Origin of the sequence: Streptomyces sp. G7(2002) (genome assembly GCF_028870195.1) — a bacterium.
GTDB classification, from domain to species: domain Bacteria; phylum Actinomycetota; class Actinomycetes; order Streptomycetales; family Streptomycetaceae; genus Streptomyces; species Streptomyces nigrescens.
Genome location: NZ_CP102609.1, coordinates 1090894 through 1206236, shown reverse-complemented (window position 1 = coordinate 1206236; position 115343 = coordinate 1090894). Strand labels below are relative to the sequence as shown.

93 protein-coding genes, 3 pseudogenes and 1 riboswitch (2 of these 97 only partly in view) are annotated in these 115343 nt (G+C 71.4%); of the genes and pseudogenes, 34 read left to right on the top strand and 62 right to left on the bottom strand.

Going from position 1 to position 115343, the window contains the following annotated elements; all coding sequences use genetic code 11:
- On the bottom strand, positions 1–74 hold the start of the coding sequence (locus NUT86_RS04630) for a hypothetical protein (protein WP_274733579.1). It extends 301 nt beyond the left edge of the window; the window shows 74 of its 375 coding nt (coding positions 1–74); it begins with the start codon at positions 72–74; its stop codon lies off the left edge, out of view.
- A gap of 162 nt (positions 75–236) precedes the next feature.
- Here NUT86_RS04630 and NUT86_RS04625 point away from each other — a divergent pair, with 162 nt between their 5' ends.
- The 3 genes from NUT86_RS04625 (at position 237) to NUT86_RS04615 (ending at position 3190) form a co-directional block, all read left to right on the top strand.
- Positions 237–1166: a hypothetical protein gene (locus NUT86_RS04625; RefSeq protein WP_274733577.1), complete on the top strand. Its 930-nt coding sequence runs from the start codon at positions 237–239 to the stop codon at positions 1164–1166.
- Positions 1167–1292: 126 nt separating this feature from the next.
- Positions 1293–1381, top strand: a riboswitch (ZMP/ZTP riboswitch).
- A 21-nt stretch (positions 1382–1402) separates the two neighbouring features.
- Entirely contained in the window at positions 1403–2257 is an 855-nt protein-coding gene (locus tag NUT86_RS04620; RefSeq protein WP_274733575.1) for a bifunctional 5,10-methylenetetrahydrofolate dehydrogenase/5,10-methenyltetrahydrofolate cyclohydrolase, read from the top strand.
- Between the two features lie 111 nt (positions 2258–2368).
- On the top strand, positions 2369–3190 hold the full coding sequence (locus tag NUT86_RS04615; RefSeq protein WP_274733573.1) for an SDR family NAD(P)-dependent oxidoreductase: 822 nt from the start codon (positions 2369–2371) through the stop codon (positions 3188–3190).
- A gap of 66 nt (positions 3191–3256) precedes the next feature.
- Here NUT86_RS04615 and NUT86_RS04610 read toward each other — a convergent pair whose 3' ends face one another.
- The 3 genes from NUT86_RS04610 to NUT86_RS04600 all read right to left on the bottom strand — a co-directional run bounded on the left by NUT86_RS04610 (position 3257) and on the right by NUT86_RS04600 (position 6066).
- Positions 3257–4378, bottom strand: coding sequence for an NADH:flavin oxidoreductase (locus NUT86_RS04610; protein ID WP_274733571.1), 1122 nt, complete (start codon positions 4376–4378; stop codon positions 3257–3259).
- Positions 4379–4573: 195 nt separating this feature from the next.
- Positions 4574–5746, bottom strand: coding sequence for an NAD(P)/FAD-dependent oxidoreductase (locus NUT86_RS04605; protein WP_274733569.1), 1173 nt, complete (start codon positions 5744–5746; stop codon positions 4574–4576).
- Positions 5743–6066: a bifunctional 3-phenylpropionate/cinnamic acid dioxygenase ferredoxin subunit gene (locus NUT86_RS04600; protein WP_093638408.1), complete on the bottom strand. Its 324-nt coding sequence runs from the start codon at positions 6064–6066 to the stop codon at positions 5743–5745. Before NUT86_RS04600 ends, NUT86_RS04605 begins: the two co-directional genes overlap by 4 nt.
- Positions 6067–6233: 167 nt before the next feature.
- Here NUT86_RS04600 and NUT86_RS04595 point away from each other — a divergent pair, with 167 nt between their 5' ends.
- From NUT86_RS04595 to NUT86_RS04570, 6 genes are all read left to right on the top strand, one after another.
- Entirely contained in the window at positions 6234–7034 is an 801-nt protein-coding gene (locus NUT86_RS04595) for an IclR family transcriptional regulator (RefSeq protein WP_174857592.1), read from the top strand.
- Positions 7035–7222: 188 nt separating this feature from the next.
- The gene (locus tag NUT86_RS04590) at positions 7223–8308 is read left to right on the top strand and encodes an S-(hydroxymethyl)mycothiol dehydrogenase (RefSeq protein ID WP_262037757.1); all 1086 of its coding nucleotides are present in this window, start codon (positions 7223–7225) and stop codon (positions 8306–8308) included.
- 51 nt (positions 8309–8359) lie between these two features.
- Positions 8360–10819, top strand: a complete 2460-nt coding sequence (locus tag NUT86_RS04585; RefSeq protein ID WP_274733564.1) for a GcvT family protein — start codon at positions 8360–8362, stop codon at positions 10817–10819.
- An 84-nt stretch (positions 10820–10903) separates the two neighbouring features.
- Complete coding sequence (gene solA, locus NUT86_RS04580) at positions 10904–12064, top strand: N-methyl-L-tryptophan oxidase (RefSeq protein WP_127149435.1); 1161 nt, start codon at positions 10904–10906, stop codon at positions 12062–12064.
- Between the two features lie 11 nt (positions 12065–12075).
- Entirely contained in the window at positions 12076–13248 is a 1173-nt protein-coding gene (locus NUT86_RS04575) for an aromatic ring-hydroxylating oxygenase subunit alpha (protein WP_274733559.1), read from the top strand.
- 74 nt (positions 13249–13322) lie between these two features.
- Positions 13323–13868 (top strand): hypothetical protein, encoded by a 546-nt coding sequence (locus NUT86_RS04570; protein ID WP_274733557.1) that lies wholly within the window; start codon positions 13323–13325, stop codon positions 13866–13868.
- A 112-nt stretch (positions 13869–13980) separates the two neighbouring features.
- Here NUT86_RS04570 and sbnA read toward each other — a convergent pair whose 3' ends face one another.
- From sbnA to NUT86_RS04545, 5 genes and pseudogenes are all read right to left on the bottom strand, one after another.
- Complete coding sequence (gene sbnA, locus NUT86_RS04565) at positions 13981–15018, bottom strand: 2,3-diaminopropionate biosynthesis protein SbnA (RefSeq protein ID WP_148590315.1); 1038 nt, start codon at positions 15016–15018, stop codon at positions 13981–13983.
- Between the two features lie 222 nt (positions 15019–15240).
- A complete protein-coding gene (gene sbnB / locus NUT86_RS04560) occupies positions 15241–16311 on the bottom strand; it encodes a 2,3-diaminopropionate biosynthesis protein SbnB (RefSeq protein WP_159491076.1) in 1071 nt (356 codons plus the stop codon).
- Positions 16308–17312, bottom strand: a complete 1005-nt coding sequence (locus NUT86_RS04555; RefSeq protein ID WP_274740374.1) for a TauD/TfdA family dioxygenase — start codon at positions 17310–17312, stop codon at positions 16308–16310. The genes sbnB and NUT86_RS04555 overlap by 4 nt, the downstream gene beginning before the upstream one ends.
- 336 nt (positions 17313–17648) lie before the next feature.
- Positions 17649–20414 (bottom strand): annotated as a pseudogene (locus NUT86_RS04550) (non-ribosomal peptide synthetase); the annotation flags it as partial.
- 18 nt (positions 20415–20432) lie between these two features.
- Positions 20433–22982 (bottom strand): Pls/PosA family non-ribosomal peptide synthetase, encoded by a 2550-nt coding sequence (locus NUT86_RS04545; RefSeq protein ID WP_446750819.1) that lies wholly within the window; start codon positions 22980–22982, stop codon positions 20433–20435.
- Between the two features lie 460 nt (positions 22983–23442).
- Between NUT86_RS04545 and sigK the strand changes: the two genes are divergently transcribed.
- The 3 genes from sigK to NUT86_RS04530 all read left to right on the top strand — a co-directional run bounded on the left by sigK (position 23443) and on the right by NUT86_RS04530 (position 25250).
- Positions 23443–24036: an ECF RNA polymerase sigma factor SigK gene (gene sigK, locus NUT86_RS04540; RefSeq protein WP_148588343.1), complete on the top strand. Its 594-nt coding sequence runs from the start codon at positions 23443–23445 to the stop codon at positions 24034–24036.
- Positions 24036–24326: a zf-HC2 domain-containing protein gene (locus NUT86_RS04535; protein ID WP_274733555.1), complete on the top strand. Its 291-nt coding sequence runs from the start codon at positions 24036–24038 to the stop codon at positions 24324–24326. The genes sigK and NUT86_RS04535 overlap by 1 nt, the downstream gene beginning before the upstream one ends.
- Positions 24327–24464: 138 nt before the next feature.
- On the top strand, positions 24465–25250 hold the full coding sequence (locus NUT86_RS04530; protein WP_159491078.1) for a FadR/GntR family transcriptional regulator: 786 nt from the start codon (positions 24465–24467) through the stop codon (positions 25248–25250).
- A 111-nt stretch (positions 25251–25361) separates the two neighbouring features.
- On the opposite strand, the gene NUT86_RS04525 is transcribed toward NUT86_RS04530, so the two are convergent.
- Positions 25362–27035 carry an L-lactate permease gene (locus tag NUT86_RS04525; protein ID WP_274733552.1) on the bottom strand — a complete coding sequence of 558 codons (1674 nt, stop codon included), beginning with the start codon at positions 27033–27035 and terminating at the stop codon, positions 25362–25364.
- 204 nt (positions 27036–27239) lie between these two features.
- Between NUT86_RS04525 and NUT86_RS04520 the strand changes: the two genes are divergently transcribed.
- Genes NUT86_RS04520 through NUT86_RS04510 form a run of 3 tightly spaced genes read left to right on the top strand, consistent with a single transcriptional unit; the run spans position 27240 to position 30210 of the window.
- The gene (locus NUT86_RS04520; protein ID WP_266439586.1) at positions 27240–28007 is read left to right on the top strand and encodes a (Fe-S)-binding protein; all 768 of its coding nucleotides are present in this window, start codon (positions 27240–27242) and stop codon (positions 28005–28007) included.
- Positions 28004–29575 (top strand): LutB/LldF family L-lactate oxidation iron-sulfur protein, encoded by a 1572-nt coding sequence (locus NUT86_RS04515; RefSeq protein ID WP_266439587.1) that lies wholly within the window; start codon positions 28004–28006, stop codon positions 29573–29575. The genes NUT86_RS04520 and NUT86_RS04515 overlap by 4 nt, the downstream gene beginning before the upstream one ends.
- Positions 29572–30210: a LutC/YkgG family protein gene (locus tag NUT86_RS04510; RefSeq protein ID WP_159491086.1), complete on the top strand. Its 639-nt coding sequence runs from the start codon at positions 29572–29574 to the stop codon at positions 30208–30210. The genes NUT86_RS04515 and NUT86_RS04510 overlap by 4 nt, the downstream gene beginning before the upstream one ends.
- A gap of 32 nt (positions 30211–30242) precedes the next feature.
- Here NUT86_RS04510 and NUT86_RS04505 read toward each other — a convergent pair whose 3' ends face one another.
- The gene (locus NUT86_RS04505; protein ID WP_274733548.1) at positions 30243–32219 is read right to left on the bottom strand and encodes a heavy metal translocating P-type ATPase; all 1977 of its coding nucleotides are present in this window, start codon (positions 32217–32219) and stop codon (positions 30243–30245) included.
- A 96-nt stretch (positions 32220–32315) separates the two neighbouring features.
- On the opposite strand from NUT86_RS04505, the gene NUT86_RS04500 reads away from it, so the two are divergent.
- Positions 32316–32696 carry an ArsR/SmtB family transcription factor gene (locus tag NUT86_RS04500; protein ID WP_148588334.1) on the top strand — a complete coding sequence of 127 codons (381 nt, stop codon included), beginning with the start codon at positions 32316–32318 and terminating at the stop codon, positions 32694–32696.
- 99 nt (positions 32697–32795) lie between these two features.
- On the opposite strand, the gene NUT86_RS04495 is transcribed toward NUT86_RS04500, so the two are convergent.
- Positions 32796–33590, bottom strand: a complete 795-nt coding sequence (locus tag NUT86_RS04495) for a carbon-nitrogen hydrolase family protein (protein ID WP_109887708.1) — start codon at positions 33588–33590, stop codon at positions 32796–32798.
- Positions 33591–34072: 482 nt separating this feature from the next.
- Between NUT86_RS04495 and NUT86_RS04490 the strand changes: the two are divergent.
- The 4 genes and pseudogenes from NUT86_RS04490 to NUT86_RS04475 all read left to right on the top strand — a co-directional run.
- Positions 34073–34378 (top strand): annotated as a pseudogene (locus tag NUT86_RS04490) (TerD family protein); the annotation flags it as partial.
- A 3-nt stretch (positions 34379–34381) separates the two neighbouring features.
- Positions 34382–35530: a DUF475 domain-containing protein gene (locus tag NUT86_RS04485; RefSeq protein ID WP_159491090.1), complete on the top strand. Its 1149-nt coding sequence runs from the start codon at positions 34382–34384 to the stop codon at positions 35528–35530.
- A gap of 249 nt (positions 35531–35779) precedes the next feature.
- A complete protein-coding gene (locus tag NUT86_RS04480) occupies positions 35780–36661 on the top strand; it encodes an LLM class F420-dependent oxidoreductase (protein ID WP_159491092.1) in 882 nt (293 codons plus the stop codon).
- 27 nt (positions 36662–36688) lie between these two features.
- Positions 36689–37417, top strand: a pseudogene (locus NUT86_RS04475) (histidine phosphatase family protein); the annotation flags it as partial.
- A gap of 45 nt (positions 37418–37462) precedes the next feature.
- Here NUT86_RS04475 and NUT86_RS04470 read toward each other — a convergent pair.
- From NUT86_RS04470 to NUT86_RS04415, 12 genes are all read right to left on the bottom strand, one after another.
- A complete protein-coding gene (locus tag NUT86_RS04470; RefSeq protein ID WP_159491096.1) occupies positions 37463–38824 on the bottom strand; it encodes an aldehyde dehydrogenase family protein in 1362 nt (453 codons plus the stop codon).
- Positions 38824–39882 carry an AMP-binding protein gene (locus tag NUT86_RS04465; protein ID WP_274733545.1) on the bottom strand — a complete coding sequence of 353 codons (1059 nt, stop codon included), beginning with the start codon at positions 39880–39882 and terminating at the stop codon, positions 38824–38826. Before NUT86_RS04465 ends, NUT86_RS04470 begins: the two co-directional genes overlap by 1 nt.
- Positions 39883–39961: 79 nt before the next feature.
- On the bottom strand, positions 39962–41074 hold the full coding sequence (locus NUT86_RS04460; RefSeq protein WP_274733543.1) for an NAD(P)/FAD-dependent oxidoreductase: 1113 nt from the start codon (positions 41072–41074) through the stop codon (positions 39962–39964).
- A complete protein-coding gene (locus tag NUT86_RS04455) occupies positions 41071–42039 on the bottom strand; it encodes a cucumopine synthase-related protein (protein ID WP_159491100.1) in 969 nt (322 codons plus the stop codon). Before NUT86_RS04455 ends, NUT86_RS04460 begins: the two co-directional genes overlap by 4 nt.
- Positions 42040–42274: 235 nt before the next feature.
- On the bottom strand, positions 42275–42457 hold the full coding sequence (locus tag NUT86_RS04450; RefSeq protein WP_274733541.1) for a hypothetical protein: 183 nt from the start codon (positions 42455–42457) through the stop codon (positions 42275–42277).
- A gap of 856 nt (positions 42458–43313) precedes the next feature.
- Positions 43314–44735, bottom strand: a complete 1422-nt coding sequence (gene aspA / locus NUT86_RS04445) for an aspartate ammonia-lyase (protein ID WP_274733540.1) — start codon at positions 44733–44735, stop codon at positions 43314–43316.
- Positions 44736–44813: 78 nt separating this feature from the next.
- Positions 44814–45842: an asparaginase gene (locus NUT86_RS04440; protein ID WP_274733539.1), complete on the bottom strand. Its 1029-nt coding sequence runs from the start codon at positions 45840–45842 to the stop codon at positions 44814–44816.
- 2 nt (positions 45843–45844) lie between these two features.
- Positions 45845–47404 carry an amino acid permease gene (locus NUT86_RS04435; protein ID WP_446750749.1) on the bottom strand — a complete coding sequence of 520 codons (1560 nt, stop codon included), beginning with the start codon at positions 47402–47404 and terminating at the stop codon, positions 45845–45847.
- Positions 47401–48138, bottom strand: a complete 738-nt coding sequence (locus NUT86_RS04430) for a FadR/GntR family transcriptional regulator (RefSeq protein ID WP_093638328.1) — start codon at positions 48136–48138, stop codon at positions 47401–47403. Before NUT86_RS04430 ends, NUT86_RS04435 begins: the two co-directional genes overlap by 4 nt.
- Before the next feature lie 154 nt (positions 48139–48292).
- Positions 48293–48898, bottom strand: coding sequence for a GNAT family N-acetyltransferase (locus NUT86_RS04425; protein ID WP_274733537.1), 606 nt, complete (start codon positions 48896–48898; stop codon positions 48293–48295).
- Positions 48899–49017: 119 nt separating this feature from the next.
- Positions 49018–49710, bottom strand: a complete 693-nt coding sequence (locus NUT86_RS04420) for a response regulator (protein WP_148588322.1) — start codon at positions 49708–49710, stop codon at positions 49018–49020.
- Positions 49707–51467, bottom strand: coding sequence for a sensor histidine kinase (locus tag NUT86_RS04415; protein WP_274733536.1), 1761 nt, complete (start codon positions 51465–51467; stop codon positions 49707–49709). The genes NUT86_RS04420 and NUT86_RS04415 overlap by 4 nt, the downstream gene beginning before the upstream one ends.
- A 227-nt stretch (positions 51468–51694) precedes the next feature.
- Here NUT86_RS04415 and NUT86_RS04410 point away from each other — a divergent pair, with 227 nt between their 5' ends.
- Genes NUT86_RS04410 through NUT86_RS04400 form a run of 3 tightly spaced genes read left to right on the top strand, consistent with a single transcriptional unit; the run spans position 51695 to position 54452 of the window.
- The gene (locus NUT86_RS04410) at positions 51695–52510 is read left to right on the top strand and encodes an ABC transporter ATP-binding protein (protein ID WP_093638317.1); all 816 of its coding nucleotides are present in this window, start codon (positions 51695–51697) and stop codon (positions 52508–52510) included.
- Positions 52500–53372 carry an ABC transporter permease gene (locus NUT86_RS04405; RefSeq protein ID WP_148588320.1) on the top strand — a complete coding sequence of 291 codons (873 nt, stop codon included), beginning with the start codon at positions 52500–52502 and terminating at the stop codon, positions 53370–53372. Before NUT86_RS04410 ends, NUT86_RS04405 begins: the two co-directional genes overlap by 11 nt.
- 42 nt (positions 53373–53414) lie before the next feature.
- Entirely contained in the window at positions 53415–54452 is a 1038-nt protein-coding gene (locus tag NUT86_RS04400) for an ABC transporter substrate-binding protein (protein ID WP_093638314.1), read from the top strand.
- 22 nt (positions 54453–54474) lie between these two features.
- On the opposite strand, the gene NUT86_RS04395 is transcribed toward NUT86_RS04400, so the two are convergent.
- The 7 genes from NUT86_RS04395 to NUT86_RS04365 form a co-directional block, all read right to left on the bottom strand.
- Positions 54475–55539 carry a trypsin-like serine peptidase gene (locus tag NUT86_RS04395; protein ID WP_274733535.1) on the bottom strand — a complete coding sequence of 355 codons (1065 nt, stop codon included), beginning with the start codon at positions 55537–55539 and terminating at the stop codon, positions 54475–54477.
- Positions 55540–55548: 9 nt separating this feature from the next.
- Positions 55549–56691: a trypsin-like peptidase domain-containing protein gene (locus NUT86_RS04390; RefSeq protein ID WP_274733534.1), complete on the bottom strand. Its 1143-nt coding sequence runs from the start codon at positions 56689–56691 to the stop codon at positions 55549–55551.
- The gene (locus NUT86_RS04385) at positions 56688–59705 is read right to left on the bottom strand and encodes an AAA family ATPase (RefSeq protein ID WP_266439612.1); all 3018 of its coding nucleotides are present in this window, start codon (positions 59703–59705) and stop codon (positions 56688–56690) included. Before NUT86_RS04385 ends, NUT86_RS04390 begins: the two co-directional genes overlap by 4 nt.
- A complete protein-coding gene (locus tag NUT86_RS04380) occupies positions 59686–60813 on the bottom strand; it encodes a hypothetical protein (RefSeq protein ID WP_093638303.1) in 1128 nt (375 codons plus the stop codon). Before NUT86_RS04380 ends, NUT86_RS04385 begins: the two co-directional genes overlap by 20 nt.
- 7 nt (positions 60814–60820) lie before the next feature.
- The gene (locus NUT86_RS04375) at positions 60821–61756 is read right to left on the bottom strand and encodes an alpha/beta fold hydrolase (RefSeq protein ID WP_148588317.1); all 936 of its coding nucleotides are present in this window, start codon (positions 61754–61756) and stop codon (positions 60821–60823) included.
- An 18-nt stretch (positions 61757–61774) separates the two neighbouring features.
- Entirely contained in the window at positions 61775–62671 is an 897-nt protein-coding gene (locus NUT86_RS04370) for a DNA/RNA non-specific endonuclease (RefSeq protein WP_093638297.1), read from the bottom strand.
- A 176-nt stretch (positions 62672–62847) separates the two neighbouring features.
- Positions 62848–63039: a DUF6381 family protein gene (locus NUT86_RS04365; protein ID WP_274733531.1), complete on the bottom strand. Its 192-nt coding sequence runs from the start codon at positions 63037–63039 to the stop codon at positions 62848–62850.
- A gap of 510 nt (positions 63040–63549) precedes the next feature.
- On the opposite strand from NUT86_RS04365, the gene NUT86_RS04360 reads away from it, so the two are divergent.
- Positions 63550–64479 carry a hypothetical protein gene (locus NUT86_RS04360; protein WP_269777522.1) on the top strand — a complete coding sequence of 310 codons (930 nt, stop codon included), beginning with the start codon at positions 63550–63552 and terminating at the stop codon, positions 64477–64479.
- Between the two features lie 253 nt (positions 64480–64732).
- Here NUT86_RS04360 and NUT86_RS04355 read toward each other — a convergent pair whose 3' ends face one another.
- The 3 genes from NUT86_RS04355 to NUT86_RS04345 all read right to left on the bottom strand — a co-directional run bounded on the left by NUT86_RS04355 (position 64733) and on the right by NUT86_RS04345 (position 70299).
- Positions 64733–65230 (bottom strand): DUF6328 family protein, encoded by a 498-nt coding sequence (locus tag NUT86_RS04355; protein ID WP_148588315.1) that lies wholly within the window; start codon positions 65228–65230, stop codon positions 64733–64735.
- Positions 65227–67785, bottom strand: coding sequence for an ATP-dependent Clp protease ATP-binding subunit (locus NUT86_RS04350; protein WP_274733527.1), 2559 nt, complete (start codon positions 67783–67785; stop codon positions 65227–65229). Before NUT86_RS04350 ends, NUT86_RS04355 begins: the two co-directional genes overlap by 4 nt.
- A gap of 285 nt (positions 67786–68070) precedes the next feature.
- The gene (locus NUT86_RS04345) at positions 68071–70299 is read right to left on the bottom strand and encodes an FUSC family protein (RefSeq protein WP_159491134.1); all 2229 of its coding nucleotides are present in this window, start codon (positions 70297–70299) and stop codon (positions 68071–68073) included.
- A 287-nt stretch (positions 70300–70586) separates the two neighbouring features.
- Here NUT86_RS04345 and NUT86_RS04340 point away from each other — a divergent pair, with 287 nt between their 5' ends.
- Entirely contained in the window at positions 70587–71183 is a 597-nt protein-coding gene (locus NUT86_RS04340; protein WP_093638479.1) for a PadR family transcriptional regulator, read from the top strand.
- Between the two features lie 230 nt (positions 71184–71413).
- Positions 71414–71899 carry a YfbM family protein gene (locus NUT86_RS04335; protein ID WP_148589983.1) on the top strand — a complete coding sequence of 162 codons (486 nt, stop codon included), beginning with the start codon at positions 71414–71416 and terminating at the stop codon, positions 71897–71899.
- 23 nt (positions 71900–71922) lie between these two features.
- On the opposite strand, the gene NUT86_RS04330 is transcribed toward NUT86_RS04335, so the two are convergent.
- Positions 71923–72906, bottom strand: a complete 984-nt coding sequence (locus tag NUT86_RS04330; protein WP_274733524.1) for an acyl-CoA dehydrogenase family protein — start codon at positions 72904–72906, stop codon at positions 71923–71925.
- Positions 72906–74081: an acyl-CoA dehydrogenase family protein gene (locus NUT86_RS04325; RefSeq protein WP_159491138.1), complete on the bottom strand. Its 1176-nt coding sequence runs from the start codon at positions 74079–74081 to the stop codon at positions 72906–72908. Before NUT86_RS04325 ends, NUT86_RS04330 begins: the two co-directional genes overlap by 1 nt.
- A gap of 225 nt (positions 74082–74306) precedes the next feature.
- On the opposite strand from NUT86_RS04325, the gene NUT86_RS04320 reads away from it, so the two are divergent.
- Both NUT86_RS04320 and NUT86_RS04315 read left to right on the top strand, forming a co-directional pair.
- Positions 74307–75089 (top strand): SDR family oxidoreductase, encoded by a 783-nt coding sequence (locus NUT86_RS04320; RefSeq protein WP_274733521.1) that lies wholly within the window; start codon positions 74307–74309, stop codon positions 75087–75089.
- Positions 75090–75205: 116 nt separating this feature from the next.
- Positions 75206–76363: an acetyl-CoA C-acetyltransferase gene (locus NUT86_RS04315; RefSeq protein WP_093638270.1), complete on the top strand. Its 1158-nt coding sequence runs from the start codon at positions 75206–75208 to the stop codon at positions 76361–76363.
- 81 nt (positions 76364–76444) lie between these two features.
- On the opposite strand, the gene NUT86_RS04310 is transcribed toward NUT86_RS04315, so the two are convergent.
- From NUT86_RS04310 to NUT86_RS04295, 4 genes are read right to left on the bottom strand one after another with little or no spacing between them, the layout of a single operon-like run.
- Positions 76445–77500, bottom strand: coding sequence for an NAD(P)H-dependent flavin oxidoreductase (locus NUT86_RS04310; protein ID WP_410177175.1), 1056 nt, complete (start codon positions 77498–77500; stop codon positions 76445–76447).
- 14 nt (positions 77501–77514) lie between these two features.
- A complete protein-coding gene (locus NUT86_RS04305; RefSeq protein ID WP_266439624.1) occupies positions 77515–78261 on the bottom strand; it encodes a CoA-transferase subunit beta in 747 nt (248 codons plus the stop codon).
- Positions 78258–79097 carry a CoA transferase subunit A gene (locus NUT86_RS04300; RefSeq protein WP_274733517.1) on the bottom strand — a complete coding sequence of 280 codons (840 nt, stop codon included), beginning with the start codon at positions 79095–79097 and terminating at the stop codon, positions 78258–78260. Before NUT86_RS04300 ends, NUT86_RS04305 begins: the two co-directional genes overlap by 4 nt.
- A 3-nt stretch (positions 79098–79100) precedes the next feature.
- Positions 79101–79874 carry an enoyl-CoA hydratase family protein gene (locus NUT86_RS04295; protein WP_274733515.1) on the bottom strand — a complete coding sequence of 258 codons (774 nt, stop codon included), beginning with the start codon at positions 79872–79874 and terminating at the stop codon, positions 79101–79103.
- Between the two features lie 82 nt (positions 79875–79956).
- Here NUT86_RS04295 and NUT86_RS04290 point away from each other — a divergent pair, with 82 nt between their 5' ends.
- Positions 79957–80790, top strand: coding sequence for an SDR family oxidoreductase (locus tag NUT86_RS04290; protein WP_148589991.1), 834 nt, complete (start codon positions 79957–79959; stop codon positions 80788–80790).
- Entirely contained in the window at positions 80787–81704 is a 918-nt protein-coding gene (locus NUT86_RS04285; RefSeq protein WP_266439629.1) for an SDR family oxidoreductase, read from the top strand. The genes NUT86_RS04290 and NUT86_RS04285 overlap by 4 nt, the downstream gene beginning before the upstream one ends.
- Positions 81705–81827: 123 nt before the next feature.
- On the opposite strand, the gene NUT86_RS04280 is transcribed toward NUT86_RS04285, so the two are convergent.
- Positions 81828–83270, bottom strand: coding sequence for an MFS transporter (locus tag NUT86_RS04280; protein ID WP_274733513.1), 1443 nt, complete (start codon positions 83268–83270; stop codon positions 81828–81830).
- Positions 83271–83502: 232 nt separating this feature from the next.
- Positions 83503–84294: a uracil-DNA glycosylase gene (locus tag NUT86_RS04275; RefSeq protein WP_274733511.1), complete on the bottom strand. Its 792-nt coding sequence runs from the start codon at positions 84292–84294 to the stop codon at positions 83503–83505.
- Positions 84295–84629: 335 nt separating this feature from the next.
- Between NUT86_RS04275 and NUT86_RS04270 the strand changes: the two genes are divergently transcribed.
- Positions 84630–85346, top strand: a complete 717-nt coding sequence (locus NUT86_RS04270) for a GntR family transcriptional regulator (protein WP_148589994.1) — start codon at positions 84630–84632, stop codon at positions 85344–85346.
- A 12-nt stretch (positions 85347–85358) separates the two neighbouring features.
- Here NUT86_RS04270 and NUT86_RS04265 read toward each other — a convergent pair whose 3' ends face one another.
- Positions 85359–86744 carry an aminopeptidase P family protein gene (locus tag NUT86_RS04265; RefSeq protein ID WP_266439638.1) on the bottom strand — a complete coding sequence of 462 codons (1386 nt, stop codon included), beginning with the start codon at positions 86742–86744 and terminating at the stop codon, positions 85359–85361.
- A 143-nt stretch (positions 86745–86887) separates the two neighbouring features.
- Between NUT86_RS04265 and NUT86_RS04260 the strand changes: the two genes are divergently transcribed.
- Positions 86888–89242 carry a collagenase gene (locus NUT86_RS04260; protein WP_274733508.1) on the top strand — a complete coding sequence of 785 codons (2355 nt, stop codon included), beginning with the start codon at positions 86888–86890 and terminating at the stop codon, positions 89240–89242.
- Here NUT86_RS04260 and NUT86_RS04255 read toward each other — a convergent pair.
- From NUT86_RS04255 to NUT86_RS04240, 4 genes are all read right to left on the bottom strand, one after another.
- Positions 89214–89627 (bottom strand): STAS domain-containing protein, encoded by a 414-nt coding sequence (locus NUT86_RS04255; RefSeq protein WP_274733506.1) that lies wholly within the window; start codon positions 89625–89627, stop codon positions 89214–89216. The two genes, NUT86_RS04260 and NUT86_RS04255, sit on opposite strands and share 29 nt — an antisense overlap.
- Before the next feature lie 115 nt (positions 89628–89742).
- Positions 89743–92145 (bottom strand): glycoside hydrolase family 65 protein, encoded by a 2403-nt coding sequence (locus NUT86_RS04250; protein WP_262037814.1) that lies wholly within the window; start codon positions 92143–92145, stop codon positions 89743–89745.
- A complete protein-coding gene (locus tag NUT86_RS04245) occupies positions 92142–92906 on the bottom strand; it encodes an HAD family hydrolase (protein WP_093638228.1) in 765 nt (254 codons plus the stop codon). The genes NUT86_RS04250 and NUT86_RS04245 overlap by 4 nt, the downstream gene beginning before the upstream one ends.
- Before the next feature lie 117 nt (positions 92907–93023).
- The gene (locus tag NUT86_RS04240) at positions 93024–93599 is read right to left on the bottom strand and encodes an Rv1733c family protein (RefSeq protein WP_229838375.1); all 576 of its coding nucleotides are present in this window, start codon (positions 93597–93599) and stop codon (positions 93024–93026) included.
- 198 nt (positions 93600–93797) lie between these two features.
- On the opposite strand from NUT86_RS04240, the gene NUT86_RS04235 reads away from it, so the two are divergent.
- Positions 93798–94505: a response regulator gene (locus NUT86_RS04235; protein WP_093638476.1), complete on the top strand. Its 708-nt coding sequence runs from the start codon at positions 93798–93800 to the stop codon at positions 94503–94505.
- A gap of 33 nt (positions 94506–94538) precedes the next feature.
- On the opposite strand, the gene NUT86_RS04230 is transcribed toward NUT86_RS04235, so the two are convergent.
- Positions 94539–96263 (bottom strand): sensor histidine kinase, encoded by a 1725-nt coding sequence (locus NUT86_RS04230; protein WP_109887635.1) that lies wholly within the window; start codon positions 96261–96263, stop codon positions 94539–94541.
- Between the two features lie 220 nt (positions 96264–96483).
- On the opposite strand from NUT86_RS04230, the gene NUT86_RS04225 reads away from it, so the two are divergent.
- A complete protein-coding gene (locus NUT86_RS04225) occupies positions 96484–97359 on the top strand; it encodes a universal stress protein (protein ID WP_148588969.1) in 876 nt (291 codons plus the stop codon).
- Positions 97360–97380: 21 nt separating this feature from the next.
- On the opposite strand, the gene ppk2 is transcribed toward NUT86_RS04225, so the two are convergent.
- From ppk2 to NUT86_RS04155, 14 genes are all read right to left on the bottom strand, one after another.
- Complete coding sequence (ppk2, locus tag NUT86_RS04220; protein ID WP_148588962.1) at positions 97381–98202, bottom strand: polyphosphate kinase 2; 822 nt, start codon at positions 98200–98202, stop codon at positions 97381–97383.
- A gap of 68 nt (positions 98203–98270) precedes the next feature.
- Positions 98271–99617, bottom strand: coding sequence for a nicotinate phosphoribosyltransferase (locus NUT86_RS04215; RefSeq protein ID WP_274733499.1), 1347 nt, complete (start codon positions 99615–99617; stop codon positions 98271–98273).
- A gap of 58 nt (positions 99618–99675) precedes the next feature.
- Positions 99676–99975 carry a dsRBD fold-containing protein gene (locus NUT86_RS04210; RefSeq protein WP_093638209.1) on the bottom strand — a complete coding sequence of 100 codons (300 nt, stop codon included), beginning with the start codon at positions 99973–99975 and terminating at the stop codon, positions 99676–99678.
- Between the two features lie 189 nt (positions 99976–100164).
- Positions 100165–101034 carry a universal stress protein gene (locus NUT86_RS04205; protein WP_274733496.1) on the bottom strand — a complete coding sequence of 290 codons (870 nt, stop codon included), beginning with the start codon at positions 101032–101034 and terminating at the stop codon, positions 100165–100167.
- Between the two features lie 109 nt (positions 101035–101143).
- Positions 101144–102328, bottom strand: a complete 1185-nt coding sequence (locus NUT86_RS04200; RefSeq protein ID WP_274733494.1) for a permease — start codon at positions 102326–102328, stop codon at positions 101144–101146.
- A 57-nt stretch (positions 102329–102385) separates the two neighbouring features.
- On the bottom strand, positions 102386–103654 hold the full coding sequence (locus NUT86_RS04195; RefSeq protein WP_159491172.1) for a sugar ABC transporter permease: 1269 nt from the start codon (positions 103652–103654) through the stop codon (positions 102386–102388).
- The gene (locus NUT86_RS04190) at positions 103651–104460 is read right to left on the bottom strand and encodes an ATP-binding cassette domain-containing protein (RefSeq protein ID WP_093638200.1); all 810 of its coding nucleotides are present in this window, start codon (positions 104458–104460) and stop codon (positions 103651–103653) included. Before NUT86_RS04190 ends, NUT86_RS04195 begins: the two co-directional genes overlap by 4 nt.
- Before the next feature lie 11 nt (positions 104461–104471).
- Positions 104472–105572 (bottom strand): sugar ABC transporter substrate-binding protein, encoded by a 1101-nt coding sequence (locus NUT86_RS04185; RefSeq protein ID WP_229838377.1) that lies wholly within the window; start codon positions 105570–105572, stop codon positions 104472–104474.
- Position 105573: 1 nt separating this feature from the next.
- Positions 105574–108111, bottom strand: a complete 2538-nt coding sequence (locus NUT86_RS04180; protein ID WP_381680877.1) for a SpoIIE family protein phosphatase — start codon at positions 108109–108111, stop codon at positions 105574–105576.
- A 128-nt stretch (positions 108112–108239) separates the two neighbouring features.
- Positions 108240–111656: an SAV_2336 N-terminal domain-related protein gene (locus NUT86_RS04175; RefSeq protein WP_274733489.1), complete on the bottom strand. Its 3417-nt coding sequence runs from the start codon at positions 111654–111656 to the stop codon at positions 108240–108242.
- Positions 111657–111659: 3 nt separating this feature from the next.
- The gene (locus NUT86_RS04170) at positions 111660–112613 is read right to left on the bottom strand and encodes an AAA family ATPase (RefSeq protein WP_148588951.1); all 954 of its coding nucleotides are present in this window, start codon (positions 112611–112613) and stop codon (positions 111660–111662) included.
- Positions 112610–114748 (bottom strand): VMAP-C domain-containing protein, encoded by a 2139-nt coding sequence (locus NUT86_RS04165; RefSeq protein WP_274733486.1) that lies wholly within the window; start codon positions 114746–114748, stop codon positions 112610–112612. The genes NUT86_RS04170 and NUT86_RS04165 overlap by 4 nt, the downstream gene beginning before the upstream one ends.
- Positions 114748–115128, bottom strand: coding sequence for a CU044_2847 family protein (locus NUT86_RS04160; RefSeq protein ID WP_093638186.1), 381 nt, complete (start codon positions 115126–115128; stop codon positions 114748–114750). The genes NUT86_RS04165 and NUT86_RS04160 overlap by 1 nt, the downstream gene beginning before the upstream one ends.
- A gap of 100 nt (positions 115129–115228) precedes the next feature.
- On the bottom strand, positions 115229–115343 hold the 3' end of the coding sequence (locus NUT86_RS04155) for an FAD-dependent oxidoreductase (protein ID WP_159491182.1). Its footprint extends 1550 nt past the window's final position; only the last 115 of its 1665 coding nucleotides appear in the window; its start codon lies beyond the right edge, outside the window; the stop codon is at positions 115229–115231.

Below are 115343 nucleotides of genomic sequence, written 5' to 3'. Positions count from 1 at the left end.
CGCGGCATCTGCCCGGGGCGGGGGAGGGACGTCTGTCCGTGACCTGCGACGGTGCCGGAAGAGGGGACGCTCATGGCCGTAGAAACGATTCTTCGACGCTGGGGTCACTGCGTATTTTTGCAGCCGTCCGTACTTCCGCCAGGCAGGCAGGGACGGGTCTCCATCGAATATCACCTTATGCAGTGATCTATAGCCGGGAAGCGGTCCAATCCGGACGAAGGAACGTTGTCGCAGTCATGGAACCGAGGGAGTTGTGGGAGCGCCACGCGGTACTCGCACAAGCGTTTTGCAGCAGCGATGACGAGGTCCGCCGGACGCAGGGACTCCTCGACGAGGCCGAGGCCCGCCGTTCGCGGACCCTGGCCGCCTTCGCCGTGACCGTGGGCAGTGACGCGGTGGTGGCGGAGCTGCTCGGCCTGGACGAACGCGAAGTGCGGCTGGCCCGGCGCACGGTGGGCAAGGAAGACGCCCGCGCGGTCGCCAAGAGCCTGCTCGCACAGCCCGCGTGCGAGCAACCCCCCGCACCGCAGCAGCCCGCGCAGCAGGCCCCCGCACCGCAGCCCGCGCAGACGGCCGCCGCCCCAGGGGCCGCCGTGCACCCTCCGGGCCCCTCGGCCCCACCGCAGGCAGTCCCGGTCGCCGTGCCCCAGCCCCCCTCCGAGCCGGCCTGGGCACCGGCGCTGGACGCCGTCCTGATGAGCAGCTGGCACAACGGAGTTGACCTCACCGCCCTGGCCACCGAACTCGGTCTCGACGTCCGGCTGCTGGTGGCCCGCGCACAACAGCTGTCCGCCGAGAGCCGCCCGGTCCAGCCCCCGGCGTCGGACCGCACGGGCCGGCACCGCCGGATGGTCAGTCCCCCGTCCTCCCCACAGCCCGAGACCCCCCACCTGACCTGGCGCGAGCGACCACAGCAGCCTCCACGGGAGCACTACGAGCATGAGCCCTGGAAGCAGCAGCCGTATCAGAACTACCCGGACCCGCAGGAGTACCAGGAATACCGGGTGTACGAGGAACACCAGCAGTATCAGCAGCCCACCCAGCCCACCTGGGATGCCAACGCCATCACCGCTGCCCAGCACGACTGGGACGGCATCCTCAGCCAATGGGAGGCCACCGCCGCCCCTCAACCACCTCTCTCCGCACCCGGTCAGGGAGGGGGGTGACGAGCCTGCGCCGTCGTGCGCCGGAGGTATCCGGGCCGTCGAAGGGCGTCGCCTGCCGTAGCCGCCGCAGCCGGGGCTGGGGCCGATGCCGCCCCTGGGCGGACGATCAGACGTCGATTACAGTGGGCGCCGAGCCGTGACTGGCGCTTGGGTGGAGTACCACCGGGGAGCGGCTCGGCCATCCACGGTCCGTGCCGCGCGCCTGGGCGATCCCACACGACGCTCAGGAGCAGCCCATGTCCCCGGAAGCCCGCCTCATGGACGGCAGCGCACTGGCCCGCAGCATGGTCGAACAGGCCGCCCGGCGCGCGGCCGACCTCACCGAACGGACCGGCACGGCCCCGTGTCTGGCGACCGTTCTCGTCGGCGAGGACCCCGCCTCGGTGACGTATGTACGCATGAAGCGCAACCGGTGCGCCAAGGCCGGAATTCTCTCCCGGCATGTCGCACTGCCCGCCGCCACCACGACCGCGGAGCTGGTCGACACGATCACCGCGCTGTCGAACGACCCCACCGTGCACGGCATCCTGCTGCAGCACCCGGCCGGCCCGCACATCGACGAGCGGGCCGCGTTCGAGGCGATCGCCCCCGAGAAGGACGTCGACGGCGTCACCTGCCACTCCTTCGCCGCGATGAGTTTCGGCCTGGACGGCTTCGCCTCCTGCACGCCCGGCGGCATCCTCCGGCTGCTGGACCACTATGACGTCGACCTGGCCGGCAAGCACGCCGTCGTGGTCGGCCGCAGCGCGATCCTCGGCAAGCCGGTGGGGATGCTGCTGCTCGGCCGCAATGCCACCGTCACCTACTGCCACTCCCGCACCACCGACCTGGCGTCGCTCACCAAGGAGGCCGATGTCCTGATCGCGGCCGTCGGCCGGCCCCGGTTCCTGAGCGGTGAGCACCTCAAGCCCGGGGCCGTCGTGATAGACGCCGGCTCCAACCCGGGCAACGTCGGCGATGTGGACTTCGACTCGGCGCGCACCCGCGCCGCCCTGATCACCCCGGTCCCCGGCGGCGTCGGCCCCATGACCATCGCCACCCTGCTCACCCAGACCGTGGACGCCGCGGCCGCCCAGCTGAACGCGGGCTGACCGCCGGCCGCCGGGGTGCGGTTAGGGGCCGGAAATGTCCGCCCGGCTCGCGAGGGCCGTCCGTATGATCACGAGGTCGGTAGGCGACCATCCTCGGAGGCTGGAACGACCATGGCGGAACAGCGAGTTGTCATTGTGACGGGCGGCGGTACGGGGATCGGCGCCGCCACCGCCCGGCTGCTGCGGGCGGCCGGGCACCAGGTGGTGATCTCCGGCCGCCGGCCCGAACCGCTGCACCGCCTGGCCGAGGAGACCGGAGCGCTGGCCCATCCTTCGGACGCCGCGGATCCCGAGGCGGTGCAAGGCCTCGTCGAGACGGCCGTATCCGCCTACGGAAGGCTCGACGGACTGGTTCTCAACGCCGGTATCGCCCGCAGCGGTGCCGTCGGCGACCTGTCCGTCGAGGACTGGGAGGCCGTCATGACCACCAATGTCACCGGCCCGTTCCTGCTCCAACGCGCCGCCCTTCCCCACCTGTTGGCCGCACGGGGTGCGGTGGTCGCCGTCGCCTCCGTCTCGGCTCTGCGCAACGGCGACGGCAATGCCGCCTATGCGACCTCCAAGGCGGCGCTGCTCCAGCTGTGCCGCTCCCTCGCCGTCGACTACGGGCGGGACGGGCTGCGCGCCAATGTCGTCTGCCCCAGCTGGGTGCGTACGGAGATGGCCGACCGGCGGATGGCGCGCTTCGCCGAGGAGGCCGGGCTGGCGGACGGCGGGGTGGATGCCGCGTACGAGGAGGCCACCCGGCTGCTCCCCGTGGGCCGCGCCGGGCAGCCGCAGGAGGTCGCGGAGGCGATCAGCTGGCTGCTCTCACCCGCCGCTTCCTTCGTCAACGGCGCGGTCCTCACTGTCGACGGTGGGGCGACGGCCATCGACCCCGGAGGCGCCGCGTTCACCTACCGCATCGAGCCACGCGACGGTGCGGAGAGCTGAGCCGCCCGGCGGAGCGGTGCGGGCGCCGGGCGCGGAGCGGAACGGCCGCGCCCGGTGCGTCCGGTGTCAGCTCAGCGTCCGCAGCATCGAGGCGTCGAACGGTACGAGGGCGTCGGTGCGGCCCTCGAAGATCTTGGCGGCCCACTCCGGGTCGCCGAGCAGGGCCCGCCCGATGGCGACGAGGTCGAACTCGTCCCGCTCCAGCCTGTCCAGCAGCCGGTCGATGCCGGCGACGCCCGCCTGTTCGCCCTTGAACGTCCCGATGAACTCGTTGTCGAGTCCGACGGAGCCCACGGTGATGGTCGGCCGGCCGGAGAGCTTCTTGACCCATCCCGCGAGGTTGAGGTCCGAGTCCTCGTACTCGGGAAGCCAGTAGCGGCGCGTCGAGCAGTGGAACGCGGTGACGCCGGCCTCGGTCAGCGGCGCCACGACCGCCTGGAGCTCCTCCGGCGAATCGGCCAGGCGGGCCTGGTAGTTGTTCATCTTCCACTGGGACATCCTGAAGAGGACCGGGAAGTCCGGGGAGACCGCTTCCCGGCAGGCCGCCACGATCTCGGCGGCGAAGCGTGTACGGGCGGTGGGGCTGCCGCCGTAGGCGTCGGTACGCCGGTTGGTGCCCGACCACAGGAACTGGTCGATCAAGTAGCCGTGTGCACCGTGCAGTTCGACGCCGTCGAAGCCGAGCCGCTCGGCCGTGGCCGCCGCCTCGGCGAAGGCCGCGATGACATCGTCGAGATCCCGCTGGGTCATGGCGTGCCCGGAGGGTGTGCCGTCGAGGGCGATCCCGGACGGGCCGGACGGCGGGGCGTCGGGGAACGGCGGAGCGCCCGCCTGGCGGGCCATGCCGACGTGCCACAGCTGCGGCATGAGCGTCCCGCCCGCCGCATGGACCGCCGCCACGACCCGCCCCCAGCCGTCGAGCGCGTCCTCACCGTGGAAGCGGGGCACGGCGCCGCTGGTTCCGGCGGCGGCGTGCTGGACGTAGGTCCCCTCCGTGATGATCAGGCCGACGCCGCCGGCGGCGCGGCGCGCGTAATAGTCCGCGACATCGGCGCCCGGGACACCGCCCGGCGAGAACTCGCGGGTCATCGGCGCCATGGCTATCCGGTTCGGCACGGTGAGGCCGCCCAGGGCGAAGGGACGGGAGAGTGTCTGGGCCGCTCGGGTGGCGGAGGCGCTGGGAGTCACGTGTGGGTCTCCTAGGAAGAGAACGCGGTCGCGGAACGCCGCCGGCCGGCAGACGTTCCGCTGTTCCGAACACAGCACAGCGGCGCCGTCATCCGCTTCTCACTGTCTGCTGCGCCACATTCGTCACTCCGCAGGCGCCACTCCGCCGTCGTCATCCGGCTCCCGTTCCCGCTGTTGCGCCTTCCTGTAGGGAGGTCAGGTGGTGACCGGCTGGGTGGCGCGGGCGAGTTCGCGGCGGAGGCGCATGAAGGGGCGGGGGCGGTCGAGGGCCAGGACGGCGGTGGTGCGCCCGTCGCGTTCGTAGCAGGCGAGGAAGCTGCGGTCGTCGGGCGAGCCCTCGACGATGCGCGGGGTGTCGGTGGGCAGTCGCCGGCCGGCGAACTGGATGCGCACGCCGTACTGGTCGGACCAGAAGTACGGCAGGCTCCGGTGGGTGGCGACGGTGCCGCCGGCGAGCAGGTTCTGTGCGGCGACGGCGGCCTGTTCGGTGGCGCTGGTCCAGTGCTCGGCGCGGATGCCGTCCACCCTGGCGACATCGCCGACCGCCACGATGTGGGGCTGCGGGGTGACCCCGCCCGCGTCGCAGCACACCCCGTCGTCGAGCGGGAGTCCGGAGCCCTCCAGCCAGGCGGTGTTGGGGCGGACCCCGATGCCGATGACGACCACCTCGGCGGGGAGCAGCCGGCCGTCGGCCAGCTCGACCCCGGTGACGCGGTTCCCCGCGCCGCCGTCGTGCAGGCGGGCGACACCGGTTCCGGTGAGCAGGGTGACACCGTGGTCCGCGTGGAGGGCGGAGCAGATCCCGGCCATGGTGTCGCCGAGTTGGGGGACGAGGGGGAGCGGGGCGGCCTCGACCACGGTGACGTCATGGCCGAGGCGGGCGCAGGACGAGGCGACCTCGGCGCCGATGAAGCCCCCGCCGATCACCACGACCCGGACCGGGCCCCGGGTCAGCTCCGCGCGGAGCGCCTGGGCGTCCTCAAGGGTGCGCAGGGTGTGGGTTCCGGCGGGTGCCGGGCCGGGGAGGCGGCGCGGGGTGGCGCCGGTGGCGAGGACCACACCGTCGGTGGTCAGGGACCGGCCGCCGTCGAGGAGCACCGTGCGCCCGTGGAGGTCGAGCCCGGTGGCCCGGGTGCCGAGCAGCCATTCGGCATCCAGTTCGGCGATCTCCTCGGCGTCGGCCAGGGCCAGTTGACCCTGGTCAGCGGTGGCGCCGGTGAGGAAGTCCTTGGACAGCGGCGGCCGGTCGTAGGGGCGGTGGTGTTCCTCCCCGACGATCACCAGTCGGCCGTCGAATCCTTGGGCGCGCAGGGCCCGTGCGGCGTACAGGCCCGCCAGCGAGGCCCCGATGACAGCGACCGACTTCATGCGGCGGTGCCCTCCTCGGCGGCGTGGTGGTGGACGTAGATCATGCCGTCCTCGACGGTCACGGGGTGGGTGCGCACGGCCCGGCGGGCGGGCAGGCAGGTCGGCGCTCCGGTGCGGAGATCGAATGAAGCGGCGTGCAGCGGGCATTCGACCAGACACCCTTCCAGCCAGCCGTCCGCGAGCGAGGCGTCCTGGTGGGTGCAGGTGTCGTCGATGGCGTACAGCTGCCCGTCGGCGTGGAAGACGGCGATCGGAGGTGCGGTGTCGATGCGTACGGACTCGCCTGCGGGCAGATCGGCGAGATGGCAGACAGGAATCACGGGTCCTCCTGTTACTGTTCGGTATCATCGAGTTTCGCGGTGCGCACGATGAAGCGCTATGCGCAACAGAATCCAGATGGGGAGCGGATGCGTCAAGCGATCCCCGGAAATGCCGATCCTTCGAATCCCGGGCCTCGGTCAGGGTGCCAGGTGGTGAGATCCAACAGATGACGGACATCGTGGAGGGGCAGGCGGAGGACAAGCCGCCGAAACAGCCGGGCAGTGTGCAGTCGGTGGACCGGGCCGTGACGGTCCTGGAGATCCTGGCCCGGCACGGCGAGGCCGGGGTGACCGAAGTCGCCGATGAGCTGGGCGTGCACAAGTCGACCGCGTTCCGGCTGCTGGGCGTGCTGGAGAACCGCGGGCTGGTCGGGCAGGAGCAGGAGCGCGGCAAGTACTACCTCGGTGCCGGGGTGCTGCGGCTGGCCGGTGCGGCGGCCGTACGGCTGGACATCTCGCAGGAAGGCGCGGTGGTCTGCCGGGAGCTGGCCGAGGAGATGGGGGAGACGGTCAACATCGCGGTGCTGGAGAGCGATGCCGCGGTCAACATCATGCAGGCGCGCGGCCCGGCGTCGGTCACCGCGCAGAACTGGCTCGGCCGGCGCACACCGCTGCACGCCACCTCCAGCGGCAAGGCGCTGCTCGCGTTCCAGCCCGCACCGGTCCAGGAGGCCGTGCTGGCACGGAAGTTGCCGCGGCTCACCGAGCGGACGGTCACCTCGGCCGCCGCGCTGCGCCGGGAGCTCGCCGAAGTGGTCGAGCGCGGTTACGCGGTGGCGTTCGAGGAGCTGGAGCTCGGGCTGCGCGCGGTCGCGGCGCCGGTGCGGGCGCACGACGGCGCGGTGATCGGGGCGATCAGTGTGTCGGTGCCCGCCTACCGGCTGGCCGAGGAGCGGCTGCCCGAGGTCGTCAAGGGCACCGTTGCCGCAGCCGAGGAGCTGTCGCGGCGGATGGGGTACGCCTGTTGACCCGGTGACGGGTGCGGGCGCGGGGGCGGGGCCGGAGCGGATGTTCCGGCCCCGCCCCCGTGTCCGGGTGCGTCATGAGTCCTTTACCAAGAGCTGGCCCGTACCTCTTGACGGTGCCGATCCGGCGTCTCCACGATGTCTCTCATCGCGCAACCAGTCGTGCAGTGCGCAACAGTGAGGGGTAGGGCATGCCACACGAGGTCCATGCCGTCGTCGCGGCGAAACGAGGCGCACCGGTCGAGCTGCAGACGATTGTGGTGCCGGACCCCGGCCCGGGAGAAGTGCTCGTCGCCGTGCAGGCCTGCGGGGTCTGCCACACCGACCTGCACTACCGGGACGGTGCGATCAGCGAGGAATTCCCCTTCCTGCTCGGCCATGAGGCGGCGGGCGTCATCGAGTCCGTCGGCCCCGGTGTCACCGATCTCGCCCCGGGCGACTACGTCGTCCTCGCCTGGCGGGCGCCCTGCGGCAGCTGCCGGTCCTGTCGCCGCGGCCGGCCCTGGTACTGCTTCGACTCCCGCAACGCAGGCCAGCCGATGACCCTGCTGGACGGGACCCCGCTCGCCCCCGCGCTCGGCATCGGGGCCTTCGCCGAGAAGACCCTGGTCGCGGCCGGACAGGCGGTCAAGGTCGACCCCAGCGCCCGTCCCGAAGCGGCCGGCCTGATCGGCTGCGGGGTGATGGCGGGGTACGGAGCGGCCGTGCACACCGGCGGGGTGGGCAGCGGGGACACCGTCGCCGTCATCGGCTGCGGCGGGGTCGGCAACGCGGCGATCGCCGGTGCCTCGATCGCCGGCGCGCGCCGGGTCATCGCGGTCGACATCGACGACCGGAAGCTGGACGGCGCCACCCGCTTCGGCGCCACCCACACCGTCAACTCCCGTGGTACGGACCCCATCGAGGCGGTCCGGGGACTGACCGGCGGCCATGGCGCGGATGTGGTGATCGACGCGGTGGGCCGCCCCGAGACCTACCGGCAGGCCTTCTCCATGCGCGATCTGGCCGGCACCCTGGTCCAGGTCGGTGTCCCCGACCCGGACATGCGCATCGAACTGCCGCTCATCGACCTCTTCTCGCGCGGCGGCGCCCTGAAGTCCTCCTGGTACGGCGACTGCCTGCCCAGCCGGGATTTCCCCGTCCTGATCGACCGCTACCTCAGCGGACGGCTCGACCTCGGCGGATTCGTCACCGAGACGATCGCACTGGACGAGGTGGAGTCCGCGTTCGACAAGATGCGCGACGGCCGGGTACTGCGCTCCGTCGTGGTCCTGTAACGGCGTTACACCCACCCTCGGTTGACCACCCCGACCAGCAGGAGGAGGGACATGTCCCGTACGCCCGCCCACAGTTCCCGTGTGGTTGTCATCGGTGCCGGCATCGTCGGCTGCTCCCTCGCCGATGAGCTGACCGCCCGCGGCTGGACCGAGGTCACCGTCCTCGAACAGGGCCCGCTGCCGGCCCCCGGCGGCTCCACCTCGCACGCCCCCGGCCTGGTCTTCCAGACCGGCCCGTCCAAGACCATGACCGAGTTCGCCGCCTACACCGTCCAGAAGTTCCGCTCCCTCGACGTGGACGGACTGCCCTGCTTCAACCCGGTCGGCGGTCTGGAGATCGCCACCACCGAGGCCCGCTGGGCCGATCTGCACCGCAAGGCCGGACTCGCCGCCTCCTGGGGCGTCCGCGGTGAACTGCTCTCCCCGCAGCAGTGCAAGGAGCTGTGGCCGATGCTCGACGAGACCGCGCTGTACGGCGGTTTCCACACCCCCGATGACGGCCTGGCCCGCGCCGTGCTCGCCTGCCGCGCCCAGATCGCACGGGCCGAGAGCCGCGGCGCCCGCTTCCTGGAGCGGCACACCGTCACCGGGATCGAGCGGGAGGACGGCCGGGTCACCGGCGTCACCACCGACCGGGGCACCTTCCCCGCCGACCATGTCGTCTCGGCCGCCGGCTTCTGGGGCCCGGTGATCGGCGCGATGGCCGGGGTGGACGTACCGCTCCTGCCGCTGGCCCACCAATACGCCACCACGGAACCGCTGCCCGAACTGGCCGGTGTCAACGACCCACGGACAGAGGCGAGCAAGCCGATCCTGCGCTTCCAGGATCGCGACCTCTACTTCCGCGAACACACCGACCGGATCGGCATCGGCTCCTACGCCCACCGTCCGATGCCCGTCGACCCCTTCACCGTCGCCGCCTTCGACGACGCTCCCGTGATGCCGTCCTCCCTGCCCTTCACCGAGGACGACTTCGCGCCGAGCTGGCAGGACAGCGTCGGACTGCTGCCCGCGCTGGGCTCGTCCAAGGTGGCCGAGGGCTTCAACGGGGTCTTCTCCTTCACCCCCGACGGTATGCCGGTCCTCGGCGAATCCCGTGAACTGCGCGGATTCTGGCTCGCCGAGGCGGTCTGGGTCACCCACTCCGCGGGCGTCGCCAAGGCCGTCGCCGAGTGGATGACCGACGGACGGCCGGCCACCGACATCCATGAGTGCGACCTCTACCGCTTCGAGGACGCCCAGCGCTCGCCCGCCTATGTCGCCGACCGCGGCGCCCAGAGCTTCATCGAGGTCTATGACGTCATCCATCCGCTGCAGCCCATGGAAGCGCCGCGGCCGCTGCGCACCAGCCCCTTCTACCCACGGCAGCAGGAGCTCGGCGCGTACTTCCTGGAGGGCGGCGGCTGGGAGCGCCCGCACTGGTACGAGGCCAACGCCCCGCTCACCGAAGGGCTCCGGCTCCCCGAGCGCGACGCCTGGTCGGCCCGCTACTGGTCGCCGATCGCCGCCGCCGAAGCCAGGGCCACCCGCGAGAAGGTCGCCCTCTACGACATGACCCCGCTGCGCAGGCTGGAGGTCACCGGCCCCGGCGCCCTCGCCTTCCTCCAGCGCATGACCAGCAACAACCTCGCGAAGAAGCCGGGCGCGGTCACCTACACCCTGCTCCTGGACGAGACCGGCGGCATCCGCTCCGACCTCACCGTCGCCCGGCTCGCCCCCGACCGCTTCCAGATCGGCGCCAACAGCGGATCCGACCTCGACTGGCTGCTGCGGCACGCCCCCGACGAGGGAGTCCAGGTCCGTGACATCACCTCCGGCACCTGCTGCATCGGCGTCTGGGGCCCGCTCGCCCGCGACCTGGTCCAGCCCCTGACCCGCGACGACTTCTCGCACCAGGCCTTCGGCTACTTCCGGGCCCGGCAGACCTATCTCGGCCATGTCCCGGTCACCGCCATGCGCCTCAGCTACGTCGGCGAGCTCGGCTGGGAGCTGTACACCACCGCCGACATGGGGCTGCGGCTGTGGGACACGCTCTGGGAGGCGGGGCAGGAGCACGGGGTGATCGCCGCCGGGCGCAGCGCCTTCAACAGCCTCCGCCTGGAGAAGGGGTACCGCTCCTGGGGCCATGACATGACCACCGAGCACAACCCCTACGAGGCCGGGGTCGGCTTCGCGGTCCGCCCCGCCAAGGGCGACTTCCTCGGCTGGGCGGCGCTGGAGGGCATGACCGAGGAGACCGTCTCCCGCAGGCTCACCTGCCTCACCCTCGACGACCCCGCGGCCGTCGTCCTCGGCAAGGAACCGGTCTTCGTGGACGGCGCCCCGGCCGGCTATGTCACCTCCGCCGCCTACGGTTACACCCTCGGCCGCGGGATCGCCTACGCCTGGCTGCCGGCCACCGCGGCGGCCCCCGGCACCCCCGTACACATCGAGTACTTCGGTGAGAAGATCCCCGCCACCGTCGCCCAAGAGCCCCTCTTCGACCCGCAGATGGAGCGCATCCGCAGGTAGGGCCTGACTGGTCCTCGCACCAGGGCAGCCCGTCCGTGGTCCACCGGTGATCCGCCCGCCTCCGTACGCAGAAGGAGCAACCGCATGGCTCCCACCTACGACGTCATCGTTCTCGGCCTCGGCGGCATGGGCAGCGCCGCCGCCCACCACCTCGCCGCCCGGGGCGCCCGGGTCCTGGGCCTGGAGAAGTTCGGCCCGGTGCACCACCGCGGCTCCAGCCACGGCGGTTCCCGCATCACCCGCCAGTCCTACTTCGAGGACCCCGCCTACGTACCGCTGCTGCTGCGCTCCTACGAGCTCTACGAGAAGCTGGAGCGGGACACCGGCCGGGAGATCGCCACCCTCTGCGGCGGGGTGATGCTCGGCCGCCCCGACAGCCGTACCGTCCGCGGCAGTCTGGAATCCGCCCGCCAGTGGGACCTCCCGCACGAGATGCTCGAACCCGAGGAGATCCGCCGCCGCTTCCCGACCCTCACCCCCGCCGCGGACGAGGTCGCGCTGTACGAGGCGCGGGCGGGTCTGGTCCGGCCGGAGCACACCGTCGCCGCACATCTCCAGCTCGCCGGCCAGGACGGCGCCGAGCTGCACTTCGAGGAGCCGGTCACCCGCTGGGAGGAGCTGCCCGGCGGTGCCGGGGTCCGCGTCCACACCCCCGAAAACACCTATACCGCGGGCCAGTTGGTGATCTGCCCCGGGGCCTGGGCGCCCCAGCTGCTCACCGACCTGGGTGTGCCGTTCACCATCGAGCGACAGGTCATGTACTGGTTCGCCCCGGACGGCGGCACCGCGCCCTTCGTCCCCGACCGGCACCCGATCTACATCTGGGAGGACGACCGGGGCGTCCAGATCTACGGCTTCCCGTCGATCGACGGACCCGACGGCGGCGCCAAGGTCGCGTTCTTCCGCAAGGGCACCGTCTGCACCCCGGAGACCATCGAGCGCACCGTGCACGACCACGAGGTGCGCGCCATGGCCGACCAGCTCGCCCCGCGCATCCCCGCCCTCCCCGGCCGCTTCCTCAAGGCCGCCACCTGCATGTACTCCAACACCCCCGATGAACACTTCGTGATCACCCGGCACCCCGCGCACCCGGAGACGGTGACCGTCGCCTGCGGCTTCTCCGGACACGGCTTCAAGTTCGTCCCGGTGGTCGGCGAGATCGTCGCCGATCTCGCGCTGACCGGCGCCACCGCGCACCCTATCGAGCTGTTCGACCCCCGCCGGCCCGCCGCCGCGGCCGCTTGAGGAGAGCCTCCATGACGACCACGCCCACCGAGTCCACGGCGACCGCACCCACCACACCCGCGACCGGTGTCTCCACGAGCCTGATCGCCACCCTCGCCGGCCACCACTACACCGACGCCGAGATCTTCCGCCAGGAGCAGGAGAAGATCTTCGAGCGGATGTGGTTCTGCGCGGTACGCGGCGCCGACTTGGAAAAGCCCGGCGCCTTCCGCACCGTCCGGATCGGCCGGGAGAGCGTACTGATCACCCGCAACCGCGCCGGTGAGCTGCGCGCCTTCCTCAACATCTGCCGGCACCGCGGCGCGCAGCTGTGCACCGAGGAGTCCGGTGAGGTCCGCCGCAACCTCCAGTGCCCCTACCACGCCTGGACCTACGACCTCGACGGCCGCCTGGTGGCCGCCCCCAACCTGCAGAAGATGCCGGACCTCGACCGCACCGAACGCGGTCTGGTCACCGTGCCGCTCCGTGAGTGGCTCGGCTATGCCTGGGTGTGCCTGGCCGACGAGCCGCCGTCGTTCGAGGACACCGTGATCGGCGCGGCCGTCGAGCGGCTGGGTGACGCCGCCTCCCTCGACCGCTACCGCACCGAAGGGCTCGCCCTCGGCAAGCGCCTCACCTACGACGTGCGCGCCAACTGGAAGCTCATCATCGAGAACTTCATGGAGTGCTACCACTGCGCCACCATCCACCCCGAACTCACCGATGTGCTCCCGGAGTTCGCCGACGGCTTCGCCGCCCAGTACTACGTCGGGCACGGTGCGGCGTTCGCCGACGAGGCTACCGGATTCACCGTGGACGGCACCGAGGGCTTCGGCCGGCTCCCCGGTATCGAGGACACCCAGGACCGCCGCTACTACGCGATCACCGTCCGTCCGCAGGTCTTCGTCAACCTCGTCCCGGACCATGTCATCGTCCACCGGATGTTCCCGATGGCCCCCGACCGCACCGTCGTCGAATGCGACTGGCTGTACCTGCCCGAGATCGTCGACTCCGGCGCCGATGTCTCCAAGTCCGTCGAACTCTTCCACCGGGTCAACGCCCAGGACTTCGACGCCTGCGAGCGCACCCAGCCGGCCATGAGCTCCCGCGCCTACCGCGACGGCGGGGTACTGGTCCCCAGCGAGCACCACATCGGGGCCTTCCACCAGTGGGTCACGGACTGCCTGGAGGGTAAGGGCGGCTGAGCCGCGGCCTCAGTTACAGTCGGGCCCGTTGGCGCTCGGCACGAACACGAGCGCCGGACAAGGGGGAGGAAGCCATGAACCTGTCGTTCGAGAAACCGCCGGCGTACGACCTGGGGGCGGATGCGGATCTCGGCATGTGGCTGTCCGAGTGGGGGGAGTATGCGGACCGGATCGTCCATCTCGGGCCGGACGACGGCCGGGACCACGGGCAGTTGTGCTGGGACGTCCTGACGCCCACCGGCCTGCTCGCGCCGCACTGTGGACAGTGCAAGCACCGGCATGGCGGCCCACGGGGGCCGAAGGAGATGGAGTCCGCCCTGCGCAGGCGGATCCCGCCGTCCGAGGTGTCGCCCTGGCTCGCCGCCACGCTCATTCGCCACCTCGTCTACTGGGACCTCGGGGACGGCCCGATGCGCCCCGTGGCCGACGCCCTGGCGGACGGGCTGGCAGAGTTGCTCGGCCCGGACGCCCAGTGGCGTGCCAATGGCTGCGCCGCGTATCGGGAGGGCCGGGACGGCAACGTTTCCTGGATGCCGGTCACCGAGGCCACCTTTGACGCGGCCGTGGTCGGCATCGGCGGTGGCCATGCCGTGGTCGTCGTAGCCGTCGGTGAGGACTGACAGGGGGACAGCGCCACCGCCCACGGCCTGACGCCGGCCGGCCTCCCCGCCGTACGCGGGGCGGCCGGCCCGGGGGTTCCGTGAGGCGGGGGCGGCCCCAGGCATCGTGGCCTCAGGCATCGTGGCGCCGTCGGCGCGGCTGCGGCTCCGGCGGGGTGGGGCCGAGCGGGGCGACGTCGGCGTCGAGCGGGGGATCGGGAGCGAGTACGTCCTCGCCGTACAGGTCCTGCACCCAGTTGTCGTGGTAGACGGTGTCGAGGTAGCGCTCGCCGAGGTCCGGGGCGATGGCCACCGCCGTGCGCTCCCGCTCCTCGTGCCGGGTCAGCCAGTCGGTCGCGCCGCTGACCACGGTGCCGGTCGAGCCGCCGAACACGAAGCCGCGTTTGGCCAGCCGGTGGCAGGCGCGGATGGTGTCGGCCTCCTCGACCTGTACGACGTCGTCCACGTAGGACTCGTCGAGCAGCGGCGGCTGGACGCTCATGCCCAGGCCGGGAATCATCCGGTGCCCGGGAGTACCGCCGAAGGTCACCGAGCCGACACTGTCCACGGCGATGATCCGTACCGGTCGGTTCCACTCCCGGAAATAGCGGGCACAGCCCATGAGGGTGCCGGTGGTGCCGGCCCCGACGAACAGCAGGTCCAGCCGCGGGAAGGCGCGGGCGATGGCCGGTGCGGTCCTGCGGTAGTGCGCCTGCCAGTTGCTCGGGTTGGTGTACTGACTGAGCCACAGACACCGTTCGTCGGAGGCACACAGGCTGCGGATGTAGGCGAGCCGGGCGCCGAGGAAGCCGCCGTTGGACTCCTGGTCGGCGACCACGTGCACCTGGCTGCCCAGAGCCTCCATCATCAGTCTGGTCGCCAGGTTGCAGCGGGAGTCCGTCACGCACAGGAAGCGGTAGCCCTTGCTCGCCGCGATCATGCTGAGCGCCACGCCGAGGTTCCCGGACGAGGACTCGACCAGGGTCGTCTCCGGGCCCAGGTCTCCGGCCCGTTCGGCGGACTCCACCATCTCGGTCGCGGCCTTCAGCTTGATCGAGCCGGCGAAGTTGAAGCCCTCGCACTTGAGGAAGAGGGAGTGCCCGAAGATCGACCGGAGGTCGACATAGAGCTCCTCCTCGTTGAACGCGTAGGGCGCGGATATGACAGGCACGATGGTCTCCTCATCTGCGGCAGAGCACCGTCGGAAGGTTCGTCCGACCATGGCGGCGGGCTTCGTTCCTGTGGGCGGGGCCGGGTGTCGGACCGAGCCGGACGGGGCGCCGTAACAGCTCCGCGGCGGGGTGCGCCGCTCTGCGGCGGTCCGGCTGCTGATCTCTCCGGGCGTGCGTGGTGCATAAGCCTCCTTGCCCTGGACGGCCGAGGTCGCGGCTGCTCATCCGTACCGGCGCAGTTCATGGAAGAAGCCGTCGACGACCTGCAGTTCGCCGGAGCGGACCACCTCGTCGTAGACGTACTTGCCGACCGCGAGATCGAGCACCCCGAGGCCGAACGGGGAGAAGACGGCGGTCCGGTCCGCCGGCACCGCGACCCGGCCGGCCATCACCTCGTCCAGCGTGCCGTGCAGGAACTCCCGGTTGCCGGTGAGCTGTTCGGTCAGATGGGTGGAGGTGCCGGCTCTCAGGCAGTGCTCGATGTCGTCGACGATGTTGGTCGACGCCAGCAGGACCTGCGGGGCGAGGTCACGCAGCGACACATGCACCACCACCGGGTGGTGACCGAACCAGGAGACCTCGTGGACATGCGGTGCGGGGGCGACGGTGGCGAAGACCACCAGGTCGCTGGAGCGGATCAGCTCCTCCGCGCTGTGGTGCACGGTGACCCGCCCGGCGGTACGGCACTGCTCCAGGTACAGGCGGAAGCCGGCCGCGCTCTCGGCGGACAGGTCGTGCACGCCGATCTCGTCGAACGACCAGCCGGTCCCTTCCAGGAACGTGTGGACGTACCGGGCGATCAGGCCCGCTCCGAAGAATCCGACGCGGGTCGGGCGGGGGCGCCCGTGGCTGAGCCTCTCGGCTGCCGACGCCGCTGACGCGGCGGTCCTGGTCGCGCTGATGATGGAGCTCTCCAGGCAGGCGAACGGGTAGCCGGTGTCATAGTCGTTGAGGATCAGTACGGCCGAGGCCCGGGGGATTCCGGCGGCCACGTTCGGCGGGAAGCTGGAGATCCACTTCATGCCGTCCACCCGCGTCTCCCCGCCGACGGAGGCGGGCAGCGCGATGATCCGGGAGGACGGGCGGTCGGGGAAGCGCAGGAAGGACGAGGGCGGGTTCACCGACTCGCCTGCACCGTGCAGCCGGTAGGTGGCCTCGATGACCTCCACGAGCTCCTTTTCGCGTCCCTGGAGAGCCCGGTGCACCTGGGCGCCGGAGATCACCGCGAAGGACGGTGTGGGGGACGGCTCGGGGGGCGCGGGCCGGGACGGGGTGGGGCGGACGGTGGTCATGGGAGAGTCACCTCCACGGTCGGCGAGCAGTCGGCCAGGCGCACCGGGTCGGCCAGGGCCACGACCACGTCCCTCGGCCCTTCGAAGGGCTCCCTGCTGTGCGCGGTACGGACGTTGTCGACGAGCAGAAGGTCTCCGGCCTCCCACGGCCGGCGGGCGGTATGGGCCTCGTAGACCTCGTTGAGCAGCTGCACGACGTCCTCGGTGAGGGGGTCGCCGTTTCCGTAGTGGGTGTTGAACGGCAGCCCGTCGGGGCCGTACTCGTCGATCAGGTAGTCCCGCACTTCGGGAGCCATCGTCCAGGCGTTGAGGAACGCGATCTGGTTGAACCAGCAGCGGCGGCCGCTGACCGGATGGCGCACCACGGCACTGCGGCGTTGTCGGGTGCGCAGACCGCCGTCGGGCTGCCAGGTGAACTCGATGGCGTGGGCGCGGCAGTAGCGCTCCACGGCGTCCCGGTCCTCGGTGCCGAACGCCTGGTCCAGGGTGGCCCCGATCTCGGGGTGGTAGCTGCGGGTCAGCAGCCAGCCCTCCCGCTCGAACCGCTCGGTCAGGGCCGGGGGCAACGCGTCCAGCACGGCCGCCGAGTCGGCCACCGCGGTGGTCCCGCCGGAGGTGGGGGCGCTCAGGCAGGCGAACAGCATCAGCCCGGGGAACTCCAGGGTGTAACTCAGCTCGTGATGCATGCACATGGGCTGGCTCGGTGGCCACTTCGACGAGGAGTGGACGCCCTCGGAGTAGGTCTGCCGGGCGGCAAAGGCCTCCCGCTCGGACAGCGGAGCGACATCCAGGCCCTGAAGGACGGCGCCGACCTGTGCCGGGTCGCTCATCCCCAGGCCGCGGACCAGGACCGCACCGTGCTCGGCGACGACGGCGCGCAGCGCGTCCCGCCGCTCGGCCGCCCAGTGCGCCGCGCTGTCGGCGGCCCCGGCCCGCAGCAGCGGAGGCTTGCCGGGTTCCCGTTCCAGTTCGGGCAGGGAGATCGGGAGTGACGACACCATGGCGGTTCTCCTCTCAGGAGCGGCACGGGACGAAGCCGGCCGGGCGATGTCGCACAGCACGGCCTGTGCGGCGTCGTTCGCGCGGGTCTGCAGGAAGAAGTGGCCGCCGTCCGGCAGCTCGTGGAGGTCCACGCACTCGGCCAGTTGCCGCCAGTCGAGATAGCGCCGGGGGAACTCCGCCGTGTGCGGATCGTCGGCGGCGACGACCACGGTGACCGGCGCGGACAGCCGCACCGCCGGTGTGGTGTCCACCGCGTCACCGAGCAGCTGCGCGCCGAGGAAGACGCGCCGGACCTCCACCCCGCGCTGCTCCAGCCGCTTGGCCGTCGCCACGGCGAAGGCCGTTCCCGACGACTGGCCCCACAGCCGCAGCCCGGTCAGACCGAGGCCGATGATCTCGTCGGCCACCTGCTCGGCGATCTGCTCGGCCACCTGGGCGACCGGCACGCACGGCTCCTCCGCCGCGGCCGTGCCGGACACGGGCAGGGCGACGGCGTAGAGCGCGGGGCCGCTGCGCCGCAGTGCCTCGGCCAGCGCCTGGAACTCGCCGGTGTTCCCCCGGACACAGGGGAAACACACCAGGGAACCTGCCTGGGCGTCACCCGGTTCCGACAGGGGACGCAGTATTCCGGGGCGTCGCCCGGACCCGCCGTCGACCTGCCGGGCGAGCGCGGCGAGGACCGGGTGGCGGGTGACGTCCTTGACGGAGATCATCCGGTCCAGGGAGACCGCGAGTTCCACGGCCGCCAGCGAAGTGCCGCCGCAGTCGAAGAAGTTGTCCTGCCGGCTGATCCGGTCCTGCGGGATGCCGAGCACCTCGGACCATGCCGCGGCCAGCCGCCGTTCCGTCGGGGTACGGGGTGCGTGATAGGTGTCCTCGACAGCGTCGAGTCCGCCGGCGAGTGCCTCCAGCGCCTTCTTGTCGATCTTGCCGTTGGCCGTCAGCGGAAGACTCTCCCGCCAGAGGAAGACCGACGGGACCATGTACTCCGGCAGCAGCTCGCCCAGCCGGCCCCGGAGGACATCGGCCTCCAGCGACTGCCGGCCGGAGTAGAACGCCACCAGGCGTTTGCCCTGTCCCGCCCGCTGGGTGACCACCACCGTGCCGTCACCGACCCCGGGCACCCGGAGCAGGGCGTTCTCGATCTCGCCCATCTCGATACGGAACCCACGGATCTTGACCTGGCTGTCCCTGCGGCCGAGGAACTCCAGCTTTCCCTCCGGAAGCCAGCGGCCGTGGTCGCCCGCCCGGAAGAGCCGCCGCCCGGGGTGGTGCGGGTCCGGCAGGAAGGACTGGCGGGTGCGCTCGGGATCGTTGATGTACCCGCGCCCGACGCAGACCCCGGAGAAGACGATCTCTCCGGGAGCGCCGAGCGGCACCGGCGCCAGGTGCTCGTCCACGACGTACACCCGCACATTGCTGACGGGGCGTCCGAGCGGGATCCGCTCGCTGTCCGGCACCCGGTCCATGACCTCGTGATTGGTGTCGTCCGAGGTCTCGGTCAGACCGTAGGCATTGACCAGCCGGATCCCGGGCCGGGCCGTGAACCAGCGTTGGACCAGCTCCTTCTTCAGCGCCTCGCCGGTCACCGACACGCACCGCAGGTCGGGCAGTTCGCGAGGCCGCTGCGCGAGCGAGGACAGGACGACATCGAGGTACGACGGGACCACCTGGAGCACCGTGGCCCGTCCGTCGGCCACCGTGTCGATGAAGCGCCCCACGTCCAGTACGGCCGCCTGCTCGACCAGCAGGGTCCGGCCACCGACCAGCAGCGCCGAGAGCAGCTGCCACAAGGAGATGTCGAAGCACTGGGGCGCGGTCTGGGCGACCACCTGCCCCTCGCCGATCGCCAGGTCGTCGATCTTGGCGTAGAGGTGGTTGAGCATGCCGAGGTGCTCGCACATCGCGCCCTTGGGCTCGCCGGTGGAGCCCGAGGTGAAGTAGATGTAGGCCAGTTGGTCCGGGCCGACCCGGACCCCGGGGTCACTGTCGGCGTGGCTCGCTCCGCAGACGGCGTCGATGAAGAGGGCCTGGACTCCGCCGGGCACCGAGGCGAGGGCCCGGTCGAGGCCGGCGCTGCTGCCGGGTTCGGTCAGCACCTGCCGGCATCCGGCACGGGAGAGCATCAGCGCGATGCGGCCGGGCGGGAAGTGCGGCTCCACGGGCAGGTACACCCCGCCGGCCTTGAAGATCGCGATCACCGCGGCCATCCACTCCAGGTTGCGCTCGGTGACCACCGCGACGACGTCCTCGCGGCCCAGCCCGCGGGCCAGCAGGGCGTGCGCCAACCGGTTGGCGCGGGCGTTGAGTTCCCGGTACGTCCACCGCCGGCTCCCGTGCACGGCGGCCACGGCGTCCGGGTGCGCCCGCACCCGCTGCTCGAACACCTCGTGGAACCGGCGGTCCGGCAGCCGCCGGACCGGACCGGCCAGTCCTTCGAGCTGCAGCCGGAGTTCCTCGGCGGACAGCAGGGACTGCCTCCGGTGCTCGGCCTCCGGATCGGCGGCGAGCAGAGTGAGCGCGGTGACGTAGTAGCCGCCGATTCTGGCGGCGCAGTCCTCGTCGAGCACATCGGTCCGGTACCGCAGTCGCAGCACCTCCCGGCCGTCGTGGCGGGCGAGGGCCACCCACAGCACGGTGTCGCCGACCGGACTGCCTTCCTCGCCGGGCAGGTCGAACACGGTCTCGGGGGATTCCCCGTCCGGACCCGCTTCCGGTCCGGATGCGTCGGCCGGGAAGCGCCGGTGCTCCAGCAGGCCGACCTCTGCCCGGTGGGTGTCCAGCAGGAGGCCCCGCCAGGAGGCGGCCGCGGTCGTCAGCCGGCACGGCAGCGGTGTGCCGCCCCGCTCGGCGAGGTAGCCGGTCGCGACCTCGTGGTCACCGGACAGCACGGCGAGCACCTTGGCGTGCGCGGTCAGCAGCACCGAACTCAGCGGCACCCGCAGGGTGTCGGCCAGCCGGCGCAGCACGGCCGGCAGGTGCTCGGGGAGGACCGTCTCGTGCTCGGCGGTGCCCGGTACCGGGACGCGGGTCCATCGCGGGACCTTGGTGAACGCACCGTCGGTCAGCACACCGCGTCCGTGGGCGGTGTGGGCTGTCATGGATGTGGTCATCGGCCTCTACCTCCATCCCTCGCCGGCGTCCCGGCCGCAGATCTGCCGGGCAGGATTCCCACCCCAGTGCGCGTCGGGCGGGACGGCCTCGCCCTTCATGAGGAAGGAGTCGGGCGCGAGCACCGCCCCGTCACCCATGGCCACGCCGTAATGGACGAAGGCACCGACGCCGAGCGTGCAGCCCGCTGCGATCGTGCTGCGGTCGGACTTGAAGGTGCCGTCCTCCTGTGAGTGGCACTGGACGACACTCCCCGCGTTGAGGGTGCAGCCGTCCCCGATGGCGACCAGGGTCCGCTCGGTCAGATAGCAGCCGTCGTCGAAGACCTTGCTGCCGATGCGGACCCCCAGCAGCCGCCAGATCAGGTTCTTGAACGGGGTGCCGTTGAAGAGCAGCAGATAGGTCTCCGCGGGCACCTTCCAGAAGCGCTCCCGCCGCCAGAAGCGCGGATCGTAGATCGAGCAGAACAGCGGGACCAGGGGACGGAACACCGTCACGATCCGTTCGACCAGCACGAAGTAGACGACACCGGACAGCAGGACCAGCACATTGCCCAGCGCGATCGCCAGGGCGCCGAGGGAGTCGTAGAGCTCGGCGGAGACCGCCACGAGGAGGGTGAACCAGTAGAAGTAGAGCCACCGCACCAGGAGGTAGAGCCCCATGGTGGCGGCGTTGTGCCGGTTCTTGGCGGCGAGGTGGCGGCTCAGCTGCGCGCCGTTCTTCAGCTGGTCGAAGGTGCTGTCCCGCTGGACCGAGCGGGGGATCTCAAAGCTGGGTGAGCCGAGCAGCCCGACGCCCTCCCGGACCTCGCCGTCGACCGGGACCATGACCTTCGTCGCGAGCAGGCAGTTGTCGCCCGTCTTTCCCCGCGAGGGGTAGGCGATCCGGTTCCCGAGGAAGTTGCGTGGTCCGATCGAGGTCCGGGAGACACGGAAGGACGTGTCCGAGAAGTCGGCGTTCATGACCGACAGGCCGTCGGCGACCATCGTCCCGCTCCCGACGGAACTCAGGTACGGCGTCTCGTGCTTGACCTCGGTGCCGAAGTTCGACCCGGTCTGTTCGATCCGGGAGAGGTCGTAACCGAGGCAGCGCAGATAGTGCACGATCGCGGAGCTGTCGCCGAACAGGCGCATCAGGAACTTCCGGTTGGTCGTGAGGGCGATCAGCCGGTGCACCCCGTAGTGGAAGCCGTACAGCGGATAGACCTTGCCCGGCGTGATGGTCCGGCTGAGGAGCCGGGGGACCGTGGCCTGGAAGAGGAGGCCGAGGGGCACGGCAGCGAAGAAGAGCAAGGACACCACCAGGGCGTCCACGTAGAACGTCCCGTGGGTCAGCGCCGTGGGGCCGGGTTCCAGGACCGCGGAGAGCTGCGGTGCCTCGGCCAGCAGGATGCCCACGCCGCCGACCGCCAGCGGCACGTACAGGAGCAGCAGGGTCGCCAGCTGCAGGAAGCTGTGCACCGTCCTGCGCACGGCACCGCACACCGCCGGGTCCACGGCGCGGAAGTCCACCTCGGTTCCGGTCCGCTGTGCCGGTGAGCCGTGCCAGCGCTCGCCGTCAGGCACCATCTGCCCGCTGTGCAGGGACGAGGCATGGCCGAGCTGGGCCCCGTCGCCCAGCGCGGTGTCGATGTCGAGCACAGTGGCCTCGCTGATGACCACGTTCTGCCCGAGGACCACCGCGCCCGTCTCGATCAGCCCGGCCTGTGCCCGGTAGCAGTTGAGGAACGAGTCCTTGCGGATGACGGTGCCGTCGCCGACGGCCAGCAGATCGGTGCACACCGGCACATTGCGCGAGAAGACCGCGACGCCTCGCCCGATCTTCGCGCCCAGTGCCCTGAGGTAGAGCGTGTAGAGCGGCGAACCGACGAACACGACCAGCGGGTTCGCGCGGATCAGTGTCTTGACGACCCAGAAGCGGACGTACGGCAGGCTCCAGACGGGGAACTGCTGGGGCTTCCACCGCCCGATGAGGACCCACTTCACCAGGACCGGAAAAGCACACAGGAGCAGCAGACCGGCCGCGCCCCACAGGACCGACCGCAGATAGCTGTCGAACAGACCCGTCCCGGCGGCGATCCACTCATAGCCCCAGGCCGTGAGGACCGCGACGAGACAGGAGTACCCGAGGAACGTCAGAAGCTGCAGCGCTCCGCACAGGAGGTACCGGGGGGTGCCCGCGAAGGCCGGGGCCGGAGGGGGCGCCGGGGCCGCGGCTGGGGCCGGGGGCGGGGCCTCGGCCGGGAAGGACGGTGTGGAGTCCGCCAGAGCCGTCGCCAGCGCCCTGATCGTCGGATACCGGTAGATGTCCTTCATCGAGACCGGCGGCAGGTCGGCGCGCTTCCTGACCCGCGCACAGAAATGTGCCATCACCAAGGAGTCGGCGCCCAGGTCGTCGAAGAAGTGCCGGTCCACCGGCGTCTGCCCCGTACCCATGACCTCGGCCAGTGTTGCGGCGAGGGCGCCCTCGACATCGGGGGCGGGGGCGTCCACACCGCACCGGCCGGCTGAGGACTCCTCCGGATACGAGGTCAGTTCTTCGACCGGCTTTCCGACCATGGCGGCCTCCCTGAAGAAGCGCCGGCCGCTGTCGTCCGGCACTTCGGTCCCGTAGGCGCTCGGTCCGCGTCGCACGGGCAGTTCCTAACGTGTATTCGAGGCCCGGACCGGTGTGGATTCATCAATGGGGATTTTTCTGCTTCCGGGAGTTGCCCCGTTCCCTTGCGCAAGAGCTCCAAAGCCGGGATGACCTGCGACTTCGTGCCCCTTACCGGCCCTTGTCCGGGCGCTGGTTCCGAGTCCCGCGCGCGAGGGCGCCCGGCGGGCGAGGAGTCAAGGGGCGGGGGCCCGGCCGGGGGCCCACTCAGCCGAACGGGCGCCGACCGGCTGCGTTCTCCGTGAGGGGGCGTCAGCCTGGGAGAGCGCGGCCGGTGCGTGACCACGCGCCCCGCGCACTCCATCCCGAAAACACGGTCCACACCAGACGGACGAGGGGACGGTTCGACACGTTGTGAGGCGCATTTCGCACACCGCGTCCGAGGGGCCCCGGCCCCCGGAGCGGTCTGCCGCGGACCGTCGCGTGGACGGTCTGCTCGTGCGGGTCGCCCAGGGTGACGAGAGTGCGTTCGTCGGCGTGTACGACGCCCTCGTGGTGCCCGTGATGGGCCTGGCCTACCGGATCCTGCGTGACGAGGCGCAGGCTGAAGAGGTGACTCAGGACGTGATGCTCGAAGTATGGCGGAAGGCCGACCGGTTCCGTCCTGACCGCGGTGCCGCGAAGTCGTGGGTCCTGACACTGGCCCACCGGCGGGCGGTGGAGCGGGTGCGGTCGGTGCGGGCCGGTGTGGAACGCGAGCGCAAGGCCGCGCAGTTGTCCCACCAGACCGCGTTCGACGAGGTGGTGGAGGCCGTCGAGGAGCGGGAGGAGAGGGCCCAGGTGTACCGCTGTCTGGCCGGCCTCGTGAACACCCAGCGCCTGCCGCTGGTCCTCGCCTACTACCAGGGGCTGACCTACGCGGAGGTCGCCGAGGCCCTGTCCACCCCCGCGGGCACGGTGAAAACGAGGATGCGCACCGGCCTGCGGAGACTGCGCGTCTGTCTGGGAGGCCGCTGATGTCTGCCGTCGAGGATCCGCACCAGGCGGTCGGGGCGTACGTCCTGCACGCCCTTCCGCCCGAGGAGGCGGCCGCCTTCTCGCACCACCTGGCCGGCTGTGACGCCTGCACCCGGGAGGTCGCCGACCTGGAGGCCACCGTCGCGTGTCTGGCCGACGCGGAAGCGGTGACCCCGCCCGATGCGCTGCGACAGCGGGTCCTCGCACGGATCGCGACCACCGCCCAGGAGCATCTGCTCCGCCGCGAGCCGTCCCGGCGCGAGGGACCGCGACTGGACCTCGAGGTCTGACCGGCAGCGCGGCGGGCGCATGCGGTGCCCTCGGCCAGGCGGCCGCGCCCTCCCGGCCCCCGGGCAGTGTGGTCCGACCACACGCCCTGTGTGACATAGTTTTTGCACGGGGCATGAGGCCGAGCCGGGGAGTTGGGGATGACCGCCGAATGGCGACCTGTGCGGCAGTCGCGCACACATGAGCTCGTGCTGGAGCGCATCGAGGAGCGGGTGCTCGCCGGAGAACTCAAGGCCGGGGACCGGCTGCCGCCCGAGCGCGAGCTGGCGCCGGTCCTCGGCGTCAGCCGGTCCGCGCTGCGCGAGGCGCTGCGGGTGCTGGAGACGATCGGGGTGCTGGTCGCCCAGGCCGGGCGCGGGCCGGACGCCGGGGCGCGGATCGTACGGAACCCGGACGATGCGCTGGGCCGGCTGCTGCGCCTGCACTTCGCCCTGGGCAGTTACCGCCTGCACGATGTGCTGGAGGCCCGGGTGGTCCTGGAGCGCTCCAGCTTCGAGGCGGCCGCGGAGCACGCTTCGGCGGCGGACCTCGACGAGGCGGAAACGCTCCTGGGGCATATGCGGGAGCCGGGAGTGGCGGCCGCCGACTTCAACGACCTGGACACCCGGTTCCATGTCGCCATCGCGCGCAGCTCGGGCAACCAGCTGACCTCCACCCTCACCTCGGCGGTGCGGGAGTCGGTGCGTCCGCTGATCCTGCGGGCGCTGGAGACGGCGGAGGACTGGCCGGCCACGGCGGAGGCGCTGAACGCCGAGCACACCGAGCTGCTGCGGCTGGTGCGGGCGGGCAAGGGCGCACAGGCCGCCGATCTGGCCGAGGCGCATATCCGCGGTTTCCACGGCAGGCTGGTCGACGAGAACGCACCGCAGGAGCAGGAAGAGGCGGAGGCACAAGGGGACGAGGGCCGGGCGGCCACGGACCGCTAGGCGGCGCCGTCGGGCGGGAAGCGGCCGGGGAGGTCATGGCACCCGAGCCCGAGCCCGAGCCCGCCCGCGGCGGGGCGGGAGGGAGCGGCCCGGCCGCCCCCTCCCGCACACCTACGGCAGCATCCAGGACAGCACCGGAAGCGACTGCAGGAACACCAGGACGCACAGGACCGCCAGCATCGCGACGCTGTATCCGGCGACCTTGCGCAGCAGGATCCGCTCGGTGCCGGGCCGTTCCACCGCGGTGGCCGCGATGGTCAGGTTCTGCGGGCTGATGAGCTTCCCGACCACACCGCCCGTGGTGTTGGCGGCCACCAGCAGGGTCGGGTCGAGGCCCGCGGTTTTGCCGGCGGTCTGCTGGAGGGTGGCGAACAAGGCGTTCGACGAGGTGTCCGAGCCGGTGACGGCGGTGCCGAGCCAGCCGAGGACGGGGGAGAGCAGGGCGAAGAGTCCGCCGGCGGCGGCGAGCCAGGTGCCGATGGCGAGGGTCTGCCCCGACTGGTTCATGACGTAGCTCAGGGCCATCACGGTGGCGACCGTGGCGATGGCGGTGCGCATGTTCCTCACGGTGCGCCCGGCGCAGGTCAGGCCCATGCGCGCGGTCATCGGGTAGCGGTCGGCGTCCTTGGCGCGGCTGTAGACCAGCATCACGAGGAGCCCGGAAAGGATCAGCAGGGTGCCGGGATTGCCCAGCACCTCCAGCTTGTAGACCGCGCTGCCCGCGGGGGAGCCGTCGGGGGCGAGGAGGCTGCCGTACAGGCCCGGCCAGTCGATCTGGACGGCGAGCGAGCCGAGCAGTGCGGGCATGTCGAGTCCGCCGAGGTCGAGCTTGGCGAGCGCGAAGACCGCGATGACCAGGAGGTACGGCAGCACGGCGAGGACGGTGCGGCGGCGGGTGAGCCGTTCGGCCCCGACCTGGGAGCGCTGGTCGTCCGGCGTCGTGGGGCTCCAGAAGCGCAGCATGACCACCGCGGCGCCGAAGCCGGCGAGTGCGGCGACGACATCGGTGAGCTCGTAGGCGAAGTGGGACGAGCACCAGAACTGGGCCAGGGCGAAGACGGCCCCGGTGGCCAGGGCGATGGGCCACAGCTGCCGCAGGCCGCGCCACCCGTCGACGATGAAGAGCAGCAGCTGCGGAACGAAGAGGGCGAGCAGCGGGCTCTGCCGGCCGATGACCGCGGCGAGGGACTCCGCGGGGATGCCGGTGAGGTTGGCCGCGGTGGTGATGGGAATGGCCATGGCGCCGAAGGCGACCGGCGCGGTGTTGGCGACCAGGACGGTCACGGCCGAGGTGAGCCGGGGCAGTCCGAGCGCCATCAGCATGGCGGCGGTGATCGCGACGGGCGCGCCGAAGCCGGCGAGGGCTTCGAGGAGCCCGCCGAAGCAGAACGCGATGAGCATGGCCTGGATGCGCAGATCGCCGCGGCCGACGGAGTTGAAGCAGCGGCGCAGGTCGTCGAAGCGGTTGCTGACCACGGTGAGCTCGTAGAACCAGATGGCCGACACGACGATCAGCATCACCGGGAACAGGCCGAAGGCCAGGCCCTGGGCGGCGGACAGCGCGCCGAGCCGCAGCGGCATTCCGTAGCCGAGGACCGCGACCAGGAGGGCGGCCAGCAGGGCGCCGAGGGCGGAGTGCAGTGCGGAGCGCTTGGCCGCCATCAGCAGCAGGAAGAAGGCCGCCAGGGGGATCAGGCCCAGTAGGGCGGTGGTGGTGAGGCTGTCCCCGACGGCGGCCACGTCGGGGGTGTAGGCCGCCAGGGCAGCGGGCGGAGTGGTGGCCACGGAGTGCTCCTCATCGAGTCTGCGCGCCGCCCGGCCGTCGTGAACGTCCCGTCCCCGGCCATCGCGGCGCCGTGTGGCTGGCGAAGGTCCTCAGTAGCCCACCGAAGATGTCGCATGTCAATAAGGTCGGACCAAACTGCGTCCTTACTTTTCTTCTTCGGTTCGAAGCGAGTATGGTCGGACCATAAGCGCCAGGGAGGCTCTATGCGCATCGCACTCTTCGCCACCTGTCTGGGAGACACGCTCTTCCCGGAGGCGGTGAAATCCACCGCGGTCCTGCTGGCCCGTCTGGGCCATGACGTGGTCTTCCCGCCGCAGCAGACCTGCTGCGGCCAGATGCATGTCAACACCGGCTATCAGCGCGAACCGGTGCCGCTGGTGCGGAACTTCGCCGAACAGTTCGGCGACCCCTCGATCGAGGCGGTGGTGGTGCCGTCGGGCTCCTGCGCGGGCTCGGTCCGCCATCAGCACCAGGACGTCGCCGAACGCTACGGGGACGCGGCCCTCCGCGCCGGCGTGGCCACCGTACGGACCAAGACGTACGAGCTGTCCGAGTTCCTCGTCGACGTCCTCGGCGTGACGGACGTCGGCGCGTACTTCCCGCACCGGGTGACCTACCACCCCACCTGCCATTCGCTGCGGATGCTCCGGGTCGGTGAGAAACCGCTGCGGCTGCTGCGCGCCGTCGAGGGCATCGACCTGGCGGAGCTGCCCGAGGCCGACGTCTGCTGCGGCTTCGGCGGCACCTTCGCGGTCAAGAACGCCGAGACGTCCACCGCGATGCTGCGGGACAAGATGGGTCACATCACCGGCACCGGGGCCGAGGTGTGCACGGCGGGCGACTCGTCCTGTCTGATGCATATCGCCGGCGGTCTTTCGCGCATCAGGGCCGGTACCCGGACCCTGCACCTGGCGCAGATCCTCGCTTCCACCCGCACCGTGCCCCACGTCCTGACGGAGGCCGCCCGATGAGCAGTCCGACCGGCCCCGCGACGAACGGCACCTTCCTCGGTATGCCGGCCGTCCCCCCGCGCTCCCCGTACGGGACGGGGCATCTGCGCGGTGAGCGCACCTTCCCCCGGGCCGCCCATGACGAGCTGGACAACGAACAACTGCGCCGCAACCTGGGCAAGGCCACCCACTCCATCCGCGCCAAGCGCCTGGCCGTCACCGGTGAACTGCCCGACTGGGAGCAGCTGCGCGACGCCGGGTCGGCGATCAAGACGGACACCATGAACCGGCTGCCCGAGCTGCTGGAGCAGCTGGAGCGGAAGGTCACCGAGCGCGGCGGCACCGTCCACTGGGCCCGGGACGGCGTCGAGGCCAACGAGATCGTCACCCGGCTGGTACGGGACACCGGCAGCGACGAGATCCTCAAGGTCAAGTCGATGGCCACACAGGAGATCGGCCTCAACGAGCACCTGGAGAGCCAGGGGATCGCGGCGCTCGAAACCGACCTGGCCGAGCTGATCGTGCAGCTCGCCGACGACCGGCCGTCGCACATCCTGGTGCCCGCGATCCACCGCAACCGTGACGAGATCCGGGAGATCTTCCTCCGGCACATCCCGGGCGTCGACCCCGCACTCGACGCCGACCCCGCCCGGCTCGCGGCCGCGGCGCGCACCTTCCTGCGCGAGAAGTTCATGACGACCAAGGTGGCAGTCTCCGGCGCCAACTTCGGGATCGCCGAGACCGGCACCCTGGCGGTGGTCGAGTCCGAGGGCAACGGCCGGATGTGTCTGACGCTGCCTCAGACGCTGATCACCGTCATGGGCATCGAGAAGGTCCTGCCACGCTTCGAGGACCTGGAGGTCTTCCTCCAGCTGCTCCCGCGCTCCTCGACCGGTGAGCGGATGAACCCGTACACCTCGCTGTGGACGGGTGTGACACCGGGCGACGGCCCGCAGGAGTTCCATCTCGTACTGCTCGACAACGGGCGGACCGCGGCGCTCGCGGACCGGATCGGTCGCGCGGCGCTCAACTGCATCCGCTGCTCGGCCTGTCTCAACGTCTGCCCGGTGTACGAGCGGACGGGCGGCCATGCCTACGGATCGACGTACCCCGGCCCGATCGGCGCGGTGCTCACCCCGCAGCTGGCCGGTATGCACGGCGCCAAGGACGATCCCAACAGCTCGCTGCCGTACGCCTCCAGCCTGTGCGGGGCCTGCTTCGACGCCTGTCCGGTGAAGATCGACATTCCGTCGCTCCTCGTCGAGCTGCGGCATCAGCACACCGAGCAGTCGGGTACGACCGCGGAGAAGCTGGCGATGAAGGCCGCGGCCACGGTCATGAAGCGGCCCGGACTGTTCACCACCGCGCAGAAGGCGGCAGGGCTCGGACGGGTGCTGGCCGGGCGGGACGGCACCCTCTCCCGTCTGCCACCACCGCTCAACGGCTGGAGCGACAGCCGTGACACGCCCGCCCCGCCCCGGCAGTCCTTCCGCTCCTGGTTCGCCTCCGCCGAGGGCGCGGCCACGATGCGGGCCGCGGCGGCGGAAGGCGCCCGGCACACCGACGACGCTCCGCAGGAGGACTCGTGACCGCGACCGCACGGGACACGGTGCTCCGCCGTGTCCGCGACGCCCTGACCCTTTCCGACGGGCCCGAGGTGACCGTCCCCCGCGCCTATCGCACCGGCCGCGCCCTCCCCGACGAGGAGCGGCTCGCCCTCTTCGTCGACCGGCTCGTCGACTACCGGGCGCAGGTACGCACCTGCACCGCCGGAACCACCGCGGCGGTGCTCGCCGAGGTGCTGCGGGCCCACGGTGCACGGAGGACCGGGGTCCCGCCGGGGCTCGATCCGGCCTGGCTGGCCGGGTACGACGGGGAGACGGTGACGGATTCCGCTGACGTTCCGGCGCCCCGGCTCGATGCGCTGGACGGGGTGGTGACGGCCTCGGCCGTCAGTTGCGCCGAGACCGGCACGATCTTCCTGGACGGTGCCGCGGCGGATCAGGGCCGGCGCGCACTGACCCTCGTCCCCGATCTGCATGTCTGTGTCGTCGACCTGTCATCGGTGCGGACCGGTGTGCCGGAGGCGGTCGCGCAGTTGACACCGGAGCACCCGATCACGCTGATCAGCGGCCCCTCGGCCACCTCCGACATCGAACTGGAGCGGGTGGAGGGGGTGCACGGCCCGCGCACACTGGTGGTGGTGATCCGCACCGATGCGTGAGCGGCCGGTGGCATTCCTCGGGACCGACTGATCTACCGGGCCTGCTGCGCCGCCCGCCGCCAGGCCGCTTCGCGCAGCAGCCGCAGGCCGTTGAGGCCGACGACGACGGTGGAGCCCTCATGGCCGAGGACGCCCAGGGGCAGCGGGAGATCGCCGATCAGGTCCCAGAGGACCAGACCGGAGAGGAACACCGACGCGAGCACCAGGTTCTGGACGACCAGCCGGCGGGCCGTGCGGGACAGCGCGATCACGGCGGGCACGGAGGTGAGTTCGTCCCGGACGATGACCGCGTCGGCGGTCTCCAGGGCGAGGTCGGAACCGGCCCGGCCCATGGCGATCCCGGTGTGCGCGGCGGCCAGCGCCGGAGCGTCGTTCACCCCGTCACCCACCACCAGCACCCGGTGCCCGGCCGCCTCCTGTTCACGGACGGCACCGACCTTGTCCTGGGGCAGCAGTCCGGCCCGGACGTCCGTGATGCCGACCGCGGCGGCGAGCCGGGCGGCGGCGCGCGGATTGTCGCCGGTCACCAGCGTCGGCGTCCGTCCGGTGAGCGACCTGAGGCCGGTGACGGTGGCCGCCGCGTCGGGGCGCAGTTGGTCGGCGAGGCCCAGCACCCCGGCCGGCACCCCGTCACACAGGACCAGTACGGCGGTGTGCCCGGCCTCCTCCAGCTCGCTGACGAGGGCGCCGGCCTCCGCGGCGGCCGGATCGCCGTCGGGCAGCAGCCGGGCCGGGGCGCCGACCGCGACACGTGTTCCGTCGACAGTGGCCCGTACGCCGGTGCCGGGGGAGGCGGTGAACTCCCCGGCGGCGGGCAGGACCAGACCGCGGGCGCGGGCGGCGGCCACGATCGCACGGGCCAGGGGGTGTTCGCCGCCGTGCTCCGCCGCGGCCGCCCGGGTCAGCAGGGTCTCCTCGGTCGCCCCCGATCCGGACAGCGGGCGGATCGCGGTGAGTTGCGGGGTGCCCGCGGTCAGGGTGCCGGTCTTGTCGAGTGCGACGGTGTCCACCTGGCCCAGGCGTTCCATGACGACGGCCGACTTGACCAGCACCCCGTGCCGTCCGGCGTTGGCGATGGCCGACAGCAGCGGCGGCATGGTCGCCAGCACCACCGCGCACGGTGAGGCGACGATCATGAAGGTCATCGCCCGCAGCAGGGAACGAGCCGGATCCGCGCCGAACACCAGCGGGATCGCGAAGACGGCGAGGGTGACGGCCACCATGCCGACCGAGTAACGCTGTTCGACCTTCTCGATGAACAGCTGGGTAGGCGCCTTGGTTTCGGACGCCTCGGCGACCATGGCCACGATCCGGGCGAGGACGGAGGCGTCGGCGTCGCGCTCGACCTTGACCCGCAGCGCGCCGGTGCCGTTGAGGGTGCCGGCGAACACCTCGTCACCGGGCTCCTTGGTCACCGGCAGGGGTTCACCGGTGATGGTGGCCTGGTCGATCTCGCTGATCCCGTCCAGTACCCGGCCGTCCGCGCCGACCCGTTCGCCCGGACGGACCAGGACGGTGTCGCCCACGACAAGGTCCGCGGTGGCCACGGTCGTCTCACTGCCGTCGTCGGCCAGCCGGGTCGCGGTGCTCGGGGCGAGATCGAGCAGACCGCGCACCGAATCCTGGGTGCGGGCGGTGGCCAGCGCCTCCAGGGCACCGGAGACGGCGAAGATGACGATCAGCAGCGCACCGTCCCGGACCTGGCCGATCGCGGCCGCCCCGAGCGCGGCGACGATCATCAGCAGATCCACATCCAGGGTCTTCTCCCGCAGCGCCCGCAGTCCGGACCAGCCCGGCTCCCAACCCCCCGTCACATAGGCGACGGCGTACAGCGGTCCCCACACCCAGGCCGGTGCTCCGGTGAGCTGCAGCAGCAGCGCGAGGAGGAACGCGAGGGTGGCGGCGGCCGCCCAGCGGGCCTCGGCCTGCGCGAGGACCCGGGTGCGGCGTGGGGCACCCGGGCGCGTCGTGGAGGTCTGGGGCGGACGCTGCAGCACGGCAGAAGGCATGACGGAACAACCCTTCGCGGGCGGGGGAACGACAGGGGCACCACCGTACCGGAACAAATGAAGAGGTCTTCATTTATCGTCGTTAGGATGGCCCTTATGGGCCACGGAATGGATGACCACCGCACTACGACCCGCGAGCGCCTGGACGCGGTGGGAGCCGCCGATGTCGCCGCCACCCTCCAGGCCCTGTCCACCCCCTCCCGGCTGCACATCCTGGCCCGCCTCCAGGAAGGCCCCTGCGCGGTCGGCGACCTCGCCGCCGCCGTCGGCATGGAGCAGTCCGCCTGCTCCCATCAGCTCCGGCTGCTGCGCAACCTCGGCCTGGTCACCGGCGAACGCAACGGCCGCTCGATCGTCTACGCCCTCTACGACCACCATGTCGCCGAACTCCTCGACCAGGCCCTCTTCCACGTCGAGCATCTGCGACTCGGTATCCGTGACACCCCGTCAGGGACGGCGGACGCCGTGCACGGCTGACGGGCCGGGGAGGCCACGCCCGCCTGTGCCGCCCTCGACGGCCACCTCCGGGCGACGGCCGCCGCATCCTCCCGGCCGCTCGACCTCCCCGCCCGGTCCCTACAGGGTCCGGTTGTCCAGCACCGCCACCGCACGCCGTACGCGGGCGGTCTCCTCGGTGTCCACGTCCCCGATGAGCAGGTCCGCCGCGGAGCCCAGTTGCGCGCGTACGGTCCCGTCGGGGCCGATCAGCGCGCTGTGCCCGACGCCGGTCGGTGTCTTGGTGGGGGCCTCCGGATCGGCCTGCGGATCCGGGGCGGCCTGGTCGACGGCCGCCAGCCAGACCGTCGCGTCCAGGGCGCGCGCCCGTACCAGCAGGTCCCACTGTGCGCGCTTGCCCGGCCCCGCGGCCCAGGAAGCGGGCAGCACCGACACCGTTGCCCCCGCATCGGCGTGCGCCCGGAACAGCTCGGGGAACCGCAGGTCGTAGCAGGTCGCCAGGCCCACCCGGACCCCGTCGACATCGATGGTCACCACGCGTGTGCCCGGGGCAACCGTGTCGGACTCCCGGAACCCGAAGGCGTCATACAGATGGATCTTGTCGTAGGACTCCTCGACCCCGGGCCCGGTGGCCAGCAGGGTGTTGGCCACCCGCCCGTCGGGCGTCGGGGTGAACATGCCCGCCACCACCGTCACACCCGTCTCCCGGGCCACCGCCCGTACGCCCTCCGCCCACGGCCCGTCCAGCGGCTCGGCCACCTGCCCGAGCGAGGCCCCGAACCGCACCATGGCCGCCTCCGGAAGGACCGCCAGCCGGGCCTCCTCGCGCGCCGCACGGCGGACCTGGTCCTGGACGTGCGCGAGGTTCTCCTTCGGATCGGTCGATGCCGTCATCTGGCACAGCGCGATACGCATGCGGATCTCTTCTCTCTCGTGCCGCTCGGTCTCTTCTGGCCTGGTACGGGGCGCCGCCCCGGCCCGTCTCCCGCGCCGGACGCACCCCTGACCATCCTGCCTGCCGGCCACCCGGCGCCGGCCGTCAGGCGGGTGTACTCCTCCTCTTCTTCCTCCTCATCATCGTGCGCCGGACTCCGCCCCGGCGGCACGTCCACGCGGGACCACGGCGGTCCCGGCCACCTCAGTGACGCGGCCTGGGCCGTGGAGATGCGGGCCGGTCGCGGAGGAGCGCCGGCGCCCCGACGAGGACTGCGGCGCCCCGGCTCATGGCGGGCGGCCGGCTCGCGGCGGACGGGCAGTTCTTCGCGGACGGGCGGTTCTGCGCGGATGTCCGCACCGGATACGGTGATGTCACGTGGATCTCCCGCGTTCGTAGGTGAGTTGGGGGGCGCGGCAGCGTCAGCCGCGGGCGGGCAGTTCGTCCCGGGACTTCTGCCGGCTTCCTGGTCTCGATCCACGACGCCGACAACCGCGGGCAGACTTTCGGCCAAGTCAGCAGCGCGTTCATCCGCGTGGTGAACCAGGCCGATGGCCAGGAGCTCGCCTGCTATGACCTCAGCGAAGAGGCGTCCACGCAGACGGCGTTGATCTTCGGCGAGGTCTACCGGCACGGCGGCGAGTGGAAGTTCCGCGCCGTTGGCCTGGGGTATGTGTCAGGGCTGCGAGGCATCGCTCTAGACTTCGGGGTCAATGTTTCGCAAAGCCAGGTACGGCGCGGGGGAGCCCCGTACAAAACGATTGGGTAGCCAGTGCTTCTGAAAACGTTCGGCTGGTCGTTCGCGGTCACCGCGCTCGGCCTGGTCGCGGCGGTGTTCTACGGGGGGTGGACCGGCTTCGGGATCGTGGCGATCCTGTCCATCCTCGAGATCTCGGTGTCCTTCGACAACGCCGTGGTCAACGCCGGGATCCTGAAGAAGATGAATGCCTTCTGGCAGAAGACCTTCCTCACCATCGGCGTCCTGATCGCGGTCTTCGGCATGCGCCTGGTCTTCCCGGTCGTGATCGTCGCCATCAGCGCCCAGATCGGTCCGATCGAAGCGGTACAGCTCGCGCTCGACGACAAGGACAAGTACCAGCAGCTGGTGACCGACGCCCACCCGTCGATCGCCGCCTTCGGTGGCACGTTCCTGTTGATGATCTTCCTTGACTTCATCTTCGAGGACCGGGACATCAAGTGGCTCGGCTGGCTGGAGCGTCCGCTCGCCAAGCTCGGCAAGGTCGACATGCTCTCCGTCTGCATCGCGCTCATCGTGCTGCTCGTCTCCGCGATGACCTTCGCCACCAACGCCCACCAGCACGGCGGCATCCATGTGGACATGACGGAGACCGTCCTGATCGCCGGCATCGCGGGCTTGATCACCTACCTGATCGTCGGCGGCCTCTCCGGCTTCTTCGAGAACAGGCTCGAGGAAGAGGAGGAGCGCGAGCACGAGGCCGAGGAAGAGGCCAAGAAGAGCGGCAAGAAGGTCCCGGCGGTCGTGATGGCCGGCAAGGCCGCGTTCTTCTTGTTCCTCTACCTGGAGGTCCTGGACGCGTCCTTCTCCTTCGACGGCGTCATCGGCGCCTTCGCGATCACCAACGACATCGTCCTGATGGTGCTCGGCCTCGGCATCGGCGCGATGTACGTCCGCTCGCTCACGGTCTACCTGGTCCGCCAGGGCACCCTCGACGACTACGTCTACCTGGAGCACGGCGCGCACTACGCGATCGGCGCCCTCGCCGTGATCCTGCTCGTCACCATCCAGTACGAGATCCACGAGGTCATCACGGGCCTCGTCGGCATCGTTCTGATCGCCTGGTCCTTCTTCTCCTCGGTGCGGCGCAACCGCAAGCTGGCGGCGGCCGAGGGAACGGACACGGTGTCCAACGAGAAGGCCGAGGTCTCCTCCGGCGTCTGAGCCGGGCCGCCAGAACCCTTCTGACCTGCGCGGCCGTGCGCTCGGGGTGCTCCTTCTTCAGCGCCATCGCCGGCTCGGCCACCTCCGGCGGCGTGCGCGGCTGGGACTGGCACGGAGAGGGCGCCAGGGCTCGAACCCGCCCTGGCGCCACTCCCCAGGAACAACCCGCCGAGCATCAGAGGCAGTTGGTGTTGATCGACGATCAAGGTCAGGTCGGCGACAGCAGTCTTCGTTTGATATACAGGCATAATGCCTTTACAGCGCCCCTTCCGCTTCGGTGTCAACATGTTCGTTCCCGGTTCGCGACGCGAGTGGAGCGCGAAGTGCCGCAGAGCTGAGGAACTCGGTTTCGATGTAGTCGGAGTGGCTGATCACCTGGAGTTCTCCGCGCCGTTTCCAGCAATGGTGCTCGCAGCCGAAATGACCGAACGGGTACGGCTGAGTACGTTCGTGTTGAACACACCGTTCTACAACCCCGTCCTTCTCGCGCGTGACGTGGCGAGCACCGACCAATTCATCGACGGGCGTATGGAACTCGGGCTCGGCGCAGGCTACGTGAAGGCCGAGTTCGACACCGCGGGGATACCGTTCCCCAGCGGCGGAAGTCGGGTCGAACAGCTGGAACAGACGGTCACCACGTTGCGTCGTCTCTTTGAGGACACGGAATATCAGCCGCGTCCGGCCCAACCGTCCGGGCCACCACTGCTGATTGGGGGCTGGGGCGACCGGCTGCTGCGGCTGGCCGCCGCGCACGCCGACATCATCGCCCTCACCGGAGGCTGGGCCAACACCACCGGTGATGTACTCCAGCTGGCCGGAGCCGCGCAGACGGAAGAACGGGTCGCCTACGTGCGCGGACTGCTCGGTGACCGCGCCGACGCCGTGGAGCTGAATCTCATGGTGCAACAGGTGATTCCGCCCGCCGAACGCACCGCGGTACCCGACAGGTTCGAGCCGTTGCCGCCCGACGCCGAGCGCGGCTCCGAGGAGCCGCCCAGTGTGTTGTCGGGAACCCCGGCGGATATGGCACAACAAATCAAGGAACGCCGCGAACGCTACGGCTTCACCTACTTCACGGTCATGGAATACAACATGGAGAACTTCGCGCCGGTCATCGCCGCGCTGCGCTGAACTACACAATTCTCCGCAATGCCGCCGGCGACGGGGGCTGTGACCGAAAGAGGTGACCCGATTCCTATCGGCGCCAGAATTAGTGGTGGAGCGGCCGGCGGGCATCGCGCGCCCGCCGACCAGGAAAGCCCCACGACGCTTATGCTGCTACGCCACGGTGAGACGGCATTGACACCGGAGAAGCGGTTGTCCGGCAGCGGCGGCTCCGATCCGGCGTTGTCGGAGACCGGGCGACGGCAGGCCGAGGCCACCGCGAGGATGCTCGCGGCACGCGGCGCGGTGCAGGCGGTGGTGTCCTCACCGCTGCGCCGAGCCCAGCAGACGGCCGAGACAGCGGCACGACGGCTGGACCTGGAAGTCCAAGTCGACGAAGGGCTCACCGAGGCGGACTTCGGTGCCTGGGAGGGACTTACGTTCGCCGAGGTGGGCGAGCGCTACCCGGACGAGCTGGCAGCGTGGCGCGCCTCTGCGGCGGCGGTGCCGGGCGGAACCGGGGAGACATTCACCGCGGTCGCGCGCCGGGCCGCGCTCTCGCGGAACCGGCTCCTGGCGCGGTACGAGGGACAGACGGTGTTGGTCGTTTCGCATGTCGGGGTGTTGCGGACGCTGGTTCGGCTGGCGCTGGGCGCGCCGCCCGCGTCGCTGTTCCGGATGGAACTGTCGGCGGCCTCGCTGTCGGCCGTGGCCTATGACGGCGAGGGGAATGCGTCGGTGCAATTGCTGAACGACACCTCGCACCTGACGGACCACCGCTGACCTCGGCAGCCGATGGGGCGGTGCTCGGCACCGCCCCATCGGCGGTCAGCGTCGAATTGTCTTGGTGCGCATGAGGAATTCAGCGAGGTAGCCGTCGTGCGGCAGTCCGTGCTCCATCCACGGTGTCGGATGGTCACCGACGTAGACGTTGGCGATGGTCGGCTCGGCCACCAATGCGTCGATCAGGTCCTCGTCGGTGGTGACGGCAGTGAGGACGAGGGTGTCGCGCAGCGGCCGGATCCCGGCGTCGCGGTCCCACGGTGCGACCCACGCACAGGGGAAGCCCAACTCCATCCCGAGCTGTTCGGCGAACGGGCTGTCGAGCTGGTGCACCGCCGGCCGGAGCACCGCGGAACCATCGCCGAGATCGTCGGCGATACCGTCACCGCCGAGCCACGCCTTGGTGCCCGCTGCCCGCTGCCGCAGAGCCCCGTCCCACCGACGGGCGGGACCGACGGGCATCACGGGCAGGACTGCGCGTTCGTCCGTCGCGGGCAGGCTGGGCAGGGCGGCGAGGCGTTCGGCGATCGCCGCGGCCACGGGGGAAGGGTCGCCCTCGACCAGTACGCCGGTGGCGTTGACGCAACCGACGCCCCCACCACTGCTGATCGACTCCACGATGGTGTCGACGATCGGCTCCCACTCGGTTTCGGCGGTGATGAGGATCTTGGAGCGCCCGGGGCCCTGCGGCAGAATGCGTCCGTCGCCCGCGTATTTGCCCACGACATCCGCACCGCCGTACACCATTCCCAAGTCGGCGTGCCGGAGGATGTCGTCGGCCACGTGGTGGTCGGTGGGCAGAAAAGCGATTCCCTCGTCGCCGAAACCGGCCTCGCGCAGGGCAGTGATCAGCCGATGTGGGGTGAACGGCTCACGACGGGACGGACGCACGGCAACGCGATAGCCGAGCGCGAGGGCATCGAACCAACCCTGGTGCACCGCAGGGTGATTGCCCGCCGCATGGACGGCGAACACCTCACCGCGCCGGGTCCACACCGCCGCACCGCCCTGAGCCCGCGGATCGCGCCACGAGCCGACCGCGGCGGCCGGCCGCGCGTTCTCCACGGTGTGGTGGATCCGCTCGGCGGCCCGCGCGATTTCGTCGGTGGCATTGCGCACCACCGTGATCGGTATCCCGGTGACGGTGCTGACGGTGTGCTGGTATTCCTCCGGCGTCAGTCCCGCGATCGACTGCGTGGCGAAAGCCCGGCCCGCCTGTGCGAACGCCGCGATCCGTGCGTCGACGGATAGCGCCGGCGCTCGGCGCAGGGCCTTTATCGCGCGGGTGATGTAGAGCGAGGGCGCGAGACTCAGTGTCGCGACCTGGTTTCCGAAAAGATCTCGAATGGTCTCCTGGCGCCGGGACCGATAGTGGCCGCCGGGGCCGAGAACGTCCAGGGACAACATCAGTACACGCCCTCGATCACCTTCGTATCGCCGAAGGACGCCACGGGTGCGACGTCCGCGACCGCATCACCGAAGCCGCCGTCCATCGGTGCGATCCGGGTTGCGTAGTCCCGCTCGATGTTGTTGACCAGCAGGGCAGTTCGGCTCATGTGATGCACGACTATCTGCCCGCGCTGGCCGTAGGGCACCACCTGGCCGGTGTCGGGGTCGATCACCCGGAATGTGGTGTACGGAGCGAAGGAGTCGAACACGCACGGCTCGTCGTCGCCGAGGCCGGGGCGCTCCACCGATGTCCCCAGCATCATCGTGCCGCCGTACCCGCCGACGAACTTGGCGTTTCCGAACACCTCGTCGCGCAGCAGATCCCGGGTGTCGGCGTCCAGATGGGTACCGCCCCAGATGATCGCGCGAACCTTCCGGTTCACCAACTCGACCAGATCGTCGTGCTGCGCGAGGCGCTCCAGCATCGGCGGGGTGGCGAAGAGAACGCCCACATCCTGGGCGGCCAGGATGTGGCCGACCTGTTCGATGAGGTGATCGGTGTAGGCGTCGGCCACGTCCGTCCGGCCCTGTGCGAGCAGCTTCTTCACCCATCGCGGGTCCAGATCGATGCTGAAGTTCAGCCCACCTCGAATCATCGCGGTGTCGACCGCCATTGCTCCGACGTTGTGCGGCCCGGTGGGAACCGCACTCAGCCAGTCGACATTTCGAGGTACGCCGTGAGCATCCAGTCGCTCACTGAACCATTCGACGTTGCCCCGCTGCCACTCCGCGGCGTACGCCACTCGCTTGGGCTGGCCTGTGGTACCGCCGCTTTCGTAGACGGCCACCCCGTGCTCGTCACCGTAGCCACGAGGAATCAGCTCACGGACGCCGATATCGCGCAGCTCGTCCACCACATTGGGAAACAAGCCGAGGTCGTCGAAATCCCGGACATCGGTCAGCGGATCGAAGTCGAGGTTCTTGGCCCGTTTCAGCCAGAACGGTGACCCGGTCTCCGGACTGAAGTGCCACCGCATCATCTCCCGAACGAACTCTCCGCCAGCGTGCTCGACCATGGATTTTCCTCTCGAAAGAACTGATCTCCGGCGGCGGCCACCACCACCGGCTCGCAACGCCGATTACTTCCTTTGTTGGCTACCCGGTCTCGGCCGAACCGCTGAGGCAGCGGGCGGTGGAGAGCCCGGACGTGTCGGTCCAGGACTCCTTGTCGAGCACGAGGTCTCGGATGATCTCTCCGGCGGCAGGTGCCTGGCACAGTCCCTGACCGGAGAATCCAGCCGCGTAGAGGAACGGGCGGGCGGGATCACGGCCGATGAAAGCCATCCCGTCCGGGCTGACATCGAGGTCTCCGCTCCACCCGGTCTCGAGGCCGTTGCCTGCGAGGGCCGGGAAGGCCGTGCCGAGGTGGTGTGACACCCGTTGCAGCCAGGCCTGCCGGGTTTCGTCCGGAGCGGGGCGGCCCATCCCGACGAGGATGCGGTCACCCCAGCTTCGAATCCGCAGGCTGGACGGGTGCATGGTCATCGGCAGAGGGTCGCTCGGGGCACTACTGGGGGTGTCGGTCAGGAGCATGTCGACGGGGTATGTGGTCACAGGAAGGCGCACGTCGGCCATGGCGGCGACCGTTCCCGCCCAGGGGCCTGCCGCGCAGACGACGGTGTCGGCGCGGATGCTGCCCGCGGGCGTGTGGACCCGCCCATCCGGGTCGATGCCGGTGACGGGTGTTTCCGTGCGCAGGATGGCGCCGGCCTGCTGGGCGGCTGTGGCATAGCCGCGCACGATCGCGGCGGGATCGCAGGCGTAGGCCTCGGGCGACCAGGCTGCCGCCAGGATGGTTCGCTCGTCGACCAGCGGGTTCAGCCGCGCCGCTTCAGCAGCGGTCACGAGTTCGACATCCACTCCAGCTGCCTGCTGGGCGGCTTGGGTGTGCCGGAAGTCCTGCACCTGGTGGTCCTCGGTGAACAGCACAAGGAGGCCGATACGCTGCAAGCCGAGGTCGATTCCGGTCCGTTCGGCGAGGGCGTGGTAAGCCGCCAGGCTCCGGACGGCAAGGCTGCTGATGAGAGGCTTGCCGGGGAAGTAGGTACGCACAACGCCCGCAGTGGTTCCGGACGATCCCGATCCGAGCGCGCCACGCTCCAGCAGGACGGTACCGACGCCTGCCTCGGCGAGCCGGCACGCTATGGAGCTGCCGATGACGCCCCCGCCGATGACGACGGCGTCCGTGCGTTCAGGGAGTTGGTTCACGACTGGCGGACCGTTTCGTGGGGGCGCAGCTGGCGCAGGTGATCTCCGGCGTCCCACGGGTACAGGTGCAGATTCCAACCACCCAAACAGTTGACGTAGAGGGCCAGCTGGCTCACCACACTCAGGAAATCGTCGCGATCGAGCTGGTCGAGGCAGTTCAGGAAGCGCTGGGTGAAACTCCACAGCTGCTCCAGGCCGCAGTAGCCCAGGAACTCGGCCGGAAGACCGACCAGCAGGCGCGCCATGTGACGCAATGAATCCATCGGCATGCCCTGGACCGCGGCCCGGACCAGACCACCGTAGGTGGCATACCCCAGCGGGCGGGTCTCACCGTTGACGAACAACAGAGTGGGCAACACCGTCTCAAAACTCCCTGCCCCGGAAGGGATCAACCCCGCGTGGAGGTCAGCGAGTTCCTGTGGTGCGGACAGCCAAGCCCGCTCGGTCGCGGTGTACACGTCGTGGATGAGACGGTTCGCGTCGGGATCTGCGGCGGTCAAATGCGGAATACGGTGGCCGCCTTCGGTTCCCGCCTTGCGGACCTCCGCCAGGATCGGCTTCTTCGTCGAATAGACCGAATCCCAGATCGCCTTCCCGGCCTCCAGCAGTGCGGGCAAATCCTCCTGCCGGATCTGGCCCACCGGGGAGGCCGGCATCGGTTCGGTCAACGTGCCGTACTTGATGCCTAAATGCTGTAGAGCGGAGCAGAATACGGTCCCATCGGGCGCCTCGCGTCGGTCCGGGATCCGAGTGGACGCGGACAGATGCAGCAGCGACGGTATCGGTGCCGCGTGATAGAGATGCTGTCCCGCCACCAGCGCGTGTCCCTGCAGACTCTGGTAGGGCAATGCCTCCCACAGCGCGTCGGCGAGTTCAGCGTTGCGACCGTCGAGTTCCGCGGTCACGGTGATACCCAGGTCGGGCCAGGCGATCTCGATATGCCGACCGGAAAATGTTGCAGTCAAGATTTTCCCCTTCGTATCAGTGAGATGTCGCCGCTGCTGTTTCTCTGCGAAAGAGTCACGGGCGGAGTCGGTTTACTACGTCATCGTGGAGATGGTCGTCTCGACGGCATCGGCATCGGCATCGGCATCGCCCCGGCATCCCGCAGGGTCTTGTGCAGCACGCGCCAGCCGTCGAGAGCTGGGCGAAGGGCCGCTCGGCGGCGGACTCGATGATGCCGTCGGCGTGGGCGGCGGTTCAGATCGTGCGTGGAGCCGGCCCGGGCCTCGCCGAGGAAGACCAGCTCCCCTCGGTGGCCAGGCCGGTGCGGCGCCAGGCGGACATCGCGGACATCAAGGCGCCGTTCAGCAGCAGACGCCACCCTTCCCCGGAGGCGGCGAGGGAGTCGGCCAGGCTGGGGGGCCGGCGCGGCGAGGGCATCGATGCCCTCGTTGACGTAGCGGCGGGTGGTCTCGGTGCCGATCCCGAAGCGGCATCCGAGCAGTTCAAAGGTGTCGCCCTTGGCGAGGAAGGCCAGCGGCACGAGCGCCCGGCCCCACGGCGCCAGGGCACGCCAGATACCGTCCGCGTCATCCCTTCGGGCGGCGGTCAGGTTCTCTGGTCAGGAAACAAGGTCGGAGGGGACATTGAGGGCCTTGGTTGCGTTACGGGTCCCGCCCTCATCCGAACCGGGCACGATGAGATTTGCTCAGTCACATGCTGGGAATTCATCCGGCCGGCGACACGCTTCATTAGCCATTTACGCCGCTCGGGAATGGGCGTGATTCTTTCTGACCTTGCGTAAATCGCAGACTCTGCACAATTTTTAGCAAAACATTCAAGAATATGGTCGCGCATACCGGCATCGCAAGTAGCGCCGAAATGGATATGTCCACTGAAAGTAACTGGATTGCTAACTTGTAGCTGCCAACCGAACCGGTCTAACAAGCATCCCCCTGAGGCCTACCGAGGTCTTCCTAAACGATGCCGTGTCTGAATGAGAGAATACATGCCAGGATCAACTGGTCAACCCTTCACATCGGATTCGCCCTCAGGTGCTCCTGCGGCGCTGGTGGAAGTGTGGAAGCCGTCCGGCAGGCCGATGCCGGTGACCGGGTCGGTGCGCTCCAGGAGCGGGACCAACACGTGCCGCGGGAGCGGCAACTCGGGGCCGGAAGGCGGTACTTGCCGTGGCTCCGCACGTCAGCGGGCCGGGCGAACGTCCTTGAGGGGGACGCCCGCCCGGCCCGTGCGCGGGACCTGCCCGGTCCCGGTGTGCCGCTTGCCCGGCGAGGGCTCAGGCCGTGGCCAAGTCACCGCCCGTACCGGCGATTTCCTCCGGGCGCAGCAGCGCCGCGAGCCGGTCGGCCGGGAGCAGCCCCTGTTCCAGGACGAGTTCGGCGACGCCGCGCCCGGTGGCGAGCGCCTCCTTGGCGATCGCGGTGGCGGCGGTGTAGCCGATGTGCGGGTTGAGGGCGGTGACCAGGCCGATGGAGTTCTCCACACTGGCCCGGAGCGTCTCGGTGTTGGCGGTGATGCCCGCCACGCAGCGCTCGGCGAGGGTGCGGCAGGCGGCCCCGAGGTGCGTGATGCTCTCCGAGAGGGAGTGCAGGATGACCGGCTCGAAGGCATTGAGCTGGAGCTGGCCCGCCTCGGCCGCCATGGTGATGGTGACGTCGTTGCCGATGACCTCGAAGGCGACCTGGTTGACGACCTCGGGGATGACCGGGTTGACCTTGCCGGGCATGATGCTCGAACCGGCTTGCACCGGCGGCAGGTTGATCTCCGCGAGCCCGGCACGCGGCCCGGAGGACAGCAGCCGCAGATCGTTGCAGCTCTTGGAGAGCTTCACGGCGATGCGCTTGAGGACGCCCGACAGATGGACGAACGCGCCGCAGTCCTGGGTGGCCTCGACGAGGTTGGCGGCGGTGACCAGGGGCAGACCGGTGAGGGCGGCCAGGTGGGTACGGGCCGCCTCGGCGTATCCCTTGGGGGCGTTGAGGCCGGTACCGATGGCGGTGGCGCCGAGGTTGATCTCGTGGATGAGCAGGACCGCCTCCGCCAGCCGGCTCTGGTCCTCCTCCAGCATCACGGCGTACGCCGAGAACTCCTGGCCCAGGGTCATCGGCACCGCGTCCTGAAGCTGGGTGCGCCCCATCTTGAGGATGTCGCGGAACTCCTCGGCCTTGGCCGCGAAGGCCTCGCGCAGGACGGTCATCGCGTCGAGCAGTTCCCGTACGGCGATGATCGTGGCGACGTTGACGGCCGTCGGGTAGACGTCGTTCGTCGACTGGCTCAGGTTGACATGCTCGTTGGGGTGCAGATGGTGGTAGTCGCCCTTGGCGTGGCCCAGGATCTCCAGCGCCCGGTTGGCGATCACCTCGTTGGCGTTCATGTTCGTCGAGGTCCCGGCGCCGCCCTGGATGACATCGACGACGAACTGGTCGTGCAGCTGCCCGCCGGACCGGATCTCCCGGCAGGCGGCGGCGATCGCGTCGGCCCGCTCCGCGTCGAGCAGTCCGAGGTCTTCGTTGGCCCGGGCCGCGGCCTCCTTGACGGCGGCGAGCGCATTGATCAGGTGCGGGTAGGCGGCGATCGGCGTACCGGTGATGGGGAAGTTCTCGACGGCGCGCAGGGTGTGCACGCCCCAGTACGCCTCGGCGGGTATCTCCCGGTCGCCGAGCAGATCGTGTTCGCGGCGGTGGCCGGCGGCAGTCATGGTGCAGAGGGTCCTTTGTGAGGTGGAGCGGAGGAGAGGGCTGGAGGCGGATGTGCCCAGGAAAGAGGTGATGGAGCGTCAGGTGGCTTGCAGCGCAAGGGAGTCAGCCGCCCGGAGGGCTCCGACCGGTGCGCCGCCCCCGATGACGGGTGTGGTGGCGAACGGGGCGAGGACACCGGCGTCGACGCCGCAGTGCGCCAGGGCCGCCGCCGTCACCGGCATCCGGGCGCGGTCGGCGCCGTCGGCTATCTTCACGCCGACCGCCCGCCCGTCCGGCAGTGCCGCGATCTGTACGCCCTCGAAGCCGTCCTTGGCGAGCAGACCCGGCACCGCCCGCACCAGCCGGGCGACGTCCCGCCCGCTGCCGGAGACCATCTCCGGGTGCTCGCGCATGGCGTGGGCGACCCGGCCCTCCTCGGTGCCGGGGGCGGCCGTCGCCAGCCGGGCGGCGGCCCGGGTCAGCCCGAGGAGGGAGACGGAGAACAGCGGGGCGCCGCAGCCGTCGACGGTGACCCGGGCTATGCCCTGGCCGGTGAGGTCCTCCACCGTCGCGGCGAGTTCCTGCTGCAACGGATGGCCGGGGTCGAGGTAGTCGCCCAGGTGCCAGTCCCGGGCGCGGGCGGTCAGCAGCATGGCGGCGTGCTTGCCCGAGCAGTTCTGCGCGAGGCGGGTGGGACCCAGACCGCGCCGGATCCACTCGTCCCGTACGGCGGGGTCGTACGGCAGATCGGGGACATTGCGCAGCTCGTCCTCGGTCAGTCCGCCGGCGGCCAGGATGCCCCGGGCCGCGGTCAGATGCTGCTCCTCGCCGGAGTGGCTGGCCGCGACCAGGGCCAGCGACGGATCGTCCAGCGGCGGCAGCCCCGCGCGCAGCAGGCCGACCGCCTGGAGCGGCTTGAGTGCTGAGCGCGGGTAGAACGCGGCCTCGATGTCGCCCGCCTGGAATTCCACGCTTCCGTCGGCCGCCAGCACCACGACCGAGCCGTGGTGGACGCCCTCGACGAGTCCTCCGCGCACCACATGGGCGACGGGGACATGGGCCGGTTCGCGGACCGCGGGCGGGTCGCCCACGGTGCGGTGCGGCGGCAGGGTGGTGCTCTGGGTCATGATCAGTTCTCGGTGCTTTCGGTGCTGTGGTGGGTGTCGGTGCGCTGGGTGGGCAGTGCGGTGTCCGGGTGCTCGCCGCTCGCCCGCGCCGCCGCGGCGTCCCGGAGGGTGCCGACCCGGCCCCGTACCAGGAACCAGCCCCCGACCAGCGCGGCCACGATCACCGGCAGCGACAGCACGGTGGTGCGGCCGGCTCCGCCGTCGGCCCACATCAGCACCAGGACGAAGGCCAGGAAGGCCAGCGTCACGATCTCGGTCCACGGCGAGCCGGGGAGCCGGTAGCTGGGGCGGGTGAGCTCCCCGGCGCGCGCCTTCCGCCAGAAGAGCAGATGGCAGAGCATGATCATCGCCCAGGTGCTGAGGATGCCGATCGCCGCGAAGTTCAGCACGATCTCGAACGCCTCGCTGGGCACGACGTAGTTGAGGCCCACGCCCAGTACGCAGACTCCCGAGGTGAGCAGAATGCCGCCGTACGGGACCTGGCTGCGGCTCATCACGCCGGTGAACCGCGGTGCGGAGCCGGACATCGCCATCGAGCGCAGAATGCGACCGGTGGAGTAGAGGCCGGAGTTGAGGCTGGACATCGCGGCGGTGAGCACGACGAGGTTCATCACGCCGCCCGCGGCCGGCACCCCGACGTTGGACAGCACGGTCACGAACGGGCTCTCGCCGGCGGAGTACGCGCTCCAGGGCAGCAGCATCGCCAGCAGGACCACCGAGCCGACGTAGAAGACGGCCACCCGCCACATGATGGAGTTGATCGCCTTCGGCATGATCTTCTCCGGCTCCGCGGTCTCGCCCGCCGTGACACCGACCAGCTCGACCGACGCATAGGCGAACACCACACCCTGGATGACCAGCAGCATCGCCAGGGTCCCGGTCGGGAAGAGGCCGCCGTTGTCGGAGATCAGCGAGGGGCCGGGGGAGTGGCCGGCGACCGGGTGCTGGGTGGCGAGCAGGAAGATGCCGATCAGCATGAAGACGACCAGCGCACCGACCTTGACGATCGCGAACCAGAACTCCAGCTCGCCGAAGATCTTCACGGAGATCAGGTTCACGGCCAGCACGATCGCGAGCGCGATCAGTGCGGTCACCCACTGCGGGACCTCGGAGAACATGCCCCAGTAGTGCGTGTAGGTCGCCACCGCCGTGATGTCGGCGATTCCGGTGGTCGCCCAGTTCAGGAAGTACATCCAGCCCGCGACGAACGCGCCCTTCTCGCCGAGGAACTCCCGGGCGTAGGACACGAAGGCACCCGAGGACGGCCGGTGCAGCACCAGCTCACCCAGCGCCCGCACCACGAGGAAGGCGAAGAGACCGCACAGCGCGTACGCCACGGCCAGCGACGGCCCGGCATCGGCGAGCCGGCCGCCCGCGCCGAGGAACAGCCCGGTGCCGATGGCCCCGCCGATCGCGATCATGTTGATGTGCCGGGACGTGAGGGACTTCTGGTAGCCGGCGTCACCGGCGTCCACATGTCCGCCCGGCTGCCGCTGCGCGGCGTCCTGTGGTGCTCCCTGTTGTTGCTGCCGTTCCGCCTGCCGGAGGGATTGCTCGCTCACGCGTGATCCTCGTCTTCCGTGGAGGGGGCCGTGCGGTGTTGCGGCCGCACGATGGTGGTCAGCGTCGTCTCGACGCGGGCGAGGTGGTGCGCCATGGCTTCCACCGCGTCGTGTTCGGAGCGGTCGACGAGTGCCTCGACGATCGCGCGGTGTTCCCGGTTCGACTGCTCGCGCCGTCCGCCGAGCTCGTTGAGGAAGGCCGACTGGCGGGCCAGCGCGTCGCGGATCTCCTCGATGACCCTGCGGAAGACCGGATTGCGGGCCGCCTGGGCGATGGCGAGATGGAAGAGGCTGTCCATCGCCACCCACGCGGTGGTGTCGGTCTCCTGCTCCATCCGCTCCAGCAGATGGTTCAGCTGATCGAGGTCCTCCGTCGTGTGGCGCACCGCCGCGTAACCGGCCACCGGGATCTCCACATGGCGACGGACCTCAAGCAGGTCGCTCGCCGCGTAGTCGCCGAAGGTCGGGTCCGCCACCGCGCCGTCGGAGATGACGAAGGTGCCCTTACCGGTGCGCGAGACCGTCAGCCCCATCGTCTGGAGCGCCCGCAGCGCCTCCCGGAGCACGGGTCTGCTCACTTCCAGCCGCCGGCAGAGCTCCGCCTCGGAGGGGAGTTTGTCCCCGACCGCGTACTCGCCCCGCTCGATGGCGCCGCGCAGATGGTTCAGGACCGCTTCCATCGCGCTGATCCGCCGGGGCACATCGCCAGCTGTCTGGCTGTCTGACAGGTTCACCCCGGGATCGTCGAGCCCGGCCGGGGGAGCTGTCAAGGGGGGCGGCGCAGATGATTCCCCGGACCGGTCCCGCTCCTGGTCCCGGCCCTGGTCCCGGACCTGGAGCGTCCCCGCGCCCTCCCCGCCTCCGTCGTGCCGTACCGTGCCGGCTCCGCTACTGCGGGTGCGGCGATTCCTCGCCGTGCCGACCGTTCCCGCGGAAGTCCAGCATGTAGAAGACCTTGTCGTAGCGGCGTCCGCCCATCGCCACGAAATCGGGCAGTCGGCCGTATTCACGGAAGCCGAGCGACCGGTAGAGGGTCAGGGCCCTGGTGTTGTCGGCCCGGGCGTCCAGGGTGAGGACCTCGATCCCCGCACCCCGGGCGTCCTCGACCAGGGCGCTGGTCAGTGACCGGCCGAGGCCCTGGCCATGGGCCTCGGAGGCCACCGCGATCTTCTCCAGATCCGCGTGCTGCCGATTGGTCGGCCGGGCATAGCGCAGCCAGTACCCCAGCCCGACCAGCCGCCGGCCGGTGTAGGCCGCCCGCAGTGCCCCGTCACCGACATGCGCGGCCCGCAGCACCCGGTCGACCAGCTCCGCCACCTCGGCCCGGCCGGGCGGGTCGGCCCAGCCGAGCGGCGCACCACCGCTGACCAGGTCCGCCAGGATCCGGTGGGCCGCCTCGGCGAAGTCCGTCGCCCGCTCCGGATCGGCGGCCAGCTGCAGGGCGTCCAGGATGTCGGGCTCGGGGTCCGTCCCGCTGGGTGTCGTTGCATTCATGATCGGCAGCCTAGGGGGCGGTCGCCGTCCGCTGCCATGGCGTGGTGGTGGCCAACGCCGCATGCGGGCGCGGGGTTTGGATGTCCCGGGTGAGCCGGCCGGTGAGAGCCGCGGTCCGGTCAGTGGGTGCCCGCCCATCGGTAGCGGTGTTCGGGGCGCCCGGTGTCCCCGTACTTCAGGGTCAGGGTGATGTGGCCGCTGCGTTCGAGGTGCTTCAGATAGCGCTGGGCCGTGGAGCGGCTGACGCCCGCGCATGCGGCGACCTCATGGGCGGACAGCGGGTGCCCGGCCGTGTCCAGGACACGGCGGATCAGGTCGACGGTCGCGGCCGAGTGGCCCTTGGGGAGCTCCGTGTGCGGGGATTCGGCGGTCCGGAAGGCGCCGAAGATCCGGTCCACCTGTTCCTGGCCGGCCTCGCCGCGGCCGCCCACCCCCTCGACGGTCCGGCGGAGCGCCGCATAGCCGTCGAGCTTGGTGCGCAGTCCGGAGAAGCCGAACGGCTTGACGAGATACTGCAGCGCCCCGGAGCGCATCGCGTCCTGGATCGTGCCGACATCACGGGCCGCCGTCACCATGATCACGTCGATGCGGTGGCCGAGCTGCCGCAGCCGCCGGACCAGGGCCAGGCCGTTCTCGTCGGGCAGATAGTGGTCGAGCAGCACCAGATCGACAGGGGTGCGCTCCAGCGTGGCAAGAGCCTGGGCGGCGGTGTGTGCGCGGCCGGTGACCCGGAAGCCGGATACCTGGGAGACATACGCGGCATTGATCTCGGCGACGTGGAAGTCATCGTCCACGACCAGGACATCGATCATTGTGACGCTCCGCTCCCCATGGGTCTTCGCTTCCGTGACTCCGTTCGTTCCGGGCGCTCCGGACGCCGTGGTGCGCCCGTCACCGCGGCTTCCCCGGCGGCCGTGTGCCGGCGCCCGGGGGAGCCGTCCTCCGGGGCGAGGGCCTCGGGCAGGACGACGGTGAAGACCGCGCCGCCGCCCGCGCGGGCGGTCACCCTGGCCATCCCGCCGTAGCGCTCGGCGAGCCGGCGCACCAGCGCCAGGCCGATGCCCCGGCCGCGGTGGAAGGCCACCGGGCCGGTGGGCGAGCCCTCCCCGGGGAGGGGCCGGGCGGCCTTGGTGGACCAGCCCTCGGCGAAGATCCGGTCCCGTAGCTCGGGTGGCACCCCCGGCCCCGTGTCCGAGACCCGCAGTACGGCCGTGCTGTGCTCGGCCCGCAGCTCCACCTCGACGAACGGGTCCCCGCGGCGGCGCTCCGCGGCGGCGTCCAGCGCGTTGTCGATGAGGTTTCCCAGCACCGTCACCAGGTCGCGCGGGTCGACCACCGTGTCGGGCAGCAGTGTCGAGGGTGACACCCGCAGGGACACCCCGCGTTCGGCCGCGATCGCCGCCTTGCCGACGAGCAGCGCCGACAGCAGGGGATCGGGCACCCGCTCCGCGATCTCCTCCGCGGACGCCCGCTGCGCACTGGCCACTTCGGTGACGAACTCCACCGCCTTCTCGTACCGGCCGAGCTCCAGCAGCCCGCGCAGGGTGTGCAACTGATTGGCATGCTCGTGGTCCTGGGCCCGCAACGCGTCCAACAGCCCCTGGGTGCTGTCCAGTTCACGGCCGAGCAACTCCAGTTCGGTACGGTCCCGCAGCGTCACCACCGCCCCGCCGTCCTGGGTCGGCATACGGTTGGCGACCAGCACCCGGCCGCCGCTGACGGTCAGCAGATCCGTGCCGGCCACCCGCCCGGCCAGCACATCCGTCGTCCGGCCCGGCGGCAGCACCTCGTCCAGCGGCCGGCCGGCGGCCTCGGCGTCCAGGCCCAGCAGCCGTCCGGCCTCGTCGTTGACCAGCCGGATCCGGCCGCGCCGGTCGAAGGCGACCACGCCCTCACGGATGCCGTGCAGCATCGCCTCCCGCTCGTCGAGCAGTGCGGAGATATCGGTGAACGCCACCCCGTGCGTACGGCGGCGCAGTCGGCGGGAGAGCACGATCGCGGCCAGCACCCCGACGGCCAGCGCGGCGCCCGCGTACCGCAGCAGTCCGGGGATGGTGCCGAGCAGCCCGCTTTGGACGCTGTCGTAGGCGATCCCGACCGACACCGCGCCGACGATCCGGCCGCGGTCGTCGCGCAGCGGCACCTTGGCGCGGGCCGAACGCCCCAGCGTGCCGGTGTCGATCTGCCGCACCTGCCGCCCGGCGAGAGCCCGGCCCGGGTCGGTGGAGACATGCCGGCCGATCTCGGCGGGGTGGGTGTGCGACCAGCGCACTCCGCGGGTGTCCATCACGACGATGTACAGCGCCCCGGTCGCGGTACGGATCCGCTCCGCGCCGGCCTGCACCGGCCCGTGCGCGTCCGGCTCGGTGGTGACCAGCTTCCGGGCGAGGTCCGGGTCGGCGGCGGTGGTCTGGGCGATGGACAGCGCCCGGCGCATCGCCTGATCGTCCAGCTCGGTGCTGAGCGGGGCGAGGAACAGACTGGTGGCGAGCACCATGACCCCGGTGGTCAGGGCCACTTGCGCGGTCAGTACCTGCGCAAAGACCCGTCGGGGCCAGCGGATCCGCATGGGCTCTCCCTTGTCTCCGGCCCGCCGCACCTTTGCGGAACCGAATCTTCCTTTTCATCTCGGGGTGCCGGCACCGTAAGCCGTGCGTGAGCACCTGTGTACCCCCTGGTAGCCCCTTAGTGGTTCTAGCGTGAGCAAAATGAGCACAACAGGGTTTGCGCGCAGAAAGGCGGCTTGCGCCCACAAGGCTGCCGCTGTGGCCGGTATCACTCCTAGCCTCGCGGTCCATGAGCAGCCACACGAGCCCCGCGATCGAACTGCGGGGTACCAGCAAGGCGTTCCGGACACCCTCGGGGGCGCTGCACACCGCCGTCCGGGATCTGGATCTGGTCGTCGAGCGCGGTGAGTTCGTCGCGGTCGTCGGTCCCACCGGGTGCGGTAAGTCCACCACGCTGACGCTGGTCAGCGGCCTGGAGGAGCCGACGGAGGGCGAAGTGCTGGTGGCCGGTGAGCCGGTCCGCGGCATCGGGGACAAGATCGGGTTCGTCTTCCAGCAGGACGCGGTCTTCCCCTGGCGCACCGTGCTGTCGAACGTGATGGCCGGCCCCCGCTTCCGCGGCGTACCGAAGGCCGAGGCCAGGCAGCGGGCGCGGGACTGGCTGGCCCGGGTCGGACTTGCCGCCTTCGAGGACCGCTATCCGCACCAGCTCTCCGGCGGGCAGCGCAAACGGGTCGCACTCGCCGCGACCTTCGTCAACGATCCCGAACTCCTGCTCATGGACGAGCCGTTCTCCGCCCTTGACGTGCAGACCCGGGCGCTGATGTCGGACGAACTCCTGGAGCTGTGGTCGGGGACCGGAGCGTCCGTCGTCTTCGTCACCCACGACCTGGAGGAATCCATCGCCCTCGCCGACAAGGTCGTGGTCATGACCGCCGGTCCGGCGACCGTCAAGGAGGTCTTCGAGATCGATCTGCCCCGCCCCCGCAAGGTCGAATCGGTCCGGCTGGAGCCGAGGTTCATCGAGATCTACCGGGAGATCTGGTCCTCGCTCGGCGAAGAGGTCCGGATCACCCGCGAGAGGGGTGCCGCGGATGTCGCCTGAGACCGTCGCGCCGGTCAAGTCCCCGGCAGGCACGGGCCGTACGGACCGTTCCCGGGCCAGGGCGCGGGCCGCGCGTAATCACAGGTTCCTGGTCCACGGCACCCGGGTGCTGCTGCTCGTCGGGCTGCTCGGACTGTGGGAGTGGCTGGCCCGGGCCGCCGTCATCGATCCGTTCAACTTCTCGATGCCCTCGAAGATCTGGGACCAGACGATCCAGTGGGCGCTGCACGGCACCCCGCAGGGCTCGCTGTGGGAGCAGATCTGGTACACGCTCTACGAGGCGCTGCTCGGCTGGGTGATCGGTGTCATCGGCGGTGTGGTGCTGGGGATCGCGCTGGGCCGTGTCCGCTTTCTCGCCGATGTGCTCGGCCCGTACATCAAGGTGCTCAACGCACTGCCGCGGATCGTCCTCGCCCCCATCTTCCTCATCTGGTTCGGCCTCGGACCGGCCTCCAAGGTCGCCTCCGCGGTCGTCCTCGTCTTCTTCCCGGTCTTCTTCAACGCCTTCCAGGGCGCACGGGAGGTCGACCGCAACTTGGTCGCCAACTCCCGGATCCTCGGCGCGAGCAACCGCCAGGTCACCCTGCAGGTGGTGATCCCCTCCGCCACCTCGTGGATCTTCACCAGTCTGCACGTCAGCTTCGGCTTCGCGCTGATCGGCGCGATCGTCGGTGAGTACATCGGTGCGACCAAGGGCCTCGGCCTGCTGGTCTCGGCATCCCAGGGCACCTTCAACGCGGCCGGGGTGTACGCCGCCATGGTGATCCTCGCGGTGGTCGCGCTGCTCGCCGAAGGGCTGCTGGCCTTCCTCGAAAGGCGGCTCTTCCGCTGGAAGCCCGCCGACTCCGCCGGCGACCGCTGAGCCCGTCCCACCGCCCCCTTCCCACCTCACAAGGACGTGACCATGCGCACCGCACTGAAGTTCTCCGCCGCCCTGGCCGCCGCCACCCTGGCCCTGACCACCCTCACCGCCTGTGGCGGGAAGTCCGGGTCCGCCGCCATGGACGACAAGAACGGCAAGATCAAGATCATGGTGGGAGGCCTCGACAAGGTCATCTATCTTCCCGCGAGACTCACCCAGCAGCTCGGCTACTTCGAGGATGAAGGCGTCCATGTCACCCTGCTCACCGAACCGGCCGGTGTGCAGGCCACCACCTCGCTGGTCTCCGGCGATGTCGAGGGCGTCGTCGGCTTCTACGACCACACCCTCGATCTGCAGGTCAAGGGCAAACAGGTCGAATCGGTGGTACAGCTCGCGCATGCCCCCGGCGAGGTCGAGGTCGTCTCCAACAAGGCGGCCAGTGAGCTCACCTCACCCAAGGACTTCAAGGGCAAGAAGCTGGGCGTCACCGGTCTCGGCTCCTCCACCGACTTCCTGACCAAATACCTCGCGGTGAAGAACGGTGTGCAGACGAACGAGTTCACACCGGTCGCGGTCGGCGCCGGCCAGACCTTCCTCTCGGCCCTCCAACAGGGCTCGATCCAGGGCGGGATGACGACGGACCCGACGGTCGCGCAGATCGTGGACAAGAACCTCGGCAAGGTCCTCATCGATATGCGCACCCCCGAGGGCTCGCAGAAGGCGCTCGGCGGCCCCTACCCCTCGTCCAGCCTCTACATGAACACCGACTGGGTGAACAGCCACAAGGGGACCGTGCGCAAGCTGGCCAACGCCTTTGTGAAGACCCTCAAGTGGATGTCCACGCACACCCCCGAGCAGATCGCCGCGAAGATGCCGTCCGACTACGCCCAGGGCGGCAAGGAGCTGTACGTCCAGGCGATCAAGGACACCCTGCCGATGTTCACCGAGGACGGGGTGATGCCGGCCGACGGGCCCGCGACCGTCGAGCGCGTCCTGAAGGCCTTCAACCCCAACCTCAAGAACGCCACGGTGGACCTGAAGAAGACCTACACCACCGAGTTCGTCAAGAAGTCGGGCTGATCCGCGGACGGCGCGCAGCGACTCAGACGAAGTTGATCTCCGCCCGGCCCAGCAGCGGATCGTCCACCAGCTGCCACAGCGGCACGGCGAAGTTGCCGAAGCCGTAGCGGCCGCCGAAATGCAGGCCCAGGACCCGGTGGTCGGTGAGGTCGATGACGGGTGAGCCGCTGTTGCCGCCGAGCGTGGAACAGTCGTGCTTGATGACGTTCTGGTCCGGCACCAGCTCCGTTGCGGTGCCGGGCTGCAGCCGCTTGACGTTGTAGATGTCCATGAAGATCCGGCGCATCGACTCCGGCTCGTTGCGCCGGCCGTCGTACGCCGGATAGCCCACGCAGTACACCGGGCGTCCGGGCAGGTCGGCGGGCGCGTCCGCGGCCACGGCCAGCGGAGCGGGCAGCGCCCCGCCGCCGGCCGGCGGCGCGACCCGCAGCAGTGCCAGGTCCACGTCCTCGTGGATGCCCAGCACCTCGACGACGTCATAGGCGGGGCCGCCGCCGCCCGCGTCGCCGCCGTACTCCTCGCCCATGTCGAGCCGGGCGCCGATGCCCTGCTGGAAGGTCCAGCCGGTGCTGTCGCCACGGGCGAACTCCGCCGCCACATGACGGTTCGTCATCACCACGTCCGGGCCGACCAGGAACGCCGTGCCCAGCCAGTCCAGGCTCAGATGCCCGGACAGCTCGACCCGCCCGACCCGGGAGAGCGACGCACGGATCGCCGCCCGGTGGCCGTCCAGCACCGCCCAGTCGCCCTGCTGCGGCGCGAAGTCATGGTTCTGGACGAGGATGGCGGGGCGGCCTTCGAGCAGCACGATGGCTTCCATGCCGAAGGACTCGTCGTCGTCGATCTCGTCCGCGCGCCCCTCGGCGAGCTTCTCCAGACCGCTGACGCCCGCCGACAGCACCTTCGTCCGCTCCTGCTGGGCGAACTGCGCGATCTGCCCGGCGGGCAGCTCCTCGGCGGGCAGCTCCTCCAGGGATTCGGGGATCTCCCAGGACAGCCCGTCCTTCACCCGCGCCGCGACCTCCCGCAGATCCGAGAAGACCTGCTCGGGACCGGCCGCCACCGGTGATCTGCGCCGACTGTGCATCTCGCCTCCTCAGCCGCGCTGCGCGGCCTGTTGTGCCGTCTCGATCTCGGCATGGACTCCGGGGCTGCTGGTCTGCAGATGGCGCATGATGCTGCGCATCTGGGTGCCGACATTGACGAAGGCCGTCGTCCTGCCCTGGAACAGCACGTTCTCCACCCGCCGCGTCCCCCGGTGGAGCGCCACCACCTTCCAGTCGTCCGTGAACACCGGAGACCCCGACGACCCGCCGCGGGTGTCGGTGAAGTAGCGGACATCGTTCTCGTCCGCCTCGTAGACGAGGTTGTTGCGCAGCGCGACCCTCTTCGGCTGGCCCCCGGGGTGCTGGATGATGTTGACGGCCACATAGTCGCCGCCGTCGACCTTCAGCGGTTCCGCCGCCAGCTTCAGCACCGGCCGCGCGGGCTCGGCGGCCAGCCGCAGCACCGCATAGTCGAGCGCCGCGTCCGCGGCGACGAGTTCGCTGACGGTGGCCTCCTCCGTTTCCACCTCATCGGTGTCGAAGTCGAACCGGGCGAGGGTGTGCCGGGCCTGGAGGCCCAGGTCCTCGGCGTCGGCCACCGGCCGCCCCTCCCCGGTGCCGGTCCTGGCGTTGACCACATGGTGGTTGGTGACCAGCAGGTCAGGAGCGATCAGCCACCCCGTACCGGAGTGCGGGAAACCGTTCGGCTGCAGCGGAGCGCCCCCTTGGTACGGCGGCACCTTGAGCCGGGCCACCGCGCCGCCCGCCAGCTCACCCCCGCGCAGGAAGCCGATCGGCACCGTGTCGTCGCGGTGGACGATCTGTTCCTTGAGCTCCGCGGCGGGGGAGGGCAGCCCGGCCAGCACATCCGGCTCACCGCCCGCCTTCCGTGCCACCTCGTCCAGGGCCTTCTGGAACACGGTGAGCGGCCCGGCCTCGGTGGTCTCGGCGACGGCGTTGCGCAGCCAGATCTCCAGCGGCACCGAGCCGTCCACCAGCCGCTCCACCCGGTTCATCTCGTTCAGGTCGGAGTGCGCCTGCCGTCCGGGCGCCGGATGGAGCGGCAGCGTGCTGCGGTACCGGGGCATGATGCCGTCGAGCAGCAGCGGCCGGACGGTGGGGTCGGCCAGTCCGGTCTCCACCGAGGCGTCCAGCACCTGGCGGATCTCGTCGGGTGAGAGATAGGCGGTCATCGGTCATCGGGCCCCGCGGGGCCGCTCCCTTCCTCCGGCGTACGGTTCTCGCGTTCCGGCCCGGAGGCCGCGTGGGCCGCCGAACGGGCACCGGTGCCCACGCCCATGGCCGCGGCCACCCCGGCGACGATCTCCCCGCTCTTGTCGGGCACGGCCAGCAGCCGCCGGGCGAGGGTGCCGAGGGTGCCGCGGTCCCGGGCCAGCCGCAGGATCCCGGTGATACCGGTCGGCGCGCCGCCGGCCGGCTGCCGGGACGGTCCCGCGGCCTCGTCCAGGATTCCCATCACCCGTCCCAGCAGCGCCGGCTGCCGGCTGGTCGCGCGGCGCATCGCCGCCCCCAGGGTGTCCAGCGTCTCGTCGTCGGCCGGCAGCCCCACCACCTCCAGCGCATGGTCGAGCGCACCGGGGGCCTGGTCGTAGATCTGCGAGGCGACCGCGCGGACCAGCACCGGCTGGTCGGCGAGCACGGCATCGGGCAACCTCCGCAGCCGCTCGGCGAGTTGCTGGTCCGCCTCCGGGTCGGCGCCGTCGGCGCCCGCCGTCAGCCGGGCGCGGGCCAGCAGCGCGCCCATCGCTTCGAGGTCCTGCCCCAGACCCACCGCGACATCCTCCGCCACCCGCAGGGCCCGGCCCGCGCTCGCCAGGTCGCCGGCCTCCTCCGAGAGCCGGGCGGAGAGCAGCAGCAGCTCCAGCCGGCGCTCCCCGCAGCCCGCGCGCTCCGTCGCATCGATGGCGTCCGCCGTGGCCCGGCGGGCCTCCTCCCGCCGCCCGAGCCGGTTGAGGGCCTCGGCGAGCAGGGCGTGCAGGGGGCTGCACGGGGTCCAGGGCTGTCGTCTGCCGAGCCGTTCGAAGGCCGCCTGGGCGTAGCCCTGGGAGAGCAGGTCCTCCACCTCGCGGGCCGCGATCCGTTCCCAGTCCTCCTGGTCGGCGCCCGCCGCGACCTGATCGGGAGTGCCGCCGCCGAGCCGGGCCGTCAGCAGGCCCGCGGCCCTCGGCGTCATGTCCTGCTGCGCCCCGACCAGGAACCGCTCGACGCCCGGCAGCCACCGCTCCTCCACCGAGCGCGGGTTCTCGTCGAGCCGCAGCCGGTGGTAGATCTCCTCGGCCCTGGCCTCCAGGCCGTCGCGCGTGGCGTAGTGCTCGACCGCGCGCCGCTCGACGGCGCGCATCACGGCGGTGCGGTCGCCGCCCGGCAGCCGCAGCATGATGGCGCGGACATCGCTGCGGTAGCGCACGGCGTCCGGGCGGACCGGCTCGACCATGTCCAGGCGTCTGAGCTCCTCGAAGAGCGCGCGGGCCTGGTCCGGCGTCGCCACGTGCAGCCCGCAGGGTCCGGCGAGCACCTCCTGGATGATCTCCGGGGTGATGACCCGGAGCACCAGCCCGGGATGGGCGAGCCGGCGTACCTCCTCGTTGCCGATGTGGCTGAGGATGCGCTCGTAGAGGATCCCCTGGACCAGCAACTGGTCGACCCGGCGGAAGACTTGATGGCGGCGTTCAGGCAGGCTGCGGATCAGCTCGCAGGTCCCCTCGGCATCCAGCCCCGCGAGCGTGGCGGCCCGTGCGGCCAGTTTCAGACTGAGCGGATGGCCGCCGACCCGGTCCGTCAGGGCCCGTGCCACCTCGGGGTCCTTGACGCCGCAGGACGTCAGCAGGCCGACGGCCGCCTCCGCATCGAGTTCACCGAGTTCGATGTCGAGCGATTCGACGGGCTTCGCCGGATGCTCGACCGGCGCCCGCCCGGAGACGATGAGCCGCATCCGCGGATAGATGCTCTGGAACGAGAGATAGATCGCCACCATCCGCCCCACCACCGGCGATCCGCGGTACTGGGCCTCCTCGAACGAGTCGACGACCAGCGCGAACGGCGGGTCCTCCGGGTGCTCCCCGTCCTTCCGGTCCGCCACCGCCCGCCGCAGGACATCGGCGAGCCGGCGGATCAGATCGGTCTCCCGTCCGGCGGCCAGCGACTGGAACTCCTGCGAGGAGCGGCGCCCCAGCACGGCCCGGGTGGTGGCGAGTTCATGCAGCTGGGTCACCCGCTCCTGGCCCTCCCGCTGGCTGCGGGCCGCCTGCTGGCACTCGTGCGCCAGCGCGTCCAGCTCGGCGCGGTGTGCCGGGAACTGGATGCCGAGCTGCCGGGCCGCCTCGGCGATCAGCGTGACCGGTTCCTGGATCGAGAGGGTGGGCCGCTCGAAGTCGATATAGGCGAACGGGAAGCAGCCGCCGGGGTCGTGGATGCTGTCGAGCACGAACTTGGCGAGCAGGGTGGTCTTGCCCATCCCGCCGGGACCGTGCACGACCAGCGGGGGGACCAGCGCCGGGCGCTGCGGATGACCGTCCGGCGGTGCTCCGGCCGCCGGGGACCCGCCGGGCCGCAGGACATAGTCCCGCAGCTCCGCGAGTTCGCGCGTGCGCCCCTGGAACGGCCACCGTACGAGGCGCTCCAGGGGATCGAGCAGCCTGGCCCGCTCCAGGGTGAGCTGCAGCTCCGCGGTGTCCGGCAGCCCCGTCGTGCCCGGTACCCGCGAGAGCCACAGCACCGCCTGGAGGGCGTCGGCCAGTTCGTCGGTGGTCAGCCCGTCCGTCGCCGGGGGGCGGCCGGAGAGATAGGCCAGACAGAAGCGTTCCGGGCCGGGTTCGGCCGGAAGCTGGTCGAGATGGCACTCCAGGACGCGCCGGGCCGCCTCGGGCCCGGCCAGCCCGCGCAGCGTCCGTTCCCGGACATCGGACTTGAGGGACCATCCGCCCTGGTCCTGCATCCCCATGGTCGTGCAGTCGTCGACCAGTTCCAGGACCGCGCCGCCGGTGGCGGCCTCCTCACCGGGCAGCCGGAGCCGCTGTGGATCGAAACGGCTCAGCAGACAGGCCGCCTCCCGGTAGGCCCGGCGGGCGTCGGAGACCTCCTGGGGCCGCTCCTCGTCCGGGTGCAGCTCCGCGCGTAAGCGGGCGACGAACAGCTCCCGTGCCGCGGAGGGGTCCATCGGGAGGCGGTCAGAGGGACTGGTAGACACGGATGGCCCCCTCCGCTGCCGTGCAGAGTTTCCGCATATAGCTCTCGCGGTCCCCACCGTCCGTCGCGGTGGCCTGGAGCACCTCGTGCACGGCCGCGTCCACGAGCGTCGAGATGGCGGACTCCCGGAGCTGCCCCGTACCGAGGATCTCCGGTGGCGACTCATGGAAGGCCTGGTCGAAGAAGGTGCGCAGATCGTCGGCTTCGGCGATCCGGGCGGTGTCCCAGGCCAGGTTTCCCCGCAGGTCGTAAGGGAGTTGACGCATCGAGCGCCCGTACCCGAGGAGCACCAGCCGGGGCGCCTGGTCTCCGCGGACGGCGGCGTGCTCGTAGATGGCCATGCCGAGTTGACCGATGAAGTCCCACACATCGGAGCTGGGATCGAGCTTGTCGCATTCGTCGAGGACCAGCCAGAAGCGCTCCTCGACGGCGGTCGCCCGGCCGGCCACCCAGTGCGCGGCCTCGTCGATCGACGGCAGCAGGTCGTTGAGTTCCGTGGGGTTCAGCGGTGCGGCGCCCTCCTGCGGATCGGCGACGAAGTCGGCCAGCCGGCGGACGACCTTGGCGGCGGTCGCGGTGTGCGACAGGGTGACCCGCACCGGACGGAACCCGCTGTGCTGCCCGATATGGCGGAGGAAGTTGTAGGTGTACGACCTGCCGCTGCCCGGCTCGCCGTCGACCAGCAGAATGAACGTATGGGGGTCCTCGACGAACCGGCGCAGGGTCTCCCGCAGATCCTGGCGGTCGATGAACGCCTCGGTGCCGTTCTTCAGGACACAGGTGCGGAAATTGTCCCGTGCGGCGTGGGCGCGGAAGTCCTCCCGCAGCCGGGCCAGGAATTCCTGGGCCTTCACGATGTCCGGAAGCACGGCCAGCCGGTCGATCGTGGTGACGGCCTCGACCAGTCGCAGCTGCCGCTGGATATCCGTGCGCGACTGGTGCACGAGCGTGCGGGCATTGTCCGTGCTGAGATGCGTCAGCCGCAGCGCGCCGATGAATTCCGGCGGGAATCCGTACTGGGCGAGCTGCGTATGCGGATCGGTGGTGTCGAGCAAATAGTTGCGCACCCACGTGGTGACCAGGTCCCACTCGGTTTCCGTCAACGGCATGCCGCACCTACCCGGTACCGTCGAAGATCCGCTGAACCGGCGTCCTGACCTCGTGCTGCGAGAGATATTCGCTGATGCCGTGGTGATTGCTGCTGTCATTCGTGACCAGCAGATCGGTGACCCGTTCCTGCGGGGCGTACTCGGGCCGCAGAGTGTGGTCGAGCGCCACCAGATCCCGCAGGTCCGAGGCGTTGCGCCAGGCCGCCACCCCGGCCGGGACCGCCGGCGGCCGCGCCAGATGGTCCTGCACCTCGGAGATCGCCAGCGGCGACCCGACGGTGACCAGCAGCTCCACCTCCCGCCCCTGCTCCATCAGCACCTCGTAGGCGATGATCGTGCCCAGGCTGTGGCCGACCACCACCAGCGGGCCGCCGTCCACGCCCGCCAGCGTCTCCTTGACCACCTCGCGCATCGCCGGCCCCGCCCCGCCGAAGAAATAGGCGTGCACGTCCTTGAAGGCGTGCTTGACCAGCAGCCGGAACACCGCCGTACGGCCGGACCGGGGCATCGGCAGTGCCTCCAGCGGCAGCTCCGCACCGGGCTCCTCGTCCTCCCCGGTCTGTGCCAGCGTGTCCGCGAGATACGTCATGTCCCGCAGCCAGTCGACCAGCGCGCTCTCATCGGCCCCGGCCCGCCCCTCCAGCGCGATCTCACCGGCTTCGAGCCGCGCTTCACCCAGCGTCCGCGCCACGAAATCCTCCGGCGGCTCCGCCCCGGCCCGGTCCGCGGCGGCCGGCATCTCCTCGATCAGCTCCGTCCGGCCGTCCAGCGGATCCGGCCGGAAATCGGGGAGCGGCGCCGGATAGCGCACCGGCGCCCAGTACGCCATCCGCGACGCCCCGGCCATGTCCCGGCCGAACAGCGCGGTGTCCCACTGGGACTTGAGCAGCTCCGAGCGGACCTTGTTCCCGTTTCCGTGGACATAGACGACCCTGGGTTGCATTGCTCGCGCCTCCCGGCCTCAGCCGCGCTGCAGCATGATGTCGTCGTACGACGCCAGCCGCTTCCAGCGCTCGGCAGGGGCGAGGACGACGGGCATCAGATCGACGGCGGGCAGCGGCCCCAGGTCCAGCGAGGTCAGCTCGGCGACATCCTTCACCGGCACCTGGAACGTCCGGAACGCGCCCAGCGGCGGCGGCGCGCCCGCCTGCGCACCGGCCAGTGCCCGCTCGGCGTCCCGGGTCAGATCGGGGCTCTGGTCGAGGACGTACGCCGTCGCCGCCAGCGCGCCGTCCTGGAGGAACGCCGCCACCTTCCAGAAGCGCAGCGGCACTTGTACGCCCCGGTACGGCGGGTCGGAGTCGTGCAGTACGGGTCCGGTGAGGACGGCAAGCTTGCGGTCGAAGTCGGCGGCGTGGTCGAGCAGATAGTTCTCCAGCCCCTGCCACAGCTGCTTGCCCTGGTTGAAGACATCCGCCTGCGGGGCGGCGTTCGTGTAGTGAAAGGTGTCCTCATTGGCCTGGTTCGCCTCCGCGGCCGTACCCCACACGGGGTCGAGCCGGCGCACCAGATGTCCCCTGTCCAGGGAGTTGTCGCGGTACACGTCATTGCCCGTCTGATGGGCCTCGTCCAGCCGCGGATCGAACTGCCAGCCGCTCTCCCGTGGCACGTTCTCCAGCAGACGCCGACCGTCGATACAGACCGCGGTGGCCGCCGCCATCCGCCGGTCCGGGCGCAGCACCACGGTGAAGTGGGTGTAGGGCAGCACCACCGTCTCCACCTCGGGACGGCTGGGCACCGGCAGCGGTACCGGAACCCCGAGGAAGTGCTCGTCATAGCCCGCACGGTCCACCAAAGGAGGCCGGGAAGCGGTCCCGGCCGTCGCGCCCGCGGCCCGTGGGGAGTCTGATGGGATCATGGGATTAGCGCTTCCCGGTGGTGCGGAGCGCCGATCGGTGCCCACCTCGAAGCCACTCGAACAGCCGCCCGCCCCGGCACCGCTCCGCCTGCGGCGGGACCGTTCAGACGGTGGGGCGCGGCACCGCGTCCGGACGCAGGCGGGCCACGGGGACCGGATCCCGTATGCCGGGAGCCTCAGTCGGCGGGGTAGATGTCTCCGCTGGCCATACCGCTTTCCTGCTCGCTCTGGGACCGGAGCCTGCGCGCCTTCTCCTGAAGCCGCTTCCGCTCCTCCGGGTCGGCGGACCGCTCCGCGGCCGCCTGCAGTTCCTGGGCCTTGTCCCGCATCTGCTGGATGCGTGCGCGTGATTCTCCTGATGCGCTCATGATCTGTCCTTGAACGGTGAATGGAGAGCTGCATTTACCAGCCTAATCAGGGTCGACGGCCCTTGGCACTCGGGCGTCACGCTCCGTACGGGCGGGTGTCCGGGCGTAATTCCCGGAGGGGAACAGGCATCGCGGGCGCCCCTTTTTCCGGGTGCGTGGAACCGGACCGGTCCGGCCGGAACGTGACCGCCGGCCGCGGCACGCCCGGGTATACCGGCGTGTCTCCACCGGATGGCCTTCCTGAATGGCGAGGGCGGCCCGTAGGGACGTTGGCTGAAGCACAGCACGCTCAAAGTCCGCCGAGTGTCAGCGCTTCTGGTGTTTGACGCTCCCCTCGTTCAGTGGAGTCCCTCCATGTCATCCGAACCAGCTCTTTGTGGGGGCGACGCCGAACTGTCCTCGACAGAACCCGGCGAGCACTTTCCGCCCATGACCCCTGAGAAAAACTCGGCCCGCACACTTCTGTGGGAGGCAGTCACCCATCGGCCCTTGGAGGAAGTCGCTGCCCTTGTGGAACGGCTCAAGCGCAGTGGCGACGTTCCCAACCCCGGCGACGAAGCCCTGCGCATGGCGGTCGTTTCCCGTCCGGTGAGCGAGGTCGCCGCGCTCTTCGACATGCTCAGCGCCACCCCGCACACCGCGGAATCGAGCCATGAGGCCCTGTGCGCGGTGGCCGTCGACCGGCCCGTGGAAGAGGTTGCGCAGCTGATCGAGCTGTTCGACCGGACGAACGGCGGCGGCGAGATCCACGGCCTCATGGATCCCTTCCCGCCCGGCCCCGGCGGCTACGGCGGTCCCGGCGGCCAAGGCGGTCCCGTTGACCCCGTCGAACCGGAGCGCACCGCGTCCATGCACGTCCTCGACCCCGATGTCCGCCCTCTGGGCCGCGACGGGCAGCCGCTGTACACCGCGCAGAACGAGTCCGCGATGCACCAGCAGCCGAGCCGTCCCCCCTGGGCCCAGCGGCCCGCCGGCGCCATGCCGCAGGGCGGTCCGCGCTGGGCGCCCGCGGACGAGGCGCCCCGTCAGCCGGGCTACGCGGTCCCCGGCGTGCTGCGGTCCGTACTGCGCTGGCCCGCGGCCCTGGCCCTCGCACTGTGTGGGCTGAGCCATCTGCCGGTGAACACCTCGCACATGCAGGGCGCCCAGGCGGCCGCCGGGCTCTCGATGGCCATCGCCATCGTCTACCTGCTGCTGGCCGGCTGGCTGGCGATGCACGACACCGCCCTGGTCTGGACGGTGAGCGCCGCCGCAGCGATGATCATCATCGCGCTGCACGCCCTGTCCCGGGCCGGGGTCTTCGCCCCGCTGGGCAGCGGCTTGGGCGACACGGGCATGTGGCCCGAACTTCTCGCGGTGGGGCTGGCGATCGTCAGCGCCGGGTTCGCGGGTGCGGCGCTACTCTACCGCCCGCGCCGTATGGGCACGGCCGCCGCGTAACCGCCGACGGCACAGCGGCCGCCAAGGGCGCGGGCCGGGACCCAGGTCAGGGTCCCGGCCCGCGCCCTTGGCGTGTGCGTCAGCCGCGCGGAGCGTCCGTAACACCCGGCAGGCTGCCCTCCGTACGAGCCACGTGGTCAGGAACGCCGTGGTCAGGAACGTCCCGCCGCCCCCGCGTTGGCGTTCGGCCTCCGCCCGGGCGTGTTCCCGCCCCCGGGACCACCCGTGTCCCCACCGGGGCCGCACCGGGCGTTCATTCCCTGGCCGAGCTCCGGCGCAGCACCCAGGTGGGCAGCGCGAACCAGCAGAGGATGAACCAGCCGACGAGCCCGCTGACGATCCAGGGGACGGCGGAGTCGTCCATCGCGATGCGCAGGATCAGCAGCAGGGCGGAGGCGACCGTCGCCAGCAGGAGCACGATCCCGACCATGGACAGGCGCGAGGCCCAGAGCACCGTCTCCGGCTTCAGCCGGTGACCGGTGACCAGCCGGTGGAAGGTCACCGTCCCGATCAGCGCGCCGGTCGTGGCCGCCCCCAGCAGGACCGTCACCACGTAGATGGTCTGGTCGGTCTGTCCGAGCGTGGCGAAGCGCGGGGTGAAGACGACGGTGAGCAGAAACCCGAAGAGGATCTGCACACCGGTCTGTATGACCCGCACCTCCTGCAGCAAGTCGTTCCACCGCCGGTCGGCACGCTCTTCCGGCGACTCATGACGCCCCTGCGACGTCTCACGGGGGCCCAGCGCGTTCACCTGGACTCCCGCTCCTTCTTGCCGGTACGGAACGCCAGCTCGTTGTTCTCCACCTCCACGCGCACCTCGTCACCGGACGACAGCGCACCGTCGAGCAGCAGCCGCGAGAGCATGTTGTCGATCTCGCGCTGAATGGTGCGCCGCAGCGGCCGGGCCCCGTACTCGGGCTGGTGGCCGCGGTGGGTGAGCCAGTCCACGGCACCGGGGGAGAAGTCCACGGCGATGTCCTGGGCATGCAGCCTGCGGCGGGTCCCGTCGAGCAGGAGCCCGGTGATCTGGCGCAGCTGGTCGTCGGTGAGCCGGCGGAAGACGATGATCTCGTCGAGCCGGTTCAGGAACTCCGGGCGGAAGTGTTCGCGCAAGGAGCTCAGCGCCCGTTCCCGCGCGCCGTCGCCGACCTCCGCCCCCGAGATGTCCGGTCCGAAACCGAGCACTCCCCGGCCGCCGCTGAGCGCATCGGAGCCGAGGTTGCTGGTCATCACGATGACGGTGTTCTTGAAGTCGACCGTGCGGCCCTGGGAGTCGGTCAGATGCCCGTCGTCGAGGACCTGGAGCAGCATGTTGAAGACATCGGGGTGCGCCTTCTCCACCTCGTCGAGCAGCAGCAGCGAATACGGGTGGTGGCGCACCGCCTCGGTCAGCTGGCCCGCGTCCTCGTGGCCGACGTACCCGGGCGGCGCACCCACCAGCCGGCTGACGGTGTGCCGCTCCTGATACTCACTCATGTCCAGCCGCACCATGCGCTCCTCGCTGCCGAAGAGCGCCTCGGCCAGCGCGCGGGCCAGTTCGGTCTTGCCCACACCGGTCGGGCCGAGGAAGAGGAAGCTGCCGATCGGGCGCTCGGGGTCGGCGAGTCCGGCCCGCGAACGCAGGATCGCGTCGGAGACGGCCGTGACCGCGTCGTCCTGTCCGATCACCCGGGTGTGCAGCCGCTCCTCCAGCCCGAGCAGCCGCTCCTTCTCCTCCTGGGTCAGACTGCTCACGGGCACGCCCGTCTGCCGCGACACGATCTCCGCGAGGTCCTCCGCGGTGACCTGCACGATGTGGCAGTCGTTCGGCGGCTCCGCCTGGCCGGCCTCGATCCGTGCGGTGAGGTCGGCGATCCGGTCCCGCAGCTCGGTGGCCCGTTCGTACTGCTCCGAGGCGACCGCCTGGTCCTTGTCCCTGACCAGCTGCTCCACCTCGCGTTCCAGATCGCGTATGTCGGTGGCCTTGGCGCCCGAACGGAGCCGGACCCGGGCGCCCGCCTGGTCGATCAGGTCGATCGCCTTGTCGGGGAGGAAACGGTGGGCGATGTAGCGGTCCGAGAGCTCGACCGCCGCCAGCAGCGCCTCCTTGGTGTAGCGCACCTGGTGATGCGCTTCGTAGCGGTCCTGCAGCCCCCGCAGGATCTCCACGGTGTCGGAGACGCTCGGCTCGGGCACGAGGATGGGCTGGAAGCGACGGGCGAGCGCGGCGTCCTTCTCGATGTGCCGCCGGTACTCCTCCAGGGTGGTGGCGCCGATGACATGCAGTTCCCCGCGCGCGAGGGCGGGCTTGAGCATATTGCTCGCCTCCAGGGAACCGCCGTCCCCGCTGCCGCCGCCTGCCCCGACGACCGTGTGGAGCTCATCGATGAAGACGATCAGCGAGTCGGAGTGCGCGCGGACCTCCTCGATGATGGCGTTCATCCGCTCCTCGAAGTCGCCGCGGTAGCGGGTGCCGGCGAGGACGGCCGTCAGGTCCAGCGCGACGACGCGACGCCCCGCGAGGGTTTCGGGGACGTCCCCGTCGGCGAGGCGCTGGGCCAGGCCCTCGACGATCGCGGTCTTTCCGACCCCCGCGTCGCCGACCAGCACCGGATTGTTCTTCCCCCGGCGGGAGAGCACCTCGATGGTCTGCTCGATCTCCTCCGCACGGCCGATGACCGGGTCGATCCGGCCCGCGCGGCCCAGGTCGGTCAGATCGCGGCTGTATTTGTCGAGCGTCGGGGTCTCGTGCTTGGGTGCGGCGCCGTGCTCGGTGCCCGGGTGCGTGGCGCCGGGGCCGCCCTGCGGGGCGGCCTGCGGCTCGAAGTGGGCGAGGTTCAGAATGCGCCCCGCCGCCGAGTCCGGATTGGCCGCCAGGGCGTCGAGCACATGCTCGGGGCCGATGTACGAGGCACCGTTGTCCCGCGCCAGCTCGTGCGCGCTCAGCAAGGCCCGCTTGACCGCGGGCGTCACGGCGACGCTGGCCTGTTTCGGGCCCGAACCGGCGGCGCGGTCGATCTCGGCCGCCAGCGCATCGGGGTCCGCCCCCGCGTGCTGGAGCATGCTGCGGGTCGGTTCGGCCGCCAGGGCGGCCCGCAGGAGGTGCTCGGTGCCGAGCTCGGGACTGCCGTGCTCGGCGGCGTAGGCCGCTGCGGAGGTCACCAGATCCCGGGCGGGGGCGCTCATCATGCGCGCGATGTCCGCCTGCCGGGGCATGGACTGCCCCTGCTCACCGCCCGTGGACTGCGCGGAACCGAAGAAGCGCGCGAGGAAGTCACCGAACGGGTCCGGGCCGTAACCCTCCGGACCCATGAATCCATTGCTCATGTGTGTCCGTTCCGCTGTCACGGCGGTACCGCGACATGCTGCCTTGTCGGGTGCCTTGTGCTGTTGCCTGGTGCTCCTGCCCTGCCGGGTGCCCGGAAGACGCGACACGACACGTCGTACGCGACTCCACTGCTTCAGGATCAGGGCCCGCAACTCCATCCGCACCCGGGCAGCCGGAGCCGGGCACACCCCGTCCCGCTCCAGACGTCCGGCCCGGCGCGCACCACGGCACCGGACGAGGGAGGGCCGCGGCGGAAGTGGTCCCCGGGGCGGGCGGCGGAGGCGTCACATCTCCTTGTGGATACGGGTCAGATCGGCGGTGAGGGCGTCGAGCCAGATCACCGAGTCGAGCAGCAGCGCGGCGGAGACCGCGCGGGTCTCCGTGTCGGGGCTGTCGCGCGGGATGGCCGGGGTGACCGCCAACAGGGCGCGGATGTCGAGTGGTTGAGGATGGTCCCGGGGCGTGCCGCGGTCCGTGCAGAGGTGCCGGGCGAGGGACCGGTAGTCGGCCGCCGTCCGGTCGGCGGCGTGGCGCAGCCAGGTGCCGACGTCCTGCGAGGCGATCCGGCCGGGACGGTCGGGCAGCAGCCGCTCACCGCGCCGCGCGTCCTTCCCGGCCACCAGCAGCGCGGGCCAGTCCGGCTGCGGGGTGTCCTCCCGTGGCTCGGACTGGTACTGGGCCAGGCTCTCCTGCGCGAGGCCGAGGGCGCGGTTGAGGGCGAAGATATCGGTGCTGCCGGAGCGTTCGACGACCCGTGCGGTGGTGTATCCGATGGCGTCGGCGATGGCCGAGCACAGCCCCGCCATGCTTCTGCGCACCTCGCTGCCGGCACCCCGTGGCCAGGCCACCAGCCCGCAGGCCAGCCCGATGAGGCTGCCGACCAGCACATCCACCAGCCGGACCGGGGCCAGCTGCCAGGTGACGGGGGAGACCTGAGCGAACAGCGTGGCCACGACCAGGGTGAAGCCGCCCTGCGCCCAGGCCAGCCCGCGCAACGGCCCCGCGATGAACGCCACCAGCATGACCACCGGCAGCACGACGGCGTACACCGTGTCCCGGTCGTGGACCAGCGCCAGCATCCCGCCCGCCAGCACCGCACCGACCAGCGTGCCGGTGAGCGCCTGCCGGACCGCGGACCAGGTCTCCAGACTGGTCGTACGGGTCAGGGTGAGCGTGGCGAGCAGGACCCAGAAGCCGTGTTGCAGGTCGAGGAGTCCGGCGATGGCCCGGGCCGCGGCCAGCCCGAGCGCGAACCGGCAGGCGTTCTGGAAGATCACCGAGCGGGGTGTGAGGTGCATGGTCAGCCGCTGCCACCACAGCTCCGGGAAGCGGACCCGCGCGTAGGCGAAGGTGTGCCCGGCGGGGTTCCGTTCGACGGTACGGTCGCCCAGCATCAGCCGGGTGGCCAGGACGAGGACGACGGCGCAGTCGGCGGCCTGCACCACCTGGGACCGGCGGCGCAGATAGACCAGCCGGTCGTCGGTGCCGAGCCGTTCCAGGGTGTCCACGGCGCGGTGGGCGCGGACCGGGGCAAGCTCTTCCTGGAGGGCCGAGGCGGACGGTCCCGCGCCGGGCCGCAGCCGCTTCCCCTGCCGCAGCGCGTCCGCCGCCCCGCGGGCGGCGGCGCTGATGCCCTCCAGCAGCACCACCGTCTCCGGGTGGTACTTCTGGTGCTGCCCGGCCCCGGTGTGCAGGTCATCCAGCCGGGACAGCAGGGTGCGGACGGCTTCGGCGGCGTGCGCCATGGCCTTGTGCGGGAGGGTGGGGGACGCGGGCCGGTCGGCGGGCGGCACACAGGTGGGACGGAGCGCCTCCCCTGCCGTGTGCGCCTGGGCGAGCGCCTGTACGGGCGGGGGCCCGCCGTGGTGGTCGGCCAGGCGCGCGGCCGCGTCGGCGGCGTCGGCCAGCAGCCGGCGGAAGGACGGGGTGTCCGGTTCGGGCATCAGGAAGCGCTGGGCAAGTGCCAGCAGGACCGCTCCCAGCAGGAAGCCGGACAGCCGCTGGCCCAGGAAGTCCGGGGCGTACGGCGGGAAACAGGGCAGGATGTAGAGCAGCTGCATCCCGGGTGCCGCCCCGGCGATCCGCGGGCCGGTGGTGCCCGCGTACGCCACCACGAAGCCGATGACGAGCATGCCGACGACGGCCGCCCAGGTCTGGACGGCCAGCAGCGTGCCCAGCGTGACCAGCACGAGCCCGGCGGGGATCGCGGTGAGCACGGTCGTGGCGCGCTGCCGCCCGGATCCGGGAATCCGGGCGAGCGCACCGAGCGACACCACGGTGAAGGTGGCGTAGACGGACATGACGGTCAGGCCGAGCCCGTAGCGGCAGAGATAGAAGGCGGCACAGGAGGCGGTCGTCACCCGGACCGCGTTGCCGACCACCGTGCGGTGCCCCTGCAGTCCGTGTTTGCCGTGCTCCAGCAGGTAGCGCAGCCTGCGCAGCCCGGCCTTGACGGGCCCGCCGGCCGCACGCCGCGGCCCGGACCCCGGAGAAGCTCCCTGCGGAGGGCTCACCTTTCCACTATTGGCCAGCGGGTCCCGGTCCGCACCCGCCGCCCGGCCGCCCCGGACTCCGCGAACGGCCGCGCCTCGACCGCCCCCTGCCGCGGCGCGGCGCCGAGTGACGCCTGCCACGCGCACATCACTGCCCGCCGGCGCCCCGGCCCACGCCGAGGCCACCTCCCGGAGGTGTTTCCAACCGACATACCTCTAGCAGGAATGCCAAGAAGCAGAACGGGAGTTGGCGCTGAGCGGCCGGGCGGGGGACCGGTGCGGACCGTAGGATGCGCGACGTGACGGAGATGAGGACGGGCGCCACGGACACCGGCGATGCCGAGCGACCGGCGCTGCCGGCGACCAGTTGGGCGGTGCTCGGGCTGCTCTCCTTCGGTGAGGAGCTGTCCGGCTACGACCTCAAGAAATGGTCCGACTGGTCGCTGCGCCTCTTCTACTGGAGCCCGTCCTTCAGCCAGATCTACGGCGAGCTGAAGCGTCTGGAGAAGGTCGGTTACCTCACCTCGCGGATGGTCGCCCAGGAGACCGGCAACCGCGACAAGCGGGTCTATGTGATCACCGACGCGGGGATGGCGGCGGTCCGTCACTGGGCGCGCGAGGCGCCCGTGGAGCCCCCCGTCCTCAAACACGGCGTGATGCTGCGGATGTGGCTGGGCCATCTGCTGGAGACCGACCGGATGCGGGAGGTGCTGGGCCGGCACCGGGAGTACGCGGAGACCATGCGGCAGCGCGCCGAGGTGGACGTCGAGGACGCCTGCGGCGAGGAGGCCTGGGCCTACCCCGCACTCGTCCTGAAGTGGTCGGAGCGCTACTACGCCTCCGAACGGGACCTGGCCGATGCCATGCTGGCCGACCTGGACGAGCGGGACCGCCGGCGCCTGTAGGGCGCGGGTCCATCGATCGGTCAGTGGCCATGGCGGCCTTGGCCTTGGCTGCCCCTTTGGCCGCCGCCGTGGTCGCCACCGCCGGGAAAGCGCTCATTGAGCCGATCTCGGCAGCGATCCTGCGCCCCTCGGTCCGAGGCACGGCTCGATTGTCAGAGCCCTGTGGAACACTCCCGTCACCGTTCGAGAAACGGACCGAACAAGCAGTAGACCAAGGGGGATTGGCGTTCATGGGCGTGAGCATCGGCTTCATCAGTGCGACAACGGAGGAGCTGGACAGGGCGGAGAAGGACCCGAGTTGGGCCGACGACTACGTCTTCACGCTGTACGCCGACGATGACTTCCCGAGGCCGGACCGTCCCTACGGTGGCCCGGACAAGGCATGGGCCGGCCTCCAGTTCCTGCTCGACGAGACGGATGTGCGGCTCGACTTCCTGATGGACGGGTTCCCGATCCTGGAGGACGGCAGCCTGTTCGGATGGTCTGCGGAGCAGATCGAGAGCGTGGCCCGGCAACTGCAGGCGACCCCGTGGGAGCAGTTGGCGGCCCACTACGCCCCGGAGAAGATGACGAAGGAGGACGTGTACCCCAACATGTGGAGGTTCGACGCCGAGGGCGAGCTGGAGTGGCTTGAGCGCGCCTACGAGGAACTCGTCCCCTTCTTCGTCAAGGCGGCCGACGGTGGCTATGGGGCCTTTATGAGCTTCAGCTTCTAGGGGAGACGCCCCCTGGGCGGGTGTCAGCCGGTGAGGACGCGGGCGCGGCAGTCGGCCGGGGTGCCCCAGGCGTCCCGGAGCGGGCGGGCCTTGCGGATCCACAGTGAGAGGTCCAGTTCCTCCGTGTATCCGAGGGCGCCGTGCAGTTGGAGTGCCGTGCGTGCCGCGCCATGGCCGGCCTCGCCCGCCGCGACTTTCGCCGCCGCCACCTCCCGGCCTGCCGAGGGGGCTCCCGCGGCCACCGCCAGGGCCGCCGCATGCACCAGCGGCTGGGCGAACTCCAGCGCGATGAGGGTGTCCGCCAGCCGGTGCTTGACCGCCTGGAACGAGCCGATGGGCACCCGGAACTGGGTGCGCTGCTTGACGTAGGACACCGTCGCCGCCAGCAGGGCGCGGCCGAGGCCGAGGGACTGCGCGGCGGTGGCCAGCCGTGCGACCTCGATGGCGTGCGCGGCGGCCGCGGTCACCGCGGGGCCCCGGGCCACCACCGTGCCGCCGAGCGGGCGGGCCACCCGCCGGGCCGGATCGAGGGTGGTCTGCACCGGCCCGTGGGTGTCCGTACGGCACACCGTGTCGCCCCGCACGACGAGGACGGCGTCGGCGGCGTCCGCGTCCAGGGCGTACGGGCCCGCCCCGGCGCACAGGCTGAGGCCGGCCTCGCCCGCGGCGATCCGCGGCAGCCACTCCCCGGCCACAGTGTCCGAGCCCAGACGCTCCAGGAACGCGGCCGCCGCCACCGTCTCCACCAGCGGGCCCGGCACGGCATGCCGTCCCAACTCCGTGAAGGAAAGCGCCAGTTCGACCGGCAGTAGCCCCGCCCCGCCGTGCCGCTCCGGAACGGCGAGCCCGAACACCCCCGCCTCCGCGAGCCGTGCCCACAGTGCCCGGCCGGGCTTGTGCTCCCCGGCCGCCCAGGCCCGCACCACGGCCGGTGTGCCGGACGCCCCCAGCATGCCGTCCAACGCCCGCGCGAAATCCCGCTGCTCATCGGTCAGGAGGAACCGCATCACCGGCGTCCCTTCGGCAGGCCGAGCAGCCGCTCGGCGATGATGTCGCGCTGGATCTCGTTGGTGCCGGCATAGATCGGCCCGGCGAGCGAGAAGGTGTAGCCCTCGGCCCAACTCCCGTGCGCGGGCGCCTCGTCGGCGTCATCGGCGAGCATCCCGTACGGGCCGAGCAGGTCCAGGGCGGTCTCGTGCAGGGCGATGTCCAGCTCGGACCAGAAGACCTTGTTGAGGCTCGACTCGGCGCCGAGGCCCCCCGCATCGCCGGCGACGATCCGCGAGGCATGGGCATAGGTGAAGAGCTGATAGGCGCGGGCGCCGATCCACGCATCGGCCACCCGGTCGCCGAGGGCCGGACCGGCTCCCTCGGGAGCCTCGCGCCACAGTGCGGTCAGCCGCTCGGCTGCCGCGGTGAAGCGGCCCGGACTGCGCAGCGTCAGCCCGCGTTCCTTGCCGGCGGTGCTCATCGCGATCCGCCAGCCCTGCCCCGGCTCGCCGATGACCTCCGCGTCGGGCACGAAGACCTCATCGAGGAAGAGTTCGGCGAAGGCGGGCTTGCCGTCGAGGCGGCCGATGGGGCGTACCGTCACACCCGGTGCGTCCAGCGGGAACATCAGATAGGTGAGCCCCTGGTGCGGCCGGGTGGCGTCCGGGTCGCTGCGGAACAGTCCGAAGGCGCGGTCGGCGAACGCGGCCCGGGACGACCAGGTCTTCTGCCCGCTCAGCAGCCAGCCGCCGTCGGTCCGTACGGCGGCCGAGCGCAGCGACGCCAGGTCCGACCCCGACTCCGGCTCCGACCAGGCCTGCGCCCAGATGACCTCACCGCGCGCCATGGGGCCGAGCACGCGGGCGCGTTGCTCCTCGGTGCCGTGCTCGAAGAGGGTCGGGGCGAGCAGGCTGATGCCGTTCTGGCTGACCCGCCCGGGGGCGCCCGCGGCGTAGTACTCCTCCTCGAAGACCAGCCACTGCAGGAGCGAGGCGCCCCGGCCGCCGTACTCCTCGGGCCAGGAGACGACCGACCAGCGGTCCGCGGCGAGCCGGTGCTCCCACTCCCGGTGGGCGGCGAATCCTTCCGCGGTCTCCAGCGACGGCAGCGGGGTGGCGGGTACATGGCCGGCGAGCCAGGCGCGGGCCTCGGTCCGGAACTCCTCGTCCGCGGCGGTGAATTCGAGGTCCATCAGGCGCCCGCCTCCCGGAGGCGGGGGAGGTGCCCGTCGCGCGGGGGCGTCTCGTCGTGGGCAGCGGGCATCGCCATCACCCTCCTTCTCTAACAAGTGTTTGGTAGGTTAACGTAGCGCCCGGAGCAGCGTCGAGGCCCCACCACAGGCGAGCGCCTTCGCTGTTCCGCGACCGGATCGCCCGGACCCGGACCGGCCTGGAGACCATCCGCTGGAGGCTCGCGTATGACACCGCCCCCTTATGTGCCCGGCCACCATCTGCTCGACGGCCGGACCGCCGTCATCACCGCGGCCGCCGGATCCGGCATCGGCGGTGCCACCGCCCGGCGGTTCCTGGAGGAGGGCGCCCGCATCGTCATCGGTGACGCCCATGCGCGCCGTCTGAAGGAGAGCGCCGAGGCGCTCACCGCGGAGTTCGGCGCCGGCACAGTGGCTTCCCTGCCCTGCGATGTCACCGACGAAGACCAGGTCAACGCCCTGCTGCAGCTGGCGGAAGAGCGCCATGGGCGGCTCGACATCGTGGTCAACAACGCAGGGCTCGGTGGCACCGCCGATCTCGTCGAGATGACGGACGCGCAGTGGGGCAAGGTTTTGGACGTAACGCTGAACGGGACCTTCCGCTGCACCCGGGCCGCGCTGCGCCGGATGAAGGCCACCGGCAGCGGCGGAGTGATCGTCAACAATGCCTCCGTCGTCGGCTGGCGCGCCCAGCGGGGGCAGGCCCACTACGCCGCGGCCAAGGCCGGGGTGATGGCGCTGACCCGCTGCGCCGCCATGGAGGCCGCCGAGTACGGGGTCCGCGTCAACGCGGTCTCGCCCAGCCTCGCCCTGCATCCGCATCTGGTGAAGGTGACCACCCCCGAGCTGCTCGCGGAGCTCACCGAGCGGGAGGCGTTCGGCCGCTACGCCGAGCCCTGGGAGGTCGCCAATGTCATCGTCTTCCTGGCCGGCGACTACGCCTCGTACATGACCGGCGAAACGGTGTCCGTCAGCTCCCAGCACGCGTGAGCCGCAGCTGCCCGGCACCGGCCGCGGCGCACCGTAGGGGGCCGCCCGCATCCGCCGACGGCATCGCCTTGCGGAACCGACCGGCACCTCCGCAGAATCTGACCAGGGAGACCACCATGTCCGAGGCCTACATCGTTGACGCGGTCCGCACCCCGGTCGGCAAGAAGGGCGGCGGTCTGTCCGCCGTCCACCCCGCCGACCTGGGCGCCCATGTACTGACGGCGCTGATGGCACGCACGGGAGCCGACCCGGCCGCCGTCGAGGACGTCGTCTTCGGCTGTCTGGACACGGTGGGGCCGCAGGCCGGGGACATCGCCCGGACGTGCTGGCTGGCCGCCGGACTGCCCGAGGAGGTGCCCGGCGTCACCATCGACCGCCAGTGCGGCTCCTCCCAGCAGGCAGTCCACTTCGCGGCCCAGGGCGTGCTCTCCGGCACCCAGGACCTGGTGGTCGCGGGCGGCGTACAGAACATGTCGCAGATCCCGATCGCCTTCGCCAGCCGCCAGGCCGCCGCCCCGCTGGGCCTGACCGACGGCCCGTTCGCCGGTTCCGAGGGCTGGCGGGCCCGCTACGGCACGGCGCCCGTCAACCAGTTCCACGGTGCCGAACTGATCGCCGCCAAGTGGCACCTATCCCGCGAGGACATGGAGGAGTTCGCGCTCCGTTCGCACCGGCGGGCTGTCCGCGCCATCGACGAGGGCCGCTTCGACCGCGAACTCGTCCCCTACGGGGAGGTCACCACCGACGAGGGGCCACGGCGCACCACCTCACTGGAGAAGATGGCCGCCCTGCCGCCGGTCGTGGAGGGCGGCCGGCTGACCGCGGCGGTCTCCTCGCAGGTCTCCGACGGTGCGGCCGCCATGCTCCTGGCCTCGGAGCGGGCGGTGGCCGAGCACGGTCTCACCCCGCGCGCCCGGATCCACCATCTGTCGGTGCGCGGCGAGGACCCCATCCGGATGCTGTCCGCACCGATCCCGGCGACGGCGTACGCGCTGAAGAAGGCGGGCATGTCGATGGGCGACATCGACCTGGTCGAGATCAATGAGGCGTTCGCGCCCGTGGTGCTGGCCTGGCTGAAGGAGACCGGCGCCGATCCGGAGCGGGTCAATGTCAACGGCGGCGCCATCGCCCTCGGCCACCCGCTCGGCGCGACCGGCGTCCGGCTGATGACGACACTGCTGCACGAACTGGAGCGCACCGGCGGCCGGTTCGGACTGCAGACCATGTGCGAGGGCGGCGGCCAGGCCAATGTCACGATCATTGAGCGTCTCTGACGGTCCCGCGGAACGAGGGCCCCAGCCACCCTGCCGCGGTCCGGCCGGAAGCTCCGGCCGGGCCCGGCGGCAGGGGGCCGCTCAGCGCGGCGGGTCCGGCGGCAGCGCGGCCAGCGTCGCGCGCGCCTCGGCCATGATCCGCTCGACGAGCTCCGCGCACGACGGCAGATCCTCGATCACCCCGGCGACCTGGCCGGAGGCCATCACCCCGAGATCGGTACGCCCCTCGACCATCGACGCCTTCAGCAGCATGGGCGTGTTGGCGGCGAGCAGGACCTGGCTCCAGGAGAGGTCCTTGCCATGTCTCATCGCCAGGCCGTCACGCACCATCTGAGCCCAGCTCAGACCGGACAGCTTCCTGAACGACGCGGCATGACGCACCGCCCGGAGCAGCGCGGTGCCGCGCCCGGACCGCTCCAGCGTCTCGACCAGCTCGCTGCGCAGCATCCGGTGCGGCAGACCGTCCACCTTCGTGGTGACGGTGATGTCCTTGACGGCCGCCGCCAGATAGCGGGCCTGGACGGCGGGCGGCACGGTGCTGTCGGACGTCAGCAGGAAACGGGTGCCCATCGCGACGCCCGCCGCACCGTAGGCCAGCGCCGCGACCAGACCGCGGCCGTCGAAGAAACCGCCCGCGGCGATCACCGGGATATCGACCGCGTCCACGACCTGCGGGAGCAGCACGGTCGTGGCGACGCTCCCGGTGTGCCCGCCGCCCTCCCCGCCCTGCACGACGACCGCGTCCGCGCCCCAGGCCGCGACCTTCTCGGCATGACGGCGGGCCCCCACGGACGGGATGACGACGACCCCCGCGTCCTTGAGCCGGGCGATCAGCTCACGGGAGGGGGCCAGGGCGAACGAGGCGACCCGTACGCCCTCCGCCACGACGAGGCGCACCCGCTCCGCCGCATCCCCCGCGTCCGCGCGCAGATTCACCCCGAACGGCGCGTCCGTACGGGACTTGACCTCGTGGACCGCCGCCCGCAGCTGCTCGACCGTCATGGTCGCCGAGGCGAGGATGCCCAGGGCGCCCGCGTTGGCCGCGGCCGAGACCAGCCGGGGCCCGGCCACCCACCCCATACCGGTCTGCACCAGGGGGTGGCGCACCCCGACGAGCCTGGTCAGCGGGGTCTCGATCCCGGTCGTGGCCGTCATGCCGGCGGCACCTCGCGGTCGCGCAGCCCGTCCGGGTCGATGACCGCACGGATCAGCCGCAGTTCGGTGGCGGTGGGCTCCCGGGTGTACGGCACCTCGTCGGGCAGGGCGAGCGGGAAGCCGGTGGCCGCCTGGACCTCCCCGGCCGTCACACCGGGATGGACGGAGGCGAGCCGCATGGCCCGGTCCGGGGTCGCGAAGTCGAGGACGCCGAGGTTGGTGACCACACGCGGAATGCGGTGGTAGCGGGTCGCGGACGGGCCGGCGGCGGCCGCGCTGTCGTACCCGACCCCGCTGATCATGTCGACCTTCTCGACGAAGACCCGCCGCGAATGCTTCGGCACCCAGTAACTCACCGGATTGTTGAGGGTGTTGACGGGCGCGCCGCGTACCCCGAGGAGCTGGCGGGCCGGCTGCTGCCAGTCGCCGATGCAGGAGATGTTCTGGTTGCCGAAGCGGTCGAGCTGGCTCGCGCCCATCATCACATGGCGTCTGCCGCCGGTGACCATGGTGAGGTGCCGGCGGTACGGAAGCCAGCCCTCGGCCGTCCCGTCGAGGCCCACGAGCATCGCCTCGCCGTCGGTGAGCAGCAGATCGGGCGAGAAGGTGCGCTTGGCGAGCCGGGCCCCGATCGACGGGATCAGGCCCATCGGACTGGCGAGCACCTCGCCGTTGTCACGCCAGGCGTCGGCGCAGGCGATCACGCAGTACTCGGCGCGGGTCGTGGTGGTGGTCCGGCTCACGTCTGCTCCTCGTGCCAGGTCTGGACCGCGGACTGGTAGGTCTTCTCGTCCCCGGACAGGAACCGCTCGGCGAACTCCGGCCAGGGCGTGGTCGCATACAGCTTCTGGAAGGCCTCGTCACGGCCGTAGTCCGGGACACAGGAGGTGAAGTGCGCGCCGTGGGGAGCCTCGACGACCCCGGTGACCGAGTGCCGGTTCACCAGCAGGGTCTGCGGGACGGCGGTGGCGAAGTCGTCCACGAGCCGCTCACAGGACAGATACGCCTGGTCCGCCGCCTCGCAGAACAGATCGTCGAAGTACGGGTCGGGGCCCAGGTACTGGCCGTTGCCGAGGCGGTCGGCACGGTTCAGATGGACCAGGGCGGCGTCCATGCGCAGGGCCGGCACCGCGACGAAGGTCTCGCCGTCCTCGTACGGTGAGGTGACCGTCCGCAGACCGGGGTTGACACGCAGGACGTCGGAGCCGAGACCGGCCCGTACGGGGAGGAACGGCAGCCGGTTGGCGGCGGCGTGCAGGCCCCACATGAACATCGCCTCGTCGATCTCCATCAGCTCGAACGCACCGCGCTGACGTGCCGCGCGGAAGTGCGGTTCGAGGGGGATCGAGTCCAGGGTCGCGAACGCCGCGACCAGTTTGCGGATCCGGCCCGCGGCGGCGAGCAGACCGACATCGGGCCCGCCGTACGAGACCACGGTGAGATCGGTGACGTCGGAGCGGAGCAGCGCACGCACCAGCGCCATCGGCTTACGGCGTGACCCCCAGCCGCCGATGCCGAGGGTCATCCCGCTGTGCAGCCGGGAGACGACTTCCTCGGGCGTCATGGTCTTGTCGGTCATGGCTCAGCCCTCCTTGGCCGGTGCGCCGTGGGGTGTGCCGAAGGTGTCGCGGACGCGGTCGGCGACCCCGCTGAGGTTCGCCTCGAAGGTGAAGCCCTGCTCGAAGCGGTAACTGCGCCGGACGTCGACGGGGTCGATGCCGTTGAGAGCGGCCTTGGCGAGACGGAGGAGACTGCCGTCCTTCTGCGCGATCTCCCGGGCCAAGTCCCGTGCGGCACCGGCCAGTTCCGCGCGCGGGACGACCTTCCAGACCGAGCCGTGCGCATGCAGTTCGGTGGCGGTGGCGGTGCGCGAGGTGTAGTAGAGCGCGCGCATCAGATGCTGGGGGACCAGCCGGGCCAGATGGGTGGCCGCGCCGAGCGCGCCGCGGTCCAGCTCCGGCAGTCCGAAGGTGGCGTCGTCGCTCGCCACGATGGCATCCGAGTTGCCGACGAGACCGATGCCGCCGCCCAGACAGAAGCCGTGCACCGCCGCGACCACGGGCACCTCGCAGGCATAGACCGCCGAAAAGGCCTCGGCGCAGCCGTGGTTGGCGCCGATCAGGACGCCATGACCGCCTGCCGCGGTGTCCCGCTGCATCTCCTTGATGTCGACGCCCGCGTTGAAGCCGCGGCCCGCGGCGGTGAGGACGACACAGCGGACGCCGGGGTCGTGGCCGGCCGCGCGCACGGCGTCGGCGAGGTCGTACCAGCCCTGTACGGGAAGGGCGTTGACCGGAGGGAAGTCGACGGTGATGACGGCGATGCCCTTGTCCGGCGTGGAGGTGGAGACACCCATGAGGCGATCAGCTACCTTTCCACCAAGCGTTTGTTAGGTAGCGAAGCTAGCAGCGGATCGCGCGCTGCGGGAGGGGTGCCGAATGAGCCTGACCCTCGATCTGACCGGACGGGTGGCCGTCATCACCGGCGGCACCCGGGGCGTCGGCGCCGGTATCGCCCGCGCGTTCCTGCAGGCCGGTGCGGAGGTCGTGGTCTGCGCCCGCCGGCCGCCGGACGCCCCCGTCACCGCGGCCGGACGCACGGCGCACTTCCACCCCCTCGACCTGCGCGACCCGGCCGCCGTCCGGGCCTTCTTCCCGCAGGTCGCGGCGGCGCACGGCCGGCTGGACTGCCTGGTCAACAACGCCGGAGGAACCCCGTACCGGCTGCTCGGACAGACCTCCGCCGAACGGCACGCCCGGGTCGTCGAACTCAACCTCCTCGCGCCGATGACCGCCTCGCTCGCCGCGTACGAGGTGCTGCGCGAGCGGCCGGCCGGCGGTTCGGTCATCATGATCGGCAGCGTCAGCGGCACCCGCCCCTCGCCCGGCACCGCCGCCTACGGCGCGGCCAAGGCGGGCCTGGACCATCTGGCCCGCTCCATGGCCGTCGAATGGGCTCCCCGGGTCCGGGTCAACACCCTCGTGCTCGGCATGGTGCGCACCGAACTCGCCGGCCTGCACTACGGAGACGAGGCGGGCATCGCCGCCGTCGGCGCCACCGTCCCGCTCGGCCGGCTCGCCGAACCCGCCGAGATCGGCGACGCCTGCGTTTTCCTCGCCTCCGACCGTGCCGCGTATCTGACCGGCGCGAGCCTGCTCGTCCACGGTGGTGGTGAGCGCCCCGCCTTCCTCGACGCCGCCACCGTCAACCACCCCGGCGCGCCCGAAGCCCCCGAGGAGATCCGCCATGACGGAACAGGAGACCTGAGATGACCGGTACCGGAATCTGCACGGGACGCGTCGCCGTCGTCACCGGAGCGGGCCGCGGCCTGGGCCGCGCCCATGCCCTGGCGCTCGCCGCGGAAGGGGCGCAGGTGGTGGTGAACGACCTCGGGGTGGCGCCCGACGGAGCCGGCGCTTCGGCCGGACCGGCCCAGCAGGTCGTCGACGAGATCCGGGCTCGCGGCGGCCGGGCCGTCGCCCACACCGGCGACATCACCACCACCGACGGCGCCGCCTCCCTCGTCACCACCGCCCTGGAGACCTTCGGCCGCCTCGACGCTCTCGTCAACAACGCCGGGTTCCTGCGCGACCGGATGCTCGTCAACCTCGACGAGGACGACTGGGACGCCGTCATCCGGGTCCATCTCAAGGGCCACTTCCTGCCGTTGCGGCACGCCGCCGCGCACTGGCGCGCCGAGACCAAGGCCGGCCGTACGCCCGACGCCCGGATCATCAACACCGGTTCGGGCGCCGGGCTGCTCGGCAGCGTCGGCCAGGGCAACTACGCCGCCGCCAAGGCCGGCATCATCGGCCTCACCCTCGTCGCCGCCGCCGAAATGGCCCGCTACGGCGTACAGATCAACGCCATCGCACCGGCCGCCCGGACCCGGATGACGGAGCGGACCTTCGCCGCGACGATGGCGGCGCCCGCCGACGGGGAGTTCGACGCGATGGCGCCGGAGAATGTCTCCCCGCTGGTGGTCTGGCTGGCGTCCGCGGGCAGTGCCGGGGTCACCGGCCGGGTCTTCGAGGCCGAGGCGGGCCGGATCACCGTGATGGAGGGCTGGCGCCCCGGCCCCACCGCGGACAAGAAGAGCCGCTGGACACCCGCCGAGGCGGGCGAGACCGCCCGCACGCTGCTGGCCGCCGCCGAGGCACCGCGGCCGGTGTACGGCGCACGGTGACGCCCCGGCCCGGCGCGAACTGCCGCCGGGCGACGGCCGGACCACCTTGCGCCGGACCACCCTGAGCCGGCCCACCCTGCGCAGGGGTGCTGCCACCGCCCCTGCGCCCCACCTCGGCCTCCGTCAGCCGGTGTCCTCCACCGCAACGCGCCGGGGCAGCAGTCGTGGCCGGCAGATGGCGAACAGCCCGAAGGCGCCGAGGAAGGCCAGGACGGAAGTGCCGCGCAGGACCGTCTCGATGGCGGGCCCGTCGGAGGCCGCGGTCGTCGGGGAGCCGCTGATGGTCTCCAGCACCGTCGCCGCGATCGTCACGCTCACCGCACCGAACAGCACCAGCGACGTCAGCACGAGCCCCGACGCCGCGCCCGTCCGCTCCGCGGGAACATGCGCCTGGGTCGCCACATTCGTCAGCGCCCACCCCAGCCCGATGCCCACCCCGCAGACGACGAAGACCACCGCGTACCAGCCCAAGGGCCGCACCCAGGTCAGCGCCAGCAACCCGGCGCCGCTGGTGAGCATGCCGCAGGCCATCAGCAACTCGGCACGCCAGCGCAGCGCCAGCTGCCCGGCCCAGTAGCTCGCCGCTCCGACGCCGCAGGAGAGCGCCAGGAAGATCACCCCGGCGTGAAACGGCGACAGGCCCCGCGCCTGCTGAAGATAGAGGGCCGCGAGCACCGCGATCAGGCAATAGACGACATTCGACAGCGAACCCGCAAGGGTGATCACATCGAACTTCACATTGCGGAAGAGCGACAGCTCGATCAACGGCTCCGGCGCCCGCCGCTCGACCGCCACGAAGAGCACGAGGAAGGCGACCCCCAGCACGAGGGTGACCAGCGTGGGTGCGGAGGCCCACCCCCAGCCCTGCCCCTGGTCGACGGCGAGCATCAGACAGGCCAGACCGAGCGCAACGGCCGCCGCGCCGCGCAGGTCGAGATGGCGGGTCGCGTGCTCGTCGCGGCTCTCGGGGACGAACCGCAGCACCAGCAGTACGGCGGCCAGGCACACCGGCACATTCAGCAGGAACACCGCACGCCAGCTGACGTGTTCGGCGAAGACGCCACCCACGAACGGCCCGAGCGCGGTACCGACGGAACTGAACGCGAGCACCGTACCGACCGCGGGCCCCTGCCGTTCGTCCCGGAAGTAACTGGTCACCACCGCCACGGACACGGGGAAGATCAGCGCCGCACCGACCCCCTGCACGACGCGCGCGCCCACGAGCCAGGGGGCGCTCTGCGCGGCGCTGCAGACCACGGACATCACGGCGAACACGACCAGTCCGACCACGATGACCCGTCGTCGCCCGTGCACATCGGCGGTGCGGCCACCGACGATCATCAAGGCGCCGATGGCCAGCATGTATCCGCTGACCAGCCACTGCAGGTCGGTTGAGGAGGTCCCGAAGTCCCTGGCGATGACCGGCAGCATCAGATCGAGCGCGAACCAGTCCATCTGCACGATGAGCATGGACAGCGCGGCAGCGGCGATCACCGCCCGGTCCCGGTGCGAGAAGGAGCCGCCCGCATCGGCCGTTTCGACCTGAGGTGCCACGCGAGGGCGCACGCGCACTCCTAAGCGTTTCGAGCGTTTCGGGGGACGTGCCGAGAGGTGCCGTCAGGTGTCTGCGGCTGCGTCGTGGCCGGTCGCGCCGTTCCCCGCGCCCCTTAGGGGCACAAGCCGGCCGGCTGGCCGTGAATCCGTCACCCACCGGTCCGCGCAGCCGTCCTGCTCCAAGGATAGAAGTCGGCGTCCGGGGCCGCACGGCGGCGGAACCGCAACTCACCGGCCTTGGGTGTCAGCCCTCTGACGGCCCCAGCCCCGCGAGTCCCGCGGCGCGCGCGAGCAGCTCGACCAGCATGTCGAAGGTGAGCCGGCCGGTGAACGTATTGCGCTGGCTGGGGTGGTAGCTCCCGAGCACCTGTAGTTCCTGCCGCTGCCCGGTGGCGGGCAGAGTCAGCCGGACCCCGTGACCGAACGCGGGGCGGGGCCGGGGGAGCGGCCATCCCGTCTCGCCGAGCACGGGCAGCAGCGCCTGCCAGCCGAAGGCGCCCAGTACCACGACCGCACGCAGGCTCGGGCCGAGGAGTGCCAGCTCGGCCGACAGCCACGGACGGCAGGTGCGGCGCTCGGCGGGCGTCGGCCGGTTCTCCGGCGGAGCGCAGTGCACCGGCGCGGTGACCCGTACCCCGTACAGCTCCAGTCCGTCGCCCCGGTGCGTCGCGGTGGGCTGAGAGGCGAGGCCGACCGCATGCAGCGCGGCGAACAGGAAGTCACCGGACGCGTCCCCGGTGAACATCCGGCCGGTGCGATTGCCGCCGTGGGCGGCGGGCGCCAGCCCGACGAGGGCCAGCGCCGCGTCCGGCGGCCCGAACCCCGGGACGGGGCGCGCCCAGTACTCCTGGTCCCGGAACGCCGCGCGCGGATGCGCGGCGGTCTCCTCACGCCACTCCACCAGCCGGGGACAGGCCCGGCAGCGGACCAGCTCTGCGTCCAGCTCCGCAAGGCCGCCACACCGTGCCGCCTGATAGACGGGAAAACCACTCTCGCCACTGCCCGGCGGCGAGGGCGCCGCCCCGGTTTCCTCCATCCCTCCACGCTAAGGCCGGGGCGCCATTCCCCGCGCCGGGCGCGCGTCACGACCACTGGCGGGACGTGCGCCAGTCCACTTCTTCAGGGGTGTCTGCCGGCTGTGCACCGAGCACCGTTCCGCTGGTGACGACATTCAGGTAGAACGCGAGGGAATAGGGGGTCAACTGCCACTCCTGGAACACATAAAGGGAGCCAACTCGACTGGCCGTGGACATTTCCCTTCCCCCGGCCCCGGCAGAGTGCGTGACGGCGATGGTCCGGGCAGCTCCCACCAGGCAGTTGGCGCAACGTGACATTGTACGCTGGCACTCCGCGCCAACTCGGAGGACCACGATGGGTGAACTCAAGCATCGCAGCCTGATCACGGCGCAGGAGCGACTCCGCGATCAGGTCGCCCATCAGCTGCGCGCGGCCCTGATCGCGGGGGAACTCCGCCCGGGATCGGTCTACTCGGCCCCGGGCCTCGCCGCGGACTTCGGGGTCTCCGCCACCCCGGTGCGCGAGGCGATGCTCGACCTGGCCCGGGAGGGGCTGGTCGAACCGGTCCGCAACAAGGGCTTCCGGATCACCGAGGTGAGCGAGCGCGACCTCGACCAGTACACCGAGATCCGGGCCCTGATCGAGGTGCCGGTCGTCGGTCAGGTCACCCGCACCGCCGACCGGGCCCAGCTGGAGGCCCTCCGCCCGGCCGCGCTGGAGATCGTCGCGGCGGCCCGGGCGCATGACCTCATCGGCTATCTGGAGGCCGACCGCCGCTTCCACCTCGAACTGCTCGGCCTCAGCGGCAATGACCGCCTCGTCGAGACCGTCGGCGAGCTGCGCAAGCGCTCCCGTCTCTATGGCCTCACCCGTCTCGACGAGCGCAACCAGCTGCTGCCCTCCGCCGAGGAGCATGTGGAACTGCTCGACGTGATGCTGACGGGCGACGCCGAGGCGGCTGAGTCCTGTATGGCTCGCCACCTCGGCCATGTCCGCTCACTGTGGGCCGAAGGCCGGGACGAGCCGCTGTTTCCGCGGCCCCGGCGCGGAGCGGCCATGCGCCGATCCTGAGGGGCCGTTGGCTCACGCCCCTCCGGCGAGGAGGCCGTCCATCCACTCCTCCACGCCGTCGGCGGTGCGGGGCAGCGCCGAGGACATCAGCCGTGCCCCGTCCGCCGTGATCACCAGATCGTCCTCGATACGGATACCGATACCGCGCAGTTCCCGCGGCAGGGTCTCGTCATCGGGCTGGAGGTAGAGCCCCGGTTCGACCGTGAGCACCTGGCCCTCCGTCAGGACGCCGTCCAGATACTGCTCGGCTCGGGCCCGGCCGCAGTCATGTACATCGAGCCCGAGCATATGTCCCGAACTGCACAGCGTGTAACGCCGGTACAGACCGCTGTCGGGGGCGAGTGCCTCGGTCGCGGGGACGGGCAGCACGCCCCAGTCGGCCAGGCCCTCGGCCAGGACGCCCGAACAGGCCCGGTGGAAGTCGCGGAAGCTCGCCCCCGGCTTGAGGGCGGCAATGCCCGCGTCCTGCGCGGCGAGCACCAGCTCGTACACCCGGCGCTGGACGGGGGAGAAGCGTCCGGACAGCGGCAGGGTCCGGGTGAGGTCCGCGGTGTACAGCGAGTCGGTCTCCACGCCGGCGTCGAGCAGCAGCAACTGGTCCGGGTCGAGCGGGCCGTCGTTGCGGATCCAGTGGAGTACGCAGGCGTGGGCGCCGGCCGCGGCGATGGTCTCGTACCCCGTGCCGTTGCCCTCGGCGCGGGCGCGCAGCTGGAAGACCCCCTCGATCCAGCGTTCCCCGCGTGGGTGGCGCAGCGCGGTGGGGAGGGACCGTACGACATCCTCGAAACCGGTGACGGTGTGATCGACGGCCTGCTGCAGCTGCCCGACTTCCCAGGGATCCTTCACCAGCCGCAACTCGCTGAGTGCGCAGGCGAGTTCGGGATCGCGGGAGGCGTCCCGGCCGGCCTCGTGGCGCACCAGGTCGTCCAGGTGGGCACAGCGGATGCCGGTGAGCCGCCCGGCCTCGGCCAGATCGGGGCGGCGGCCCACCCAGAACTCGCCGTATTTGCGGTCCCGGTAGAACTCCCCGCCACCATCCCGCGGTGAGCGCGGCCGTAGGTACAGCACCGCCTCGCCGTCCGGCTCCAGCACCAGCACATGTCCCGGCTGGTCCTCGCCCGTCAGGCCGGTCAGCCAGGCATAGGCACTGTGCGGACGGAAGCGGTGATCGCAGTCGTGGGAGCGGACCGTCAACTCGCCCGCGGGGACGAGCAGTCGTTCGCCGGGGAAGCGGGCGGCGAGCCGGTCCCGGCGGCCGGCGAAGAGCGCGAAGCCGGGGACGCGGGAGTCGTCGGGGAGCGGGGTGGCGGCCCACTGGCCGGTCATGAAGTCGGCGAGGGCGTCCGACACCGGCAGGTCATGGCTCCCGGTGTGGAGCGGTGCGGTGCGCGAGGTCATGTCGACGCCTCCGGGAAAGAAGGGTTCTGAAGCCTTGTCAGTGCAATTTCACATTACTATGTTATAGGTCACACCTCGTGGAGTGAAGGCCAATCCCCCTCACACCCCCCTCATCAACCCCCCACCCCCTCCCGGAGGTTCAGGTGTCACATCCGCGTACGCCGCGCAGGCTTCTGCTGGCCGCGACCCTCGTCACCACCCTTGCCACCCCCCTCGCCCTGCCGGCCGTCCAGGCGGCCCACGCAGCGCCCCACACGTCGGCCACTCCCGCGCAGCGGGCCGGGGCGCAGCAGCCCGGTTACCGGGCCGCGGCTCCCACCACCAACCCCTTCGACCAGGTCCAACGCCTCGCCACGGCACCGAAGTTCACCTCGGCGTCGGCGCCGGCCCCCCGCTCCGTCACCGAGCGGGGCCGGATACCGGGCCCGCAGACCAGACCCTCCACCGCGCCGAACCACCCCAGACCCACCGTCGCCCCCTGCACCCTCGACGGCATCACGGGGCTGAGTCCCGAGCAGTTCGCCGACTTCCTCGCCGACCCGGCCGTCACCGCGGACGACTGTCTGCGCAAGCTCGTCTGGACATGGGACGCCCGGCTCGTCCCCGTCATGTCCGACGCCCATGTCCAGGCCGTGGCCCGTCGTATCACCGGTCTGGCCGCCGCCCACGACGGCAAGAACACCAGCCATCTGTACGAGATGTTCACGTACCTGCACGCGGTGGCATACCAGGACTTCTCGCACGATGAGATCGACATCACCGACGGCCCCACCGTCGATGCCATCCGCCGTGCCGTCGACGCCTTCGGCACCGCGGCCCGCACCTTCGACGTCACCCGGGCCAACGCCGACACCCTGCGCGAGGCCATGTACGCCGCCAGCGCCCCCGGGCTGCGCCAGCATCAACTCGGCCTGATCCGCAAGGTCCTGGCGACCATGGACGCGTCCCACACCGCCACTCACAAGGACACGTCATGGGGGAACGCCGCCCTCGCCGCGCTCTCCGTCAACTACCTGGGCGTCTACCCCGGCAACAAGGACACCGCCTTCCAGACCGCGGTCACCACCGACACCGGCTACCGCGCCGCCTTCAAGGCCTTCGTGGGATACACCCACCTCAAGGGCACGCCCAACGCCTGGGTCATCCGCGACGCCCTCCTGGAGTACGGCCGCTTCGGTGAGATCGCCGCCCTCAAGCAGGGCATCATCACCGACCTCGGCGCCCTGCTGGCAACCACCGTGCGGAACTACGGTGAGGGCAGCGAGCCCTGGGCCAAGGTCGCCACCTGGCTCAACTACTTCGAGGCCTGTGCACCGTACGGGGTGTGCAAGGCGGACATCGAGAAGCGGATCTTCCCGCACACCTACTCCTACGACAAGGGCGCCATCAAGGTCCGCACCGCCCTCAGCCGCGCCACCGTCGACCAGCTCTACTACGCGTCCAAGCAGGTCAGGGCGCAGTTCCACCGGGTGGTCGGCACCGTCGAGCCGCTCGCCGGCGACCCCAACACCACCCTGAACATCGTCCTGTACGCCTCGCGCGCCGACTACGAGAACTACCACCCGCTGCTCACCGGCATGGGCACCAACAACGGCGGCGTCTACATCGAGCGCGGCGCCACCTTCTACACCTACCAGCGCCGCGTCCCCCAGGACTCCACCCTCACCCTCGAAGAACTCTTCCGGCACGAGTACGTCCATTACCTCAACGGCCGCTTCGCCGTCCCCGGCTTCTTCGGCGAAGGCTCCTGGTACCAGGGCGACCGCACCACCGCCATGGACGAGGGCAGCGCGGAATTCTTCGACGGCTCGACCCGTGACAACGGGATCGCCGTACGCCGGTCCCTCGTCAAGGGCATCATCGCGGACACCGCAGGCGGCGGACCGCGCATGAGCGTCAACCAGCTGCTCCACGCGACCTACGACGGCGACGGCTTCCGCTTCTACAACTACGCCGGGACGTTCTTCGAGTTCCTGTGGCGCGACCACCCGGCGAAGCTCCAGGAGATGTACCGCCACCTGCGCGCCGACGACCCGGCCGCGTTCGACTCCTGGCGCAACCGGATGGGGTCCGACGCGGGGCTCCAGCAGCAGTACGACGCCTTCCTCGACGCCCAGATCGCCATCGTCGACGACCTGTTCGTACCGAACACGACGTTCGTCCCCAACGGCTCCCTGAAGCTGTCCACCCCCGCCGACGTCCAGAGCGCCATCACGGCCGCCACCGCCAGCAGGCCCACCTGCAAGGACGGCGGTGACCCGAGCTACGGCCGGTTCGTCTGCACCGGCCGGATCACCGCCAACCTCAGCAACTCCGGCAGCCCCGACCAGGTCTTCAAGGACATGGCCGAGACGGTCGACTACTTCCTCCTCGACCGTGCCAAGCCCGCGGCGAACAACTTCGCCGATATGAACTGCTCCTTCGGCCCCACCGAGATCTGGTCCACGGGCAAGGCCGGTACCTCGGACTTCAGCTGCGAGGGGCCGCTGCGGCGGTGACGGACCCGTCACATCCCGTGGTGCACGGCCCGTCGTCCGGCAGACGGGCCGTGTCCGGCGGGGCGTCGAGGATGTCGAACGTGCCGGTGAGGCCGACGGCGTCCAGAATGCGCAGGAAACGGGGGTCGGTGATCACCAGGGACAGCCGGCCGCCGTGTGCGCGGGTGCGGCGGCGGGCGCGGCACAGGACCCCGATACCGCCGCAGTCGAGGAAGTCCACCCGTCTCAGGTCGAGGACCGTGTGCGGACGGTTCCCGGCCGTCACGGGATCGAGGCGGCTGTTCGTGCGCGCCGCGCTGGGGAAGTCCAGCTCTCCGGAGAGCTGGACGACGGTCGGCGCGCCCATGGGGCGCCCGCGCCGAGGGGTCGTCGCCTGCCACCGCATGGGTCTCACCTGTCCGCACGATTCCGGCCTCCGGGCCGCTGTCACCATCAAAGGTGGCGGGCGCGCCGGGCAGGAGGGCCGTGCGGGCCATGCACGATAGGGCCCTTCGGCCCCCTCATTCCCCGGGAAGGTCCAGCCGCCGGGACGTACCGGGGGCGAGGGCGAACGAGCGGTCGCGCAGATTCACCCGTACCACGGCGTTCTCGGAGGCCGGGACGGCGATCCGGACCTGCTCGGCACGGATGCGCAGATCGATGTCCCAGTGGCGCCGGTAGCGGATGCGCACCCCGAACTTCGACAGCTCGCGCAGCGGTGCCGGATCGAGCCAGAGTGCCTGGTCGCGGGTTTCCAGACCGGTCATCCCGCGCTGGACGAAGTCCAGGGTGCCGGCCATCGCGCCCAGGTGGATGCCCTCCGCGGTGGTACCGCCCTGGACGTCCGCCACGTCCCCGGTCAGCGCCTCCTCGCAGTACGTCCAGGCGTCGGGGCGGTGTACCCGGGCCAGGACCCAGGCGTGCACCAGGGCGCTGAGCGTCGAACCGTGGCTGGTGCGGTGCAGGTAGTAGTCGACGGTGGCGTGCCAGGTGTCCTCGTCGAGGGGGTAGCCGAGCCCGCGGAACACCGCGGCGAGCTCCGACGGTGAGAAGAGATAGCCCAGCATCAGGACATCTGCCTGCTTCGAGGCCTGGTAGTGGTTGACCGTGTCGCCCTCCGCCTCCAGGATCCGGTCCAGCCGGCGGATGTCGCCGTACCGCTGCCGGTATCCGTGCCAGTCGAGCTCGGCGAGGTCCCCGTACCCGGCGAACTGGCTGATCACCCCGCGGTGGTAGGGCACATGGAGCCGGTGCGCGATGTCGTCCCAGCGCTCGGGCTCCTCCGGGGAGAGCCGGAGCTGTTCGAAGAGCTGCCGCTGATGGGGCTCGGGCAGCGTGCGGCACAGATCGAGCGCGCGCATCAGCACCCAGGCCGCCGTGACATTGGTGTAGGCGTTGTCGTCCACCCCCGGTTCGGCGGCTCCCGGATAGCCGTCGTGGTACTCGTCGGGACCGACCACCCCACGGATGCGGTAGCGGCCGAGGGCGGGGTCCCAGTCCGCGGCCGCGGCCCAGAAGCGGGCGATCTCCAGCAGCATCTCCGCGCCCCTCGTGTGCAGGAACTCCGTGTCGCCGCTGGCCTGTCCGTACTGCCACACGTTGTAGGCGATCGCCGACCCGACGTGGTGCTGAAGGCGGGTGTGATCGGGCAGCCAGCGCCCCGAGCGCGGGTTGAGATGGAGCTGCTGGGTCTCCTCGCGGCCGTCGCCCGCGCTCTGCCACGGGTACATCGCCCCGGTGCGTCCCGCCTCCCGCGCCGCGTGGCAGGCGGCGGGCAGCCGCCGGTAGCGGTAGTCGAGCAGGGCCCGGGAGACCTGCGGGAGGTGCAGGTTCAGGAACGGCAGGACGAACAGCTCGTCCCAGAAGACGTGCCCGCGGTACGCCTCGCCGTGCAGGCCCCGGGCCGGCACCCCGACGTCCAGCTCGGCGGTGTGGGGCGAGAGGGTCTGCAGCACATGGAAGAGGTGCAGCCGCAGGATGCGGCCCGACTCTCCGGGGACCTCCAGCTTGGCCTGCCGCCACAGGTTCTCCCAGGCGCGGCGGTGTGCCGCCCGCAGCTGCCGGAAGTGCGGGGCGAGGGCCACCGCGTCCACGGCCGTGTGCAGCGGGCTCTCGATCGCCGGGTCGCGGGAGGTGTACAGCGCCACCGTTTTGTCGACGACCGCGGGGGAGTCGGGGGTGAGCGGCAGTATCAGCGTGTGGAACGCCCGCAGTGCGGTCAGCTGCGGCCGCGGCACTCCGCCGTGGCCGCCGGGGACGCGGGTCCGGGCGGCCAGCGCGATCCGGATGTCCGAGTCGAGGGTGCGGCAGCTCAGCCACACCGTGTCCGGCTGCCCGGTGCCGGTCTCCCATCCCGTCAGATGCTGGTCCGCCAGACCCCGGTAGCGTGCGACGCCGGCATTGCGGACCGCACCGTCGATCCCGGCCTCCACCTCCACCGCGCCGGTCCACCCGTGGGACGCGAAACAGGTGCGCAGCGCCGCCAGATGAGGCTCGCCCATGTGCACCAGACGGCACTGCTCCACGGTCAGCCGCCGTCCGGCCTCGTCCTCGTAGACCGACCAGCGGGTCAGGGTGCCGTGCCGCAGGTCCAGCGTCTGCCGGTGCTCCGTCAGGTGCGCGTGGTCGGGGGAGAGCCAGGGGCCGGGGGCCGCGTCGGCGGGGCAGATCCGGTAGCGCAGCGGCAGCCAGTTGGGCAGGTTGACCATGTCCTCGTTCTCGACGGGGCGGCCCGCCACGGTGGACAGCAGCCGGTTGTAGCAGCCGGCGGCGTAGGTGCCCGGATAGTGCGCGGGCCCGGAGAGCACCTCGCAGGCCGCGCCGCGGGTGGCGAAGTAGCCGTTGCCGAGGGTGCACAGGGTTTCGCGCAGTCGTTCCGTGTCCGGGTCGTACCCCTCGTACGACCAGGTCCAGGCGTGGGTCATCCGCCCTCCCCGGACCTCAGCAGCTCGCCCGGGTCGGTCACGACCACATCGGCGCCGCGGCGGCGCAGTGCGGTGGCGCTGTACGGGCCGGCCGTCCGGTCCACGCCCACCACCAGGCCGAATCCACCACGGCGTCCGGCCTCGACCCCGGCCAGGGCGTCCTCCACCACGGCGGCATCCCGGGGCGGGACACCGAGCCGCCGGGCCGCTTCCACGAAGAGCGCCGGGTCCGGTTTCCCGGGCAGCCGCAGCCGGTTCGCCTCGTTGCCGTCCACCACGGCCCCGAACAGCGGGTACACCTCGGCCGCGGACAGCAGCTCGGTCGCATGGCGCGATGCCGAGACGGCGGCACACGGCACCCCGTGGTGCCGCAGTGCGTGCAGCAGGCGCACGGTGCCGGGCCAGGTGGCGATGGGCCGGGCCCGCAGACTCTCGCTGAACAGCTCTTCCTTGCGGGCCGCGACGGCGCACACGGTGTCCGTGCCCGGCGCGTCGTCCGGCTCGCCGGGCGGCAGGTCGAGCCCCCGGGAGCGCAGGAAGGCGGCGGCCCCGTCCTGCCGGGCCCGGCCGTCGACATAGCGCAGATAGTCGTCCACCGGGTCGAAGGGGCGCTGCCCGCCCACGGCCGCGAGGCAGGCGTCGAAGGCGCCCTTCCAGGCCGCGGCGTGCACCGGGGCGGAGTCGGTGATGACCCCGTCGGTGTCGAAGATGACGGCCCGCAGGGAGTGCAGGCACGCTGCCAGGGACGGCGCGCCGGTCATGGTGACGGTTCCGTTCGTCGGTGTCCCTTCCATGGCACCACGGCTGCGGGCCGGGGGCGCGCCGCACGGACGACCGGGCACCCGCACCGGGCCGCGGCCCGGCGGCAGCACCCCGCTTCACGCCGCCTGCTGCCCCCACCGGGGGTCTTCCGCCGCCCACTCCCGTTCCCACTGCGCGTAGCGGTGGCGGTTGAGCAGGGCGCGGCCGGTGCGCTGGGCGCCGAGGAGCAGCAGCCCGGCCGAGGTGCCGGCCACGGTGCCGACCGCGATGCTCTCGCCCGTTGTCTGCCGGGGGCTGACGGGGTTGCGCACCAGCGCCCCGTGCCGGTCGAGCCAGACGGTCGTACGGTCCCCGGCCCGCAGCCCCGGCGACACCGTCGTGACGCCCGTCTTGGCCGAGCCGTCGGCGGCCGTCCAGCGCACCGTCGCATGGACCCGGGTGCCGACGCCGCCGGAGACATCCACCCCGATCCGGGGCGGCGGGTTCTGGGTCAGTACGGCCGAAATGGTGTGCCGGCCCTGCCGTTCCTGAGTGGTGCCGGCGTCCACCGCCTGTGCGGCGGCCAGTCCGGCGGCCGGAGCGCCCAGCGCGATCAGCGCGGCGGTCACCAGCACCAGCCATGCCTCCGCCACATCCGAACGCCGTCGGAGCGGGCTGGGCCGCCACGGCCGGAGGAACTCGCTGCGAGCCATTTCGCACCCCCTGCGCCTGTGCACCCGACCGTCGCACGCGGGCGAAGCCGGCAGGAGGGGCCGAACGGCCCTCGCGGGGGGCCGGTCGGGGCCGGTCCCGCGCGGGCGGCGGCCCCGTTCGGCCCTGGTGTGCCCACCGGGGCAGGGCGACGATGAGAAGCACCGCCCGCACGGACGACGGAGAGCGTGGAGGACGTCATGGGCGACGTACGCGAGTTCTCACCGCAGCGGCCGATCCGTGTGTTCCTGCTCGACGACCATGAAGTGGTGCGCCGTGGTGTGCGGGACCTGCTCGACGCGGAACCCGATATCGAGGTGGTCGGCGACGCCGGCACCGCCGATCGCGCGCTGGCCCGCGGCCCGGCGCTCGGGCCGGATGTCGCCGTGCTCGATGTGCGGCTGCCCGACGGCGACGGGATCAGTGTCTGCCGGGAGTTGCGGTCGCGGCTGCCCCACCTCGCCTGTCTGATGCTCACCTCGTTCGACGACGACGATGCGCTGCTCGACGCGATCATGGCGGGCGCGGCGGGCTACGTCCTGAAGGAGATCAAGGGGTCCGATCTGGTCGCCGCCGTCCGCACGGTCGCCGCCGGCCGATCGATGCTGGACCCGGCGACCACCGCGCGGCTGATGCACAGCCTGCGGGGCGTGGACGCCGGCGCGGCGCCCGCGGCGGACGCGCTGTCCGGGCTGTCGCCGCGGGAGCGGGAGGTACTCGGGCTGATCGGCGAAGGATTGACGAACCGTCAGATCGGGCGCCGGCTCTACCTCTCCGAGAAGACGGTCAAGAACCACATCTCGCGTCTGTTGGCCAAGCTCGGGGTGGAACGCCGTATCCAGGCGGCCGTCCTCGCCGCCCAGGGACCGCCGCCGTCCGCCGGCGACGCCGGACCGTACCGGTCCTGACCCCCGGCGAGCGGCTCAGGACGACGGGAGCGCTCAGGACGACGGGAGCGGCGCCTGCCACAGCAGGCGGGTGCCACCCTGCGCCGGAGTCTCCAGCGTCATCTCGCCGCCCACGCTCTCCGCCCGCTTGGCGAGATTGCTCAGCCCGCTCCGCCGGCCGTTGCGCGGCAGACCCACCCCGTTGTCCGTGATGCTCAGGCTCAGGGCGCCGCCGCCCACGGCCAGCGAGACCTCGACCGCGGTGGCGTGCGCATGGCGCGCGGCATTGCTCAGCGCCTCGCCCAGCACCGCCACCACATGTTCCGCGAGCTCGGCCGGCACATCGGTGTCGATGAGCCCCTGCATGCGGAGCGACGGGGTGAAGCCCAGGGCGCGGGCGGCCTGCTCCACCGCCGCGACGGTGCGGACCCGCAGCCCGTGGCTGGCCCGGCCCGAGGTATGGGTGCGGAGCCCGAAGATGGTGGACCTGATGATCTTGATCGTCTCGTCCAGGTCGTCCACCGCGCGCAGCAGCCGCTCGCTCGCCTCCGGATGGTCCACGAAACGGACCGCGCTCTGCAGCGTCATCCCCGTCGCGAAGAGCCGCTGGATCGCCAGATCGTGCAAGTCACGAGCGATCCGGTCGCGGTCCTGAAGGAGCGTGAGATGCTCGGCGGACCGGCGCTGATCGGCCAGTTCCATGGCGAGGGCCGCCTGACCCGCGAAGGTCAGCAGCGGCCCGGTCTCCAGCTCGGTGAACGGCGCCCGCTCCCGCACCCGCGCCACCAGCAGCACCCCACGAGGCCGGCCACCGGTGATCATCGGCACGGCGACCGCGGGCCCCAGCCCCATCCAGCGCGGCGGCCCCGTGGTGATCCGCGGGTCCCGCTCGACATCGGTGCTGATCAGCGGCTCCCGCAGGTCGAGCGCCGCCCCCATGAACGATCCCTGCAGGGGCAGGAGCAGCCCGCGGTGCGCCTCGGCGTCGACCCCGGACGCCAGCGCGACATGCAGCGCCGTGCCGTCCGGTTCGGGGACCGCGATCACCCCGAGGTCCGCGGTGAGAATCTCCCGCGCCTGGTCCACGATCAGGCCCAGGGCCGCCCTCTCGTCCGCCTCCGGCAGCAGCAGGCTGGCGACGATCGCACCGTTGGCCTCCTGCCACCGCTGCCGGTAGCGGGCCTCCTCGTACAGCCGCGCGTTCTCGATGGCGATGCCCGCCGCCACCGCGAGCGTCGAGAGCACGGTCTCGTCCTCGGCGTCGAAGGCGCCGCCGCCCCGCTTCTCGGTGAGATAGAGATTCCCGAACACCTCGTCGCGGACCCGGATGGGCACCCCGAGGAAGGAGCGCATGGGCGGGTGGTGCGGTGGAAAGCCGTACGACGACGGGTGCCGGGACAGCTCCGGGAGCCGCAGCGGCCGGGGGTGACGGATCAGCTCACCCAGGATGCCGTGCCCTTCGGGCAGCCGGCCGATCTCCTCCTGTTGTTCCTCGGTGACCCCGACCGGCAGGAACTGGGACAGCCGGGTGCCCTCGGAGACCACGCCCAGCGCCCCGTACTCGGCGTCCACGAGCACCACCGCCGCTTCCACGATGCGGCGCAGCACCTGCGGCAGATCCAGCCCCCGGCCCACCGACAGCACCGCCTCCAGCAGCAGGTTCGCCGGGTCGCCGGGGCCCTGCCGCAGGGCGTCGAGGCGTTGTTGCAGCTCGTCCGGCAGCGCATCGAGCCTGCGCCGGGCGGTATCGCGCCGGCCGCTTCCGTGGTCGCCCACCATGGCCTCCGCTGGATGGCCCCTCGCGAGGGCGGGGCCGTACCTCCACGGTAGCCGCGGAGCCCTGCCGGGGCTTGTCCCGGCGGCGCGGGCCCGCCGCCGCGACAAAGAGGTCCGGGCGGCCCACGGCCCGGTGTCCGTCCGGACCTGCGCACCCCCCGGACACGGTGCGACGGTGGCAGTAGGGACATTCCGCGCCGATGCGAGGAAGGACGTGGGGGCGATGGAGCATCCGCTGGTCGTGGGGACCGATGGATCGGATTCCGCCTTCCGGGCGCTCGACTGGGCAGCGGACGAAGCGGCGCGCCACGGCCTTCCGCTGCGGGTCGTCTACGCCTCCCGATGGGAGCGTTACGAGGGCGCGGTGCCGGAGGAGGGCGGCGGACGCCCCAGCGAGCAGGTGCTCGCGGAGTCCGTCGTCGCATCCGCCGCGGAGGTCGCCCGCCGCCGGCAGGCGGACGTCAAGGTCTCGGGGGAGGTGCTCGCCAGCGACGCGATCACCGCCCTGCTGAACGAGGGACTCCATGCGACGGCGCTGATCCTGGGGTCACGGGGACGCGGCGAAATCGCCGGTCTGCTGCTGGGGTCGGTCAGCCTGGCGGTGGCGGCCCGCGCCCGGTGCCCGGTCATCGTGGTGCGTGGTGACTCGGCCGGACTGGCGGGCACGCATGAGCGCATCCTCCTCGGTGTCGCCGACCCGGCCAAGGAGACGACGGCCGTCCGCTTCGCCTTCCGTGAGGCCGAGGCCCGCCACTGCATGCTGGAAGCGGTCTGCGCCTGGCCCCTGCCGGTACGCGATGCGACCGAGGCCCCGCTGCTCGCCGCGGACGCCCGGCGCTACCACGAGAAGCAGGCCTCGGCGCTGCTGGACGAGGCGCTGGACGAGGTGTCCGGCGCGCATCCGGCGGTGCGGGTACGGCGGGTCACGGTCGAGGGGCCGGCCCACAAGGTCCTGGTGCACCGCACCGCCGCCGCGGATCTGCTGGTGACCGGAGCGCAGCACCGCCAGGGCCACTTCGGCCTCCAGCTCGGACGGGTGGCGCACACCGCGCTCTGCCATGCCACCTGCCCCGTGGCGGTGGTGCCGCATCATGACTGAAACGGCGCTGCCGTCCTGCTGTCACCGCTCCAGCCCGGCCGCGTGATCGGGCACATAGGTCTGCAGGTCCCGGGGCGGCCGCTGATAGCCGGTGGCCGGGGGCCGCGGCGGGATGTCGAGCGACGGCGGGGCGATGTCGCGGTAGGGCAGCGTCGACAGCAGATGGGCGATCATGTTCAGCCGGGCCCGGCGTTTGTCGTCGCTCTCGACGACGTACCACGGTGACTCCGCGATGTCCGTGTGGACGAACATCTCGTCCTTGGCCCGCGAGTACTCCTCCCAGCGGGTCAGTGATTCGAGGTCCATGGGGGAGAGCTTCCAGCGCCGCGTCGGGTCCTCCAGCCGGCGCCGGAACCGCCGCTCCTGAATCTCGTCACTCACCGAGAACCAGTATTTGCGCAGCAGGATCCCGTCCTCCACCAGCATCCGCTCGAAGACCGGGCACTGCCGCAGAAACCGCTGGTGCTCCGCCGGAGTGCAGAACCCCATGACCCGCTCGACACCGGCCCGGTTGTACCAACTACGGTCGAACAGCACCATCTCGCCCGCCGCGGGCAGGTGCTCCGTATAGCGCTGGAAGTACCACTGGGTGCGCTCCCGCTCGGTGGGCCGGGGCAGCGCCACGATCCGCGCCACCCGGGGGTTGAGGTTCTCGGTGACGCGTTTGATCGTGCTTCCCTTGCCGGCCGCGTCACGCCCCTCGAAGACCACCACCAGCCGGGCGCCCTCGGTCCGCACCCACTCCTGGAGCTTCACCAGCTCCGTCTGCAGCCGGTACAGCTCCCGCTCGTACAGTGACCGCGGCAGCTTCGCGGGGCCGTTGCCGCCCTGTTTCTCCGCCATACGACGACGGTACGGAGAAATGCCCGGCCCGGCCTCCCGGCTTGAGGCATGCGGCCGGGCCTCCCGCCTCAGGCATGCGAGCCGAAGGGGGCCAGGACCTCGCGCTCGATCCGCCGCCGGACCCGGTCGGTCAGGGCGGCGAGCCGCTTCGACACCCTGGGGTGCACCGCCTGCGGCGACCGGATGTGCCGGGCCGTCGCGGGCAGCTCCGCGACATCCGCCACGACCCGCTGCCGGGCCTCCGGCAGCCGGCCGCGCGGTGTGCTGCGCACGCCCCCGCGCATCAGCGTCTCCAGCAGCGGGGTGCTGCCCTCCGGGAGCGGCTCGTCGGCCAGGCCGACCACATCGAGGCACCCGGGCCGGCGGAAGACCTGCTTGCGCCCCGGGGCGGTCATCTTCGCCGACGACAGCTTCATCACGGGCCGGCCGTCGTAGGCGACGAGCTTGTACGCCGAGTCCAGGGAGGGGGCATCGGCGCTCACACCGACGCGGGTGCCGACGGCGTAGACGTCGATCGGTGCTCTCGCGCGCGCCAGGTCGTGCACGGCGTATTCGTCCAGCCCGCCGCTGGCGACGATCCGCACCTGCGGCAGCCCCGCGTTGTCCAGGATCGAGCGGGCCCTGAAGGCCAGTTCCGCCAGGTCACCGCTGTCCAGCCGGATGGCCGACCCGTCACCGCGGCCCAGCCCGTTGAGCACCCGGGCCGCCGCCGCGACACCCGACTCGGTGTCGTAGGTGTCCACCAGAAAGGTCACCGGTCCGGGGTGGCAGAGCGCGAACGCGGTGAATGCCGCCTCCTCGTCCTCGAACGCCTCGATGTACGAGTGCGCCATCGTGCCGACGGCCGTCAGATCCTCGGCGTGCGCCGCCGCCACATTGCTGGTGCCCGCGAAACCGGTCATCGCACCGAGCCGGGCCACCTGCCGGGCGGCGGCGGTGCCATGGGTGCGCCGCAGCGAGAAATCCACGACGGAGCGGCCCCGCGCGGCGAGCACACAGCGGATGCACTTGGAGGCGATGGCCGTCTGGTGGGTGAGGTGGTTCAGCACGAAGGACTCCACGAACTGGGCCTGCGGCAGCGGAGCGGTGATCTCCAGCAGCGGCTCACCCGCCAGCACCACCCGCCCCTCCGGCACCGCCCGGACCTCGCCGGTGAAGCGCATGCCCAGGAGCGGGGCCAGATCCCGCGCCGGCCGCTGCAGCGCCTCGGCGAACACCTCGACATCCTCGTGTCCGACCCTGAAGCCGGCGAGGAAATCGAGGACGGTTTCGGCCCCGGCGGCGATCAGGAACCCCCGTTCCGGCGGCAGCGCCCGCACGAAGCAGCTGAAGGTCGCCGGTTGCGTCATGCCCTCGTGCAGATACGAGAGGGCCATGGTGACTTCGTACAGGTCGGTGGTCGTCGCATCCGACATGGCCGACTCCTTCCACGGACGGGGCCACCGGCCGGCCGTGGCCGCCGCCCGCACGGGCTCACGCCATGGCGTCCGTCCAGCCGTAGGCGACGCGGTGCTCCCGCCGGGGCGGCGCGGCACCGACACCTTCGAGGTCGTTGTCGGCCACCCGCAGCAGCTGCCCGGCGAGATCCTTCACCGCACGCCCGGCCGCGATCTCGTCGCCGATCTCCGGTACATCCCGGTCCTCGGGGCTGCACCGGGCCGTGCCGTGCCCGGTGAGGGTGGTGGTTCCGGTACGGAGCACCACGCGTGCCTTGGTCGTGCCGTCCTCCTCGAAGAGGTACAGACGGACGGGCCACTCGACTGTCTTTGCCATGGCTTGCCTCCGCTTTCCTGCCGGGGGCTGCCGCCGGAGGCCGCGGGCCGGGCCGCGACCGGGGGCCGACTCGCCGTCGGCAGCTGATCCCGCTGTATGAGCCCTCACCGTCATCATCCGCCTTCTGCCGTGACGCGTCCTGGCGCGGCCCGTGGACCGTCACGGACCGTGGCGCCCGCTGCCGCGCGGTCACTCATGAGGGACCACGGCCACCGGACACGGAGCGTGGTGGACGACCGCCTGCACGACATGACCGATCCGGGGCCCCGGCAGCCGGTGCCGGCGCCGGCGGCCGACGATGAACAGTCCCGCGTCCGCGGCGCTGTGCAGCAGCGCCGGCGCCGGACTCTCCATCACCACCCGGTCGTCCACCCGCACGTCCGGGTACTTCTCCCGCCAGGGCTGCAGGGCGGTGGCCAGCTCCTGCCGCGCGTCCTGTGCCGCTTCCTCGGCGGCGATCGGCTCCACACCGCCCCCGCGGTTGTAGGCGTACGCGGGCAGATGCCTGCCGTGGACGGCCCGCAGGGTGCCACCCCGCCGGGCGGCGCTGTCGAAGGCGAAGGCGAGCAGCGTCTCGCACGGCCCGTGGAGGCTCAGCCCCACCATTACCTCGCCGGCCCGCTCGGTCGCCGTGGTGTCCTGCCGGGCGCGTACCAGGACCGTGGGGAAGGCGGTGTGGGCCACCAGTTGCATACCGAGCTCACCGAGGGCGTAGCGCGACACCGGGCCCAGATCCCGTGAGCCGAGGACCAGCAGGTCCGACTGCTCCGCGGCCTCCTGCAGGGCCTCCAGCGGGTCCTTGGACACCAGGGCCTCGTCCACCGGAAGGTCCGGGAAACGGGTGCGGACCGCCGTGGCGGCCTCGTCCATCATCCGGTGGGGCCAGTAGTTCTGGTCCTGTTCGGTGGTGGGGTGGGGCGTCGGCTCCGGCGCGAGCAGCACCCAGGCATGCAGCAGCCGCAGGCGCGCACGACGCAGCCGTGCTTCCTCGGCCGCCCACAGGATCGCGGACAAGGACTCGGGCGTACCGTCCACACCGGCGGTGATGACATCCTTCATGGCCTCGCTCCGTTCCTGGCGCGCTCGGCGCGTTCGCGCCCACACCTCAAGGGTGCTCGACCTCGTCCGCTCCGGCATGAGCCACTCGGCCCCTTCCCGCCGGCCCAGGTCAGCGCGGCCCGCGCCCGGCGCCGTCCTGCGCGGTGGATGTCCCCGGGCCGCCGGGCGGGGCGCCGCCCATCATGCGGAGCATGGTCCGGCCCCCGGTGCGCAGGAACCGGTGGACCAGCGCGGCGGCGAGGAGGAGGAAGGCGATGTTGAGCCAGGTGGTGTAGTTCCAGGAGACCCCTGACATGGGGATCGTCGCGGAGGCCTGGCTGGGGATCAGCCCCAGGGCGCCGAAGGCGAATTCGACCGCATAGCCCGCCACGACGATGGCCGCGTAGAAGGTGACCAGCAAAAACAGTGCCGTCCTGATCCCGTAGTACTTCCGGTAGATGTGCAGGATCGGCAGGATCAGCAGGTCGGAGAAGAGGAAGGCGACCACCCCGCCGAAGCTGATGCCGCCCTTCCACAGGACCACCGCCAGCGGCACATTGCCGACGGAGCAGACGAACGACGCGATCGCCACCAGCGGTCCGATCAGCGGCCCCCACAACTTCGCGGCCAGCGGGTGCCCGTCGAAGAAGAAGGCGCGCCAGAAGCTGTCGGGGACCCAGGCGGCGATGGCACCGGCGATCAGCAGACCGATCACCAGGTCCTTGAGGATCGCCGCCCACTCCATGACGAAGACGTGCGAGGCCGAGGTGTACCCCTCGGTGGAGAACAGCCGCCGTGCGTAGGACCCTTCGCGGCGTACGGACATGTCCATCGCGGCATGCCCCTCCATGGCGCCCGCCAGGCCCCGTTCGGCCTGCTCACGGGCCTGGCGCAGCAGCGGGTCGCGCAGGAAGAGGCGGAACAGCACGGCCAGCAGCACGATCATCAGCGGTCCGCCGGTGAACTCGGCGGCCGTGAACTGCCACCCCATCAACAGGGCCAGGATGACGCCGAGTTCGACCACCAGGTTCGTGGAGGCGATCTCGAACGCCATGGCTGCCGTGAAGTGCGCGCCCTTGCGGAACAGGGACCGGGCCAGCGCGACCGCGGCGTACGAGCAGGACGAGGAGGCGGCGCCCAGGGCGGCGGCCATGGCCAGGGTGCGGGGACGGTCGTCGCCGAGCAGGCCGGTCACGGTGGACTTGCGCACCACGGCCTGGACGATCGCGGACAGCGCGAAACCCAGGATCAGCGCCCAGGTGATCTCCCAGGTCATGGATCCGGCGAGGGACAGGGCGTGCAGGATCGCGGACATCGGCTGAGGTGTTCCGTGCCCTGCCGCGGCGCAAACGCCCGCCGCCGCCGCGGTGCGTCAGACCCGCCCGTGCGCCCGTTGAGCCCGCCGTGACAGCGAGTCGATGACCACGGCGATCAGCAGCACCCCGCCCGTGATCATGAACTGCACGGCCGTCTGGATGCCCATGAGGGCCACACCGGAGGCGATCGACTGGATCACCAGGACACCGAGCAGGGCCGACCAGGTCCGGCCCCGTCCGCCGAACAGACTGGTGCCGCCGATGACCGCCGCGGCGATGACGTCCATCAGCAGCAGGCCCGCTCCCGAGGTCTGACTGGCGGAGGTGACGCGCGAGGCCAGGAACAGACCGCCGATCGCCGCCATCGTTCCGGACATCATGAAGACCGAGATGCGGACCAGGTCCACATTGAGGCCGGTGCGGCGGGAGGCCTCGACGCTGCCGCCCAGCGCGAAGATCATGCGTCCGTAGCGCGTGCGGCGCAGTACGTAGTCGAGACCGACCAGCACGACGAGGAAGATCAACAGGGCCAGGGGGAGCCCCAGGAACTGGTTGAGGACGAACGCCGAGGCCATCGCGATCGCCGCCAGCACGCCCGTGCGCAGCAGGATCTCGCTCAGCGGCCGGGCGGGCACCCCGGCGGCCCGGCGCCGCCGCGCATCGTGGTACGAGGCGAGGAAGTACCCGGCGGTGCCCAGCGCGGCCAGACCGTACGCGGCGGCCACATTGTGGAAGTAGTAGCCGGTCAGCATCGCGAGCAGGCCCTTGTCGTCGATGTTGATCGTGCCGTTGGCGCCCAGGATGTAGAGCATCAGGCCGTTCCAGCCCAGCAGGCCCGCAAGGGTGACCACGAACGCCGGTACCCCGACCTTGGCGAGGAAGAAGCCCTGGAAGGCTCCGATCGCCGTGCCGCCGAGCACCGCGATCAGCAGCGCGAGCCCCTCCGGCACACCGTGGTTCACGTTCAGCACCGCGAACGCGGCCGCGGCCAGTCCGCTCACCGAGCCGACCGAGAGATCGATCTCGCCCAGCAGCAGCACGAAGACGATGCCCACCGAGATCATGCCGATGCCGACGATGTCCACGCTCAGGTTGGACAGATTGCGCGGCGAGAGGAAGTTCTCGTTGAGGCTCTCGAAGATGATCCACACCACGATCAGACCGAGGGCGACCGGGACCGAGCCGAGCTCACCGCTGTGGAACCTGCGCTTGAGCAGCTCCAGGGGGTTCTGTGTGCCGAACTCGGGCGCGAGCCGGCGCCGGTCGGCAGCGGGCACCGAGGCGCCGGCTGCCTTGTTCTTCCGGAGCGCCCAGGTCCGGCTCATGGCTCCACCTCCCACTCCGGCGTCTTGCGGCGGGTCACGGCGTTGTCCGTGGCTCCGGTGATCGAGGAGATGATCTGTTCGTGGGACGTGGTCGTCACATCGAAGAACCCGTTGTTGCGGCCGAGCCGCAGGACGGCTATCCAGTCCGCGACCGCCTTGATGTCCCCCATGTTGTGGCTGATCAGAAGCACCCCGTGACCGCGCTCCCGCAGCTGGTCGACGAGGTCGAGGACCTGGGCGGTCTGTTCGATGCCCAGGGACGCGGTGGGCTCGTCGAGGAGTACGAGCTGCGGTTCGCCGAGGAGCGAGCGGGAGATCGCGACGGTCTGGCGCTGGCCGCCGGAGAGCGAGGCGACCGGGAGGCGGACGTCGGGCATCCGGATGGCCAGCATGTCCAGCAGGTCGAGGGTGAGGCGTTCCATCTCCACCTCGTCGAGGACGCCGGCCCGGTGGATCTCGCGGCCGAGGAAGAGATTGCCGACCACGTCGAGGTTGTCGCACAGCGCGAGGTCCTGGTAGACGGTGGCGATTCCCAGGTCCTGGGCATCGTGTGGGCGGGTGATGTGGACGGGCCGGCCCTCCCACTCGATCACGCCCTCATCGGCGGGGTCGACCCCGGCGATCACCCTGATCAGCGTGGACTTGCCGGCGCCGTTGTCGCCCACGAGGGCGACGACCTGACCGGCGCGGATCTCCAGGTCGACATCGGCCAGGGCCTGGACGGCGCCGTACCGCTTGAAGATGCCGCGCAGCGCCAGCAGGGGCGGCGCCGGCCTCGGTCGCCGGAGAGGTGCGCCGGACTCCATGGATACCTGCCTTACCTGAGGAGCCCCGCCCTCTTGCAGGCGGACTCGAACTTGGGGGTGCAGATCTGATCGATCGTGTACATACCGTCCTTGACGACGGTGTTCTTGATGTTGTGCACGTTCACGGAGACCGGGGTGAGCAGCACGGCCGGGATGCCCCGGTTGGTGGGGCTGTTGACCGTGTGCGTCGTGATGTCTTTGAGCTTCTCGCCGCGTCCCAGCGCGACGGCCATGGCGGCGGCGGTGCCGGCCTCGGGCGCGAAGGGCTTGTAGACGGTCATGATCTGATCGCCCTTGACGAGGCGTTGAATGGCGGCGAGTTCGGCGTCCTGGCCGGTGATGGGCGGCAGCGGAGCGACCTTGGCGGCCTGGAGGGCGGCGATGATGCCGGCGGCGAGTCCGTCGTTGGCGGAGTAGACGCCGTCGATGTGGTCCGCGCCGAGGGCCGAGAGGGCGGCGGACATGTTGCGGTTCGCGTTCTCCGGCCGCCAGTCGCCGGTCTCGTAGGCCTTCGCGATCTTCACCTTGCCCTTGAGCGCGGCGAGCGCGCCCTGCTTGAACCAGGCGGAGTTGGGGTCCGTCGAAGCGCCGTTCATCATGACGATCTGGGCGTCGCGCGCCTTGGGGCCGAGCGCCTTGAGCAGCGCCTCGCCCTGCAGCCTGCCGACCGTCTCGCCGTTGAAGGAGACATAGGCGGAGACCGGCCCCTCGACGAGGCGGTCGTAGGCGACGACCGGGATCCCGGCCCGCCGCGCGCTCTCCACCGAGGAGCGGAGCGACTTGGAATCGACGGCATCCAGGATCAGCACCTGGACCTGCTTGGTGATCATCGCGTCCATCTGCTGCTGCTGGGTGGCCACATCGTGCTGGGCGCTGACGGTCTCCACCGTGCACTCGGGGCACAGATGATGGATCTTCTTCTCGATCAGGGGCTTGTCGAAGTGGTAGAGGCGCGAGGTGTTGTCCGGGAGCAGCACACCGATCTTCGGGGCGCCGCCGGAGGCGGACCCGTTCGACTCCCGTGCTCCGCCGGCCTCTCCGCAGGCGGCCGGGCCGGCCACCATGCACACCCCGGCCAGGAGGGCAGCGGCTCCCCGCAGGCGGGCATTCACCTCAGCGCACCTCCTCACCGTTCGGCCGGCCGTCCGCGGCGGCCGCCTCCGCGGCGCCGAGCCGCTCGCCCGGCTCCAGGGTGATCTCGCTCCACACCTGCTTGCCGCCGCTCAGCGGCACCGAGCCCCAGGACGCCGACATCGCTTCGACGAGCAGCAGCCCCCGGCCACCGGTCGACTCCCAGTCCACGCTCGTCGGCTTGACGGGGGCGCGGGGCGACGCATCGTTCACCGCGACCCGCAGCCGGTCCGCGGCCAGCGTCAGATCCAGCCGTACCTCCCCCTGGGTATGGGCGATGGCGTTGGTGACCAGCTCGGACACCACCAGCAGGGCCACGTCCAGCTCCTCGGTCACACCCCAGGAGCGCAGGGTGCGCCCGGTGAAGCGGCGGGCGTGCATGACGGCGTCCGGCAGCCGCCACACCGTCCAGCGCACCCGGGTCGGGCGGACCCGCATCCCGTCGTAGCGCAGCACCAGCAGGGCCACATCGTCGTCCCGCCGCTTCGCGCCCCCGAGGAGGTCATCGGCGAGCTGACCGGCATCGGCCGGATCGGCCGCGGCGAGCGCCGCACGCACCCGGCGGATGCCGTCCTCCAGGGGGAGGCTGGCCGACTCCGCCAGGCCGTCCGTGAGCAGGGCGAGCACGGTGCCGGGGGCCAGGCCCACCTCGGTCAGCGGGAACTCACCGTCCTCGGCCACCCCCAGCGGAGGCCCGCCCTCGACCGGCAGTTCCTCGGTGCTGCCGTCGGGGAGCCGCAGCAGCGGCGGCAGATGCCCGGCCCGGACGAACCAGGCGATGCCCTCCTCCATGTCCAGGTCCACATAGCAGCAGGTGGCGAAGAGATCGGTCTCCATGCCGAGGAGCAGCCGGTTGGCGTGGGCGATCACCACATCGGGCGGGTGGCCCTCCACCGCGTAGGCCCTGATGGCCGTGCGCATCTGCCCCATGATCGTGGCGGCGCCGGCGCTGTGGCCCTCCACATCGCCGATGACGAGCGCGACATGGCCGTCGGAGAGCGGAATGACGTCGTACCAGTCGCCGCCCACTTCGAGCCCCATCGTGGCGGGCAGATAGCGGGCGACGGCCACCCCACCGGGCAGCGACGGCAGCTTGCGGGGCAGCAGGCTGCGCTGGAGCATCGTGGCGAGCTCGTGCCCGGCGTCCAGCGCATGGGCGCGCACCAGGGCCTGCCCCACCAGGCCCGCGGTCGCGGTCAGCAAGGACCGCTCCTCCGGCCCGAAGTGGTGCTCCTCGTCCCATCCGATCAGGCACACCCCGACGATCCGGCCCTCGGCCGGCAGCGGCAGCACGGCGAGCCCGCCGGGCCCGATGCCCACAAGGTCGGGTTCGAGGGCCGCTCCCGGCGGCCACAGGGCGACATGCCCGGCGCGCAGCACGCTCTCCAGCGTGGGCATGGAGTGGCAGGCTGCATCAGGCCACTCGGACCGCCATTCGGACCGCCACGCATCGGGCCAGGCACCGGGCTCCGGGGGGTCGAGGACGGACACCACGAACCGGTCCGCCTCCAGCTCGGCCACCGCCACCCGGTCCGCCCCCAGCGGCGCCCGCAGCGCGGAGACCACCACCCGGCTGACGTCCCGGATCGTCGTGGCGCCGGCCAGCGCGGTCGACAGCCGCTGCACGATGGAGACCTCGTCGGCGGTGGGACGCAGATACGAGGCGTCGGCGACCACCCCCAGCATCCGCTCCGGGGCGCCGCCGGCGTCGACCAGCACCCGGCTGCGCAGGCTCAGCCAGCGCAGCTCGCCGTTGGGCCGGCGGATACGGATCGACATCTGCTGGCCGGCCGTGGGCAGCCCGCCCGGCTCCACGATCGACATCAGCGCGGGCACGTCGTCCGGTACGGTGCGCTCCAGCAGCGTCTCCACCCGCCGGTCGAACTCCTCAGGAGCGATGCCGAACAGCTCCAGCACCTGTGCGTCCGCGTCCATCCGTCCGGTGCGCAGCACCAGCGTGAAAGCGCCGCCCCGGAGGGTGTCCAGCCCCGGCCCCAGCAGCGAACGCCGCTCCGTCTGCGCCATGACCCGGGCCGCGACGGCATCCAGCCCCGCGGCCACCTGGTCGGCGTGCAGCTCCAGGAGGTGGCGGCGGTCCGCGTCGAAGGCGTCGGTGGCCTTGTCCATCACCACCAGGCACCCCAGGAGCCGCCCGCTCACGCCCAGCGGCAGCACGCCGAGGGAGACATCGGCCGGCGGCTTCCCGGCACCGTCCCAGGGGTCGGCGCCGGGGCTGTCAGGGGAACCGGTCAGGTCGTACTCCGCGAGCTCCGCCGGGCCCAGCCACAGAGGGGCGCCGCCACGGAAGGCCGCGGCGACCGGAGAGTTGCCGGACACCGGATAGCTCGTCGGCAATCCGTAGGGGACGCCGGAGCCTCCGACCATCTCGGCCAGCTGAAGAACGCTGTCCCCTTCGGCCGGCACGTAGACGGCGGTCAGCTCAGCCCCGGTAGACCCAAGGACTCGTGCGGTCACTGCCTGCACCGCCTCCGTACGCCGGAAGCCGTCGTCATAAGCCACGGTCGCCGTATCCGCCCTCGGGGGCCAGGGCGTCCACCCCGCCACCGCCTCAATCGGATATGTCGTGTTTTACCGTCTTCTCTCCATGGTGCGGCACACAGCGAGCCGGGAGCTAGTCGGCGCCGGGATCACGGTGTGTGACCGGGGAAGTCCTCCGCCAGCAGCGCGGCGAGGTCGAGGAACGCGTCCTGTGTACGGGACCGCAGCCGGGCGAGCTCGATGTCGCGCTGGCTGTCGAGGCGGTAGTCGAACGGGATGAAGACCACCCCGCCCGGATGGCCGCGGAAGTGCTCGACGACATCGTCCCGCCGCACCGGCCGGTCCGGCCCGGCAAGGCCGGTGACCGCGAGGACGGCGCGCTCCGCCAGCTCCGGGTGGCCACGGCGCGCGAGAAGGGACAGCAGTGTCTGTGTCTGCTCGATGCCGCGCTCGGTCATCGGGGCCACCACGACCAGACGGTGCGTCATCGACAGGGCGGTGTCGGTGACGCTCTCCGTCCGCAGATGGGCCCAGTCCGCGAGGACGACGGAGAAGTGCCGGCTCAGCAGCTCCATCAGCCGGCGGTACTCCTCCTCGTACACTGGAACCGGCGTGGTGCGGCCCAGGCCGTGCGTGAGCGCCCGCAGTCCTGACGGGCCGTCCAGGGTGTGGCGCAGTACCTCCTCGTAGCTGTCGGCCGCGGGCAGCGTACGGAGCAGATCGTGACGCAGCCCGGCCGAGCCGCCGAGGTTCAGCCGGCCGGCCAGCTCACCGACGGCGTGGCCGGCGTCGAGCGCGATCACCCGCCCACCGCGCGCGGCGGACAGCAGCGCCCCCAGCGCGATCGTGACGGTGCTCCGGCCGACATCGCCGTCCACGCCGACGACGGTCGCCCGGTAGCTGAACCGCAGGCGGGCACGGACCAGTTCCAGCTTCCGCTGCTGCTCCGGCCCCATCCGCCGCCGCCCCAGCCGGGGCACCGGACCGCCGCCCCGCAGCGGCCGGTCCGCCGCCTCGCCGAGCTCCGCGGAGTCGTGGTCGAGCGGGATCTGCGGGCCCGGACGGAACGAGAAGCGTGCGGCGCTCCCGGTGCCGGCCGCGCTCCCGGAATCGGCGCCGCCCGTCCGCAGTTCCGTCACCATCGGCACGTAACGGGCGAAGGTCTCGGCGACCTCACCGGCGGTCGGGCGGCGCCCCGGGTCCTCGGACAGGCACGCCGTGACGATCTCGCGCAACGGCCGCCAGGTGTCGCCCTGCCACAGCGCCATGTCCCCGCTCTCCGCGGACTGCGGGACGCGGTGCTTGTCCCCGAGCCGGCGCAGGATCTGGCCCAGCGACTCGATGTTGTCCGCCATCGTCGGGACGGCTTCCGCCCCGCGGGCCCGGAAGTTCCCGTCGATGCCGCACCGGCCCAGACCGGTCAGCATCAGGGAGCGCCCGACGACATGCACGCTCTGCGGGGTGAGTTCGGGGAGTACCAGCCCCTTGAGATGGCACAGGTTGACGGCGCTCGCCAGATGCCATCCGTAGGCGATGGACAGCAGGGTGTCGCGGCGCAGCTGGGAGCCGGTGGCCGCCCGCAGCAGGCTGCTGAGCTGCGGCGGCGGCCCGCCCTGGTCCTGCCCGGACGGGCGGTAGAGCTGCATGGCCAGCCACGGCGGATCATCGCGCGGGCCCGTCGCGAGCAGCACCGGCGCATACTGGCCGGCCATCCGCCCCAGCGCCTCCGCCTCGGTGGTGAGCATCGCCGCCGCCTCCTCCGGTGCGCCCGGCCGGATCACCCGGACCGCGGCCTCCTTGCCGGCACGGTCGCGGCCCAGGTACACGAGCGAACGTGCACCGGGCTGCCGGCCGTGCAGGGTGTACGGGCCCAGCCGTCGGGGATCCCGCGAGGTGAGGGGGCGCCAGCCGTCGGTGCCCGCCGGCTCCATGTCGTCGTCCGGCGGCGCCACCTGCACGGAGGCGCCGAGCCGGGCCATCAACCGCCGTTCCACGGAGGAGAAGGCGCGCGAGCCGGCCGGGAGGTGGTCCATCCCGTCCGGATGCGCGAGCCAGGCGGGGAAGTCGGGGGAGCGCCCGGCCAGTTGCTCCAGCCGGTGCCCGATGTGGCGGCCGGTGCGCAGGAGTTCGGGCGTGGACACCGCGTCCAGGAGCGCCGACTTGGCCGCCTCGGAGAAGTCGAAGATCCGGTGCTGGTCCCGCAGCGGACCGGCCACCGGCGCCTCGACGGGCTGCATCAGCCCGCCGAGGAACACCTCGGCCAGATGGGCGGTGTCGGCGGACCACGGCACCGCGGACTGCACCAGCCGCATCACCGGAACGGAAACGGGCGCGACCGCCGCGATGTGCGCGGCGAGCCGGTACGCCTCGGGCGAGGCCGCGTCGCGGAAGTGCCGGACGGTGTCCGTGCCGTCGCCGGACGGGACGACGGGGCGCCCGGCCGGTGCGTGCAGCAGCGGGAGCTGGACCGTGCCGCCGGTCGAGGCGAGCAGCCGGGACCAGGCCGAGACGGGGCCCGCCGAGGTCTCCAGCACCGGCACCGGCAGCCCGTGGAACGGCGCGAGGTCGGCGGGCAGGACCGGATCGCTGACGCTCCACGAGACCCCGGCGGCACCACGCCGGCGCGTCGTCACCCGCCAGCGGCCGGCCTGGATGCCGGAGCCGCCCCACAGTCGCGGCGGCAGCGCATGCAGCACCGCCACCGGCCCGTTCGCCGCCCAGCGCCCCAGCACCCGGTGCATCCGGCCATCCCGCCAGGCGGCACCCATACCGTCGCTCAGCAGCAGGATCAGGGTCTGGCCCGACGGGTCGGCCAGCACCGCCGGCGGCAGCGAGGTGGTGTCCGGGTCGAACGGGCGGCCGCGCAGCAACGGGGCATCGGGACCGCGGGTGTCCAGCCCGTGGACATGGACCATCCGGAACGCGCCGACCCGCTGCATCATCGTCCGCCACTCGACGGCGAGCCGCCGCCACAGCAGCATCGACATGCCGTCGTCCACCACGAGCGCAAGGTCGAGCCAGCGCTCGTGCCCGGGACGCAGCACGACGTCGGGCAGCCCGCTCTCGGCCAGCGCCGCGGCCGTCGCCGCCTCGTCGAACTCCTGGATGCGGGTGGTGGTCCGGCGCTGGCGCAGCGGGCGCAGGGCGCGGCCGATGCCCAGCTCGCCGAGGAGCGCCTTGTTCTCCGGAACCCGCAGCGGGATCGCCGCACTCGTCTTCGGCGGCAGAGGGAATTCCCGCCGGGGCGGCCGCGGCACCGTGCCGGTCTCCGGCGCGGCGTGCAGATCGCCGCCGAGGTCGTCCAGCGGCAGGACGTCAGGGGGCTCCGCCTCCGCCATGGCACCGTCGTCCGGCGCGGGCGGGGGCGGTGGCTCCGGGCACGCCTCGGCCCCGGACACCGACCGGTGCCCGGGTCCCAACGCCCGTGCGAGAGGCGCCGATTGCTCGCCGGTCGGCAGCCGTCCGGCCAGCCAGAGCGCATCGAGCAGGGAGTGCCGGTCCAGCTCGACACCGGCCCCCGCGAAGACCCCGAGCACCTCCCGGAGCTGGTCGGATCCCCCTGTCATCGCTCAGACGGTCCCGCCCAGTTGATGGAGCACGGCGTCCAGCAGCCCGTCGGCATCCAGATCGACGCCGCCGGCCCGCAGGAACACGGCGTTGAGCAGCTGGTCGGTGGCGAGTTCGCCCGGACCGCGGCGCTGCAGGAACGACCTGAGCAGGTCCTCGACGCCGACCAGCGCGCCGTCACCGAGGTGGGCCGCCACGATGGACCGCAGCCGCTCCTCGTCGGGAGTGGGCAGATCCAGCCGGATGCAGCGGCGCAGGAACGCCGGCGGGAAGTCCCGCTCCCCGTTGCTCGTGATCACCACGACCGGGAATTCCGTGCACAGCACCTTGCCCCGCTCCACCGTGACCGGGTCCTGGGAGTCGGCCGCCAGGACCTGGACCACCGACTGCGACTCGGGCAGCCGGGCCAGCTCCGGGATCTCGAAGACGCCCTCCTCGAACACGGTCAGCAGATCGTTGGGCAGATCGACGTCCCCCTTGTCGAGCTCATCGACGAGCAGCACCCGCGGCCGCGGGCCCGGCACCAGCGCCGTGCCCAGCGGGCCGAGGCGCACAAAGCTGCCGATGGAGGGCTCGGCCTCCCCGCGGTCACGGCTGAGGGTGGTCTCCCGCAGCCGCCCGATGGCGTCGTAGCGGTACAGCGCGTCCTGGACGTTGGCCCGGCTGTTCACCGGCCAGCGCAGCACCTCACCCAGGTCGAGTTCATGGGCGACCGCCCTGGCGAGCGAGGACTTGCCGGTGCCGGCCGGCCCGGTGACCAGCAGCGGCCGGCGCAGATGGAGCGCGGCGTTGACCACGTCGGCGTGCTCCGGAGCGATCAGATACGGCAGGGGCCCGGGGGCGCCGCGCCGGGAGCCGCCGAACCTGCGCCAGGGCGGGGCCTGCGGCAGGGTGACCCGGCGCTGGGTGCCGTCTCCCTGGAACAGCCGCCAGTCGGCGGCGGGTTCGGGGTTCATATGAGCTCCGTGGGTTCGGAAAGCTGGAGTTCGGGCAGCGCGCGGTCGGGGTCGGCCCAGGCGAGGACGGGCCTGCCCGGATGGTCGGCGGGACGGTGCAGGGTCTTGGCGCGGTAGGAACGGACCTGCTCGGGCAGCGCGCGGGCCGGAGACTCCGACACCTGCTGAACGGCATGCGACACCTCGTGTGCCGGACCGCGGTCCCACAGCACGACCGGAACGCCCATCGCCAGACACACCTGGATGATCTCCATCCGGGCCCGTGCGGACACCTCCACCGACACCCGGGCGGCATCGCGCCGGTCGAGCAACTTGCCGTACACCTCGCGCACTCCGGTGGACGGACCGGTGATGCGCAGGGGGCCGGAGGATTCCAGACGGTCCCAGCGGTGGCGCCAGTCGGTGAGAAAACGCTCGTTGCGGCGCAGGAGTTCCGGACAGTGCACCACCAGGGCGTACTCCGCGCCCAGCACCCCCGGGATCAGGCCGTCCGGATCGGCGAACTCCCACTCGTCCACGGGTAGTTCGAGACAGTCACGGTCGAGGAGGACCTCGACGACCGGCCGGACGCCCTCGGGAGCGGTCCGGCAGAGCCGTTCCAGGAGCTGCAGCACCGCCTCGGCGGTCTCCGCCGCGCTGTACCGGCGGCCGGTCTCGGTCGGCGCCCGGTGCGGGCCCATCCCGTCGTCGCTCCACAGACGCAGATGGAAGGCGTCCGCACCGGCCTTGACCAGGTGCACCAACAGCCGCGGCGGCCGGGTGCGCCGGTTCCGCCCGAGCGCCCATTCGTCCGCGTCGGCACGGCGCTCCCGCAGCGAGGACGGGGGGATACCGAGGCGGGCGGCGACGCCGTCGGCCCACAGCCGCAGCCGGGCCCGCTCCGGAGGGGGACACAGCACCGCCATGAATTCGACCGCCCGCAGCAGCCCGGGCACCCGCAGTTCGCCCGGTCCGGAACGGCTGTCACCGGAGAGCTGTTCCAGCCTGCCGAGCAGCTCGGGGAACCCGGCGTCGTAGGGGAGTTCCGCGACCAGCGGCAGCGCGGCCCGTACGGCCTCGGGCAGCAGATCCACGAGCTCGCCCGGCAGCCCCGTCAGCTGGGCCAGCAGCCGGTCGTGCTCCCGCGGCGACAGCAGCCGGGGCACCGCGGACAGCTTCCCCGCCGCGATCAGCGCGGAGACGGCGCCCGGGTCCCGGGAGCGCAGCGCTTCCGTCAGCGCCGCCAGCGCCCGCTCCTCGGTCACCAGAATCCGCGCGAACTCCTCGGGAGTCGGGGCGGAGCCGTCTGTGGGGTGCCCGAGGCCGCAGCGCTCGGCGACCGCCCTGGCGTAGTCGGCCCGGAACATCGGCGCGGGCAGCACATTCGCCAGCAGATCGGCCAGGACGGCCTGCGCGGGATCGTCGTCACGGACCGGCCGGTCGAGCAGTGCCCCGGCGCCGGCCGCCCGCAGCTCCGCCTCGATCCGCTGCCACGGGATGGCCCAACTGCGGCGGGTGACATGCCGGGAGTCGTAGACCTGGTCGACCGGCGGCAGCACACAGGCGGCCACGAGTCCCACGACCGCGCCCTCGGCATCCGACCACAGGGGGCCGCCGCTGTAGGCGGGCCCGATCGCCATGCCGGAGAGCGCGCCGTCCAGGTAGCCGACCCGGCTGTCACAGGTCTTCACCCGGACATCGGCGTACGAGCCGCTCAGCGCGCTGCCGTGCCAGGCGCGCACGGACTGGCCCACCCGCATCCGCCGGAACTCCGGCGGAGCCGGGCAGCATAACTCGGCGTTGACCCTGAGGACCGCCAGATCGCCCGCCCACTCCAGCTCGCCACGGCCCGGCGGACCGTCCGTTCCGTCGAGCCGGCGCGGCGGGAGCCAGTGGACGGGCTGCGCTTCGTGCAGCTGCGCACCGGACGGGCCGTGTGTCTGCACCCGCAGTGTGGCCCCCTCCGGCCGGCTGTCGTCGAAGAGGTCCTTCCCGAGCGCGTCATTGACGACATGGGCGCAAGTGAGCAGGTGATGGGGCGTCAGCACCACGGCCGCGCCCGCCGCTTTGCCGTCCCCGGCATCCAGCACCGACGCCACCCGGAAGCGGGGATCCGCCGCATCGTCGGTGCCCGATACGGCGCGGAACCAGCCCATTACTCCGCCCGCTGCGGCTGCCAGGTCGCCGTGATCGTCAGACTCGCATGGCCGTTGGCCCCGACGATCCCGAGCTTGAGGTCCTGGCCGACCTGCACCCCGAACTGCACCGACATCTCGTGCGGCGGTCGTTCGGACGCGGTGACCGCATCATGGATCTCCTGGAGCAGCGGCCCGAGCGGACGCAGCGTCGTCCGCATCGCCGCGACGGCACCGGCTCCGGCCGCGGCGCCGCCCCGGGCCACCGGCACGGTCGGGCCCATACCGTCCGGCAGGTCGGCCTCTTGGGACTGCGCCGGGGGTGACGCCGCGGTCGCCGGGGCCAGCTCCAGGCGGATCGACGTCCCGTCGGCAAGGCTGAGTTCTGAGAGATGTGGCACACCTCCATTGTGCCGATCAGCGGTGCTCACGGCAGCGGAACGGACGGATCATCCCTGCCGGGCCCGGCCCCGGCCACGGCCCCGGCCCCGGCGGCGTGGGTCAGTCGGTGTACGGCCGGACGGACTGGGCGTTGCGGAACACATTGCGCGGATCCCAGCGCTCCTTGACCGCCTGCAGGCGCCCATAGTTGTCGCCGTAGTACAGACGATGCGCC

Bases quoted from the DNA above. Each gene is read 5' to 3' on its own strand.
- NUT86_RS04625 (WP_274733577.1), top strand. From the start codon at position 237: ATGGAACCGAGGGAGTTGTGGGAGCGCCACGCGGTACTCGCACAAGCG.
- NUT86_RS04620 (WP_274733575.1), top strand. From the start codon at position 1,403: ATGTCCCCGGAAGCCCGCCTCATGGACGGCAGCGCACTGGCCCGCAGC.
- NUT86_RS04615 (WP_274733573.1), top strand. From the start codon at position 2,369: ATGGCGGAACAGCGAGTTGTCATTGTGACGGGCGGCGGTACGGGGATC.
- NUT86_RS04605 (WP_274733569.1), bottom strand. From the start codon at position 5,746: ATGAAGTCGGTCGCTGTCATCGGGGCCTCGCTGGCGGGCCTGTACGCC.
- NUT86_RS04595 (WP_174857592.1), top strand. From the start codon at position 6,234: ATGACGGACATCGTGGAGGGGCAGGCGGAGGACAAGCCGCCGAAACAG.
- NUT86_RS04590 (WP_262037757.1), top strand. From the start codon at position 7,223: ATGCCACACGAGGTCCATGCCGTCGTCGCGGCGAAACGAGGCGCACCG.
- NUT86_RS04585 (WP_274733564.1), top strand. From the start codon at position 8,360: ATGTCCCGTACGCCCGCCCACAGTTCCCGTGTGGTTGTCATCGGTGCC.
- solA (WP_127149435.1), top strand. From the start codon at position 10,904: ATGGCTCCCACCTACGACGTCATCGTTCTCGGCCTCGGCGGCATGGGC.
- NUT86_RS04575 (WP_274733559.1), top strand. From the start codon at position 12,076: ATGACGACCACGCCCACCGAGTCCACGGCGACCGCACCCACCACACCC.
- NUT86_RS04570 (WP_274733557.1), top strand. From the start codon at position 13,323: ATGAACCTGTCGTTCGAGAAACCGCCGGCGTACGACCTGGGGGCGGAT.
- sbnB (WP_159491076.1), bottom strand. From the start codon at position 16,311: ATGACCACCGTCCGCCCCACCCCGTCCCGGCCCGCGCCCCCCGAGCCG.
- NUT86_RS04555 (WP_274740374.1), bottom strand. From the start codon at position 17,312: ATGGTGTCGTCACTCCCGATCTCCCTGCCCGAACTGGAACGGGAACCC.
- NUT86_RS04545 (WP_446750819.1), bottom strand. From the start codon at position 22,982: ATGGTCGGAAAGCCGGTCGAAGAACTGACCTCGTATCCGGAGGAGTCC.
- NUT86_RS04535 (WP_274733555.1), top strand. From the start codon at position 24,036: ATGTCTGCCGTCGAGGATCCGCACCAGGCGGTCGGGGCGTACGTCCTG.
- NUT86_RS04530 (WP_159491078.1), top strand. From the start codon at position 24,465: ATGACCGCCGAATGGCGACCTGTGCGGCAGTCGCGCACACATGAGCTC.
- NUT86_RS04520 (WP_266439586.1), top strand. From the start codon at position 27,240: ATGCGCATCGCACTCTTCGCCACCTGTCTGGGAGACACGCTCTTCCCG.
- NUT86_RS04515 (WP_266439587.1), top strand. From the start codon at position 28,004: ATGAGCAGTCCGACCGGCCCCGCGACGAACGGCACCTTCCTCGGTATG.
- NUT86_RS04505 (WP_274733548.1), bottom strand. From the start codon at position 32,219: ATGCCTTCTGCCGTGCTGCAGCGTCCGCCCCAGACCTCCACGACGCGC.
- NUT86_RS04500 (WP_148588334.1), top strand. From the start codon at position 32,316: ATGGGCCACGGAATGGATGACCACCGCACTACGACCCGCGAGCGCCTG.
- NUT86_RS04495 (WP_109887708.1), bottom strand. From the start codon at position 33,590: ATGCGTATCGCGCTGTGCCAGATGACGGCATCGACCGATCCGAAGGAG.
- NUT86_RS04480 (WP_159491092.1), top strand. From the start codon at position 35,780: ATGCCTTTACAGCGCCCCTTCCGCTTCGGTGTCAACATGTTCGTTCCC.
- NUT86_RS04470 (WP_159491096.1), bottom strand. From the start codon at position 38,824: ATGTTGTCCCTGGACGTTCTCGGCCCCGGCGGCCACTATCGGTCCCGG.
- NUT86_RS04465 (WP_274733545.1), bottom strand. From the start codon at position 39,882: ATGGTCGAGCACGCTGGCGGAGAGTTCGTTCGGGAGATGATGCGGTGG.
- NUT86_RS04450 (WP_274733541.1), bottom strand. From the start codon at position 42,457: ATGCCCTCGCCGCGCCGGCCCCCCAGCCTGGCCGACTCCCTCGCCGCC.
- aspA (WP_274733540.1), bottom strand. From the start codon at position 44,735: ATGACTGCCGCCGGCCACCGCCGCGAACACGATCTGCTCGGCGACCGG.
- NUT86_RS04440 (WP_274733539.1), bottom strand. From the start codon at position 45,842: ATGACCCAGAGCACCACCCTGCCGCCGCACCGCACCGTGGGCGACCCG.
- NUT86_RS04425 (WP_274733537.1), bottom strand. From the start codon at position 48,898: ATGAATGCAACGACACCCAGCGGGACGGACCCCGAGCCCGACATCCTG.
- NUT86_RS04420 (WP_148588322.1), bottom strand. From the start codon at position 49,710: ATGATCGATGTCCTGGTCGTGGACGATGACTTCCACGTCGCCGAGATC.
- NUT86_RS04415 (WP_274733536.1), bottom strand. From the start codon at position 51,467: ATGCGGATCCGCTGGCCCCGACGGGTCTTTGCGCAGGTACTGACCGCG.
- NUT86_RS04410 (WP_093638317.1), top strand. From the start codon at position 51,695: ATGAGCAGCCACACGAGCCCCGCGATCGAACTGCGGGGTACCAGCAAG.
- NUT86_RS04405 (WP_148588320.1), top strand. From the start codon at position 52,500: ATGTCGCCTGAGACCGTCGCGCCGGTCAAGTCCCCGGCAGGCACGGGC.
- NUT86_RS04400 (WP_093638314.1), top strand. From the start codon at position 53,415: ATGCGCACCGCACTGAAGTTCTCCGCCGCCCTGGCCGCCGCCACCCTG.
- NUT86_RS04395 (WP_274733535.1), bottom strand. From the start codon at position 55,539: ATGCACAGTCGGCGCAGATCACCGGTGGCGGCCGGTCCCGAGCAGGTC.
- NUT86_RS04390 (WP_274733534.1), bottom strand. From the start codon at position 56,691: ATGACCGCCTATCTCTCACCCGACGAGATCCGCCAGGTGCTGGACGCC.
- NUT86_RS04380 (WP_093638303.1), bottom strand. From the start codon at position 60,813: ATGCCGTTGACGGAAACCGAGTGGGACCTGGTCACCACGTGGGTGCGC.
- NUT86_RS04375 (WP_148588317.1), bottom strand. From the start codon at position 61,756: ATGCAACCCAGGGTCGTCTATGTCCACGGAAACGGGAACAAGGTCCGC.
- NUT86_RS04370 (WP_093638297.1), bottom strand. From the start codon at position 62,671: ATGATCCCATCAGACTCCCCACGGGCCGCGGGCGCGACGGCCGGGACC.
- NUT86_RS04365 (WP_274733531.1), bottom strand. From the start codon at position 63,039: ATGAGCGCATCAGGAGAATCACGCGCACGCATCCAGCAGATGCGGGAC.
- NUT86_RS04350 (WP_274733527.1), bottom strand. From the start codon at position 67,785: ATGAGCAATGGATTCATGGGTCCGGAGGGTTACGGCCCGGACCCGTTC.
- NUT86_RS04340 (WP_093638479.1), top strand. From the start codon at position 70,587: ATGAGGACGGGCGCCACGGACACCGGCGATGCCGAGCGACCGGCGCTG.
- NUT86_RS04335 (WP_148589983.1), top strand. From the start codon at position 71,414: ATGGGCGTGAGCATCGGCTTCATCAGTGCGACAACGGAGGAGCTGGAC.
- NUT86_RS04330 (WP_274733524.1), bottom strand. From the start codon at position 72,906: ATGCGGTTCCTCCTGACCGATGAGCAGCGGGATTTCGCGCGGGCGTTG.
- NUT86_RS04325 (WP_159491138.1), bottom strand. From the start codon at position 74,081: ATGGACCTCGAATTCACCGCCGCGGACGAGGAGTTCCGGACCGAGGCC.
- NUT86_RS04320 (WP_274733521.1), top strand. From the start codon at position 74,307: ATGACACCGCCCCCTTATGTGCCCGGCCACCATCTGCTCGACGGCCGG.
- NUT86_RS04315 (WP_093638270.1), top strand. From the start codon at position 75,206: ATGTCCGAGGCCTACATCGTTGACGCGGTCCGCACCCCGGTCGGCAAG.
- NUT86_RS04300 (WP_274733517.1), bottom strand. From the start codon at position 79,097: ATGACCGACAAGACCATGACGCCCGAGGAAGTCGTCTCCCGGCTGCAC.
- NUT86_RS04295 (WP_274733515.1), bottom strand. From the start codon at position 79,874: ATGGGTGTCTCCACCTCCACGCCGGACAAGGGCATCGCCGTCATCACC.
- NUT86_RS04290 (WP_148589991.1), top strand. From the start codon at position 79,957: ATGAGCCTGACCCTCGATCTGACCGGACGGGTGGCCGTCATCACCGGC.
- NUT86_RS04285 (WP_266439629.1), top strand. From the start codon at position 80,787: ATGACCGGTACCGGAATCTGCACGGGACGCGTCGCCGTCGTCACCGGA.
- NUT86_RS04275 (WP_274733511.1), bottom strand. From the start codon at position 84,294: ATGGAGGAAACCGGGGCGGCGCCCTCGCCGCCGGGCAGTGGCGAGAGT.
- NUT86_RS04270 (WP_148589994.1), top strand. From the start codon at position 84,630: ATGGGTGAACTCAAGCATCGCAGCCTGATCACGGCGCAGGAGCGACTC.
- NUT86_RS04265 (WP_266439638.1), bottom strand. From the start codon at position 86,744: ATGACCTCGCGCACCGCACCGCTCCACACCGGGAGCCATGACCTGCCG.
- NUT86_RS04255 (WP_274733506.1), bottom strand. From the start codon at position 89,627: ATGCGGTGGCAGGCGACGACCCCTCGGCGCGGGCGCCCCATGGGCGCG.
- NUT86_RS04250 (WP_262037814.1), bottom strand. From the start codon at position 92,145: ATGACCCACGCCTGGACCTGGTCGTACGAGGGGTACGACCCGGACACG.
- NUT86_RS04245 (WP_093638228.1), bottom strand. From the start codon at position 92,906: ATGACCGGCGCGCCGTCCCTGGCAGCGTGCCTGCACTCCCTGCGGGCC.
- NUT86_RS04240 (WP_229838375.1), bottom strand. From the start codon at position 93,599: ATGGCTCGCAGCGAGTTCCTCCGGCCGTGGCGGCCCAGCCCGCTCCGA.
- NUT86_RS04235 (WP_093638476.1), top strand. From the start codon at position 93,798: ATGGGCGACGTACGCGAGTTCTCACCGCAGCGGCCGATCCGTGTGTTC.
- NUT86_RS04230 (WP_109887635.1), bottom strand. From the start codon at position 96,263: ATGGTGGGCGACCACGGAAGCGGCCGGCGCGATACCGCCCGGCGCAGG.
- NUT86_RS04225 (WP_148588969.1), top strand. From the start codon at position 96,484: ATGGAGCATCCGCTGGTCGTGGGGACCGATGGATCGGATTCCGCCTTC.
- ppk2 (WP_148588962.1), bottom strand. From the start codon at position 98,202: ATGGCGGAGAAACAGGGCGGCAACGGCCCCGCGAAGCTGCCGCGGTCA.
- NUT86_RS04215 (WP_274733499.1), bottom strand. From the start codon at position 99,617: ATGTCGGATGCGACGACCACCGACCTGTACGAAGTCACCATGGCCCTC.
- NUT86_RS04210 (WP_093638209.1), bottom strand. From the start codon at position 99,975: ATGGCAAAGACAGTCGAGTGGCCCGTCCGTCTGTACCTCTTCGAGGAG.
- NUT86_RS04205 (WP_274733496.1), bottom strand. From the start codon at position 101,034: ATGAAGGATGTCATCACCGCCGGTGTGGACGGTACGCCCGAGTCCTTG.
- NUT86_RS04200 (WP_274733494.1), bottom strand. From the start codon at position 102,328: ATGTCCGCGATCCTGCACGCCCTGTCCCTCGCCGGATCCATGACCTGG.
- NUT86_RS04195 (WP_159491172.1), bottom strand. From the start codon at position 103,654: ATGAGCCGGACCTGGGCGCTCCGGAAGAACAAGGCAGCCGGCGCCTCG.
- NUT86_RS04190 (WP_093638200.1), bottom strand. From the start codon at position 104,460: ATGGAGTCCGGCGCACCTCTCCGGCGACCGAGGCCGGCGCCGCCCCTG.
- NUT86_RS04175 (WP_274733489.1), bottom strand. From the start codon at position 111,656: ATGACAGGGGGATCCGACCAGCTCCGGGAGGTGCTCGGGGTCTTCGCG.
- NUT86_RS04170 (WP_148588951.1), bottom strand. From the start codon at position 112,613: ATGAACCCCGAACCCGCCGCCGACTGGCGGCTGTTCCAGGGAGACGGC.
- NUT86_RS04165 (WP_274733486.1), bottom strand. From the start codon at position 114,748: ATGGGCTGGTTCCGCGCCGTATCGGGCACCGACGATGCGGCGGATCCC.